The organism is Rhodococcus sp. K11/5 (assembly GCF_055193735.1).
In genome coordinates this window covers 1,488,900-1,602,487 of record NZ_CM143721.1, presented here as the reverse complement: position 1 = coordinate 1,602,487, position 113,588 = coordinate 1,488,900, and the positions used below count along the sequence as shown (strand labels likewise).

Below are 113,588 nucleotides of genomic sequence, written 5' to 3'. Positions count from 1 at the left end.
ACGTGCTGCTCCTCGACGAGCCCACCAACTTTCTCGATGTCGCCGGCATCGCGTGGCTCGAGCGGTGGCTCCGCGACTTTCGCGGCGCCCTCCTCGTCGTCTCGCACGACCGACATTTCCTGGAGCAGGTGGCCACGTCCATCGTCGAGGTCGAGAACAACCATCTGCAGACCTACGACGGCACCTATTCGGACTACGTTCAGCAGAAACAGTTCCGGCTCAAGAATCTCGAACGCGAGTACAGCAACGAGCAACAGCTGCTCGCCTACGAGCAGGATGCGATCACCGATCGACGCGAGGCGATCAAGAATCCGTCGGGGGTGCTGAAGCGACGGCTGGCGAACGTCAAGAAGAGCAAGAACCCGCGCCCGGTCGACACCATCATCACGAACATCTACGGCGGGCTGCACGTACACGATGATCTGTGCGTCGTCGACGGTCTGTCCAAGGGGTTCGGGGGTCAGCAGCTGTTCGAGGACGTCTCCTTCGAGATCCACCGTGGTGATCGGATCGCGATCACCGGACCCAACGGCTCCGGCAAGTCGACGTTGCTCGACGTGCTGATCGGCGCGCAACCGGCCGATTCCGGCACCGTCAAGTGGAAGACCCGGTCACCGTCCTTCATCCACTACAACACCGTGCTGGATCGTCTCGATCTGCAGGACACCGTCACTCACGCGGTCAACGCGATGCCGGACAGCCTGGCGCTCACCGCGACCCGCAAGGACGTGAACCGGTTTCTCACGCTTCTGCAGTTCTCGGAACTCGACCAGAAGCAGCGCATCGGAACTCTTTCCGGTGGTCAACGCGCTCGCGTGGCGCTCGCCCAGTGCCTGCTGTTCGGTGCCGGAGTGATCGTCCTCGACGAGCCCACCAACCATCTCGATCTGCCGAGCACGCAAATCCTCGAGCGCGCGCTGACGACGTTCCCCGGTGCGGTTCTCTTCGTCAGCCACGACCGGTTCTTCGTGGAGAAGGTGGCGTTCCGCCAGATCTCGTTCGACGGAGTCGGCGGGGTTCGCCAGCGGGCCGGTGTCGAGATGAACTGACGGCAACTAGCCTTCATGCATGGCTCTCGATCATGGTGACCCCGGTGACGCCCCGTCCGTTCCGGCTCCGCTCACGGACGTCGTCGACGACCGTCGGCCCACGGCCGCCGAGGAATCGCGGACTCTGGCCGCGGGATCCAACACGGCGACACTCGCGAGCCTGACGGCGGACGGTGATCCGTGGGCGTCGTTCGTGACCTACGGCCTGCTCGACGGACAGCCGGTGCTCTGTGTGTCCCGGATGGCCGAGCACGGCCGCAATCTCGCGACGGATCCGCGAGCCAGTCTGGCGATCGTCTCGGATTCCGCCACCACCGATCCCCTGGCCAGCGGCCGGGTCACGATCGCCGGCGTGGTGGAGAGGCCGGACGGCGACGAGTACGACGCGGCGAGGCGCGCGCACCTCGACGCGGTTCCCGCCGCCAAGTACTACGTCGACTACAGCGATTTCTCGCTCTGGGTTCTCCGGGTCAAGCGGGTGCGGTGGGTCGGCGGCTACGGCCGCATGGACTCCGCGACGGCCGCCGAGTACGCGGCCGCCGCTCCCGACCCGGTGCAGCCGGCCGCGCGCGGCGCCGTCACCCATCTCAACGACGACCACGCGGAGTCGCTCGCACTCATGGCGCGACACCTCGGTGGGTTTCCGGACACCACCGACGCGGTGTGCACCGGAGCGGACCGTTACGGACTCGACCTGCGGGTGACCACACCACGCGGGATCGCCTACACGCGGGTCGGGTACGGGTCGCCGATCGGCTCGGTGGACGAACTACGTTCGGCCACCGTGGAATTGGCGACGCGGGCCCGAGCGCTGCGGGGGTGACCCGACGCGAAACGGCTCAGCTCACCGAGGCGTTGCGCTTGGGAAGCTTCCAGTCGGGGCGGACGAAGTGGCAGGTGTATCCGTTCGGGATGCGCTGCAGGTAGTCCTGGTGCTCCGGCTCGGCCTCCCAGAAATCTCCGGCCGCGTCGACCTCGGTGACGACCTTGCCCGGCCAGATTCCCGACGCGTCGACATCGGCGATGGTGTCGAGAGCGACGCGCTTCTGCTCGTCCGAGGTGTAGAAGATCGCGGACCGGTAGCTTACGCCGCGGTCGTTGCCCTGACGGTTCTTCGTGGACGGGTCGTGGATCTGGAAGAAGAACTCGAGAACGTCGCGGTAACTGGTCACGGTGGGGTCGAAGACGATCTCGACGGCCTCGGCGTGCGTGCCGTGGTTGCGGTACGTCGCGTTCGGGACGTCGCCGCCGCTGTAGCCGACGCGGGTGGAGATCACGCCGCGCTGCTTTCGAATGAGTTCCTCGACGCCCCAGAAGCATCCGCCCGCCAGGATCGCGGTCTCGGTGGCAGCGGCGGAGTTCGGTGTGGCGGAGTTCGGTGTTGCTGTGTCGGTCATCGTCTCTCCTTCGTCACGCCGACGCAGGTGCGTCGGGGGATCTGACTGGTGAACGTCCGGACGCGGATCGTTGTTCCACTCACGCCCGTTCCACTCAAGCGCCGTTTCCACTCACGCGCCGTTCGACATCAGCACGGCGGCGCTCGCATCGTCGATGACCAGGTCCGTCACCAACCCTCCGCGCAGTGCGGCACGCAGCCCGTCCATCTTCGACTCCCCCGCCACGATGCACAGCCGTCTCGGCACGGCCGCGAGGCGATCGAGGCCGGGTCCGCTCGATCTGTCGTTCAACGCGATTCGGTCGTAACTGCCGTCCGCGCGCAGGAAGACCGTCGCGATGTCACCGACCACCCCGTCGCGTTCGAGTTCGATGCGGTCGGCGGGTTCGAGGTAGCCCGCGCTGTAGACGTGACTCGGCACGGCACCGCGGACGGCGCCGACGCTGAACACGGCGAGGTCCATCCGATCCTGGAGATCGAGGACCCGTTTGATGCTGCGTTCCCGCCACAGCAACCGCCTGGTCTCGGGGTAGTCGAAAAAGGCGGGAACCGGAAAGCCCTGGGGCACGGCCCCGTACGCGTCGGCGAACGATTTGATGATGTCGGTCGCGTAGGAAACTCCGGTGGTTCGAGTGTTGGCGGCGCCGTTGAGCTGGACCACGTAGGAGTTGAACGTTCGCTTGGGAGCGAGACGCCGGGCGACGGCACTGATGGTGGTGCCCCACGCCACCCCGGTGACGGTGTCCGACTCGACGAAGGACGTCAAGAGCCGGCCCGCGAAGACCGCGACCCGGTCCAGGCGTTCGAGTTCGTCGACCGACTCCGACACGGGGACGACGTGTGCACGGATGTCGTACCGATCGGCGAACGCCTGCTCGATCTCGGGAGCGCGGCCGAGCGGTGTGCTGATGGTGATCTCCACCAGTCCCGAGTCGCGAGCGAAGGTGATGAGTCGGGACACCGTCGAGCGTGAGATTCCCAGCTCATGACCGATGGCGGCCATGGTCATGTCCTGGAAGTAGTAGAGCCGCGCGGCACGGGTCGCCTGACCGATCCTGAGGTCGGAATCCGACGATCGCCCCGTGGTCACCGCCCCCACCCTAGCGGCCCCTCTGCACATATGTGCAACGGCTATGCAAGAAAGTGCAGCTGTGTTTACGGTGGTCGCAGAGCACGCACTGTGGCGTGCATCACGACCTTTCCGGAGGATATGCATGTCGGACACCAAAGAACCCTGGGGACTACGCGCGGAGATGGCCGCCGAGTTCGCGGGGACCATGATCCTGATTCTGTTCGGCGCGGGTGTCGTCGCGCAGGTGGTCTCGGGAGAGGGCACTCTCGGCGATCACGACAGCATCGCCTGGGCCTGGGGCCTCGGGGTCATGTTCGGAATCTATGTCGCGGGTCGCGTCACGGGGGCCCATCTCAATCCCGCGGTGACGCTCGCCTTCGCTCTGTTCCGGGGGTTCTCCTGGTCCAAGGTGGCGCCGTACGCGCTGGCTCAGACGGCAGGCGCCTTCGTCGCCGCCCTCCTCGTCCGGTGGAACTACGACGACATGCTGACCGCGGTCGACCCCGACCACACCATCGCCACCCAGACCATCTTCTCCACCCTGCCCGGCAACGGCACCCTCCCGGTCAGCGCCGGTTCGGCCCTGCTCGACCAGATCATCGGCACCGCGATCCTGCTGTTCCTCATCGTGGCGGTCACCGACTCCCGAGCCACCGCCCCGCTCGCGAACCTGGCCCCGTTCATCATCGGACTGATCGTCGTCGCGATCGGTTTCGCCTGGGGCACCAACGCCGGCTACGCCATCAACCCCGCTCGTGACTTCGGCCCGCGCCTCGCCTCGTTCATCACGGGGTACGGCACCGCGTGGCGCGACCAGTACGGAAGTCTGTATTTCTGGGTGCCCATCGTGGGACCGCTGATCGGCGGCCCGATCGGCGTGCTGCTCTACGACCAGCTCATCGGGCGCACCCTGAAGAAGACGGACGACACCCCGGAGAGCCCGTCGCGGCTCCCGTCCGACAAGTGAATCCCGAGACGCTCGTATCCACCACCGACGCACCACGACGAAAGAGGCTGAACCGATGACCGAATCCGACGCCCGCTACGTAGCCGCGATCGACCAGGGCACCACGTCGACCCGGTGCATGATCTTCGACTACTCCGGCAACGTGGTCGCGGTGGACCAGAAGGAACACCAGCAGATCTTCCCGCGCGCCGGGTGGGTCGAGCACGACGCCGTGGAGATCTGGAACAACACCCGCAGTGTGGCCGCGGGAGCCATGGCGGCCGCCGATCTGACCTTCGCGGACCTCGCGGCCGTCGGCATCACCAACCAGCGCGAGACGGCCCTGGTGTGGGACCGAGCCACCGGCAAGCCGATCTACAACGCCATCGTCTGGCAGGACACCCGCACCGATCGCATCGCCACCGCCCTCGGCGGCGGGGACGCGAACAAGTACACCGCCGTCACCGGGTTGCCGCTGGCCACCTACTTCTCGGGACCGAAGGTGAAGTGGATCCTCGACAACGTCGAGGGTGCGCGCGAGAAGGCGGACGCGGGTGAACTGTGCTTCGGCAACATGGACACCTGGGTGCTGTGGAACATGACCGGCGGCGTCGACGGCGGGCTGCACTACACCGATCCCACCAACGCGTCGCGCACGCTGCTCATGGACCTCGACACCCTGTCGTGGGACGAGAGCATCTGCGCGGACATGGGCATCCCGATGTCGATGCTTCCCGAGATCAAGTCCAGCTCCGAGGTCTACGGCACCGGGCGTGACCGCGGACCGTTCCGCGGCGTGCCCATCGCCGGCATCCTCGGCGATCAGCAGGCCGCGACGTTCGGCCAGGCGTGCCTGGCCCCGGGCGAGGCCAAGAACACGTACGGAACCGGCAACTTCGTCCTGTTGAACACCGGCACCGAAAAGGTCATGAGCAAGAACGGGTTGCTCACCACGGTCTGCTACAAGATCGGTGACCAGCCCACCGTGTACGCCCTCGAAGGATCGATCGCCGTCACCGGATCGCTCGTGCAGTGGCTGCGCGACAACCTCGGCATGATCTCCACCGCGGCCGACATCGAGACCGACGCCCGCTCCGTCGACGACAACGGCGGCGCGTACTTCGTGCCGGCCTTCTCGGGTCTGTTCGCCCCGCACTGGCGGGCCGATGCGCGCGGCGCGATCGTCGGACTCACGCGCTTCGTCAACAAGGGGCACCTCGCCCGCGCCGTCCTCGAGGCGACCGCGTACCAGACCCGCGAGGTGATCGAGGCCATGAACGCCGACTCCGGCGTCGACCTCGAGGTCCTGAAAGTCGACGGAGGAATGGTTGTCAACGAATTACTGATGCAGTTCCAGTCCGACATCCTGAATGTCGACGTGGTCCGTCCCGTCGTCGCCGAAACCACGGCGCTCGGTGCGGCCTACGCAGCCGGCCTGGCGGTCGGCTTCTGGGAGAGCGAGGACGACATCCGGCAGAACTGGGCCGAGGACAAGACATGGACACCGTCCATGGACGAGAACCAGCGCGCCGAGTTGTACGCGGGCTGGAAGAAGGCAGTAACGAGAACTCTGGATTGGGTTGACAGCGAATGAATATCACCACACCGGTACTGGGTCCGGCCGCACGGGCGGACGCACTCGACCGACTCGCATCCGAAGAACTGGACATCCTGGTCATCGGCGGCGGCGTGGTCGGAACGGGCACCGCACTCGACGCCGCCACCCGTGGCCTCAAGGTGGGCCTCATCGAAGCACGGGACTACGCGGCGGGAACCTCGTCGCGATCCAGCAAGCTGTTCCACGGCGGGCTTCGCTACCTGGAGCAGTTCAACTTCTCGCTGGTGTTCGAGGCCCTCAAGGAACGCTCGCTCGTGCTGAACGAGCTGTGCCCCCACCTCGCCCGGCCGGTCCCCTTCATCTATCCGTTGGAGAAGATCATCGACCGCCCGTACGTGGGGCTCGGCATCGGCGTCTACGACGTCATGGGTGCCGGCCGCGGCGTTCCCGGCCACCACAAGCATCTCGGCCGGAAGAAGACGCTCGAATCGTTCCCGTCGGGCAAACGCTCCGCGATTCGCGGCGCCGTGCGCTTCTACGAGGGTCAGGTGGACGATGCCCGGCACACCATGATGCTCGCGCGCACGGCTGCCGCCTACGGTGCGCTGTGCGTCAACAGCACCCGGGTCACCGGCTTCCTGCGTGAGGAGGACCGCGTCGTCGGCGTCGTCGCCACGGACCTCGAGACCGGATCGTCGTTCGAGATCCGGGCGAAGCAGGTCATCAACGCGGCCGGCGTCTGGACCGACGAGATCCAGGAGATGGTCGGCGGTCGCGGCCAGTTCCAGGTGCGGGCGTCCAAGGGCGTTCACCTGGTGGTTCCGCGAAACCGCATCAACTCGGCGACGGGCATCATCACCCGCACCGAGACCTCGCTGCTGTTCGTCATCCCGTGGGGCAGCCACTGGATCATCGGAACCACGGACACGGACTGGAAGCTCGACCTCGCTCACCCCGCGGCGAGCCGCAGCGACATCGACTACATCCTGGGGCACGTCAACAAGCTGTTGGCCGATCCCCTCGATCGCGAGGACGTCGTCGGTGTGTACGCCGGTCTGCGTCCGCTGCTGTACGGCGAGTCCGATTCCACCAGCAAGCTCTCCCGCGAACACGCGGTGTCGAGCCCGGTACGGGGTCTGACGGTCATCGCGGGCGGTAAGTACACCACCTACCGCGTCATGGCGAAGGATGCCGTCGACGCCGCCGTGCACGGACTCGAGCGCACCGTTCCGCCCTGCGCCACGGAGAACATCCCGCTGGTCGGTGCGGACGGATACGTCGGTGCGTTCAACTCTCGGCAGCTCACCGCCGAGCGCACCGGAATGCGCGTCGGTCGGGTGGAGCATCTGCTCGGCCGGTACGGCTCGTTGATCGGAGAGATCCTCGAACTCGTGGACCAGGACCCCTCCCTCGGCGAGCCCCTGGAATCGGCACCCGCGTACCTCAAGGCCGAGGCGGTGTACGCGGTGAGCCACGAGGGCGCTCGACACCTCGAGGACATCCTGACCCGTCGTACCCACATCTCGATCGAGGTGCCGGACCGCGGCGAGGCTGCCGCGCGCGAGGTGGCCGAGTTGGTCGCCCCGCTGCTCGGGTGGGACGAGGCTCATGTCGCCGAGGAGATCGAGCACTACCGGCTGCGAGTCATCGCGGAGCTCGAGTCGCAGCAGCAGCCGGACGACGCCACCGCGGATGCGGCCCGGCTCGGCGCACCGGACGTGCGGGCTGCCGTTCACTGAGTCACCGAGTCACCGCGTTCACTGAGTGAACGCGTCGGCGGCCCCCGTCCGGTCGCCGAGCACTCCGGTGCGAAGTGCGGCGATGCATCCGATCGCCGACTACAAGTGAGGGGGCACGGGCGCGATGCCCGTGCCCCCATCACGAGAGGACGGCAGATGGTCGCCAGAAGGTTCGACTCCCCGGCGGACGCGGTCGCCGACATACCCCGCGGAGCATCGATCGCGGTCGGCGGTTTCGGGCTGTGCGGCATTCCCGACGCGTTGATCGCCGCCTTGGCCGACGCCGCCACCGACGATCTCGAGGTGTTCTCCAACAACTGCGGCGTCGACGGCCACGGCCTCGGTATCTTGTTGGCCTCGAAGCGTATTCGGCGCGTCACCGCGTCGTACGTCGGTGAGAACAAGGAGTTCGCCCGGCAGTACCTCTCGGGTGAACTCGAAGTGGAACTGACGCCCCAGGGCACGCTCGCCGAGCGTCTGCGCGCGGGCGGTGCCGGCATTCCGGCGTTCTTCACCCCGGCCGGCGTCGGCAGCCCCGTCGCCGACGGCGGACTGCCGTGGCGATACGCGGCCGACGGGTCTGTCGCACTGGCGTCCCCACCCAAGGAGACCCGGGTGTTCGGGGACAAACGATACGTCCTCGAGACGGGCATCAACGCCGATTACGCTCTGGTGCACGCGCTTCGCGGCGACACCGCCGGCAACCTCGTCTACGACAAGACCGCCATGAACTTCAATCCGCTCGCGGCCATGGCCGGCCGCATCACCGTCGCGCAGGTCGAGAAACTGGTCCCGGCCGGAACCCTGGACCCCGCGCAGGTCCACACTCCGGGCGTCTTCGTCCAACGCATCGTCGAGACCGGGCCTCAGGAGAGGCGCATCGAGAAGCGCACCGTCAGCGCAGCCGAAGGAGCGAACCGATGACCGCCGGATGGACCCGCGAACAGATGGCCGAGCGCACCGCCGCCGAGATGATCGACGGTGAGTACGTGAATCTCGGAATCGGGTTGCCGACCCTGATTCCCGCCTACCTCGGTACCGGGGTCACGGTCACGCTGCATTCCGAGAACGGAATTCTCGGCACCGGTCCCTACCCCACCGAGGAGAACGTCGACGCGAACCTCATCAATGCCGGAAAGGAGACCGTCACCGTGAATCCCGGTGCCGCGTTCTTCGATTCGGCGCTGTCGTTCGGCATGATCCGCGGCAGCCACATCGACACCGCCGTTCTGGGTGGCATGCAGGTCTCGCGCACGGGTGACCTCGCGAATTGGATGGTGCCGGGCAAGATGGTCAAGGGTATGGGCGGCGCCATGGACCTGGTGCACGGCGCCGGTCGGGTGATCGTCGTCATGGAACACACCGATCGCGACGGCAACCCCAAACTGCTCGACGCCTGCACGCTTCCCCTCACCGGTCAGGGCGTCGTGAACCGTATCGTCACCGATCTCGCCGTTCTCGACGTTCTCGACGGCGGCGGACTCGCCCTGCGCGAGCTCGCACCCGGTGTGAGTGTCGAGCAGGTCGTGGCGGCCACCGGCACCGCCCTGGACACGAGCTCCGTCGACAGCTGATCCTTTCCGTCGCGACGACCGAACGTCACCCGACCGAACGCCACTACCCTGAGGCGGTGGCAACCGGGCTCTACCGCGGCGCGACCGCGGACGAACGCAATGCCGACCGTCGCCGACGGTTGATGGACGCCGCCCTCGACGTCTGGTCGACGGCGGGCACCAAGGTGACGATGACGGCCGTCTGCGCGTCGGCGGGGTTGACCGAACGGTACTTCTATCAGACCTTCGCCAACCTCGACGACGCGCTGACGGCCGTACTGGATGCGATCGCGACCGAGATCGAGCACCTGACCACCGCGGCGTCGGATGCGGTCGAGGCGTCCGGCGGCGGACCGGAGGAGCGCATCCGGGCGTCGGTACGCGCGCTGGTCGACTACCTCCAGGCCGATCCCCGAACCGGTCGCGTGGCGCTCGTCGAGGCCGGAGCGATGCCCGGCCTTCGACACCGACGTACCGCCATCCTGCGCCACTTCGCGCAGTTGACCGTCGACGACGCCGTCGACAAGGCCGGACTGCGTGCCTCATCATCCAGCACCGCCGCGTCATCCAGCACCGCCGCGTCATCCAGCACCGCCGCGCCATCCAGCACCGCCGTCTCACCCAGCACCGTCGGCGGCCTGTTGCTGGTGGGAGGGATGGCCGAACTGATCACCGCATGGCTCGAGGGTGCGGTGCAGACGGATGCGGAGGACATCGTCGAGGCGACGGTCCGGATGTACCTCGCGCTCTACACGTGAGCTCGGCGCACCACCAAGGTTGACAGGGCGCCCTGTCTGATTCACGCTTCAGGTGTGTTCCGCGTCACCCGAGCGTGTTCCAGAACGAGGTTGCCATGAGCGTCGACATCGCCCCCGAGCCCCGAGCCGTCCCGCGCATCCGTCCCCGCGACTGGGGTCTGCCCCTCGTGGGTCGCATGTTCGCGTACTCGTCCGATCCGCTCGCCCTCATGCGGCACCAGTGGAAGCACTACGGCCCGGTGGCGCCCGTCCGGTTGCCCGGCGGTAGAACTCTCATGCTGCTCGGACCGGATGCGTGCGGAGAGGCCTTGCGCAACGGCGACAAGGCATTCGCCAACGGACCCGCCTGGACCCGGCTGGTCGGCCCGTTCTTCACTCGCGGCCTCATGCTCCTCGACTTCGGCGAGCACCATGTGCACCGCCGCATCATGCAGCAGGCGTTCACCCGCGATCGCCTCGAGGGATACGCCCGTGCGATGCATCCCGCCATCGAGCGCGGTCTGCAGGCATGGGAGGGCGGCACCGATTTCGCCGCCTACCCGGCCCTGAAGACCCTCACCCTCGACATCGCCGCGGACATCTTCATGGGCGGCGCCGCGGACACCGACCGCGACGAGATGGACCGCATCAACGCCGCCTTCATCGCCTGCGTGCAGGCGGCGGCCGGATACATTCGCGCGGACGTTCCGATGACCCGGTGGTCACGGGCGTACCGAGGCCGAAAGGTCCTCGAACGCTTTCTCCGGCAGTACCTTCCGGAGCGTCGAGCCACGAAGACCGACGACATCTTCTCGGTCCTGTGCCACATCGAGACCGACGACGGTGAGCAGTTCGGCGACGACGCCGTCGTCGATCACATGATCTTCCTGATGATGGCGGCGCACGACACGTCGACCACCACCACCTCCACGATGCTGCAGTACCTCGGCCAGCATCCCGAGTGGCAGGAACGGTGCCGACAGGAGTCCCTGGCCCTCGGTCCGCGTCCCACCCTCGCCGAGCTCGACACCCTGACCTCCCTCGATCTGGTCATGAAGGAGTGCCTGCGTCTGCGAGCACCGGTACCGGTCCTGATGCGGCACACGGTCGCGGACACCGTCGTACAGGGCGTGGCCATCCCCGCCGGCACCGATTGTGCTGTGAGCGTGCAGTTCTCGCACATGATGGAGGAGTACTGGACCGATCCGCACCGGTTCGATCCCGAGCGTTTCGGTCCGGAGCGCCGCGAGGACGCTTCGCACCGCCTGGCGTGGGAACCGTTCGGCGGCGGCGTGCACAAGTGCATCGGGCTCCACTTCGCCGGCGCGGAGGTGAAGGCGATCATGCATCATCTTCTGCGCGGATGGTCGTGGTCCGTCGACCCGTCGTACGTGTGCCCTCTCGACCACCATTCCCTCCCGTTCCCCAAGGACGGCCAACCGATCGACCTGCAGTTCCGGGCATTCGCCGGCGCCGGGAATCGGTGAGCGGTCCGGAGACGTTGGCCACGGTATGACTTCCACGACGACACCCACGCTCGGTTCCCACGGCATCTGGCGCCACCACACCGGCCTGTCCCCCGAACTGTCCGCGCAGATCGAATCGGACGGTTACGGGGCGATCTGGCTGGGCGGGTCGCCGCCGGCCGACCTGGGAACGTCGGAAGCAGTCCTCGACGCGACGGAGTCCATCACCGTCGCCACCGGGATCGTCAACATCTGGACCGCCCCGGCGGCCGAGATCGCCGAGTCGTACCACCGGCTCGAGGCCAAGCATCCCGGCCGTTTCCTGCTCGGGATCGGCGCCGGCCACCCCGAGGCGCAGCAGGAGTACCAGAAGCCCTATGCAGCGCTGGTGTCCTACCTCGACGCCCTCGACGAGGGCGGCGTTCCGGTCGAGCGCCGGGTCCTCGCCGCACTCGGTCCCAAGGTGCTCGCCCTCGCTGCCGACCGCACCGCCGGCGCGCACCCCTACCTGACGACCCCTGAGCACACCCGAACCGCTGCCGACATCCTCGGACCGGACAAGATCCTCGCGCCCGAGCACAAGGCCGTGCTGAGCACCGACCCCGAGGAAGCCCGCGCCATCGGTCGCCCGCCGGTCGACAATCCGTACCTGCACCTGCGGAACTACCGCAGCAACCTGATGCGTCTCGGGTACTCCGAGTCCGAGATCGACGGAGGCGGCAGCGACCGACTCATCGACGCCCTCGTGGCACACGGAGATGCCGCGGCCATCGCCGCCCGGCTGACCGAGCATCTCGACGCAGGCGCGAACCACGTGATCCTGCATGCGCTTCCGGACCAGGCCGACCCCAGCGTGATCTACCGCGAGGTGGCAGCCGCACTGCGGGGTTGACGGCCACACTGCGGGGGTGACGGCCGCGCGAACTACGCTCGCCGAGTGATGTTCGTGAAGCTGTGCGGTCTGCGCACCGAGGAGTCCGTCGATCTCGCGGTCGAGTTGGGCGTCGACGCCGTCGGTTTCGTTCTCACCGACAGCATTCGCCGCATCGACGCGGAGCGGGCCGGGGCGCTGGCCCGACGCGTTCCCGACGGCACGTCATCCGTCGGCGTCGTGAAGGGCGCTCCGATCGACGACGTCGTTGCTGCGGCGCGGATCGCCGGCCTCGACACCGTGCAGGTGCACGACCTCCGCTCGCGGGACGACGTCGACCGCCTGCACGCCGAAGGGTTACGCGTGATCCGTGCCGTGGTGGCCGGTCGCAACGCCGATGGTGACTCTTTCGGCGAGGACCTGCTTCTCGTCGACGGCGCCGTGGCCGGCGCCGGTCGAACGTGGGACTGGTCGACCTACCGGCCGGAGGGGTCCTGGGTCCTCGCCGGGGGGCTCGACCCGTCCAACGTTCGACGTGCACTGACCGAGACCGGCGCGTCGGGAGTCGATGTGTCCAGCGGTATCGAATCCGCCCCCGGCGTCAAGGACCTCGGGCTGATGCGGTCGTTCGTCACGGCGGCCCGCTCGGCGGTATGAGCCGGGCGTACGAGCCGGCAGGTCAGGCCTCGGCGCCGCCCCCGTCCGTCATGGCCGAGGGGTCCATCCACATGACCTCCCACACGTGGTTGTCCGGATCGCGGAACGCACGCCCGTACATGAAGCCGTGGTCCTGCGGCTCCATCCAGGCGCTGCCCCCGGCGGCGACCGCCGAATCGACCAGCCGATCGACCTCGCCGCGACTGTCCGCCGAGATGCAGAGCAGAACCTCGCGGGCAACACTCGCGTCGGCGATGTCGTCGGCGATGAACGTCCTGAACTTCGACTCCGACAAGAACATCACCGTGGCAAAATCGCTGAGCAGCATCGACACGGTGTCGCCGTCGCTGAAGGCGTCGTTGAACTCGAACCCGAGTCCGCCGAAGAACGTGCGGGTCGCGGCGACGTCGGCAACGGGAAGGTTGACGAACAACATACGGGCCATGGGTAGCTCCTCGATCGGTTCCATGTGGTGGCTCTGTCGACAGCGGGTCGATGACGATACCGACCTCCGGTTCCGCGAGAACTCATCGCGCCTACAGTCGGGGCATGACCGCGAGCCCCTGGACCCTCACCGCCCCGCACGACGGCCGACTACGCGTCCACACCGGCGTCACCGGACGCGCGGCCAAGATGGGACATCGGCTCACCCTCGGACTGAACTCGTGGATCGTGACCGTCGAGCGATCCGGTGAGTCGGTGACCTCGGTGACCGCCATCGCCGATGTCGATTCCCTCGAAGTGTTGGCCGGCGACGGCGGAGTGACCCCCATGTTCGGCCCGGAAAAGTTGGTGGCGCGCGCGAATGCGCTGAAGTGCTTCGACGCCGAGCGGTTTCCCGGTATCGAGTTCCGTGCGAGCGAAGTGTCGGCGACCGACGAGGGATACAGACTCGTCGGCGACCTCACCATCCACGGCACGACGCGCGCGCACACCGTCGACCTACGCCGCGAGGACGACGGTGGCCGCACGGTGTGGTCGTGCGAACAGATCGTCCGGCAGTCGGACTTCGGAATGAAGCCCTACTCCCAATTGATGGGGGCGATGAAGGTGCCGGACGAGGTGACCGTCTCCTTCACCACCGAGCACGATCTCCCCTGAACCGTCCCCGCAGGCATCTCAGGGGACCCGAAACCCCGCGTCCGTCAACACCTGTTGCCCCTGCGGTCCGACGACGAGCGAGACGAACGCTTCCGCGGTAGCACGATTCGACGAGTCCGCCACCGTCGCAATCGGATAGGTGTTGACTGCATCGGCGGACTCCGGGAAGTCGATCACGGCCACCCGGTCTCCGGCGGACAGCGCATCGGTGACGTAGACCAGACCGGCATCGGCTTGCCCCGACGTCACTTTTCCGAGGACGTCGGTCACCGACGATTCCTCGCTGACCGGTGCGATGTCGACGCCCGACACCGACTCGACCCGCGAGGTGGCCGCACCACACGGAACCCGAGGAGCGCAGAGCACCACCTGCGCCGCCGGATCCGCCAGATCGGCAAGGGACTCGATCCCCAACGGATTGCCCGGCGCGGTCACGATGGTCAGGGTGTTGGTCGCGAAATCGGAGGCGTCGCCCGCGATCACACCGGCGTCGATCGCGGTGGACATCGTCGTTCGATCCGCAGCAGCGAACACGTCGCCCGGCGCTCCCTGCGACAGCTGCGTCGCCAGATCGGACGATCCCGCGAACGTGAACGTGACCTCGGTCCCCGGATGGACCGACTCGAACTGCCGACCGAGTTCGGTGAAGGTCGACTGCAGGGACGCCGCCGCGTACACGGTGATCTCCCCCGAGACCTCCATCGCGCCCCCACCGGACGAGGTCCCTTCGCCCGTGCACCCCGCCGCCCCACCCAGCGCCGCGACGATCATCACTGCTGTCCGCACACGCGTCATACAGACCACGATAGAGCAGCGGATGAGGAACGAAGAACAAGATCGTCCCGCATCCGCCGCTCGCTCGCTGGATCGCAAGATCGCTCGGTTGCTCGATCGTCGGGTCTAGACCACCGGTACCGCGGTCGTGGGCACCCGAGTGACCAACGCCGGCACCGATCGACCGGCCACCATCACCGTTCGATCCGGGCGGACCACAGCGGCCACGGACCTCCCGTGCGACAACCAACGACCGAGCTCGGACGACGCGGCCACCTCGACCACGTGCGCTCCTCGGCGCTCGATCTCGGCGCGCTGCAACGCCGTCACCGGTGTGGACGCGACGAAGAGCCCGCAGTCCGGCGCGCGGTCGTCGAGCCGGCCTCCGTCGTCGAGCCGAGCATTGGGGCACAGCGATCCGGCCAGGCCACCGAGAGACAAGGGCGATCGCTGGACGAAGTCGGAGGGCACCAATTTCGCAGTGGCACTGTTGGTCATCCGTGACCTCAGCGACGGGACCAGTCGAAGCGCGGGCGCAATGCCTCGACGGAGGATACGACCCGATTCACCGCCCCCGGTCATCGCCGCTCCGATCGCGATCGCCTGCCGAATCAGGTTGACCACGTGCGGTTTACGCTCGGTTTGATAGGTGTCGAGGGCGGACTCCGAGAGCACGCCGTTCAGCACCCCCGCCAGCTTCCAGCACAGATTCTTGGCGTCCCGCAGACCGGCACCCAAACCCTGGCCGATGAACGGTGGCGTCAGATGGGCAGCGTCGCCGAGCAGCATGACGCGTCTGTCCCGCCACCGGTCCACGACTTTCGCGCGGAAGACGTACTCCGTGGATCGAACCAACTCCATGTCGCCGATCTTCGTGTCGCCGGTCCACGGCCGTACCAGCGGGAGCACCGAATCGATGTCCGTGTACGAGGTCGCGCTCTCGCCCTCGAGCAGACGGAACTCCCAGCGGTACCGCGATTCTCCGATACGCATGTAGGTGCCGGCGCGATCGGCGTCGCACAACTGGTGAATGCCTTCCCACTGATCCAGGTCCGCGTCCGTGGCGATGTCGACGACAAGCCATCGTTGCTCGAAACCGAGGTCCTCCATGCGCGCCCCGATGGACGAGCGCACCACGCTGTTCGCGCCGTCGCACCCGAGCACGTACTTCGCACGGACACAATGCCGTTCACCGGTCGTCGTGTCCTGATAGTCGACCCGGACGTCCTCGCGTCCGTCGGCCGGGTCGCGGCTGTTCGCGACATCGACGATCTCGCAGCCACCACGGAACGTCACCACGTCGAACTCGCTCATGCGCTTGCGCATCAGTCCCTCGAGTTCGGGCTGATCGAACATGTTGGCCTGCGGATACCCGTTGGGGCGGTCCCCCGGGTCGCGACTGAACTCGGCGATCGTGTCGATGTTCGAGTCCACCAGACGGAGACCGTGCGCGGGCCGCGAGATCTCCGCGAACTGGTCGGCGATTCCGAGGTCACCGAGGATCCTGTACACCTCGTCGTCGAGATGCACTGCCCTCGGCTGTGGGTAGACGTCCTCCCATCGGTCCAGGACCAGGGTGTCGACGCCGTACCGACCCAGCAGCATGGCGGCGGTCATGCCGCTGGGACCGGTACCGACGATCACCACCGTCGTTCTCTCGGTGGTGGGGTGGGTGTCCTCAGTCGCCATTCCTCACCACGTTTCGCTGTGCGCCCAGATCCAACTTGCCGTCGGCCGTGGCGATCGACAGTTCCATGATGTCGCCGTCCTTCAGGAAGTCCGGATTCTTGCCCTGCTTCTTGAAGAAGACTTTCCACTTCAGCGCGGGCGGAATCAAAGCTCCCACGATCTCCACCGGCTTTGCCGGCGCTTTCAGTGCCGTGCCACCAGGAGTACCGGTCAGCAGAAGGTCACCCGAGTCGACGCGCTGGAAACGCGTGAGTGCCTGCAGCGTTTCGAGCGGCCCGAAGATCATGTCGGCGACCGTGCTGTCCTGCCTGACCCGGCCGTTGACGCGCGTGATCAGTCTCAGCTCGTCGAACCGCTCGAAGTCCCCCGCTTCGAGAATCAGCAGCACGGGACCGACGGGCGTGAACGTGGGATACGACTTTCCCTCGTAGAACTGAGTTTTCGGCAGCTGTACGTCTCGTGCCGACACGTCGTTGGTGATGACCAGAGCGGCCACGTAGTCCGCGATGTTGGAGCGGTCGATGGTGCTTCCGACGGGCATCGCCTTACCGAAGACCAGGCCGATCTCCACCTCGTAGTCCAACAATTGGACGTGAGCTGGCTTGATCACGTCGTCGGTGGGCCCGCAGATCGATCCCGAGGTCTTCCGAAAGAACGTCAGCGGAACGGTGTCGGGGTTCATTCCCGAATCGACCACGTGGGACTCGTAATTCGTCATCTGCGCAACCACCCGGCAGGGCGCGGTGACGGGTGATACGGGTGCGAGCGAATCCACGGACACCGTGTCGGTCGATTCCGTTGCGGTGTCGATCGCCGCACGATCGGCGAGCAACTCGCCGGTGGTGGACGCGTCGGTCTCGACTCGGGCGGCCCGGTCGCCGCGCTGAACCCACCAGGCGTCCGCGGTCCGGAGAACGGAAATCGTCATGTCGATGCCACTTTCAGAAGGCCACGAAGGCGTTGGGTGTCGAATTCGTTGTCTTTGCCCAGCGAGGTGATGATCGAACGCAGTTCTCGCAGCGATTCGCGCCCCGGTGCGATCCCGAGGAAGTCCTTGCTGACGGGTGGTCCCCACTGAGCGAGGCCCGTCGCCGTCATCGGTGCCCAACCCGGTTCGAGACTGTTGTCGAACATGTCGCCGTCGCTGAAGTGCTCGACGAGAAAACCGTCGGGATCGCGCCAGTAGTCGAAGATCTGACTGCCCTGGATGTGCCGACCCATTCCCCAGGAGTGCTGGTACCCCTTCTCACGGAGGTAGTTCCCGCCCGCGGCGATAGCGTCGATGTCGCTGACCTGGTATGCCGAGTGGACGTATCGGTCGGACGGTCCGAGCGTCATGGCGAGCGTGTGGTGATCAGTAGGGGTGTCTCCGCGATCGCACCGAATGAAACTCATCACCGGGCCCCGCTCGCGTTGGCCGTCGTAGTACAGAAAGTCACTGACGATGAGCCCGAGGTTGCCGAGGTACCACCCCAGCGTCTCCAGATACCGCGAGCGCTGAAGAACCACGTGACCGAGGCGTTGCACTCGCGAGGGCTCGTGAGGTGGGCGCTGCGTCGAATTGAACCGGCTGTCCGGCGCCCCGAAGTTGTAGGTGGGCACGGGCTGGTCGGGTAGCGAGGACATGTCCGCCGTGTCCGCAACGACCCGTACCGACTGACCGCTCGGATCGCGAAGGGTGACACCGACTCCGCCGAGGGTGTCCGGCAATCTCTCGACACGTTCGCCGTTCGCCTCGGCGACGCGCATGACGTCGGCTGCACTGTCGGCGAGGAATGCGGCACCCAGAAAACGTGTGTCACGACCCTTGCGGATCAAGACGCACGGAGGTCCGGCGTGGGTACCGCGAAGGTGCAGTTCGGTGTCGGTGCGCAGCGCGACGTCGAACCCGAAGGCGACCGCGAACGCCTGCGCTTTGTTCAGGTCCGGCTTCTGGAACTCCAGCCAGGCAAGGTCGTGCACCTTGATGACAGGGTCCGCGGCTCGGCCGGGATGCTCACCCGGGAGCGCCCCCTGATCGACATGCATCCCCTTGTGACCATCTGCCATCCCGTTACCCCTCCGTCGTTACCCGTCACTGCCGTCCCCGATCGGTCAGTCATATCTGATGATTTTATCAGTTCTTCGGTTCTGTTGGAGTGGATGCGCAGATCCGTTCCTACCTCGATCACCCGATCACGCACGCGTGATCGGGTGTTCTCGTGACTGTTCCTAGAGAGGTTCGTCGTCGAGGAGGTATCTCTCGGGGAAGAAGTAGTGATTGGGTCGCCCGCGCCGGTCGGGGTCGAGGACCGCCGGTGGATGCCACAAGGTCAGGCCGGCGTAGCGATGCCCGGCGGGTGCCCTGGTGGTGGCCCACTGATTCGGGGCGGTGCCGATGAGGCGGTGGTGCATCGGGCAGGCGAGGGTGAGGGTGTCGATGTCGGTGTAGCCGCCGTCGGCCCACTCGTGGGTGTGGTGGGCCTGGGTTCTCATGGCGGGTCGGGTGCAGCCGGGGAAGGTGCAGCCGCGTTCGCGGGCGAACAGGGCCAGACGCTGATCGGTGCTGGCGCAGCGTTTGCTGCGCAGTAGTTGCAGGGTGCGGCCGGAGGCGTCGTCGAACACCGCGAGGTACGGGTGTGAGGCCGACGCCAGTCGGATGAGGTCGCCGAGGGACAGGGTGGTGCCGGTGGTGGTGGGGGCGAGTCCGGCGGCGGCGGTGAGCTCGTCGATGCCGATGGTGGCGACGACGGTGGTGGGAAAACCACGGTGGGTGCCGAGGGTGCCGGAGGCCAGCACTTCTGCGAGGAGGTGTTTGAGGGCGTCGTGGCGTCGTTGCCCACCGGTGCGGAAATCCCGGCCGGCGCGATCCGCAGCAGCAGCAACCCCAGCAAGGTCCGCAGCAGGGTCGGGGACAGACTTCTCCCCCGAGACAGACTTCTCCCCCGAGGCGGCCTCGGGGTCGAGCGCGCCCGAGGCCGATTCCAGGTCCAAGTCCAGCTCGAGGTCGAGGTCCAGCTCGAGGTCGAGGTCCAGCTCGCGGTCGAAGACGGCGTCGTGGGCGGGGGCGTGACCCGACCGCGCGGACCCGTCGTCTGCGGTAGGGCCCTGATCCTGTTCGGGCGCAGCGGGATCGGAGTCGTCGCGACCGGGTCCGGCGTAGTCGGCACTATCGTCGAGGCCGGTATCGCCGTCGGTGCCGTCCGCAGCATCAGTGTGCGGCGCGCCGGAGTCGTCCGCGCCGTCGGTATCGCCCGCAGCGTCATCGACACCAGCGCGATCGGCGTCGTCGAGGTCGGAATCGTCGGTCACGGCATCACCGTCCGCGCTGTCCGGGGCCGGTGTCGGGGCCGGGGGTTCGGCGGCGCCGGCCGGGAACCTCACCCCGTCGGTCCCGGGGTCGTCCTCGCCGGGCATGCAACGCCCCGGGGCCGACAGTGCCTCGAACGCCACCTCGAGCATCGCCCGCAGATGCGCATCGATGCAGAAGTTGCCCGTCGACATCCCGTCCACCCCTTGCGGGTCGAACCGGATGAACCGCTTCCGCGCGGCATCGTGGTCGTCGGGGGCGGCGCCGTCGGGGTCGAGCAACTCCAGGATCCGCTTCGCCGCCACCGTCAACTCGTCCGGGCGCACCCACCGGGCGAGGTCCACCAACTGCTTCTCCGCCTGATCACGCTGCCCCGGGTCCGTCCGGGCGGGCAGATCCCGATGGAACTTGCGGATCACCGCCACGTGCCCCGGATCGAGGACTCCTTCGCGGGAGGCTGCGGCGACGTGAGGCATCCGCGGGTCCACCGGATCCCCGGTCAGCGTCGTCCGGTCCGCGAGGTCGGCCGCGACGTGCAGGCGCAGGGCGGCATTGCGGGGAGTGACGCGCAGCAGATGCGCCAACGCCGACGGTGCACCCCCGGACCCCAGGGCGCCGACGACGTCGTCGAAACCGCCGCGTTCGACGACCTCGTGCAACCAGGTGTGCGAGGCCCCCACCAGGGTGCGGATCACCGTCTCCGCCCGCACCAGTACCGCACGGGTGTCCGCGGCGGGCAGCGACCACGAATCCAGCGCCGCCACCGCCGCCACCGCCGCTTCGAGGTCGGCGATCACCGCACCCGCCGCCGGGTCGGAGATCGCCGTCGACACCATCGGAACACCAGCACCAGCACCAGAACCGGCACCAGCAGCAGCAGCCGAACCGTCCGGGCACGGCGAGGCCGGCGCCGCAGCCTCGGCTGCGTCGCTCACCCCCTGATCCTGCGGACCCCCCGGTTCCATACGTCCAGATTAACCTAGAAACCGAACAGGTGTTCGATTACTTGCTCCGAACGTAACCAGTGCAGACGGGGCACCATCACAACACCCGCGACACCGTCACCCCATTACCCGTTGCCCCGCCGCCACCACCCGAAACCGTTGTCCTACCGGTTCTTCCAGACCGGCTCCCGCTTCGCTCCGAACGCCGTCAGCCCCTCGAGCGCGTCCTCGCTCGTGAGAAGGTCGTCGAGCGCGTGATACGGCCGCTCCACCGCATCGACCACATCGGGAATCGCGGCGGCCTCGGCCATGATCGACAGCGAGGTCCGAATCGACGTCGGAGATGCGGCCAGCAATTCGGCCGCCAACGCCCGGGCACCGTCGAGCGCACATCCCGCATCGACCACTCGGCTGACGACACCGAGGGCGTGCGCTTCCCGCGCGTCGATCTGCCGGCCCGTCAGGATCATGTCCGTCGCCACCGCACGAGGAACGGCGCGTGGCAGCCGCACCAGCCCGCCCGCCGCGGCGACCAATCCCACGCGCACCTCGCTGAGCGCGAACCGCGCCTCCTCGTCGGCCACCACCAGATGACACGCCAACGCGATCTCGAATCCACCACCCATCGCAAACCCGTTCACGGCTGCGATCACGGGCTTGTTCATGTCGCGCCGACTCGTCAGCCCCGCGAAACCGTTCTGTGGGAACCACATCGGCTTACCGCTCGCGCTGTACCGCAAGTCGTTCCCCGCGCTGAAGGATCGCGTGCCCGCGCCCGTCAGGATGGCGACCCACATCTCGGAATCGGCGAAGAACGCGTCGAAGACCTCGTCCAGCTCCTCGTTCGCCTGCGGCGTCAACGCGTTGCGTTGGTCCGGTCGGTCGATGGTGACCTCGAGGACCCGACCGTCCCGACGTATGCGGACGAATTCGAAGTCATCGCGTAACGACGCCACCCCGGCCGACGGATCGCGCTGCGGCACAGCCGCATTCATCGCCTCGACCGTCAACGCGACCCGATTGACGGGCCCGTCGCGCCGTACCACCACCGCGGTACCGACCGGATCTCCGCAAGACAGAAGGTCGAGCATCGCCTCGTCACCGTCGATCGCGTTGGCGAGGAATCGTCGCCCGTCGGGCAGGCGGCCGACCACGATTCCCCGCGCTCCACCGCCGCCGCGGTTCACGGTGAACGTCTCGATGATCCCGCGGCCGTGCGCTGCGGATACGTATTCCACATCGGGGACGGCGTCGAGTTCGGCCTGGACGGTCGGACTGTCGTCCTCCACCCAGTTCGCGGGCACGGTCGAGTAGACGCCGACCGAATACTTGCTGAGCGAACCGCCGTTGGCCCCGACGAGTCCGAACGTCCCCGGACTGCGGCGAGCATGCTGGACGGTCTCGGCGATCGCATGCATCGAATAGTTGTTGCCCGCGCCGCCGAAGAAGGGCAGGCCGCCGGTCACCGTCAAGCCCCGAGGATCGTCGACGCGCAGCCCGAGACCGTCGCACAGAGTGGACACCGCGATGGGGAAACACGAGTACAGGTCGACAGTCGCCACACCGTCGACTCCGATGTTCGCGACGTCGAGTGCGTGCCGCACGGCGGCGATCGCGGCCGGGTACGCGGACAGATCGGGCCGGTTCAGCAACCGCTTCTCGACGAGGTCCGCGTGGCCACGCAGGAACACCCACCGTTCCTCCGGAATCCCCCATCGCCTCGCCTCGGCGACCGAGACCATCACCACGGCCGCCCCCTGATTGACCTGATCGCGCGACACGACGAACCGGGTGTACGGATCGGTGATCATTCGATTCCGCTCGGTCACCGTCGTCAATTCCTCGCCCGACCGTTCGACCGGCGCAGCAGCGTGCGGATTCGCGGCCGCCACTCGGGTGAACGGCGCGAACAGCTCACCCATGTCCCTGGCGTGGTCGGCGAGGGACAGGCCCGTGGCAGCCCGACGCGCGTTCTCGAACAGTGCGTACTGACCGGCGATCTCGAGCAACCCGTGATTGAGCATGTCCATGGTCATCAGACCCCGGACATCGTGGCCTCGATCCTCGAGTTGTCCGCCCCGGACCTCGGAGAAATCCGGTTTGTCGGTGCGCGACGCGGCCTGACGGGCGGTGGAGATGGCTTCGGCGCCCACGATCAGGACAGCATTCGCTCGCCCCGCGGCGATGGCGCCGGCGAACTCGGTGACGAGATGCTGGGGCGACTGCCCACCCACCACCTCGAGGATCGCACGAGCGGGGTCGGCACCGACGCGATCGGCCACCGAGCGGGGGAAGTTGTCGGACCGCCCCAATGGCGCGAACGCGCCGGGGAACGAGATCTCGAACTGGCGAACGGCCGCGACCGTATCGATCGCTCTCGCGACGGCATGCCCGTCGACACCGGTGTCGGCCATTGCCCGCTCGGCCGCGAGTGCGGCCAACCCCACCGCCGAGAGGCCCTGATAGTCACTGTCGTCCGGGCGCTCGGACGACTGACCGACACCGACCAGGATCGGCGTTCGGGGGTCGAGGCTGTCGATCTCGGTCATGCGGTGTGGGCTCCCGGTCTGCGTCGAGGCTGGTGCCAGCGAAGCTACCCGGCGTGTGGGAACCTTCTGGCCATGGCCTCCCCCACGCGAGTTCACGTGACGCACACCTTCTCGTCCGATCCTGCGACCGTGTTCGACGCCCTCGCCGAGCACGAGAACCTGGCTACCGTGTTCGGCGCGAAGATCGATCGTGTGCGAGACGGCGACACCTCCCGCAACGGTGTGGGATCCACGCGTCGGTTGAAGGTCGGGCCGCTCCCCGCTTTCGAAGAAACGACGACGGTGTCCGAACCGAATTCGCTGATCGAGTACGCCATCACCAAGGGTGGGCCGCTCCGGGGCCACTGGGGAATACAACGCCTGACCCCGACGGCCGACGGCGGGACCCACCTCGACTACTCCATCGGTTTCGACGCACCGGTGCCCGGCATGGCCGCCGTCGTGGGCAAGGTTCTGTCGCTGGCGATCTCCCGGGGCCTTCCCTCGCTGGTCCCCTGACCGAACCCGGTCACCTGACCGACCCCGGTCCCATGACCGATCCTGACCGACACCGTCACGACGTTCGTCGAACCGGTTGACGCAGGATGGTGCGACGCTTCTCCGGCGCCACGCGTCGATGGTCGCCGAGATAGATCTCGTGGTGGCGGCCCGTCAGCCGCAACCGGTGCTGCGGAACGAACTCGTGGTGCAGCGTGGCCAGCACGTCGGCTTCGGTGTCGTAGGGCCCGACGTGCAGCGTCTGGGCGCACAGTCCCTCGGACAAGAGCAGCACCCGCACGTCGCCGACGCGCTCGGAACGGTGTCGAACCTTCGCCGACGCCGCGGCGACGGCCTCGTCGTCGAGCCAGTCCGGGACCAGCATCATCAGCGTCCAGTCCCACCGGGTCTTGTCCCGCTCGTCGGTGAAGGTCGCCATCTCGTCGGCCCACCACAACCCTTCGAGGGGTGGAACGACGTAGTCGCGGCCCGCGTCGTTCTTGCTCCCGAACTTCAGCGCGTACGCCACCGGATACAGCGCGGAGACCGCCGTCCCGAACTCGGATCCGTTGGGGTCGCCGTGCCCGTCGATGGCGAGATACCGCGCATCGGGGACGTCGAGAAGTTCGATCACGTCCCTCCGGGCGCGGTACCACTTCGAGTGCTCGACGAAGTTCACCTTCACCACCGTCCGATTATCGACCTGCGCCACGCGGCGTCGCAATCGTTCGAACAGAGCCGTCGAACGGAACCGGGTCCCGGATTTCGACGATCGGACACCGACACCGTCCTGGAACGCCGCACGTTTCCGCGCCGGAACCGGTAATCTTCACCGAGTATTCGGTATCACGGCTCGGAACAAGGGCCGATAAACAAGGTACCAGCCAACGCGATTGTCTCGGACCATCGGACGACAGTCGAAGGACCTCCGTGTCGAGTGATTCCGATTTCCTCCCGGCAGTGGCGCACCGCTACGTCGGCGACGGCAACGCGATCGGCGACGATATCGCTCGCAGACCGCTGCCGGACCTGCACGACGATCGCGGCTCCGCGCGCGATGCCCTCGCACGCGAACGCGACGAGGCCGCGGACCACGCCGACCTGATCGCACACCAGTGGGACCTGTTGCGCGACGCGCTCGACGCTGCCGCGATCGCGCAATACCCCGAGCGAGCCGACGATCTGTACGCCGCCATCGAAGACCGGTTGCGTGCCGCGGCCGACCGAGCGCGAGCCAAGGCCGATCGACGTGCTGCGCTTCGTGACCGCATCGATGCCGCCGTCGACCGAGCGGCGTCCTCGACGGACGGCCTGACCGGAACGTATCGACGCGACGCCGGCATGGTCGAACTCGCCCGCGACCTGGCTGCCGCTCAACGCGAACGACGCACACTGACGCTGGGGGCGGTTCACGTCCACGGCGTCGGGGAGATCGACGACCGTCGAGGCCACACGGCGGGAGACGACGCGCTGCGCCTCGTCGCCAGGACGATGCGCCACACCCTGCGATCCTTCGATCCCGTCGTGCGTTACGGCCAAGCCACGTTCCTCTTCGGCGCGACGGGCCTGACCATCGGCGCGGCGGCCGAGCGCATGCAGCGTGTCGGCCTCGCACTCCCACGGACGCACGGCGCTTCCATCACATTCGGATTTGCCGAGTCGACCCCGACGGACACCGTGCACGACGTCGTCGCCCGCGCAGATTTCGACCATCACCGAAACCGACATCCCACGACGAAGGACCCGAACGCGGCCGCGTTCGGCTAAAATCGCCTGCTCGCGTGCACCGGCGAACCCGGCGCGCGCCATCGATCCGCGAAACCGGGGACCCATGACAGATTCCGATTCCACGAACTACTCGGACGACAGCGACCACATCGCCGCCGACGACGACCTGCGGGCAAGCCTCCAGAGCCTCTCCCACCTGACCTTGAACACGCTCTCGCTCCCCGAGCTCCTGACGCACGTCGCCGATTTCGGCGTGAAGGCCATACCCGGCGCGGACGGAGCCGGAGTCACGCTTCTGCACGGCGACAAGCGAGACACCATCGTTGCCAGCGCCCCCTTCGTCGCCGAGGTGGACGCCATCCAGTACGGCATCGGCGAAGGACCGTGCATCACAGCGGCTGCCGAAGGTCGCACCGTGCGATCCGGGTCCCTGGGCGGCGACGCACAGTGGCCGAGGTTCGGACCCCGCGTCGGACGCCTCGGCGTGCACAGCGTTCTGTCCCTTCCTCTCATCACGAGCGGCGGCATCATCGGTGCCATGAACGTGTACGCCTACGCCAAGGACGCGTTCGACGATCGCGCCGTCGACCTGGGTGAACTGTTCTCGGTGCCGGCGGCGGTCTCCATCGAGAACGCCCGCGCCCTGGCCAGCGCCATTCAACTGTCGCAGAATCTGCAGAAGGCACTGACGAGTCGAGCCGTCATCGACCAGGCCATCGGCATTCTCGTCAGTCGCAGCGGCTACAGCAGCAGCGAGGCTTTCGCGAGACTGCGAGCCATCAGTCAGAACGAGAACAAGAAACTGTCGGACGTGGCGCAATCCATCTTCGACGAGGCGAAGCGGCGGGCCCGTTCGCGCCATTCCGAGAATTGATGGCGTTCCGTTTCCGAATTCGTCGATTCCCCCGGGGAGAGGCGTACACTTCGGAATTCGACGCTTTTCGCGGCGGGTCCCGACCCGTCGCTCGTGTCGTCCGCCTCTCGAGGAATGTCGCTCGTGAGTGCACGGGAACGATGATCGGCGGTCGGGTCGCCCGGAGTGATCCGTGACGTTGCCACCCGACCTGATGACCGTTCTGAACTCCCTCTCCGACTACCTCGACGATCCCACGATCGATTTCGAAGACCTCGTGAATCAACTCGCCGCGAGCATGTCCATCGCGGTCGAGTCCCTGATGTCCGTCACCGTCGAGGTTGTGGTGGAACACTTTCCGTTTTCGCTCACGGTGGTCTCTCCCCACGACGACGCCCTGCCCGCAGCGTCGTCGGTGCGCATTCCCCTGACCCAGAGCCCGCTGCCCGAGGCCCCGTCGATCCTGCTGATGTTCGCCAGTCGGCCGGGAGCATTCGTCGACCTCGCGGCGGACATGACCTACGCGATGAAGCTCGACAGCACCACCGTCGAACTCGACCTCCACCTGGCCCGCACGACGGACGACGATGCGGACGATCTGCGGCAGCGGCTGGACGACTTCACCGCCGTGAACCAGGCGGTAGGCGTGCTGGTCGAGCGTGGATCCAGTCCGGAGGGGGCACGCGAGGAGATGACCCGACTGGCGGAGCGCGACGGTTCCGACGTCGCCGACATCGCCCGGTCCATACTCGACGGGATCACCCGCCGACACCGACCGTGAAGTGGTGCGCTCTCGCTCGCGTCCCGGTTGAGGCCCCGGCGTGACGGGTATCCACTGCCCATGACGGCAACCACGATGATTCCGGCCCCGACGCTTCCCACTGCGTGCGGGCCCCTGTCGGCCGCCGTGGTCGCGAAGTTGACGGGTTCCAGCGCGTCGTTGCCGGAGCGGATCGCCACCGATCAGCCGATGTCACGCGATCTCCACTTGGCGCTGACCATGTGCTACGAGTTGCATTACCGCGGCTTCGCCGGCGTCGACGATGCTCTGGAGTGGGATCCCGAACTCCTGCGTCTACGCGGCGAGCTGGAATCCGTGTTCCTGAACTACGTGCGGGACAACGTCACCGCGGGCGGCAGCGTCGAGGACGAGATGACGGCGCTGTCCATCGAGCCGGTGTCGGGCACCGGTCCGTCCTGGTTCCTTCGCGACACCGGTAGCTGGAATCAGATGCGCGAGTACTTCGCGCATCGGTCGGTGTACCACCTGAAAGAGGCCGACCCCCATGCGTGGGCCATCCCCCGCTTGCAGGGTCAGGTCAAGGCGTCGTACGTGGCCGTGGAGTTCGACGAATACGGCGGCGGGCGCGGAGCGCGTCTGCACCAGAAACTGTGGGCCGATCTCATGGCGGCGGCGGATCTGGACACGACGTACCTGGGCTACGTCGATCGGGTGCCGGCTCAGACCCTCGCCTGGGTGAACCTCATGTCTCTCTTCGGACTCCACCGGTCGCTGCGCGGCGCGACGGTCGGCCACTTCGCGGCCACCGAGATCACGTCGTCGCCCGGTTCACGCAGGCTCGCGAGCGGTCTCCGGCGGCTCGGCGCCCCCGCCGAGTGCATCGGATTCTACGACGAGCACGTCGAGGCCGACGCGGTCCACGAGCAGATCCTGCGCCGAGACGTGGTCGCCGGCCTCGTGGCGCAAGAGCCGCACCTCGAGTCCGACATCGTCTTCGGCATGCGTGCGCTGGACTTCGTCGAGGAGGCGTTGGCCGATCACGTGATGGGCGCGTGGTCCGTGGGGTCGTCCTCGCTGATCGACTGAGCCCGATCACTCTGCGGCACCCGCTGTTTCGTTCGGTGGCTGGTGTCGCAGAGCGGATAGGTCTTGCTGCGCCGGCAGGTGCAGATCGCCACGACGAACCGGTCCGAGCGCACGTGCGTTCCGTCGTCCGTCTCGATGTCCACCGGACCGTCGACGAGTATCGGGCCGCCCGCGATCACGCGGACCGATCGCACGCCGTCGGGCTCACTGCCGGTCGGCACGGATCACCACCAGCTTCTCCGTGCGCCGACCGACTTCGAGTCGGCCGACGCTCTCGAGCCATTCGGCCCGTGCGTGCATCACCGGACCGAAGTCGATGACGGAGGTCTCGACCACGGAGACGTCGAATCCCGCATCGGTCAGCATGTCGACCGTGCGCTCCGGATCCGCGAACTCCGATTGAACCAACATCAGCGATCCGCCCGGTGCGACCAGACGGATCGCGTTGGTGCACAACATGTCCAGGACCACTCGTCCATCCGCGCCTGCATCCCACGCCCGGTGCAACCCCATGCCGGCGGGCGCCTCCTCGGACGGCACGTACGGCGGATTGCACAACACCAGATCGAACGACGGGAGCGCCGTCGCGTCGGCGAACGAACCGAGGCGCACATCGACCCCCACCCCGGCGGATGCGGCGTTTCGGGTGGCGCACGCGACGGCGAGTGCCGAGATGTCGAACGCGGTGACCGTGTGCGCTCCCAGACCGGCGACCGTGACCGCCACCGCGCCGGAGCCCGTGCACATGTCGAGCACCGTGGCGCCGTCGAGGACGCCGGAGCGCGCAACGGAGTTGCAGAGCAACCAGGAATCTTCCTGTGGTGCGTACACGTCGGGGTCGGCAACGATTGCCGTCGAGCCGAATTCGGTAATCGTCATCGATGCCCTCTTCTCGATTTCATTGTCCTTCGTATTCCCCACCGCGCGTCGGCTCAATCGCCGACGGAAGGTCCGGGGAATACCGGAGACAATGCGCGTAGGGTCGAAATCATGAACGGCGAGAACGACGTGGACGAATTCTTCGACGTGCTCGTCGTCGGCGGCGGTAACGCGGGAATCGGTGCGGCTGCCCATCTGTCCCGACGCGGGCTCGCCGATGTCGCGGTGCTCGAACCGCAACCCGTCCACACCTACAGGCCCCTGCTCTCGTACGTCGGCGCCGGTCGGGCCTCGCTGAAGGACGCCGAACGTACCCAGCGATCGGTGACGCCGACGGGGTGCACCTGGTTGCGCGACAGCGCCGTCGAGATCGATCCGGCCACCCGTACGGTCCGCTGCGCGTCGGGTCGTCGCTACGGGTACCGGGATCTGGTCCTGGGGCCCGGGCTCGTCCCCGACGAGGACGCACTTCCCGGTCTCGCCGATGCGCTGGACTCCGATGGTGTGGCCAGCAACTACGTCGACCGCAGTGAACAGACCTGCCGCACCATGTCCGCGATGAGATCCGGCGGTCGCGCCGTGTTCACCGTGCCCCGCGCCCCGGTCAGCTGCACCGGCACCTGCTACAAGCCGTTGTTTCTCTCGGTCGAGCACTGGAGACGCACCGGAGTGACCGACGTCGACGTCACCCTGGTGGTCGACCGCCCGGATCTGCTCGGCGTGCCGGAGCTCGATCGACGACTGACCCGACTCCTCCGCGACCACGACGTTCGAGTGATGATGCGCACCGCCGTCACCGCTCTGGCTCCAGCCGATCACCGCATCACCGTGACCGGTGCGGACGGACAGGCGGAGGACCTCAACTACGACATGTTGCATCTCGTGCCATCGTTCCGCGGCCCTCGCTGGGTCGAGGAATCCGGCCTCGCGGATCCCGGCGAGCACGGACTGGTCGCGATCGATCCCCGCACCTTCCGACATCGTCGACATCCCGAGATCTGGGCCCTCGGTGACGGAGCGACCGTGGACACCGACCCTTCCGGCGGAGCGTTGCGCCGACAGGCCGCGATCCTGGCCGGCAATCTGATCGCGGCGCGGGCCGGGCAGGAGCTGTCCGAGTACGACGGGTACACCGTGGCGCCGATCGTCGTCGGTCCCCGATCCCTGATCGCCGCGGAGTTCGACCGCACGGGCGCCGTGACATCGTCGCTTCCGCGCTTCCTCGACCCGCTCGCCGCGAGGCGAAGCGCCTACGGCCTGGATCGATTTCTGCTACCGATCGCGTACTGGAAGCTGTTCCTCACCGGCAGGGCGTGACCGGACACTGGGCTCGACCGCACGGAAGGTCGTGATCGGTCAGTCCTGATCGGACATGGTTGCCGGGTGATCGATCTCCACCAGTTTCTGCGCGATCTCGTGCAGCGGACGATTCTCGGTCTGCGACAGCTGCGAGAGCAGATCGAACGCCTGCACGGCGTCGATCGAGAAACGCTCCATGAGCATGCCCTTGGCCTGACCGATGATGTCCCGGCTCGCGAGTCCGGCCGTGAAGTTGTTGTGGTCGCGTGCACCGGCCATGGCGATGGCGGCGTGGGCGGCGAGGCACCCCCCGATGATCTCCGCGTCGCTGCCGAACGCACCGGACCGCCGGCTGTACGCGATCAGCACCCCGAGGTCACCGGCATCGGTGAAGAGTTGGAACGCGGCGAGCGAGCGCACACCTTTCTCCAGAGCGCGGGCTGCGAACTCCGGCCAACGAGGCTCCTCGCCGAGATCCTGCGAAACCACCACGTCGAGGTGTCGGATCTCGTTCTCGATCGGGCCCTGACCCAGGAGGTACTGATCCCGGCACAGTTCGTCCGCGAGCGGATCCGTCGACGCTCGCACCACCCGCTTCTTGTTGGTCACCAACAGCAGGCACGCGTAATCGGCACCGGGAATCATCTCCACCGCGGCCGCGGTCACCCGGTCCAACACGTCGTCGAGGGATCGAGAGTGTTTGCGCAACTCCCGGGCGAGTTCGGCCAGATCGCGCGTGATGCGACGCGTCGAAGCCTCGGCGATACCAGTTGCGTCGTTCACCACAAAACTCCCTGTCCTCACCTGCTCGACAGCGCCGCGTCGGGCGGGTTCACCCACGTCGAGTCGATACTCCCCGAAAGCTACCAGCAGCCCCACCAGCGTGCCCGGGCACCGGCGTCAGCAGGCATTTCGCGCCGCTGCAGGGTGGTCGCGACGGTGCCGGCGGTGTCGTTGACGGAAATATCGTTGCCGACGCAACCAGGTGATGTAGATCACGTGACGTCGACGCTCGTTTTCGCGGGTAAGCATCGACCAACTCTCTGTCACAGGCAGTAACACGCACTGCACCACGCACTCTGCCGCTGACGCTCGTACGCGAACGCGGCCGAGGACATCTGCGAAAGGAAAACTCATGAGCTTCGTCGACAAGGCCAAGAACGCAGCCGAAGACGCCATCGGCAAGGCGAAGGAAGTTGTCGGAGACGTCACCGACAACAAGGACCTCGAGGCCGAGGGCAAGAAGGACCAGGGTTCGGCCGGCGCCAAGAAGGTCGGCGAGAACATCAAGGACACCTTCAAGTAGTCCGCGACTCCTCGCACTCTCCGAACACCGTGTCGGGCGTCGCCTCCTGCGGGACTGGGCGTCGCCCGACACGTGTCTTCGGACCACCTTCGGCGGGTACCGAACGGCCCGCGTCACCCCTCGACCTCGAACAGGACCTTCTCATGACCAACTCGAAGCCCGTCCGCAAGACCGGCGGATTCTTCTCCACACTCTCCCTCGTCGTATCGCTGATTCTCGTCGTCGCACTCGTCATCTTCGTGCTGCAGAACACCGTCGCGACCAACATCGACTTCCTCGGGTGGAACTTCGAGCTCGCGCAGGGCATCTCCCTGCTCGGCGCAGCCGTCGTGGGCGCCCTCATCGCGATCGTCGTCGGCGGCGCCATCCGGGTTCGCCGCGCGGTGCACTGACCGCCGAAAGCACTGACCGGCGGAAGCACCGACCGGCGAGAGCACCACTCGATTCGGGCGCGGTCGACTTCGGCCGCGCCCGCGTCGCAAGTCCGCATCCCTCTCCGGGCGCACAGCGGACCGGACTACCGTGGGATCCGTCGACGCCGACTCGCGGCGACGACCGTCCGGACCGGGCGCCTCGACAACGCCGAGCCTTGGGAGAACATCGTGACCACGATCGTCCACCTCGAACTGCACCTCGATCCCGCCCGCCTCGACGAGGCCGCGACCATCGTGGACGAGACCCTGCACGCAACCCGAGCCTGGCCCGGAAACGAGGGCATCGAGGTCCTCGTGGACGACGCGGACCCGGCGCACATGGTGGTCGTCGAGCGCTGGGCGAAGACCTCCGATCACGCCGACTACGCCGAGTGGCGCACCACTCCCGAGGGCGCCAATCGCCTGCGCGAGGTCGTCGTCGCAATGCCGGTCAAGACCATTTTCTCGTCGACGCTCCCTCTCGGCTCCTGACGATGCGAGGCCGTCCTGAGGCCTGACTCGGAGTGGTCGCTGCACCAACGTGGTGCGAGCGGAAGCCGACGAAGGGGATAATCGGAGCATGCACACCTCCGCGACGCCCACCGGCGGCCAGAACGCGCCCTCGGTCGACGAGCGGACCGGCATCGACGACGCGTTCGACGCCGCCCCGTGCGGTTATCTCCTCCTTGCCGCCGACGGCCGGATCACGAACGTCAATCGCACGCTGTGTCACTGGTTGCGGACCGAGCCGTCGTCCCTGCTCGGAATGCCCTTCGAGATGTTCATGACGGTCGACAGCGGTCGGGAGTACCGACGGCACCTCGCATCGACCGAGATCGCCTCCGGTCGACCGGGCGCGCTCACGGTGGAGCTGCGCGTCGGAGAGACGGGTCGGCTGCCCGTTCTCCTGGCCGCCAACGCGCGTCTCGACGCCGACGGCGAACCCGTTGCCTACCGCGTCACCGCGCACGACGCCACCCCGCAGCGCCGTTTCGAGCGGTCCCTGGTCGGGGCGCGGGCTCGCGCGGACAATGCCCGAGGTCACGCGGAGGCCGCACAACATCGGGCCGAGACCACGCTGGACGAGGCGGAGGCGGAACACACCAGGGTGCGACTCCTCGCACGCACGCTGCAGCGAACGTTGCTACCCCCGTCGCTCACCGCACCCGAGGCGATGACCGTCGACGCCCTCTATCACCACGCCTCGGGCGACGAGGTCGGCGGCGATTTCTACGACCTGTTCCCCGTCGACGAGGACCGCTGGGCGTTCTTCCTCGGCGACGTCAGCGGCAAGGGTGCGGGCGCGGCCGCGGTGACCTCGTTGACCAGGTACACCCTCCGAGCGGCGGCCGTGTTCGACGACGATCCGTTGGCGGTGCTGACCAATCTCAATGCCGTTCTGCACCACGAGTTCCAGGGAAGCGATCCACGGTTCTGCACCGTCGTGTTCGGGTTGATCTGCCCGCGCACGGAGGGTGGCGTCGACATCCGGCTGGCCAGCGGCGGCCATCCGCCCGCGCTGCATCTGCGGTCGGATGGCACCGCCGAGTACATTTCGACCACCGGCGGGCAACTCGTCGGCGCGCTGGCGCAGGCGCACTTCGTCTCCGCGGAATTGGCCCTCGAGCCGGGTGAGGCGCTGGTCCTCTACACCGACGGTCTGACCGAGGCGCGAACCGCGATTCCGGGACAGCGCTACGACGACGAGGGTGCACTGTTGGAGTTCGCGAACTCCATCGGGTCCACCGCGGCACCGGACGTGGTGGCCGCGATCGGCACGCTTCTGAAGGGGTTCGGGGCGGGCTTGCAGGACGACGTCGCCGTCATGACATTGAGCGCCGACCCGGCGTCGGTCGGATCGGCGCCCGACGCCTGATTTCGGGTCCTGTCTCAGGTCAGTCGGCTCCGATGACGTCCAGAGCTTCGTCGAGGTCGGCGTAGAGCGGAAAGACCCGGTCCAGCCCGCTCAGCTCCAAGGGCATCCGCGAGGACCGGTTGCCGGCGACGATGCCGAAGGTGCCGGACTCGAGGCCGTGATGCGCCTTGAGCAACACCGTCACACCCGACGACGACAGAAAACTGACACCGGTGAGGTCGACGATGAGCGCCGTCGCGGCCGAGCGCTTGGCGTCCTCGATCTCGGCGGCGACGGCGGTCGCGGTGGACATGTCCACCTCACCGCTGACCGTCACGATCGCCGTGGCGCCGCGCAGTGTGGTCTGCGAGCCGAACGGCATCAGCGTCGATCCTTCCGTCGTGTCGTGCACGCGCACACCGCGTGCTCCGAGGCACTCCCCGGAAATTACATGTTTCCCCGGTCGAGTGTCGTCGAAACCGATCGAACGTTCGGCGCCGAGGATGACGTCGACCGGGAAAAAGGTCATGATGGAACGATGCAGACAGGTACCGAGCGGTCGACGGATGCCGACGTCGACGCCGTCTGGGCCGTGTCGGCCGACGGTTGGAATTACGCCACCCGGGTGGTCGGCGCTTCTCGGATCCGGGCCGTCGATCCGGCGCGGCCCGCACTGCACCGGAGCGCTCCGCTGGCCGCACAGGCACCGGGCTGACCGCGGGCAACACGGATCTCACGCGCTCGGTCGCGCAGGTCCGTCACCACACCGTCCGTGGCGTGGCCCGGCGACTGGGCACCGAGGTGCGCGGCGCGACGGGTCGTGTCGACGCCGTCGTCGGCGGGGTCTGCGACGACTCCCGCGCGGTGCGGACCGGTGATCTGTACGTGGCGCACCCCGGTTCCCACGTCCACGGCCTCGACTTCGAGACCGAAGCGGCCCGACGCGGTGCCGTGGCCGTGGTGAGCGATCGCCCGGCATCGCTGTTGCCGAGCCTCGTCGTTCCGGAGCCACGCCGAGTGGTCGGTCCCCTGGCCTCGTGGTTGTACGACGATCCGAGCGCCTCGTTGGACGTCTTCGGCATCACCGGGACCAACGGCAAGACCAGTGCCGCGCATCTGTTGGACGCCGCGCTGGCCCACACCGGGTCGACGACCGGACTGGTCACCGGCGTGTCGTTCCGAGGCCCTTCCGGCAGCCGGCCGGCCACGCGCACCATGCCCGAGGCGCCCTTGCTGCAACGGACACTGGCCCGCTTCCGCCGCGAAGGGGTGACCGCCGTCAGCATGGAGGTCTCCTCCCATGCAGCCGTGCAGCATCGGGTCGCCGGCACCCGGTTCCGCGTCATGGCCTTCACCAACCTCGGTGTCGATCACCTGGACTTCCACGGGTCCATGGAGGAGTACTTCGCGGCCAAGGCGTCGCTCTTCGACCGCGAGGTCACCGACGCGGCGGTGATCGACGTCGACGACGAGTACGGCCGCCGCCTCGCGCGAACCATCGAGGTGCCGTGCTGGACGCATTCCGCGTCGGCCCGGTCCGGCGCGGACGTCGTCGCCGAGAAAGTCGAATGCGACTCCGCGGGAACGCGATTCGTATTACGAGCGCCCACGGGAGCCGTCCCCGTTCGCCTGCCCCTGCTCGGGCCCCATCAGGTGCGCAACGCCCTGACCGCGGTCACCACGGCCATGGCGGCCGGCCGAGACGTGGCGAGCGCGGCGAACGGTCTCGAACTCATGGACACCGTCCCCGGGCGCCTCGAGCGCATCGACGAGGGACAGCCGTTCCTCGCGATCGTCGATTACGTCCACAACACCCACGGCCAGCGCACCGTGTTCCCGTACCTGCGGTCGCTGACTTCGTCTCGCCTGATCGTGGTCGTCGGCGCCACCGGTGACCGCGATCCGGGCAAACGATTTCCGCTCGGTGCGGTCGCGGCGGGCGCCTGCGACGTCGTCGTGGTCACCGACGAGAGCCCCTTCTCGGAGGACGCGACGACGATCCGCAACGAGGTGGCGGCGGGTGCGCGGTCGATCTCGGGCGCCGACGTACACGTCGAGGAGGATCGGCGACGCGCGCTCGATCTCGCCGTCGGACTCGCCGGACCCGGCGACGTCGTCGTCGTCACCGGACGTGGGTGCGACCCGTATCAGTTCTTCGGCGACGAACGCACGGAGTTCGACGACCGGGACGAGCTGCGGTCGGCGCTGCGCCGGGCGAAGCCCGTCGCGCTCTGACCTCCGTCGAGCACCGACCCCCGGCGCACCGACCCCCAACGCGTACCGACTCCCGGGGCACCGACCCCCGCGTCGGCACCGAAGGCAGTCTCACCGAGCGAGCGCACCCCGACAGGGCCTACACTCGTTCGGTTAGTTACCTTGACGAAAGGCATGGTGATCCCATGGCCGAACCCTCCGGCGCCGCGGCGCTGTTCTCCCGCGGTTCCTGGTCCGAGACCAGCCGCATCGCCGAGGTCCTACGGAAGGAAACCGTCGGCGGTCTCCTGCTCCTCGCGGCGACACTCGTGGCCCTGATCTGGGCCAACTCCCCCTGGTCCGGCGCGTACGACGCGTTGATGAGCACCCGCGTCGGGCCCGCCGCCCTGCACCTCGACCTCACGCTGTCCACCTGGGCGGCCGACGGGCTGCTCGCCGTGTTCTTCTTCGTGGTCGGACTCGAGCTCAAGCGCGAGTTCGTCGCAGGAGACCTCCGCGATCCGGCCCGCGCAGCGCTGCCCATCGCCGCCGCTGTGGGTGGAATGACCGTTCCCGCCGTCATTTTCGTTCTGTTCAACCTCGGTGCGGGCGGCGGAGCCCTGTCCGGCTGGGCGATTCCCACCGCCACCGACATCGCGTTCGCCGTGGCCGTGCTCGCCGTCATCAGCACGCACCTGCCGGTCGCCCTGCGCACCTTCCTGTTGACCCTGGCGGTGGTGGACGATCTCCTCGCGGTCGCCGTCATCGCGATCTTCTACGCCGACGCCATCGACTTCGGCGCGCTCGCGTTGACCGCGATCCCCCTGGCGCTGTTCGCCGTCGCCGTCCAGAAGCGAGTGCGGTCCTGGTGGATACTCCTTCCGCTGGCGTTCACCGCCTGGGCGTTGATGCACGCGTCCGGGGTGCACGCCACCGTCGCCGGAGTACTGCTCGGATTCGCCGTACCGGTGATCCGGAGCAAGGCAGCGGGCGGCCCCGACGCGGGGCCCGGACTCGCGGAACACTTCGAACACCGGATTCGACCGCTGTCCGCCGGAGTTGCGGTGCCGCTCTTCGCGTTCTGCGCGGCGGGCGTCACTGTCGGAGGACTGAGCGGTCTGCGCACCGCACTGTCCGATTCCGTGGCCATCGGCGTCGTGGTCGGCCTGGTGGTCGGCAAACTGGTCGGGGTCTTCGGGACCACGTACCTGATGTCGCGCTTCACCCGCGCTCGGCTCGACGAGGGGCTGAGCTGGCTCGATGTTCTCGGTGTGTCCATGCTCGCCGGGATCGGGTTCACCGTGTCCCTGCTCATCGGGGACCTCGCGTTCGGTGAGGGGAGCCCGCAGGGCGATCACGTCAAGGTAGCGGTGCTCACCGGTTCCGTCGTCTCGGCGATGCTCGCGACCGTGGTTCTTCGGATTCGCAACGCGGCGTACCGGCGGATGCACGAGACCGAGACCCGCGACGACGATCACGACGGCGTGCCGGACGTGTATCAGCGGCCTTGACCCAACTGCAGGCCACCGCCGCAGCGACCTACGGGCGCACCCGCCGCAGCAACACCGTCGCGGCGTCGAGCACCGCACCGCGCTCGAAGATCAGGGAGTAACCGTAGGTCCGACCACCGTCCGGTGCCGATCCGCGATCGACGGCCAGGAGAGCCGCGGTGAACGAGGGGGCCGCGATCACCACCGAACGCTCGGCGGCCAGGGGCTCGTCGGGCTCCACTGCCACCGCGCGGTATCGACTCCCGGCTGCGGGCGGCGAGCTGTGGAAGACCGCCGTCAGGGCCGTACGCGCGGCGACGACGTCGAACAACTCGCGGCGCGGCGCCGAGATCTGCGTCGTCGACGGGATGGTGACCAGCACCATCGTCGACTGCCCCAGTGAGACCGCCGTACGGAAGAGGTCGTCCTCGATCGCATCGAGGACCACGTCGCCCGCTCGCCGCCCCCGCCCGAAGACCTCGGCCACACCGAAGGGAGTCTGCGCGACGGGGGCTCGAACGGTCACGGACGGCGCAACGACGGCGGGTTCGGGCTCGCGTCGCAGCGGCGGAAACGGGGGCAACTGGCCCGGTTCGCCGTACAGCCAGCCCTGACCTCGGGTCGCCCCCATGTCCAGTGCGTACTGCTCGTGCTCGAGCGTCTCGATGCCCTCGGCGATCACCACCGCACCGGTGCGTTCGGTCTCCGCGCTGACCGCCTCGATGATCGACGCCGTCGTCGCCGACGATCGCCCCTGAACCAGGCGCATGTCCAGCTTGACGACGTCGGGTCGCAGGAGCGCCAGCAACGCCAGGCTCGACGGGTCCGCGCCGACGTCGTCGATGGCGACGCGCCACCCGTGGTCGCGCGCCCGTTCCACCGAGCGCAACAGTCCGGCGGGATCGCGCATGAGGTGACGCTCGGTGATCTCGATCGTCACCGACAGTCGGCGCGCGTCGGCCAGCAGACCCGACGCCGCGGCGGGAGGCGGGGAGTCGAGCGCGTCGGGCTCGGTGTTGACGAACAGGTCCAACTCCGGGGGCATGTTCGCCGCCAGCGCTCCGTGCAGTGCCGCGAGCCGACACCGCCAATCCAGTTCGGCGGTCGACCGATCGTGTTCCGCGGCCCGGAAGACGTCCGCGATGGACGACCACCCGGAGTCGTTCGGGACACGGGCGAGCGCTTCGAAGCCGACGACGGCGCGCGTATCGAGGGCCACGATGGGCTGATACACCGACCGGATGTCCACGGTCAGGGGCGATCCGGACCCCGACGCATCGGGCCGCGGCCCCTCGGGCAGAGGAATCGGCAGGGACCGAGGGGCAGGTACGGACACGACGGAACCTTTCCTCGACGTTCGTTTCGGGCCCCCCGCACCGACATCATCCCCTGCCTCCGCCGCACGCACCTGCGAACGACGGTTCCGCGTCGGCTACTGGTGGCCCGCCTCGAGGTTCCCGGTGAGTCGATCGTGTCGTTCCGCCGACGCTCCCGCGAGCCCCACGATCTCCGCGCGCTTTCCCTTCGCGGCGTACTTGGTGGTGATGGCGTCGAGCGCCGCGACGGTCGACGCGTCCCACACGTGGGCGTCGGACAGGTCGATGATCACGTTCGTGGGATCGCCCGCGTAATCGAACTGATAGACCAGGTCGTTGCTCGACGCGAAGAAGAGTTCGCCCTTGACGGCGTACACGCGGGTGTCGTCGTCCGGGTGGGCGACATCGACGACCTCGGTGAGGTGGGCGACACGGCGCGCGAAGAGCACCATGGCGGTGAGGACGCCCACCAGCACGCCGTAGGCGAGGTTGTGCGTGGCCGCGGTGACCGCGACCGTCGCGACCATCACGAGGGTTTCGCTCTTGGGCATGCGGCGCAACGTCTTCGGGTGGATGCTGTGCCAATCGAGCGTGCCGACCGACACCATGATCATGACCGCGACGAGGGCCGCCATCGGGATCAGCGCCACGATGTCACCGAGCCCCACCACGAGGATCAGCAGGAATACTCCGGCGAGGAACGTCGAGATGCGTGTCCGCGCGCCCGAGACCTTCACGTTGATCATCGTCTGACCGATCATCGCGCACCCGCCCATGCCGCCGGTGAAACCGGTGACGAGGTTGGCCACACCCTGGCCCCACCCCTCGCGGGTCTTGTTCGAGTGCGAGTCGGTGATGTCGTCGACGAGCTTGGCCGTCATGAGGGATTCGAGGAGGCCGACCAGCGCGATCGCGAGCGCGTACGGCGCGACGATGGACAGGGTCTCGACGGTGAAGGGGACGTCGGGAATCAGGAACGCGGGCAGGGACGACGGCAGTTCGCCCTCGTCGCCGACGTCGGGAACCGCGAGGGCGAACACGATGGTCGCCGCGGTGAGCAGCACGATCGCCACCAGCGGCGCCGGCACGACGGTCGTGAGCCTCGGCAGGACGACCATGATGACCAGCGCCACCGCCACCAGCGGATACACGAGCCACGGCACGCCGATCAGGTAGGGCACCTGCGAGGTGAAGATCAGGATGGCGAGCGCGTTGACGAAGCCGACCATCACGCTGCGCGGGATGAACCGCATCAGCTTCGCAACTCCCAGCACGGACAGCAGGACCTGCAGCACGCCGCCCAGAATCACGGCGGCGATGAGGTAGTCGAGGCCGTACTCGCGCGCGAGGGGCGCCACGACCAGTGCGATCGCCCCGGTGGCGGCGGAGATCATGGCCCGGCGTCCACCGACGATGGAGATGGTCACCGCCATCGTGAACGACGCGAACAATCCCACTCGCGGATCGACGCCCGCGATGATCGAGAACGAGATCGCTTCCGGGATGAGCGCCAGGGCGACGACGAGCCCGGCCAGAATCTCGGTCTTGAGTCGGCGCGGAGAGCGCAGCGCGTTCAGCACCGAATGTTCGTCGATGACCGGGGTGAGCACCGGGGAGTGCGACATGTGGGTTCTTTCCTGCCGAATACGAAGAATGCGGGCGGCGACGCACCGCCCGAGAAATCTACCCTTACGTAAGAGACCAACAGAAATCGAGACCACGTGGCGGACCCACACGACGGACGCCGCTGCCTGTCGACGACCCCTGCCTACTATGTGCGCAGACGGAAGCAGTTGTGATCGACCACACGTGCTCGGCACGGAAGGGACGACGATGAACCAGACGCCACCCGGAGCCCATCTCGAGGGCTCGTCGGCTTCGCTCGGTGAGCCGTTACCGCTCGCGTGCGGGCAGATCCTGCCGAACCGACTCATGAAGGCCGCGTTGAGCGAGAGCCTCGCCGACGCGTCGCTGGCCCCGGACGCACGGCTCGAGCGGCTGTACTCCGCCTGGGGTGCCGGCGGATACGGACTGGTGCTCACCGGAAACGTCATGGTCGACCGTCGCCATCTCGGTGAGCCCGGCAACGTGGTGATCGAGGACGATCGGCATCGCGACGCGCTCACGCGCTGGGCCGAGGCCGGCACCGGCGGTGGGACACCGATCTGGATGCAACTCAATCACCCCGGCCGACAGGCGAATCCGCTCGCGAGCAGGGACCAGGCGGTGGCGCCGTCGGCCGTGGCCGTCGGGATCGCCGGGTTGCCCGCTCCTCGGCCGCTGTCCGAGGCGGAGATCGAGGACATCATCGAGCGATTCGCCACCGCGGCTCTCGTCGCCGAGTCGTCCGGGTTCGACGGCGTGCAACTGCACGCGGCGCACGGTTACCTCGTGTCCCAGTTCCTGTCTCCGTCGGCCAACCGTCGCACCGACCGATGGGGCGGAGACATCGACGGCCGGATGCGTTTCGCCGTCGAGGCCGTTCGGGCGATCCGCTCCGCCGTGTCCCCGACGTTCGCGGTCGGCATCAAGTTGAATTCGGCCGACTTCCAGCGAGGCGGCTTCAGCGAGGAGGACTCGCGCATCGTGGTCGAACGCCTCGCGGACGAGCGCGTCGATCTGATCGAGATCAGCGGCGGTAGCTACGAATCACCCGCGATGATGGGACACGAAAATCGTCCTGTGAAGGCCAGCACTCGCGAGCGTGAGGCGTACTTCCTCGAGTACGCGCGCACCGTGCGCCGCGCCGCCGGCTCCGTTCCGCTCGCCGTGACCGGAGGCTTTCGCACCCGCGGCGCGATGGCCGACGCGATCGCGTCGGGCGACTGCGACGTCATCGGTCTGGGGCGCCCCACGGTGCTCGATCCGGCCGTCGCTCGGACCCTTCTCGACGGGTCCGTGGAACGTCTTCCGTCGCCCACGGTGACGCTCGGTGCCGCGAGCCGGCTGAAGCAACTGAAGCCGGTCAACGGCGCACTGGATCTGCAGTGGCACACCGATCAGCTCCACCGGCTGGGCGCAGGCAAGGATCCGGACCCCGACCGTTCGCCCTGGCGCACCGTCGTGTCGATGGTGGAACGCAACGGCGTCACCGCCTTTCGCGGCAGCCGACGCGGCATCGCACAGTCGGCCGGGACACCGCAACCGGCCGGTGCACCGCACACGACGCGGACTTCTGCGGCGTCTCGCAAATTTCGGATCGAGCGGGCGGTCGGTCGTCGTATCGCCAACCCCGCGATGCGGGGATTGACCGCCCTGGGCGTTCCGGTCGCGCTGATGACCGAGATCGAGACGACGGGACGACGTACCGGGCTGACCCGCACGGTGCCGGTCGCCGCGACGTTCGACGACCACGGCTGCTGGCTGATCGCGCAGCACGGGACGCGGTCCGGGTGGGGCGCGAACATCGCGGCCGACGCGGCGGTCCGCGTCCGTCGGGGCCGAACCTGGATCGAGGGACACGCGGAGTTGGTGCCGGACGACGACGTGTCGGCCCGCGCTCGGACGTTCGCGTCGAACCCGGTCCTGGCGCGTCTCGTCGCCGCGACCTTCTCCGCGTTGCAGACCACGCCGATCTCCGTGCGGGTGACCTTCACGGACCGCTGACGCTCTGCGCTCTCGGGACGGTCGACTGCTCCGAGAGCAGTCGGATCCGTCAGGACAACGAGCGGACCAACGGCAGCAACAGATCGGCGAGCGGGCGGGCGTCGGAGTCGTCCGCCGGCTCGAACACCGCGAGCAGGGCCGACAGAACGGCCTCGAGAAGCGGGGTCTCGGGCCCTGCTGTCTCAGGCACGGCGGCCGGTGTGTCGGATGCCGGCGGCGCGGGCGTCGTGGTGGTCGGAGCCGGTGTGTTCGGAGCCGGTGTGTTCGGAGCCGGAGCCGGCGTCGCCGCAGGCGCGCTCTCGGCCGGTACCGAACTCGCCGGCGGGGTCGCCACGAGATACTCCGCGATTCCGGTGGTGATCGCGATGGCGTGTCTCACCTGGCCGTCCTGGCTTTCCAGGACCGCGGCATCCTCGGGGTTCGCCCCGTTGCCCATCTCCAGGAACACCAGGGGAACCGTCGTCAGGGCGGGGCCGGCCACGTCGGCGCGGGTCTGGATCCCGTCCGCTGCACCCGCGTAGTTCGCGGGCAAGAAGTCCGCGGCGTCGTAGGCCGCCTTCATCCGGGCGGTGGCGTCGGCTCCCCCGCCGCGCTGAGCGGCGTCGGCCGCCGCGTCGGGAACCGGTAGTTCCGGGACGATGAGGTGGTAGCCACGACGCTCGGGATCGGCAACGGCCGCCGTGGAATCGGCGTGGATGCTGACCGCGAGGTCGGCACCGGACTCGGAGGCGGCCGCGGCGCGCTCGTCGATGCATCCGCCCCAGCCGGTGTCGTCGGCGCGGCTGAGCACGACGCGTGCGCCCAGCGTCTCGAGACTCGATTCGACGAGCTGCGCGACGTTCCAGGTGATCGTGTGCTCGGGGGTGCCGCCGAGGGCGGTCATTCCCGTGGTCTGGCAGTCCTTCGTGCCGCCGCGGCCGTCGGGGACCTGTCGCGCGAGATCGTTGCCGTCGGTTCCACCTTGATGGCCCGGGTCGAGAAACACGGTACGTCCGGCGAGGACGGTGCTGGGATCCGTCTCCGGAACCGCCGAGGTGTCCGGCGGAGCCGGCGCGGGCTGAGCCGCGGCCACGGAGGCCCCGAACCCGAGCAGCATCACCACCGATCCGGTCAGGGCGGCGAGGGTGCGTACGGCGGATCGGTGTCGAGGCGCTCGTGGCACACGTCGGACGTTCGTCACGGTCATGACTCGAGTGAATCAGCTACCCCATCCACCCCACCAGCCTCAGTAGCACTACGAGACCATTGTTATCACTCCGTTACCGTGTCGATCCTCTCGGACAGCAGTCCGTACAGGGCTCGCATGCAGAGGTCGTGCAACTCCGTGTCGGTGATGGATCGCCGATCCAGCCAGTCCAGGCACACGGCGCGCACGAGGGAGATCCACCCGCGAACGGCCGTCGACGTCACTTCGTCCGCAGCGTCGTCGGAGCCGATGGCCGCCATGATCCGTCGATGTTGGACGGCCAGCTCCGCAGTGACGATGCCTTGGATCTCGTCGTCTCCCGACATGGACCCACGGTTGACCGCGCGGACTCCGTGCTCGTGATCCGACACGTACTGGATGTACGCGGCCAACCCCGCCGACACCTGTTCCGCGAGGGGCAGGGACGCGTCGGGCGTGGTCACCTCGACCAGGCGATCGGATTCGACACGGACCACCGCCGCGAAGAAGTCCCGCTTGGACGAGAAGTAGTGGTACATCAGGCCTCGCGACACACCGGCGGTGTCGGCCACCTCGTCGATCCACACGTCGTCGTAGGGCCGGTCCGCGAACAACCGCGAGCCGATCTCCAGCAACTGGGTGCGGCGCGCGTCGGGGGACAGCCGAGTCCGTGAGGTCGTCATGTCCCGCCCACAGTACTTGACACCGATTCAACAGTGAGTAACGTCACTGCTGAATCGAGTTCAACAACGTGGGCACACAACACAGGCACACAACACGCGAGGGGGCCGTCGTGGTCGCATCGGTACCGCCCGGACAACGAGCGTCGAATCGGCGATCGGCCGCACGCCGTCCGCTCCCCCACCCGCCGCGGCGCGTTCCGCTGATCGGCGACGTGATCGGGGTCCACGCCACCACGCCCGTGCAGGACTCCATTCGCCTCGCGGCGCAGCTCGGTCCCGTGTTCGAACGAGTGGTCTTCGGGAAGCGATTCGTGATCGTCAGCGGAGCGGACATGGTGGCCGATCTCAGCGACGAGTCGCGCTTTGCCAAGCACCTCGCCCCCGCCGTCGCGGGTCTGCGCTCGATTGCCGGTGACGGGCTCTTCACCGCCTTCAACCACGAACCCAACTGGCAGAAGGCCCATGACCTTCTCCGTCCGGCGTTCACCGCTCCGGCCATGCGCGGCTATCACGACATCATGCTCGACGTGGCCGGCGAACTGGTCGATCACTGGTCGACGAGAAACCGGGTCGACGTCTCGTCCGACATGACGAAGCTGACGCTCGAGACCATCGGTCGCACCGGTTTCAGTTACAGCTTCGACTCCTTCTCCACCGCCGAGACCCACCCCTTCGTCCGGGCGATGGTGCGCACTCTGACGCACAATCAGCGCCGGGCCATCCTCTCCGTTCCCGTGGTCTCCGACCTGGTGTTCCGAAAGCGCGACCGGCAGAACGAGATCGACAAGGCCTACATGGCAGACCTGATCGACGACATCGTGCGCGCACGCCGTTCCGGCGACACCGCGGGCCGGGGCGACCTCCTCGACATCATGCTCGGTGCGGCCCGCGAGGGCGATCCCAACGCCCTCGACGAGGTGAACATCCGGCGCCAAATTCTCACGTTCCTCATCGCCGGACACGAGACCACCTCGGGCGCACTCTCCTTCGCGTTGTACTACCTCGCGCAGGATCCGCAGCTCTGGGCCCGCGCCCGCGAGGAAGTCGATACGGTCTGGGGCACCGAGGCCCCCTCCTTCGAGAAGGTCGCGAAGTTGCGACTCGTGCGGCGCATCCTCGACGAAGCGCTTCGGTTGTGGCCCACGGCGCCGGGCTACGCGCGAGAAGCACTCGTGGACACCGTCGCCGGCGACCACCCGATGCGAGCCGGAGACTGGGTACTCGTCCTCATTCCCGGCCTGCACCGCGACCCGGTGTGGGGTCCCGACCCCGAGACCTTCGATCCGGACCGATTCCTGTCTGCGAACGTGCATTCCCGGCCCGCTCACGCGTACAAGCCGTTCGGGACCGGCGAGCGTGCCTGCATCGGACGTCAGTTCGCGGTCCACGAGGCTCTCATCGTGCTCGGCACCGTCCTGCAGCGATTCGACGTGACCCCGGACGACTCCTACGAACTCGTCGTCGAGGAACGCCTCACCCTCATGCCGAAAGGGTTCGAGGTCACGCTCTCGAGACGCTGACGGGCGAGTACCCACTTCAGGGGGTATCGGCGGCCGGAGAATCGCCTCAGACTGTGACTCACGGAACACTCACGGATCGAGGTCGCACCATGACACCCACCGCTGCCACTCCCCTGTCCACCGACGACGCCGTCGCGGACTGGCTGGCCACCTTCGCCACACCCGACGCCGATGCCGCCGCGCTCCTGGTCGATCGCCACGATCCCGAGGCCGTCGCGTTCACCACCATCGAGGTCGACGGCGACGAGATCGTGTCGACGAACCTGACCTTCGGCGAACTCGCGGACCGATCGAAGCGCTTCGCCACCGTTCTCGCCGACCGCGGCATCTCTCGCGGGGACACCGTCGGCGTCCTCATGGGCAAGCGCTCCGAGCTGGTCGTCGCTCTCGTCGCGATCGCGCGTCTGGGCGCCGTCTACATTCCGCTGTTCACCGCGTTCGCGGCACCGGCCATCGAGATGCGGCTCACCGCGGGCGCCGCACGCGTCGTGGTCACCGAACCGAGTCAGGTGGACAAGCTCGGCGGAAGCGACGCCTCCGTCATCGTCGCCGGCGAGCAGTTCGACGACCTGATCGCCGCTGCGGACCCCCTCGAGCGATCCGTGGCCGTCGGCGGCGACGGCACCCTGATCCTGCTGTTCACCAGCGGAACCACCGGCGCACCCAAGGGCGTCCCGGTTCCGGTGCGGGCACTGGCCGCCTTCTCCTGCTACATGATCTACGGCCTCGACGTCTCCGAGGACGACGTCTTCTGGAACGCGGCTGATCCCGGGTGGGCGTACGGGCTGTATTACGGGGTACTCGGACCGCTGGCGATCGGACGTCCGAACCTGTTGCTGCACGCCGGATTCTCGGCCGCGCTGACGGCGAGGATCTTCACGGACTTCGGGGTCACCAACTTCGCGAGCGCGCCCACCGTCTACCGGACGCTGAGCAAGGACCCGTCGATCTCGGGGTTCACGCTGCGGCACGCGTCCTCGGCGGGCGAGCCACTGACGCCCGACGTCATCGACTGGGCGAAGAAAGCACTCGGCACCGAGGTCCGAGATCACTACGGTCAGACCGAGCACGGCATGTTCGTCAACAACCACTGGCACGACGATGTCCGCGCCGACGTCGTCCCCGGCTCGATGGGCTTCCCCATGCCCGGCTACACCGCCGGCATCGTCGACGGCCAGATCGCGATCGACGTGGCGGCGAGCCCGCTGATCTTCTTCACCGGCTATCTCGACGCCCCCGACAAGACCGCGGCGCGGTTCACCGAGGACGGCGCCTGGTACCTCACCGGCGACACCGGTCGAGTCGACGACGACGGCCGCTTCTACTTCACCGCTCGCGACGACGACGTGATCATCATGGCGGGATACCGCATCGGACCCTTCGACGTGGAGAGCGTCCTCATCACGCACCCGTCCGTGGTGGACGTGGCGGTCGTGGGCCGACCCGACGAGTTACGCGGCGAGGTCCTCGAGGCCTTCGTCGTCGTCGTCGACGGAATCGACGGCTCCGCCGAACTCGAAGCCGAGCTGCAGCAGTTGGTCAAGACCGGATTCGCCGCGCACGCGTATCCGCGCACCGTCCACTTCGTCGACGCCCTGCCGAAGACGCCGAGCGGAAAGATTCAGCGGTTCCTGTTGCGACAGCGGTGATCACGGACGGAGATGGCCGTCAGGGAATGATCCCGGCCCGTCGGGCGACCACGACGGCCTCGAGCCGCGTGCTCGCGCCGAGTTTGGCCATGACCGTCTGCATGTAGCTCTTCACCGTGTGCGGGGACAGGCCCAAGGTGTCCGCGATGCGCCGATTGGACAGTCCCGCGGCGGCGAGGGTCACGACGTCGACGTCGCGGGACGTCAACGGGGTCATGATGGTCGGTTCCGTTGCCACGGAATCGATCTCGGCAAGATCGCGCGTGATGCGCTCGAGCACGGACCGGGTCTCCGCGTGTCCGACGTTCTGCGAGAGCACTCGCAACTGGGCGTGCGCGTCCCGCAGTCGCTCGCGAAGACGTGCCTCGTCTCCGAAGCCGGCACCGTTGTCCACCGCGGTGCGCCCGGGTCGGTCGCGCGCGAAGGCTCGCACTTCACGCGCCATCGCGTCCTGAACGCGGCCACCGATCACCTCGGGACCGCGGAACGCGCCGTAGACGATGGCGACGGCGCGGCCGGCGACCACGATGGGCATGGCCACCACGGAGCGGATGCCCTCGGCCCGCACCTCACGGTCGTAGGTGTGCGTGATGCGGTCCGAACCGAAGTAGTCGTCGACCGCCAGCGAGCGTTTGAGCGCGACGGCCTTTCCGCCCAGACCCTGGTGCACGGGAAGAACGGTCCCCGGCAGCGCGCCGGTGGTGGATCCGCAGAAATTCTGCAGACGAAGCACACCGGAGTCGTCGACCGGGCCGCCGAAGGCCACCGAGACCCCGGACGCCCTTCGCACCCGGGCCAGGACGTGGGTCATCTCGTCGTCCGACACCTGCGGCGCCGGCGTCACGAGGCACGTTCCGTGCGGGGACTCACGGCGCCGAGGTTCACCGCGCCATTGTGTCAGTCCGCGCCGCGCGGCGGATCGGTTTCGAGGCCCGAGCCGAAGGTCTCGCGCAGCTCCGCGACCAGGAGGTCCGGCACCTCGAGCGCCGCGAAATGCCCGCCGCGAGGCATTGCGCGGTAGTGGACGATGTGCCGGTATCGACCGTCGAGCCAGGGGCGCGGGACCTGCGCGATGTCGCCGGGGAAGATCGAGAACCCCGCGGGAACCGTGATCGGCGTCGAGTCCGCGGTCTGCGCGTAACTCTCCCAGTACAGACGGGCGGCCGACGCCCCGGTCGCGGTCAGCCAGTAGAGCATGACGTTGTCGAGGAGCCGGTCTCGCGCGATCGCCTCCTCGGGCCCCGTCGTCGAATCGGTCCACTCGGCGAATTTCTCGATGATCCACGCCAACAGCGCAACCGGCGAATCGACCAGGGCGTAGCCGATGGTCTGCGGGCTCGTCCCCTGCACCCGCGCGTACGCCGTGCGGGTCTTGCGAAAGCGTTCCGTGCGGGCGACCATGGCCGTCTCCCGCGCGTCGAGCGACATCGAGGGGTCCGCGTCGGACGGCGAGATCTGCGGAAACGTGGTGTGGATGGCCATGATTCGATCCGGGTGCCGCACCGCGAGGCCGCAGGTGACGGGACCGCCCCAGTCGCCCCCGTGCGCCAGGAAACGCGGATAGTCCAGCCGCGTCATCAAGACCGCCCACGCATCGACGATGCGGTCGACACCCCACCCGGCCGCCGCCGGCCGGTCGCTGAATCCGAACCCCGGCAACGACGGCACGACCACATGGAACGCCGGCGCGGCGGGGTCGACCGGGTCGGACAACTCGGCGATCACGTCGAGGAACTCCACGACGCTGCCCGGCCAACCGTGCGTCAACAGCAGGGGACGCGCGTCGGGGCGGGTCGAGCGCACGTGAAGAAAGTGCACGCCCAACCCGTCGATCACCGTACGGAACTGGCCGCGCTCGTTCAGTTCCCGTTCCACCCTCCGCCAGCTGTAGTCGGTGCGCCAGTACCGCACCAGATCCTCCAGATACGCCAGCGGAACGCCCTGCTGCCACGGCTCGCTCGTCGGCGCGGTCTCGCGTTCCGGTAGGCGCGCGGCCGCGAGCCGCGATCTCAGGTCGTCCAGCTCGGTGTCGTCGATGGCAAGGGTGAACGGCTCGATCGCCGTCGGGTCGGTCATGGTCGAAAGTCTCGTCCCCTCCACGCGCGCCGCGCAATCGTTCGGTGTGGGGCGCGTTCGGTGTGGGGCGCGTTCGGTGTGGGGCCCGTTCGACCTCGGTACGCTCGGTCGATGCCTCTGCCGCCCCACATCGCCGATCTCACGAGCATGGAGTTGCTGCTCTCGGTGGCGGAGCTGGGCAGCATCGGACAGGCCGGGCGGGCCCACGGCATGTCGCAACCAGCGGCGAGCTCGCGCATTCGGTCCCTGGAGAAGCGAGTGGGCGCGCCGCTGGTGCGACGCGGCCCCCGCGGGACGGTCCTCACGGAATTCGGCGAACTGGTCGCGAGTTGGGCCGCACCCGTGGTGACGGCCGCGGCGGGTCTGTCGACGGCGATCGCGGCCCTGCACGCGGACCGCGCCACGCACCTGCGGATCGCGGCCAGTCTCACCGTGGCCGAGTATCTGCTGCCGCGCTGGCTGGTCACGTTGCACGCTCTGCAGCCGACCCTCGCGCCGGCATTGCTGTCCGGCAACTCCGCGTTCGTCGCCGAATCGGTCTCGGCGGGCGACGCGCGACTCGGTTTCGTCGAGAGTCCCGACGTGACAGCGGATCTCGACCGACGCGAGGTCGCTCGCGACGACTTGGTCCTGGTCGTCGCCCCCGACCATCCGTGGGCGTCGACGATGCCGACCGTGGACGCGGTCGTCGGTACGGCCCTGGTGACCCGCGAAGCGGGGTCGGGGACCCGGTCCGCGTTCGAGCGCGCCGTCCGCGCCGCCGGGTTCGGTGCGGTGGCCTCGCCGATGATCGAACTGTCCTCGACCACGGCCATCAAATCCGCGGTCGGCGGCGGAATCGGCGCCGCCGTGCTGAGCTCGTTGGCCGTCACCGCCGAGGTGGCGTCGGGGACGTTGGTGGCCGTTCCGCTTCCCGGTCTCGATCTGTCGCGATCGCTCGCAGCGGTGTGGCCGACCGGCCGTGTCCCGACCGGGCCCGCGGCCGACCTCCTGTCGGTGGCGCTCGGTCGACGCGAACGACGCCGGCAGTCATAAGCGCAGCTTATGGATCGTGACCGGATCGCCCTCTACCGGCGAGACCGGCGACGGCCCAGGCTGGGGGCATGACGACGACCGCCCCGAGCAGCAGCGACCTCGTCTCGGAAACACCCGCGCCCTTCAGCGTGTTCGAGCACGTCACCCCGAACTGGTTCGCGTCCGTGATGGGGACCGGAATCGTCGCCACCGCCGGCGCGACCCTCCCCACTCGACCGGTCGGTCTGCACACCGCCGCGACGATCGTCTGGGCCGTGGCGGCCGCGGCCCTGATCGGACTCTGCGGTGCCTTCGCCGCACACTGGATCCGTCATCGCTCCCGTGCGCGGGCCTACGCACGAGACCCCGTGATGGTGCAGTTCTACGGCGCGCCGCCCATGGCGGTACTCACGGTCGGCGCCGGGACGGCCCTCCTCGGTCCCGATGTCCTCGGAACCGACCTCGCCACCGCGATCTTCGTCGTGCTGTGGACGATCGGAACGGTCGGCGGACTGCTGACGAGCGTCCTCGTCCCCTACGTGATGATCACTCGCCACGACCACGAGGACACCGTCGCCCTCCCTGCCTGGTTGATGCCCGTCGTGCCCCCGATGGTGAGCGCCTCCACCGGCGCGCTGCTGATTCCCCACGTCGCCGAGGGGCAGTGGCGACTGACGATGCTCGCCGCGTGTTACGCCATGTTCGGTCTGTCCCTGGTGGTCGGTCTCGTCACCGTCACGTCGGTCTACAGCCGTCTCCTTCACGGCGGGGTGCTCACCGCGCAGGCGGCGCCCACTGTGTGGATCACGCTCGGCGTGGTCGGTCAATCCATCACTGCGGCCAACCTTCTCGGACACGACGCAGCGGTGGTCTTCACCGGATCACAGCTCGCCGTCGCGAACGGACTCCACGTGTTCGGTATCGCGTTCGGGTTGGTCATGGGCGGTGTCGGCGCGTTCGTCTTCGTCCTCGCCACTGCCCTGACCGTCCATGCCGCACGGCGCGGGATGTCGTTCTCGTTGACGTGGTGGTCGTTCACGTTCCCGGTCGGCACGTGCGTCACCGGCGCCACGGCTCTGGGAGCCGCGCTGAACGCCGAGGCGATCGACGCCCTCGCGGTGATCCTGTTCGTCCTGCTGGTCGGAGCGTGGACGGTCGTCGCGGTCCGCACCGTTCGGGGCACGTGGGACGGCAGTCTCCTACGGCAGGCGTGAACCTGCCTGGTTCACGACCACCGCCAGTCCCTGATCTCGGGAAGATCCTCGAAGTGCTGCCGGATGTACACGTCGTGGCGCACCAGTTGGTCGACGCAGTGCTGCCGCAGTTGCGCTGCTCCGTCCTCGCCGACGCCCGCGCGCTCGAGCACCTCCATCACCAGGTGATATCGGCTGGTCCGATTGAGCACCACCATGTCGAACGGTGTGGTGGTGGTGCCCTGCTCGATGAACCCGCGAACGTGGAAGCGCTCGGCGTTCGGACGACCGTGCAGAAGTTGGTGGATCGCCCGTGGGTATCCGTGGAACGCGAACACCACCTCGACCGAGTCCGTGAACAGTTCCACGAAGTCGCTGTGGGAGAAACCGTGTGGATGGTCGCCCACCGGCACGAGTGCCATCAGATCGATGACGTTCACCACTCGCACCCGAAGATCGGGAAGCCATCGACGAAGAAGGTGCGCCGCAGCGAGAGTCTCCTCGGTCGGCACGTCACCCGCACAGGCCAACACCACGTCGGGGTCGTCGGCCCGCTCGACGTCTTCGGTACCCGCCCACTCCCACACCGAGGCACCCGCCGCGGCGTGCGCTCGCGCATCCGCGAGATTCAGATACTGGGGATGGCTCTGCTTGTCCACCACCAAGAGGTTCACGTGGTCGCGGCTGCGGAAGCAGTGATCGGCCACCGCGAGCAGCGTGTTGGAATCCGGCGGTAGCCAGACTCGAACCACGTCCGGTGCCAGGGGAATCACCGCATCGATGAGGCCGGGGCCCTGGTGACTGAAGCCGTTGTGATCGTTGCGCCAACACGTACTGGTGAGCAGAACGTTCAACGACGCCACCGGAATTCGCCAGTCCAGGGTCGCCGCGTGCTGCAGCCACTTCGTGTGTTGGATCAACATCGACACGCTGACCATCGCGAAGGCCTCGTAACTGGCGAACAGTCCGTGCCGACCGGTCAGAACGTATGCCTCGAGCCACCCTTCGCAGAGATGCTCGCTCAGAACCTCCATGACCCTGCCGTCCGGCGAGAGTCCGTCGTCGACCTCGGTCGTGGGCAACTGCCAGCACCTGTCGGTGGCCTCGAACACCGCCTGCAGTCGGTTGCTCGCCGTCTCGTCGGGGCAGAACAGGCGAAAATTTCCGCCTCCGTCCGACCTGGTGTTGTCGAGGTAGATGTCGCGCATCATCTCGCCCAGGATCGTGGTCGTCTCGTGGGAGGACAGTCCCGGCGCCTCGATGGGCAGCGCATAGTTCTCGAGGTCTCGGATCACCAGGGGCTGCAGCACCGTGCCGCCGTTCGCTTCGGGGAGAGCGCCCATCCGCAGGTCTCCCTCGGGAGCCAGATCCCGAATCGCCGACACGGGCGCGCCGGTGTCGGCGAACAACGTCGCCGGGTCGTACGAGAGCAACCATTGCTCGAACTGCGCGAGATGCTTCGGGTTGTCCCGGACTCCGGACAGCGGAACCTGGTGGGCCCAGTGCGTGCCCTCGATTCGCTTTCCGTCCACCTCGCGCGGGCCGGTCCACCCCTTCGGAGTGCGCAGAACGATGGCCGGCCACCGCACGTCCAGCTCGGGATGCCCGTCGCGCGCGGCGTCCTGGATCTCTCGAATCCGATCGTGGGCGCGCGTCGTCGCGGCCTCGAATGCCGCGAACACCGTCCTCGGATCGTCTCCCTCGACGAAGATCGGTGCCCACCCCTGCCCGCTCAGGTAGTCGTCGATCGACCGATCCGTGCTGCGCCCCAGAACCGTGGGGCCGGAGATCTTTCCGTCGTTCAGATGCAGGATCGGCAGCACGGCGCCGTCGCGAACCGGGTTCAGGAAGGCGGGAATCTTCCACGAGCCGGACAGTGGTCCGGTTTCCGCTTCGCCGTCTCCGACGACGCAGGCCACCACCAGGTCGGGGTTGTCGAACGCCGCACCGGCCGCGTGTGTCAACGCGTACCCCAGTTCACCGCCCTCGTGGATGCTTCCCGGCGTCTGAACACTCACATGACTGGGAATTCCTCCGGGAGTGGAGAACTGGCGACACAAACCGAGCACGCCGGCGGCGTCGAGTGAGATCGCCGGATAGATCTCGCTGTACGACCCTTCGAGGTAGGTGTTCGCCACGATCGCCGGGCCACCGTGACCGGGCCCGGTGACGTAGAGCCAACGCGTCTGTGTCCGGCGGATCAGACGGTTCAGCAGCACGTAGATCATCGACAGGCCGGGGCTCGTACCCCAATGACCCAGAAGTCTCGGCTTGATGTGCGCTGCCGACAGCGGCTCTCGCAGCAGAACGTTGTCCTGCAGGTAGATCTGGGCCACGGTCAGATAGTTCGCCGCATCCCACCACCGCAGATCGGCATCGAGTTCCGCCGCTCCGTAACCGGGGGTGATCACCCGATCGCGCATCGGGGCGCTCATCGGCCGGTCGGAACGACGACGACGGGGATGTCGACCGAGTGCAGAACTGCTCGCGAGGTGGACCCGAGCAACATGGACGAGAATCCGCCGCGCCCTCGGCTTCCCACCACGATCAGCTGGGCGCGGTCGGCCTCGCGAACGAGTTGTCGGACGGGCCGATCCTTGACCACCTCCCGGCGGATCGTGACGTCCGGGTAGTCGTCGGACCATCCGGCCAGACTCTCCGCGAGCGAGACGTTCTCGGCCACCTCGGCCTCCCACCATCGACTGTCGAGATCACGAGTCATCTCCGTCGCGAGCTCGAGGTCGCTCCACGCATGAACGGCCACCAGATCGACTCCGCGCGCGGACGCTTCTTCCAGGGCGAAGCCCAGCGCCGGTCGGCTGTTCGGGGTGCAGTCCACGCCGACCACCACGGGACCTTCCTCGACTTCGTCGGACTTGACCACGACCACCGGGCACGGTGCGTGCGTGGCGACGGCGGTGCTGACCGACCCGATCAGGCCGCCGGTGAACTCGCCCAGACCTCGCGAGCCGAGAACGATCATGGCCGCGTCCGTGGCCGACTGCATCATGACCCGGGTTGCGGGCCCGTGCTCGAGTCGGGTGTCGAGCGAGAGTGTCCGCGATCCGGCGGTGTCGTGCGCGACCTCGACCGCCTCGGCGAGAACACGTTTCGCCGCCACGTCCTGATCGGCGAACACGCCGATTCGGAGGTCGATGGCGTCGGCGTACGTGCCGGGTACGAACAGCGTCGACGTGACCAGCTCCATCGGCACTGCGCGACGGACGGCGGCGCGCGTCGCCCATCGCACGGCGTCGAGCGACGGCGCGGACCCGTCGACTCCGACGACGATCTTGTTCGTGGCGACCATGGTGAGTTCCTGTTCGTCGAGAGAGACTGCGCTTTCCGTACCGAGCATGGCCGCCCGGGAGCGGGCTCGGCAGGGCCCGAAGTCCCCTCACCCGGCGCAGAGGTCCCGGGCCGGAGGTCCTTCGGGAACCACAGCCGGCGCAATCTCGGATCAGGGAAGGGGCACGATCCACTCCAGTTCGGTCCCGGTTCCCGTCGTCGGAGTGCGAATGGCGACCGTACCCTCGCACGCCTTCGCCCGCGCTCGGACGTTGGCCAGGCCGCTCTCGGACACGTTGTCCGGCAACCCCACTCCGTCGTCGGTGATGTCGATACGGAGATCGTTGCCCACGGAGAGAACGACGGTCACGGTGTCGGCGTGCGCATGATGGACGACGTTGCTCACGGCCTCGCGAACCACGGCCACCGCGTGGTCGGCGAGCGCACTGTCGATCACCGACAGGGGGCCCGACATGCGGACGACGGCACGGGTGGAGCCGTGTGCCGTCAATTCGTTCACAGCACCCTCCACTCGCTGTCGCAGGCGTGTTGCCGTGTGGGACGTGCTCTGCAGATCGAAGATCGCTGTCCGAATGTCCTGAACCGTCTCTTGAAGATCGTCGACGGTCTGTGCGAGACGCCGGCGGACCACATCCGATTCGGTCCGGCGCAACGTGCTCTGCAGCGACAGGCCGGCGGCGAAAATACGTTGGATGACGTGATCGTGAAGATCCCGAGCGATGCGGTCCCGATCCGACAACACGTCGAGTTCGTGCATCCGGCGCGTCGTCTCGGCCATCTGCATGACCAGCGCCGCCTGATCGGCGAAGCGGGACATCAACTCGACCTGGGTGTCGTTGAACTGCGCCGAGCCGCGTTCTCGCACCACGACGAGCACACCGCTGACTCCTCCCGCCGTTCTCAGCGGCGCCATGAGCGCGGGGCCGGAGTCCTCGGCTCCCAGAATCTCGGCGTCGAACTCCAGTCGCTCGACTCGGAACGCGGTCCTGCGGAGATAGGCTGCGCCGGTGCTGGATCCGTGGAGGGGGATGACGACCCCGAGGAGCTTCCCGGTATCGACACCTTCCGCGACGGTGACCACGAGTTCCGTGGTCGACGTCGAATCCTGATTCGTGTCGTCCGGAACCGCGATGAACGCGACGTCGGAGGTGGTCAGTTGCAACGCCCGACGGGAGACCATCTGCAACACGTCGGCTGTCTTCGTACCGGCGAGCAGTTCCGTACTGATGTCCCGCATCGCCTCCATCCACGCCTGGCGAACGCGCGATTCCTCGTACAGACGCGAGTTCTCGATGGCGATGCCCGCGGCCGATGCCAACGCCTTGGTCACCACTTCGTCGTCCTCGGTGAACTGCAGACCGTTCTTCTTCTCGGTCAGATAGAGATTGCCGAAGATCTCGTCGCGTACCCGAATCGGTACGCCGAGGAAGGATTTCATCGGCGGATGATTCGCCGGGAAACCCACGGCCTCGGGGTGCTGCGACAGGTCGTCGAGTCGGATTACCTCGGGGTGATCGATCAGCAGACCGAGTACGCCACGCCCCGTGGGAAGCCGGCCGATTCCGTCCCGGACGTCGTCGTCCATTCCGTGATGAATGAACGCGCTGAGCTCGTGGCCGTCCCCTCGCACCCCGAGCGCACCGTAGCGGGCGTCCACCAGTTCGACCGCCGACTCGACGATCGTGCGCAGGGTCACTTCGAGATCCAACCCGGAGGTGATCACCAACATGGCGTCGAGCAGACCGTCGGCCTGCGCCCTCGCGTCGGCAATCTTCTCGATGCGGTCCTGTACCTCGACCAGAAGCTCCCCGAGGCGCAGCTGCGGGAGCGCCGACACCGACCCGTGGTTGCGATCATCCATCGCGGAACCCCGAGAAATCACCGGAGGTGGGCGACCCGTCCGCCAGTTTGGACGCGTAGACGGCCGCCTGCGTACGACGCTCCATACCGAGTTTCGCGAGCAACCTGGACACGTAGTTCTTCACGGTCTTCTCGGCGAGAAACATCCTCGCGGCGATCTGACGATTGGTCAGACCTTCCCCGAGCAGATCCAGCAACGTGCGCTCCTGCCCGGTCAGGTGATCGATCGGACCCGGTTCGGCCGTGCCCGCTCGCAGCTTGTCCATCAGCGCAGCCGCAGCGCGATTGTCGAGTAACGACTTTCCCTGTCCGACATCCGTGATCGCCTGCGTCAGCTCCATACCGGTGATGTCCTTCACCACGTACCCGCTCGCGCCGGCGAGGATGGCGTCCAACATCGCCTGATCCTCCGTGAAGGACGTGAGCATCATGCATTTCAGCTCGGGGCATCGGTCGAGAAGCTCACGGCACAGCTCGATTCCGTTCCCGTCCGGAAGTCGCACGTCCAACACCGCCACATCCGGGCGGAGAGCCGGAATGCGGGCCAACGCCTGCGAGCACGATCCGGCTTCGCCGATGACCTCGAGACCCGGATCGGAATCGATGAGATCGATGAGTCCGCGCCGCACGATCTCGTGATCGTCGACCAGAAACACGGTGGTCATGTGCGCTCCTCTCGCGGGCGTCCTCGGTGGGCGCATGCACATCGAGCCTACGGTCGATCCGACGACATCGGCGCTCGACAACGTCACCGGAACGAACGACGAAGGTCCTTCGCTCGGGATCGGGTGCCGATCAGCGCCGCTTCGAGACATACATGTCGGCATCCGCGTCGCGCAGCAGACCCTCGGCGTCGACGCCGCCGGGGTTCCAACTGACTCCGACGCTCATCGCGATCCGGACCCGAACGCCGTCGATGTCGTGGTCGGCGCACACACACGTGCGGATACGGTCGGCGAGTCGCTGAATGTCGTCGAGCGAATGTGCACTACGTACGACCAGCACGAACTCGTCACCACCGATACGGCAGGCGAGATCACCATCGCGGGTGTTCGCCACGAGACGACGCGCGATCTCGATCAACACGCGATCGCCCACGGCGTGACCGTGACGGTCGTTGACCGACTTGAATTCGTCGACGTCGAGATACAGAAACCCCAGAGGTTCGTCACCGCGGACCAGCGGAGACGACAGATCGGACATCAACCGCCTGCGGTTCCCCAGCCCGGTGAGATCGTCGATCATCACCTGTCGCGCAAGCGTCTCCTCGGTCGTCTTGCGGGCCGTGATGTCCTGGATCTGCGCGATGATCACGTCACCGGCCTCGTGGTCTCGAACCACCGTCGCGTTGCGCTGCACCCAGATCGTCGCCCCGTCCTTGCGTACGTAGCGTTTTTCGGATTCCACGTGTCGAATCGATCCGTCCAGAAGCCCGGCCAGATGAGCGTCGGCAAGGGGGACGTCGTCGGGGTGTGTGATGTCGCGAAACGTCTTGTTCTGCAGTTCTTCACGGGAATACCCGGTCAACTCGCACAGCGCTCGGTTGAACTGCAGCCACCGGCCGTCCATGCTCAGCACGGCTTTCCCGATGGGCGCGTTCTCCATCGCCACCTTGAACAGTCGCACGGCCTGATCTCGTTGACGCTCCGCCTCCACTCGCTCGGAGACGTCGACCACGAGCACCGTGAAACCGAGAACGACACCGTCGACCACGTCGGGAACGTAGGTGGTCTGGGTGTGCCGAGCGATGTTCTCGACGTCGACGAGCGTGCGATCGAACTGCTGCTGAACGCCGGCCAGCACCCCCGTCACGAAAGGCTCGTTGAGTGCGAACAGGTCTGCGCCGAGGACGTCGTGCATGTGCATCCCGACGAGGCGGTAGGGGTCGAATCCGAAGTACGTCGAATAGACCCGGTTCGCGAAGACGTTGCGCAACTGAGCATTCCAGTACCCGATGAGCGAGGGTAACTGGTCGATGGACCGACGCACGATGCCGTCGGGTGCGGCCGCCTGATCGTTCATGCTCGATCCCCTCGCCGTCGGACACCGATTGCCGCAGGTTACACCAGCGAAAGCCGACATGTCCGACTACGACGACCGCGGAGGTCCTCGGGAATTCGGGGACTTCGGTCCGCGCGTTCGGGGACCGTAGGACTCTGTCGGTCCACACCACGCGGCAACGACGATCGACACCTCGAGGACACGACTCGAGCCCGCCGCGACCGACCCGAAAGGGACCCCATGATCACTCCCGCTCCCATCGTCGTAGGAATCGACGGAACCGACACCGCCCTCGCCGCCGCCCGCTGGGCCGCGGACCACGCGCGTCGTACCCGGATCTCGTTGCGCCTGGTCCACTCCATGCCCAACCCCGAGTGGTACCTCGGCAGCGTCGCCGACGTGTCCGAGAAGCGCATCCTCGACGAGATGCAGACCGTCGGCGGACGCCACCTCGAGACCGCCGCGAACGCGGTTCGCGGCGTCGACCCGTCCGGGGACGTCGAGACCGTCACCACGGAAAGTCCCATCGCGGAGTACGTCGCCCACGTGGAGGCCACCATGGTGGTCCTCGGGTCCGGCCGCAGTGGACCGGTTCGAGACATCGTCATGGGTGGCAACAGTATTCGCGTGGTGAACCGGGCCCGGTGCCCGGTGATGATCCGACGAGAGGAGCCGGGCAGCGGGCACGGACCGGACCGACCCGTGGTGGTCGGCGTCGACGGCTCCCCCGAGTCCGATCAGGCCCTCGTCGCTGCACTCGAGTTCGCTCGCACCGCCGGAGCTCCGGTCCTCGCGGCGAACTACTGGGGTCTCGTCGCCAAGGTGGGCGTCGGCATGGGCGCCGGATACGTCGACTGGGACAGCGTGCGACGCACCGAGCACCAGTGGTTGACCGAGCACATCCGGCCGTTCTGCGAGAAGTTCCCCGAGGTGACGGTCGAGGCCGTCAGCTCCGACACATCGCCCTCCTCGTCGCTTCGGTCGCTGTCGACGTCCGCGCAACTGATGGTGGTGGGCAGCCGTGGACGTGGCCGGGTGGCCGGAGCGTTCCTCGGCTCGGTGAGCCAGAACCTGGTGCACCATTCCCACTGCAGCGTCCTCGTCGTCCGCTGACGGGGCCTACCTGCTGCCGCCGATGGGGCCGTTGGTCCGCACGACCGACGCCGAAGGTCCCTGTCGCCGCCCACCGTGCGCGCGAGACAGTGAGAACCCGGGCGGCCGATTCATCGGCTCCACCCCACACCCCGCGGCCCGAGCGCCGCGACCGCTCACAGAGGAGTTCTTCATGGTGACGTCATCCATCGTGGTCGGAGTCGACGGATCCGACTCGGCTTCGGACGCGGTGCGCTGGGCGGTGGTCGAGGCCCTGCATCGACAACTGCCGTTGCACATCGTCTCGTCCGCCCTGGCCTCCCCGGGTTCGTTCTCCGACGGGGTCGACCTCCGGATCGGCGTCGTGGGTCAACGCGAGGTCCTCACCAAAGCCGCGTTGTCGACGGCGAAGGACACGGCTCTGAAGGCCGCGCACGGCGCACCTCTGACCGTGCACACGTTCCTCGAACACGGATCTGCCGCAGCCGCGCTCATCCGTCACTCCGAGACCGCCACGATGCTCGTTCTCGGCTCCCGCGGCCTGGGTGAATTCACCGGCGCCCTGCTCGGGTCGGTGGGAACCGCCGTCGCCGCGCATGCGGTGTGCCCGATCGTCGTCGTGAAGGGATTACCGCCCGCCGATCAACCGCTGCTCGACGGCCCCATCGTGGTCGGCGTCGACTGCACGTCGAATTCCCAACCCGCCGTGCAGTGGGCGTTCGAGGAGGCGGCCCGGCGCTCCACCGACGTGATCGCGGTGCACGCCTGGAGCGACGCCGACGTCAGCGTCATCGCCGCCCAGACACACGCGTACCCGTCTCCGGAGAACCTCGAGATGGTCGAAGCCACCTCGCTGGCCACCAGTCTGGCCGGATATCAGGAGGAACATCCCAACGTGCACGTCGAACGAATCGTCGTGCGGGACAAGCCGGCACGGGAGATCGTGGCCGCGGCTCGGCACGCGCAGATGATCGTGACCGGTAGTCGCGGGCGCGGCGGCTTCTCGGCGCTGCTGCTCGGCTCCACCAGCCGCGCGGTGCTCCATCGAGCGTCGGTCCCGGTGGTCGTCGTTCCCACCGGGCGTCGCTGACCCGGGGTCAGGATTCCCGTCGAGGGACGTGCTCGACGGTGACGCGAGCGCAGGCCGTCGAAACGGGTGGACCGCCGGGCGTGTCCCGAGCCCTCCCCCGCCGTCAGCACTCAGACTCGGACGATGACTGCCGAACCCGACGCTCTCACTCGGTGGGAGAACAAGACGGAGTGGCCGTTGGCCGCGCTCGCCCTGGTGTTCCTCGCGAGCTACTCGGTCGAAGTCCTGGTTCGGCCGGGGGCGCGGGGATCGTCGGCCCTCGAGTTCGTGGCCGTCGCGACGTGGGTGGTGTTCGCGATCGACTACCGGGATCCGGCTCACGTTGGCCTCCGATCGCCGGCGGTGGTTCGTCCGCCACCTGCTCGACCTCGCCGTCGTCGCGTTGCCGCTGCTGCGACCGCTTCGACCGGTACTTCTGCTGATTCTCTTCGGCGCCCTGCAGAAGGCCGTGGGCAACGCCATTCGAGGGCGGGTCGTGGCCTACACCGTGGCCGGTGCGACTCTCCTGGTCTACGTCGCGTCGCTCGCGGTGCTGCAGGCGGAGCGGTCCGACCCCGACGCCGACATCACGTCCTTCGGTCAGGCCGTCTGGTGGTCGATCGCCACCATCACCACCGTCGGGTACGGCGACACCTATCCGGTCACCACCACCGGACGCGTCGTGGCGGTCCTGCTGATGATCGGTGGAATCAGCCTCGTCGGAACGATCACCGCGACGATCGCGTCGTGGATCGTGCAGCGTGTCGCCGACAAGGATTCGAGCCAGAACGATCTGAAGGAGGCCGACGTGCGAGCCCTGCGCCAGGAGATCCGGGACCTACGCGAGGAGCTCGCGCGCCGATGACGGCGCCACGCGCCGATTCACCGAACCACACCCCCGGGTCACGAGAGCGATGGATACTCGGAACATGGTTGCCAACATCTCGTTTCCACGATTTCTCAAGCTCGGGTCCGGTGCAGTCGACGAGTTGGGAGCCGTCCTCGTCGACCTCGGCATCACGCGGCCGTTGCTGGTGACCGACGCCTTTCTGGCCGGGAACGGCACGGCGGATCGCTTGATGACGATCATGACCGACGCGGGACTCCAGCCCGCAGCGTTCTCGAAGACCGTGCCCGATCCGACGACCGAATCCCTCCTGGCGGGCGTCGAGGCGCTGCGCGGCCACGAGGCGGACGCCGTCGTCGGCTTCGGCGGTGGCAGTCCCATGGACACCGCGAAAGCCCTCGCGGTCCTCGGACTCCAGGGCGGCGAGATGCGCGACTACAAGGCGCCGGTCAGTTACCGCGGACCCGCGCTACCGATCGTCGCCATCCCCACCACGGCCGGAAGCGGTTCGGAAGCAACACAGTTCACCATCATCACCGACGTCGACACCGACGAGAAGATGCTGTGCCCGGGTTTGTCGTTTCTTCCCATCGCCACCATCGTGGATTTCGAACTGACCTTGACGATGCCCGCTCGCCTCACCGCGGACACCGGCGTCGACGCCCTGACCCACGCGATCGAGGCGTACGTCAGCGCCAAGGCCAACCCCATCTCCGACGGTCTCGCCCTGAGCGCGATCCGCACCATCGGCACGCACCTGCTCCGCGCGTACCGGGACGGTGAGGACCGGGCGGCCAGGGAGGCGATGATGCACGCGTCGACGCAGGCCGGGATGGCGTTCTCGAACGCGAGCGTGTGTCTGGTGCACGGCATGAGCCGACCCATCGGCGCGCACTTCCACGTGGCCCACGGCCTGTCGAACGCGATGCTGTTGCCGGCGGTCACCGCGTTCTCGCTGAACGGTGCACCGGAGCGCTACGCGGACTGCGCCCGCGCTCTCGGTGCCGCGACCGACAGCGACTCCGACCACAGCGCGGGCGGCAAACTGCTCGACGCGATCGTCACGCTGTGCCGAGACGTCGAGGTTCCGACCCCCGCCACCTTCGGCATCGAGGAAGCACGCTGGGACGGGCTGCTCCCACTGATGGCCGAGCAGGCGCTCGCGTCGGGCAGCCCGAACAACAACCCCGTGGTCCCGACGGCGGAGGAGATCGTCGACCTCTACCGTCGGGTCTACGCCGGGGTCTAGACGGGACCGAACTGGGCGTCGATGTCGGCCAACTCCATGTCGGCCGTCGCCTGGATCAGCTCCAGCAGTTCCGGATCGAGACCGGGCGAGAACTCCTCGAACCGCTCCGGCGCGATGTCCAGCGGAACACCGACGGGGGCCTGCTCGCTCGCGTCGAGGTTCGTGCCGTCCTTCGACGGGGAGAGCCCCTGGAAGATCTTGCCCGCCTCGGACTGACCCTTCAGGTCGAACGTGTACTGCTTGCTCTGCAGGCCGAGGTCCACGAGCTTCTTCACCTCGGGGAACTGCTCGGCGTTGGTCTTGGGGATGGGAAGCATCTTCTTCCAGTCCACCCCGAGCGTCTCGAGCGCTTTCGCGTACCCGTTCTCGTGCGCCTGGTCCCGCACGATCAGGTACGCGATCGTCGAACGAGCGGTCTTGTTGGCCGTCATCTCGTAGATACGGCATTTCTGCAGACGGCCGGTCGACTCGAGCATCAGGTTGTACAGCAGATCGAGCACGAGGTTGCCGGAGTTGTAGACGTAGCTACCGCTCCACGGGTTACCAACGGAGTCGACGGGCAGCGCGCCCTGAGCACCGACGAGATAATGGTGGATGTTCCCCTCGGACAGAGCGATGTTCAGCGGCACGGCGCCGCCCGCTCCGGGGGTGTCCAGCGGGTCTTCCTTCTTGCCCTGGTACCGGGGGGAACCGTCGAGCAGGCGTGAGATCGTGGTGCCGATCAACTCGACGTGCGCGATCTCCTCGGTGCCGATGCCCTGGATCAGGTCGCGGTACGGCTTGGCCGATGCGCCGCGAAAGTTCATGGACTGGAACAGGTACTGCATCATCGTGCGCATCTCGCCGAACTGACCGCCGAGACCCTCCTGCAACGCGTTCGCGGCGGCGGGATCGGGCTCGTCGGATTCGATCTCGTGGATGAGCTGCTGTACGTGGAAGTACATGGGGGCCTCCTCGGCGCGCACGGCTCGCTGCCGCACACCGAACGAATGCCCCGTCACCCGGGGGGTTGGAAACCTTTCCCGCAGTTTTCCCCGGGCACGACATCGGGGTCTGGCCAGGATGAATGTCGTATGCAAAGCTCAGGACATGGCACACAGAGAGTGGTACGAGCACCCGGCCATCGCCACGTGGGGCAAGCCCGCCCTGCTGCTGATCCTCGTCGTCCTGATCGGGCCGGGGTTGATCGGTGACGCCGCATCGGATCCGTCCGCATGGAACGTCATCAAGCTCGGCGTGGGAATCCTGGCCGTCACCGTCTTCCTGCTGTCGTTCCTGTCCCGGTGGGGCCGGTTCGAGTCGCTGGGTTCCGTCGACCCCGAGGACGTTCCGCAGTCCGACGTCGTGGACGCCCTCGCGTCGACCTCGTCACGAGTGGCGGCGATCAAGGCGCTGCGGGAGAAGCATCCGGGGTTGGGCCTGGCCGATGCGGTGAACCTGGTCGAGTCCGAGCGAGCCTGAGCCTCCCGCCCCGATTCTGCGTACGGAATGCGCACCTGCACCGGAAATATCGTGCGCGCGAACACGTTTCGTACGCAGAATCGAGCGGACAGGCGTCCTCACACGTCCTGGAGCCGAATCCCCTTCGTCTCCTTCATGAAGTAGCACGCGACGCCGGTGAGCATCGACAGCACCATGATGTACACCCCGAAGACCCACCCGATGTCCAGGTTCAACAGCAGCTGGTTGAGGTACGGAGCGGTTCCGCCGAACACCGCGACCGAGAACGAGTACGCGAATCCGATGGCCTGCGTACGCAAGCGAGTCGGGAAGCTCTCGGACAGGGTGGACGAGAGCACCGATGCAGGAATGGCGATCACCAGAAGCGCCGCGGTCGACGCGCCGAGCAGGGTGTACCACTGGTCCGAGATCATCATCGTCAGCGGAATCTGCAGGCAGAACATCAGCACCGCGAAGGCCGCGAGCATCGGACGGCGGCCGATGGAGTCGGACAGGCGCCCGAAGAACGGGAGCGAGATCAGCGCGATCACCTGGGCGATCACCAACATCCAGTACGCGGTGTCGGGGTTCATGCCCTGCTGGGTGATGGCGTAGGTCGAGACGTACGACGTCCACGTGTAGTGCGCTGCGGTGATGCCCGAGGTCATGCCGATCATCAGCAGCAGGGCGCGCACGACGGTCTTGCGGGCGATCGGCACCGGAGCGACCTTCTCCTGCTCGTCGTCGAAGACGTCGCTCTCGTCCATGTTCTTGCGCAGGTACAGCGCGAACACCGCGAGGAGAGCACCGAGAAGGAACGGGATGCGCCAACCCCACTGTCCCACTGCCGATTCCGACAGGGTGGAGGTGATGACGCCGCCGACCGTGTACGCCAGCACGGAACCACCGAAGATGGCGACGAACGCGACGCTTCCCCACATTCCGCGGCGGTTGGGGGGCGCGATCTCGCCGACGTAGGAGTACGCCGTCGCCGATTCGCCACCGTGCGCGAAGCCCTGCATCATGCGCGCGAGCAGCAGGAGGACCGAGGCCCAGGCTCCGATGGTCGCGTACGTGGGCATGAGGCCGATCATCAGGCTGCCGGCCGCCATGGTCAGCATCGTGGTGACGAGGACGAACTTTCGGCCGCGCTTGTCGGCGATTCGCCCGAACACGATGCCGCCGAGGGGGCGCATGAGGAATCCGACGGCGAACACGGCGAGGGTCGACAGCAGCGCGGACACGGGATCGGCCTGGCTGAACATCGCGGCGGCGATGAACGGCGCGAACACCGCGTAGGCGCTCCACTCGTACCACTCGAGCACGTTGCCGACCGTGCTCGCGAGCAGCGACTTCTTCCGGGAGGTGATCGAGGGCGAGGTATGCGCCTCGGGGATGGATCCGACGGTCATGGTGTGTCGCTTTCGGTCGAATGGGTGGGCACGGGTACGTCTTTGAGAGCGGCTCGGCGGATCTTGCCGGTCTGGGTCTTGGGGAGGTCGTCGACGAGGTGGACCTCGCGAGGCCGTTTGTAGGCGGCCAACCGTTCCCGCGCGAAGGCCACGAGCTCGGCCTCGGTGGTGTCGGTTCCGGCGCGCAGCGAGACGAACGCGATCACCGATTCGCCCTGGTAATCGTCCGGACGCCCCACCACCGCGGCCTCGAACACGGCGGGATGCTCGTAGAGGGTGTCCTCGACCTCGCGAGGCCAGACCTTGTAACCGGAGACGTTGATCTGGTCCTTGAGCCGGTCGACCAGGTACACCCAGCCGTCCTCGTCGATCACGGCGACGTCGCCGGTGCGCAGGTGTCCGTCGGGCATGGTCGACGCCGACGCGTCGGGATTGCGCCAGTAACCCGAGACCACTTGCGGGCCCGTGATCTCCAGTTCACCGGCGACACCGGGCGGCGTCGGTTCGCCGGCGGGATCGAGCGTGCGCAACCGGACTCGGGGAAGCGCGAGCCCGACGGACAGCGAACCGCTCGCCGGATCGACGGGTGCGCGACGGCCCGGCGGAACGGCGATCACGCCCGCAGTGGACTCGGTCATCCCGTAGGCGTTGTGGATGTAGCACCCGAAGGTGTCCTCGAAGGCCGTCACCGTGGCCGGCGGGATGGGAGCTCCACCCGAGTACAACGACCGCACGGAGGCGAAGTGCTCTCGACCCGCACCGGCGGCCGCCGAGATCGCGTTGAACACGGTGATGGATCCGATCGTGTAGGTCACGCGGTGCTCGACGAACGCGTCGAGTGTCACCGCGGCGTCGAACCGGTGCGCGAACACCAGGAGACAATCGCGCACCAGGGCCACCGCGGCGTCGAGCATGGCGCCGGTGATGTGGAAGAGCGGCGCGACGGCGAAGACCACGTCGCCGTCGACGATGCCGGCCCGCTCCCCGAAATCCGTCGCGGTGGCAAGGGCGTTGGCGTGCGAGATCTGCGCGCCCTTCGGCGGCCCGGTGGTCCCGGAGGTGTACGCGAGCAGGGCGAGATCGGTCTCGGACACGTCGATGTCGGCGGGCCGGCGACCTCGACAGGTCTCGACGAGGCCGAGCAGATCGTTCTCCGGACGTGGCTCGACGCGTGCGGTGGACGCGAACACCCGCGAGTCGTTGCGCGCCTGCAGATCGAGGGCGCTCGTGGTGACGACGGTGCGCACCGTGCTGCCGGCCAGAGTCGTCGTCAGTGCGTCGAGATCGTGCTCGTCACAGACCATCGCGACCGGCTCGGCGTCGTCGACGAGGGCGCGCAGTTCACGGCCGCGGTACATCGGGTTCAGCAGGAGGGCGACGGCACCGATCTTCCACAGCGCGAGAAACGTGAGCGCGTAGTGGGGCACGTTCTGCAGATAGATTCCGCAGCGATCGCCGCGGCCGATCCCCCGTTCGGTGAAGGCGACCGCGAGCGCGTCGGACATGTCGTCGACCTCGCGAGCGGTGAGGACCGCGTCGAAGTAGGCCACGGCCGGGCGATCGGGCGACGCCCGCACCCGGGCGCGCCAGGCGTCGACGATGGTGCGTGGGTCGCTCATCGACAAGTCCTCCCGGTGGGTGCGGATCGTGATGGGTGAGGCCGACCGAACACTCGCTCGGTTCGAAGCAAGAGTGTTGCGGATCACAACATCGGTGTCAACCCCTCGCCGATCGGATGGCACAGGCCGCATGGGCATCTACGGTGGGCGCATGACCGAGGCGATGCAGTGGCGCACGTACGAGGGAACGGCCCTGTCCCCTGCGCTGGCGTCGGCGCTCGCGCAGTTCGTCGAGCAGGGATACCACGGCACGTCGGTGCGGCAGGTCGCCGCCGGAGCCGGACTGTCGGTACCCGGTCTCTACCATCACTTTCCGTCGAAGCAGGCACTTCTGGTCGGCATCATGGACGCCTCGATGAACGAATTGCTGGACCGATCCCGGTCGGCGGAATCCGGCGCCGGATCGTCCCCGGACGACAGATTCGACGCCGTGGTGGAATCACTTCTGCTCTTCCACATCCACCGCCGAGACGTCGCGTTCGTGTGCTCCACCGAGATCCGCAGTCTGGATCCGGAGAACCGCTCCGCGTACATCGCCAAACGCGATGCCCAGCAGCGCATGCTGGATGCGATCGTCGCCGACGGGGTGGCGGCAGGTCGGTTCGACACCCCGCACCCCGTCGACGCCAGCCGCGCGGTGACGACCATGTGCGTCGGCGTCGCCACCTGGTACCGGCCCGACGGCCCGCTGTCCCCATCCGAGCTCGTCGCGGTCTATCTCGACATCGCTCGCCGCACGGTCGGCGCGCACCGCTCGTGACGTGAGGCGAATGCTTGACCGTTCGCGCGGGATCTGTCACTGTTCGATCAGCCGAGCGAGTGTTCGGTCGGTACTACCCCGAGGAGCTCACCGTGGCCATCGACCTGACGTTCGACGCCGACGTGCAGAAGCTGATCGATCGCACCCGCACCTTCACCCGCGAACACGTACTCCCCATCGAGGACCGCTTCCTGGGCAACGTGACGGACGCGGGCGGTGACCGGCTGCGGGTCGAGATGCAGACGGCCGCAAAGGAAGCCGGCGTCTTCGCGCCGCACGCCCCCCTCGAGTACGGCGGCCACGGCCTGAACATGAGCGACCGCGCCCCCGTCTTCGAGGAGGCCGGGTACTCCCTGTTCGGGCCGATCGCGCTCAACCTGGGTGCACCCGACGAGGGCAACGTGCACATGCTCGCCCACATCGCCTCGGCCGCGCAGAAGGAGCAGTTCCTCGCGCCGCTGGCCCACGGCGACGTGCGATCCGCCTTCGCCATGACCGAACCCGCCCCCGGCGCGGGCTCCGATCCGTCCGCCCTGACCACCGCCGCCGTGCGGGTGGACGGCGGGTGGAGGATCGACGGGCACAAATGGTTCATCACCGGCGCGGACGGCGCCGGGTTCTTCATCATCATGGCGCGCACCTCCGGCAAGCCCGGTGATCGTGGCGGAGCCACCATGTTCCTCGCGCCCGCGGACACCGAGGGAATCACGGTCGGCCGCCACATCGGAACCCTCGACCGCGCGATGATCGGCGGGCACTGCGAGGTGTTCTTCGACAACGTGTTCGTTCCCGACGAGAACGTCCTCGGCGCCGTCGACGAGGGCTTCGCCTACGCCCAGGTGCGGCTCGGCCCCGCTCGCATGACCCACGTCATGCGGTGGCTGGGCGCTGCCCGTCGCGGACACGACATCGCCGTCGCGCACGTCGCGCAGCGCGAGGGTTTCGGCAGCACGCTGGGCGACCTCGGGATGATCCAGAAGATGGTCGCCGACAACGAGATAGACATCGCCGCGACCCGAGCGCTCCTGACCAAGGCCTGCTTCGAACTCGACCGGGGCGCGCACGCGGGCAACGAGACGTCGATCGCGAAGACCTTCGCCGCCGAGGCCATCTTCCGCATCGTCGACCGCGGCATCCAGATGTGCGGCGGGCTCGGCGTGTCCGACGACCTTCCCCTCGCCCGCCTCTCGCGCGAGGTCCGGCCGTTCCGGGTCTACGACGGCCCCTCCGAGGTGCATCGGTGGGCGATCGCCAAGCGTACCGTCGGGGCGGCCCGGCGCGCGGCTCGGGAGTCGGCGTCGTGAGCGAACTGCCGGGAATGAACGTCGCGGCGCTGGAACACTTCCTGCGGGAGAACGGCGTCGAACTCACCGGCCCGCTGCGAGTCGAGATGATCAGCGGCGGCCGCTCGAACCTCACCTATCGCGCTGTCGACGACGCCCGATCGTGGGTCGTGCGACGCCCGCCCACCAGCGGCCTGACCCCCTCGGCGCACGACATGGCCCGCGAATGGGCGGTCACGCGCGCCCTCGGACCGACCGACGTCCCCGTGGCGGGTGCCGTGGCCTTCGACGCCGAGGGCACCACGCTCGGCGCCCCGATGACCGTCGTGGACTTCGTTCCCGGCCGGATCGTCCGCACCCACACCGACCTCGAGGATCTCTCGGACGCGGACATCGCCGCGAACGCGGACGAACTCGTCCGGGTCCTCGCCCGGCTTCACGCGGTGGACCACGCCGCCGTCGGACTCGAATCCTTCGGCCGTCCCGACGGTTTCGTCGCCCGACAGGTCGCGACGTGGGCCCGTCAGTGGGAACGCGTCAAGACCCGTGATCTACCGGACGTCGATCGCCTGCACCGGGCCCTGCTCGACGCGGTGCCCGCGCACTCGGCCGCATCGATCGTGCACGGCGACTTTCGCGTCGACAACACGATTTTACGTAGCGACGACGTGGGTTCGGTTGCCGCCGTGGTGGATTGGGAGATGTCGACGCTCGGCGATCCCCTGACCGACGTCGCACTCATGTGCGTGTACCGCCAGCCCATCTTCGACCGGGTGCTCGGCGCCCCCGCCGCTTGGACCAGCCCCCGGTACCCCTCCGCGGACGACCTCGCGCAGCGCTACGCCGCCGTGTCCGGCCGCGACCTCGCGCACTGGGAGTTCTACCTCGGGCTCGCGAACTTCAAGCTCGGCGTCATCGGCGAGGGCATCACTCACCGTGCACGCTCGGGATCGGACACGGGCTCCGGCGCGGACCGCGCGGCCGACGCCACCGAGGAATGCATCGCAGCGGGTCTGCGAGCCATGACAGGAGTATCGCGATGAGCGAGAAGACGGCGTTGATCACCGGAGGATCGCGAGGCATCGGGCTCGCGATCGCCACCGCGTTGGCGCGGGAGGGATGGTCGCTGCTGATCACCGCGCGCAGCGCCGACACCCTCGACAGCGCTGCCCGTACCCTCACCGACGCGGGAGCGGCATCCGTGCGCACCGCGGCGTGCGATCTGGCCGATCGTGATGCGCCGGCGGCCATCGTCGCGGCGTTCGGTGAGGCGTTCACCGCGATGGACGCCCTGATCCTGAACGCCGGCGTCGGCACCGCCGGAACCATCGCGGAGTACCCCATGCGGCGCTTCGACAAGACCGTGGACGTGAATCTGCGCGCGCCGTTCGAGCTGCTCCAACGCTCGCTTCCGTTGCTGCGCGTCGCGGCGGACGCGAACCCGGTGCGGGGTGCGAAGGTCGTGGCGCTGGCGTCTCTCGCCGGCGTCTATCCGGAAGCGGGACTCGCGGCCTACGGCGCCACGAAGGCCGCGATGCTCTCTCTCGTGGACACGTTGAACGCGGAGGAGAGCGCGTCGGGCATCAGTGGGACCGCTCTCGCTCCCGGATACGTCGAGACCGACATGAGCGCATGGATCACCGATCGGATCCCGGCCGACACCATGATCGCGGTGGACGACGTCGTCGAGATCGTCCTGTCCATGCTTCGTCTGTCCGCCCGCACCATGGTCTCGCGCGTGGTGATCAACCGAGCGGGGGCGGGCACCAGCGCCTGAGCGCCGGTACCCGCCCCCACGGCGGTGGACCCGTCAGTCGTCGGACGACTTCTTCACCGCCGGGGCGATTTCGTCTGAGTCGCGCGCCAGCGACGAGGTCCGCACCACCTCGGACTCGGTCGTCGTCGTCTCGCCGTTGTTCTCGAGGAACTTCTCCTTCGTCACGAAGGTGACCTTGACCTTCTCGGCCCGGAACCCCATCACCAGGGCGACGATCATCAGCGAGACCATGATGAAGATCGGCAGTCCGATGACCGTGATGACCTCTTGGAGCGCCTGCAGTCCCGCATCACCGCCGAGCACGATCAGCGTCGCCGAGACCGCACCGAGGGAGACACCCCAGAACACGCGCTGACGGACCGGGCCGGCCTCGCCGTCACCGGAGCACAGCATGTCGATCACCAGGGACGCGGAGTCCGCCGACGTCGCGAAGAACAGTGCGACGACCACCACGGCGATGCCCTGGACCAAGGTGGCGGCCGGGAAGTTCTCGAAGAACGAGAACATGGCCAGCGGGACGCTCTCCGACACCGCCTCCGAGAGGGTGCCGCCATTGCCGCCGATGCCGTCGATGCGCATCGCGGACCACCCGAAGATCACGAACCAGACCAGCGTGAACAGCGACGGCGCCACCAGTACCCCGGCGACGAACTGTCGGACGGTGCGACCGCGGGAGATGCGGGCGAGGAAGACGCCCATGAACGGCGCCCACGTGACGGTCCACGCCCAGTAGAAGACGGTCCAGCCACCCTGCCATCCCCATCCGCTCTCGTCGGTGAACTCGGCCATGGAGTCGTTCCAGAAGGACAGCGGGATGAGGTCACGGGCGTACAGCCCCGTGCTCTCGATGATCTGCCGCAACAGGAACACGGTGTCGGAGGCGATGAGCACGAAGATCATCAGTCCGACGGCGGTGAGGATGTTGATGTTGGACAGGCGACGCACGCCCTTGTCCAGACCGACGACGATCGAGGTGGTCGCCACGACCGTCAGCACACCGATGATGAGGACCTTCGCCCACACGGTGTCGGGGAGGCCGACGAGCTCACCGAGCCCGGCGTTGATCTGGGACGTGCCCAGGCCGAGCGAGACGGCCAGACCGAAGACGGTGCCCAGAACGGCGAACACGTCGATGGCCTTGCCGATCGGTCCCGAGATCTTCTCCTTGAGGATCGGGTAGAACACCGACGAGACCCGCATCGGCAGCTTGTAGCGATAGATGAAGAACCCGAAGGCCAGCCCGGGCAGCGTGAAGATCGCCCAGGTGTGCAGGCTCAGGTGGTAGAGCGAAATGCTCATCGCGTCCTGGGCGGCCTCGACGCTGTAGGGCGTCACGTCGTCGAACGGTGGGGCCGAGAAGTGCGAGATGGGCTCGGCCACGCCCCAGAACATGAGGATGGTGCCGATGCCACCGGCGAACAGCATGGCGAACCAGGAGAGGTTCGAGTAGGCGGGGCGATCGTCGTCCTCGCCGAGGCGCAGATTGCCGTACTTGCTGAACGCCACCCAGGCCAGGAACACCAGCCACACGGTGACGCCCAGGATGAAGAACCACCCCAGATTGGTGGCGATCCATTCGCGGCTGGCGCCGAAGGCGTTGCCGGCAGCGGTCTGGAAGGACAGGAACAGTACGAGCAGCGCGATCATGAGACCGGCCGAGACGAAGAAAATATGATGGTCGGTTCTGAGGCCCAGTCTGCGGGCTAGTGTTTCCACGGTTGCCGTCACCATCCCTGGACGGCACGGTTCGTCGGGTAAGGGCATGCGGTGTTGCGGTGGGCGTGCCGTCGCCGGATAACCACACTGCTGCACTCGAGGACCGATGTCCACTTCTGACGCGGACTGTTACCTGCCCGTTTTAAAAACCCTTGGGCATCGTTTTGCCGATTCGCGACCCACCGTCGCTGCGTCACCCGATCGGTCCCGGGGTACCCCACGGCGATGGCCACGGACGAGAACGGATCGAACACCGACACGCCCGCGCCGGCACGCCGCTCGATGACCGTCGGGATCGTCGCGGACTCCGGCTTCGCCTCGGCCGTCGCCGACGCCGTCGAGACGCGACTGCCCGAGCAGGTGACGATCGACGGCGAGTGCGTGGCCGTCACCCTGTCCAGGTCCTCTGTCACCTTGCCTCCGTCGGAGACCGGATCGGCCCCCGTGGCGCAATGGCTGGAGTCGGTCGAGGCGTCCAACCCTCATGACGTCGTGCTGTTCCTCTCCGAGATTCCGCGCCGGGTGCGGTCCAAGCCCGTGGTCGCCGAACTGCACGCGGGAACCACGGCCGCTCTGTACATTCCGGCGTTCGGCGCCCTCCGGACGCGTGGACGCGCACTCGACGTGGCCGTCGCGGTCGTCCATCACCTGCTGGGCACCGACGAGTCGAGTCGACCCCCGCTTCGGCGGTCGACGGCGCGATGGGCCCCGACACCGGACACCGACGACGCGCACGAACGGGTTCTCATGGCCCCCGGCTTCCTGGGCCGACTTCGGTTGGTGGCGGGCATGATTCGATGCAACCGACCCTGGCGCCTGGTACCCACCCTCTCGGGTGCGCTGGCCGCGGCGAGTGCCGCGTCGGCATTCGGTGTGTTCTACGCGAGCATCTGGCAGATGGCCGCATCGATGAGCACGCTGCGACTCGCGGCCATCACGGTCGCCGCGGTCGCGGCCATGACCCTGTGGTTGATCTTTCCGCACGGGTTGTGGGAAGGGCGCGGCTTCCGGTCGTCGGCGACCGACCGCTGGATGTACAACGGCGCCACCGTGGGGACCGTTCTCTCGGGTGTGGTCCTGATGTACGGCGTGCTGTTCGGTGCGGTGCTGACTGCCGCGGCCGTCGTCATCTCACCGCAATTCCTCTCCACCCAACTGGACCGCGGGGCGACTCCGTACGACTACGTGGCCTTGGCCTGGCTCGCCGCATCGCTGGGCACCGTGGCGGGCGCCGTCGGGTCCTCCGTCTCCGATCGCAACGACATCCTCAGCGCGACCTACGGACACCGGGAGGTGATGCGGCGTCAGACGATGCAGGAAGAATGAGGCCCGTGCCCATTCCCGTCGTCACCGACGCCACCCCGTGACCGGCATCCCGCTCGTCCGGTGGTGGGATCGGCACCAGATCCCGCTCTACCTCCTGGCCCTCGCGGGCGGCCTCGCCGCCGGGCTGACCGTCCCGTCCGCGGCACCCGCGCTCGAGCACGCGATCGATCCGATCCTGATCGCTCTGTTGTACGCCACCTTCCTGGCCGTACCGTTCGCCGCGATCGGGCGCGCGGCCCGCGATCGACGGTTCTCCGGCGCCGTCGTCACCGTCAACTTCGTGATCGTTCCCGTCGTGGTTTTCGGATTGACCCGCGTCGTCTCCGGCGACCGCGCGGTCCTCGTCGGGGTGGTGTTGGTTCTTCTCGCCCCCTGCATCGATTACGTCATCGTGTTCAGCGGCCTGGCCGGCGCGGCCTCGGAACGGCTGCTCGCGGGCGCCCCGATCCTCATGCTCCTGCAGGTCCTGCTGCTCCCGTTGTGGCTGTGGCTGTTCGTCGGCTCCGACGTCGTCGCGATCATCGACGTGGCGCCGTTCGTGCGCGCATTCCTGTTGCTCATCGCCCTCCCCCTCGGCCTCGCGGCACTGACCCAGGCCCTGGCCCGGCGGCACCGTCTCGGGGTGCGCGTCATGGACACGATGGCCGCGTCGATGGTGCCGCTCATGATGGCCACCCTCGCCGTCGTCGTGGCCTCGCAGATCGACGCCGTGCGTTCCGAGGGCGCGCGCCTGGTGCCCGCGATCGCGGTGTTCGCGGCGTTCCTGATCGTCATGGCGGCCGTCGGCGTGGCCGCGGGTCGCGTGTTCCGCCTCGACGTCCCGGCGACGCGCGCGCTCGTCTTCTCCGGCGCCACCCGCAACTCGCTCGTCGTGTTGCCGCTGGCGCTCGCTCTGCCACCGGCTCTCGCACTGGCCGCGGTGGTCGTGGTGACGCAGACGCTGGTGGAACTGGTCGGCATGGTGACCTACGTGCGCCTGGTGCCGCGGTGGGTTCCGCACCCCGCTGCCCCTGAGCGCATCACCCCGAATCCCGCCACCCCGGACCCCGCCGCCCCGGACCCCGCCGCCCCGGACCCCGCCTCCCCGGAGTCAGGGGCACCCTGACCACCCGAGACGGACCGAACGGCACCCTCACTCCGGTCCGAACCGGCGCCCCGCTGTTTGCGTCGACCCCTGCGGGGTACCCGACGGGCAGCAGGCATTCCACCCTGCTTCCGTCTTCACTCAGTTCGGTCCTACCTCTGCCGGCGCATTCCCGAGCGTCGCATGGGGGGATCACGGCACGACCCACCCGACGCCCACAGCCGGCGGGGTGAGGTGTCCGAAGAACCACCGACGATGCGTACCGCTAGGACACCCCCATGAACGACACATCCGATCTCACCGTGCTCGTCGTCGGCGCCACCGGCAACCTGGGCACCAGCGTTGTCGATTCGCTGGTCCGCAATCCGAAGGTCGGCCGCATCATCGGCCTCGCCCGGCGTGCACCGAGTTGCAGCCCCTCCAAGACCACGTTCGTGGAAGCCGACATCACCGTCGACGATCTGCTCCCCCACTTCACCGACGTCGACGTGGTGATCCACCTTGCCTGGCAGTTCCAACCCACCTACCAGCCCGCGAAGACCTGGGACGTCAACGTCCTGGGCGCACTCGCCGTGTTCGACGCGGCAGCGCGAGCGCACGTGCCGTCCCTCGTCTACGCGTCTTCGGTCGCGGCCTACGCACCGGGACCGAAAGACACTGCGGTCACGGAGGATTGGTCCACGCACGGGTGGCCGGGCGCGGCGTATCCGCGTGAGAAGTCCTACCTCGAGCGTGCGCTGGACACCTTCGAACTCGAGCACCCGGACATGCGTGTCGTCCGGATGCGTCCCGGATTCGTGTTCAAGCACGAGGCGTCGACCGAACAGCGGCGCCTGTTCGCCGGCCCCTTCCTGCCGCCGAAGTTGGTGCGGCCGGCCCTGATTCCGTTCGTCCCGTCGATGCCGGGGCTGGTGTTCCAGGCGGTGCACTCGTCCGACGTCGGCGATGCGTTCTCCCTCGCCGCGACCACCAACGCTCGCGGAGCGTTCAACATCGCCGCGGATCCTCCCGTGACCTCCGCCGTGCTCGCCGAGGTGCTCGGCGCCCGCGTCGTGAAGATCCCGGTGTTCCCGGTGCGTGCCCTCGTGAATCTGCTGTGGAAGCTGCGGATCGTTCCCACCAGCCCCGATCTCCTCGACACGGTGCTCCGCATCCCGGTCATGGACACCACCCGTGCGCGCTCGGAGCTGGGGTGGGAGCCGCAGTACACCTCCACCGAGGCGCTGGACGAGTTCATCCGTGGGATTCACGAGATCGGCGAGGCGCCGACTCCCCCGCTCTCCGCCTGACGGGCTCGGTGCCCGGCGACGGTGCCTGGCTCAGCGTCGGTCGATGATTCAGCGTCAGTCGATGATTCAGCGGCCCCGCCACTGTTCGAGGGCGCGCGTCACATCGCGGAGACCGCGCAGGTCCGCCCGAGGATCGATGAGCCCGGCGCGCGCCAGGTCTCGCGACAGCTGCACCACCCAGGGCGCCGTCAACCTGGCGCGGCCCAGGAGCGCGTCGTCCGCGAGCATCGCCGTCGGCGCACCCTGAACGACGGTCCCGGCGGCGACGATGGCCACCGTGTGCGCCCACTCCAACGCCAGAGCCACGTCGTGCGTCGACAGCACGACCGTGGTGCCCGCGCGCTCGAGGCGGTCGAACGCCCCGAACATCTCCTCGACGCCCACCGGATCGAGTCCCGCGGTCGGCTCGTCGAGCAGGAGAATGCGCGGCCGCATCGCCACGGCGCCGGCGGTCGCGACTCGCTTGCGTTCCCCGTGGGAGAGCTGATGCGTCGGGCGCCGACGCAGGTGCTCGATGCCCATGAGAGACAACGCTTCGTCGACGCGGTCGCGCACCTCCGATTCGGCCAGACCGAGATTGAGCGGACCGTACGCGACGTCCCGGACCACGTCTGCGGAGAACAGCTGATCGTCGGGGTCCTGCAGCACCAGTTGGACCTGCTGACGGTGAGCGCGCAGTCCCGACCGTGAACGACGCAGCGGGGTGTCGCCGACGGTGACGGTGCCGGCGTCGGGCTCGATCGCACCGGCCAGGCAGCGCAGGACCGTCGTCTTGCCGGATCCGTTGGCACCCAGCAACGCCGTACGTTCTCCGGGATCCACCACGAGCGACGCACCGTCGAGAACCGTCGGTCCGCCGACGAACGACACCCGCAGTCCCGACGCGGCGATACCGCCCTCGGTCACGAGGGCATCACCGCCGTCAGGACGACGGTGGCGACGACGATCGCCACGAGTCCGACTCCACTGGCGAACACGAAGCGACGCGAACTCGCCCGAGTGGACTGCAGTGTCCGGCTGTCGTCGCCGAATTCTCGTCCCGCGAGACCCGCCTCCAGTCGGTACGCCCGGTCCCACGACTTGATCAGCACGGCTGCGGTCAACGCTCCGGCGGACGCGAGCGCGCGCCGCGTGGACGAGTACCCGAGCCGCGAGGCCTGCGACTCCCGGATGACGAACACCGAGTCCAGCAGCACGAACACCATGCGGTACATCAACGCGGCCACGTCGATGCACACGCTCGGGACGCGCCACCGCCGCAACCCGTCGAGAATGTCGACCATGGGGGTGGACACGGCCAGCAACAGCACGGACGTGGTGCCCGCAACCGCGTGAAGCGTGACGTCCCCCGCGCGGCGGAGACTGTCCGCGTCCACGCCGAGGGCCGGACTCGGCTCGGTCGAGACGGTGATCGCGATGGAGATCGCACCCAGCACCACGAACGCGGCCGGCGCCCTCGCGGCGCGCAGCCACAGTCGCCAGGGTGTCCGCGCGCCCAGGAGCGCACACCCCACCGCCACCGCGGTGACCAACAGCGCCCCCGGCCACGACGGAAGCACCGCCGCGCAGGCCACCAGACCGGCCGAGAGAATCACCTTGTCGCCCACCGCGCGATCGCGCCAGGCGCTGCTCCACGCCGCGTTGTCTATCGACAGTCCGCGCATTCACCCGACCCAGCAGTGCTCACGGTCGTTCCGATGCCGGCATTCGACGCTTCCTGACGCCGTCGGCCGCGCAGTACTCCGACGGTGTAGCCGAGCACCATTCCGCCGAGCGCGGCCTGCAGTGCGAACAGGCCGGATTCGACCTCTCCCGACGTCGGCGAGAACACCGATTCGAACCAGGGTGTGTACTCGGGATGATCCTGTTCGATCCGGGCGGTGGCAGCGGAATCGCTGCCGACGAATCGCTCCTCGTCCGGCCCGACGTCACGGAAGGAATCCAACAACAACGCGGCACCGACGATGGCGACGATGGCCGCGATCAGGGAGATCGTGACGAGGGTGCTCCTACGCATCGGTGGCTCGATTCGTCGTCGGTTGCGGGGTCGCGAGGGAGGACGCGGCGGAGTCCCGGGTCGCCGCGCCGCGGACCTTCAGGACGCCGAGCTTGATCAATTCGGGCGCTGCCACGCTCCGCAGCACCCTGATGACCAGAACGCCGAGAAGCCCCTCGGCCACCGCGAGCGGTATCTGGGTGATCGCGAAGATGGTCAGGAACTTGGCCAGGGCTCCGACGAATCCGGACTGCGGATCGGGGAACGCGAGGGCGATCTGGACCGACGTCGTGGAGTACGTGGCGAGATTCGCGGTGAACATCGCGAAGAAGATCGCCACGGAGAGGCCGCCACCGAGTGTCGAGGTCAGCCGATACGCGGCGTATCCCACCCAGGGACCCACCACGGCCATCGAGAACGCGTTGGCACCGAGAGTGGTCAATCCACCGTGCGCCAGGAGAAGAGCCTGGAACAGCAGGACCACGGTACCGAGAAACGCCATCACCGGGGGCTTGAACAGCACCGCCCCGAGCCCGGTACCGGTGGGATGACTCGAACTCCCCGTGACCGACGGCAACTTGATCGCGGACAGGACGAAGGTGAACGCCCCGGCGGCCCCGAGCAGGAGGCGGCTGTCCGGGTTCTCCCGGACCTGGCGAACCACGGCCCGGGCGCCGTGCACGACGAACGGCGCCGCCACACAGGTCCAGACAGCGGCATGAACGGGCGGCAGAAAGCCCTCGGCAATGTGCATCGACAGAACTCCCCTGGATTACGCGTCCGATGTGAGTCGAAGTGACGGCTCGGTATCTGACTCACAACCGACGCGTCGAGATCTGCCGAGGCAACGCCGAATGCACACAGTGGCGCGACCGTCCCGGATTTTCACCGAGTTCCCTGCACCGACACTCTTCGAGGTCATGGTTGCACGGCCGACGTGTTCGCCGTCGGGTGACCTCCCCGCCGACGGGTCGTCAGGCCGCCGCGGCACCGAGTTCGATGCACAACACCCCGACCACGATGAACCCGATTCCGACGAGCATGCGCCGGGTCAGTGGCTCCCCGAACAGCACCTTGGACGCGATCGCGGTCAGCGCGACACCGGCGGCGGCCCAGATCCCGTAGGCGACGCCGAGCGGAAGGCCCTGCCGTAGCGCCGACAGCAGGCACGCGAACGCCGCGAGGTATCCGACCGCGACCACGAGGTAGAACACGGACCGACCGCGTGCAGCGACCCGCAGCGAGAGAGTGCCGATCACCTCGAACGCGATGGCGCCCAGAAGGAAGGCGTACCCGATCACGACGCGTCCTCGGGCACCGGCACCGGGTGGGATCCGCTCTCCACGAGGAGGACGCCGACGACGACGAGCCCGATGCCTCCCGCCATCACCGTGGTCAACGCTTCCCCGAACAGGATCGACGAGAGCGCCGCCGTGAGCGCGACGCCGCTCGCACCCCAGATGCCGTAGGCGACACCCAGCGCCATTCCCCGCTTCAGCACCACGGCGAGTCCCGCGAAGGCCGTGAGGTAGCCGAGAACCACCACGACGAAGAGCGCCGACCGGGTTTCGGAGCCTTTCAGGGACAGCGTCGCCGCGACTTCCGCGACGATCGCACCGAGAAGGACGAGCCAGGTCACGACGACGGAAGGGGCTCCGGGAGGCGAGGACGACATGGCGTCATCCTCCCACCGACTCTCGTCGTCCCGACCGGTCGACGGTCACGGCTGCACGGGGCGGACCGTCAGGCGAAGTGCGCCTTGGTGATCCGACCGTGGACACCCACGGTTCGGTCGACCACCTGGGACACCGTGAAGTTCGCCGCCGCCGAGAGATACGCGTACGCGACGGCGCGGTCCATTCCCAGGTCGGTCTCGAGGAAGTCCAGCGCATTCACCACGGCCCGCCGCATCGCGGCGTTCAGGTCCGAACTCTGCCCGCCGATCGCGCCGTCCGGATCGGACAGTCCGATCGGGATCCACGAATCCTCGTTCTCGGCAAAGGGATACGAGTACGCCACCGAGGGCGCATCGCCGCTGCCCGGCTTGCACACCGTGAGGCGGAACGTTCCGCGCAACGACCCCTCCATGGCGGTGAGCGCCACCTCGCCGTCACCCATCGCCATGTGGGGATCCCCCACGTAGAACAGAGCACCCTCGGCGAACACCGGGAGGTAGAAGGTCGACCCGACGCCGAGCAATCCGACGTCGATGTTCCCGCCACCCAGGGTGGGCGGGATCGAGTTGGCGTTGGGCGAGGTCAGCCCGGGTTCGTCGGCGAACGCGACACCCATCATGCCCATGAACGGGTTCAGCGGAAAGCGCACCACCGCATCGCCGTAACGCATGACGCCCTGGCCGTCCTCGATGGGGGTGAAGGTGGAGACGTTGCCGTACTGCGTGGGGTCGTCCGACGGTCGGCCGTCCGTGGCGACGGGCGGCATCACCTCGTCGATCGTGATTCCGGCCGGCGGTTCACCGTTCGCGCCGACCGCGAGGGCGCCCTTGCCGTGCCGACTCGACACGACGCCGTACGGCACCCGCGGTACGGCTTCGAGCGTTTCGATCTTGAGCACGTCCCCCGGCTGTGCGCCCTCGACGAACACCGGACCGGTCACCACGTGGGGACCGTCGAGATCGAAGTCGCGTTCGGTGCGGTCGTAGCCGCCCGCGATGTCGATCGCGTCCTGCAGGACCTCGGTCTCCGACACGCCGTTGCGCCCGAAGTACTCGCGCGGGTCGCGGCCCTGGTCCTGGTCCTCGAGGATGCCCTCGTGACTGAGCGCGTCGATGGTCACGGTCTCGCCGGATCGCATGCGCAGCACCGACTCCGACTCCACCGTGGGGACGTACCCCCACAGGACCCGATCGACCTCGGAGCTCAGGTAGTGATCCCCGAGGATGTCACCGGCGCCGGGCTGCAGAATGCCACCGCCTCCGATCGGCGGTGGCGACGACGTCGCCGACGCCGCGGACGTCCCGGACGACGAACACGCGGCCGTCCCGGCGATACCGACGCCCGCTCCGAGCGCGGCCACGGCCTGCATGAAGCGACGCCGCCCGATTCCGTCGGTAATGGTCTGTGCCGCGTGTTCCGCCATCGACTGCGCCATGGGAAGCCTCCTGAGTAGACAGGAGGACGAACGTAGGCGAGGCGTGTTTCTCGGCGGTTACGGTTGCGCTACGCAGCCTTTGGGCCGGCCCCGACACCCCGACCCGGACCTAGACCCGGACCCGGAGACTCAGCGATCGGGGAAGGTGACCGAGGTGAGTTCCTCGGACAAGCGCCAGACCCGCGCGGCCGAGTCCGGGTCGAGCACGCGCGAGTAGTGCTTCTGAGGTCCGGGCCGTCCGCCCAGGTGCCCGAGTCCGCCGGGGCCGTAGAAGCCCCCGCGTTCGGCATCGGGAGACGTTGCCGCCAGGAGCGCCGGAAGCCCGGCGCTGTCGACGGTCCCCAGAAGGATGCCCATCCTCGACAGCCCCCGAATGACCTTGCGCGACGCCGTTTCCTTCTCCCGTTCGAGTTCGGGTCGAGCCGCGAGGAGATTGGTCGGGGCGACGCCGGGATGCGACAGGTAGCTGGTGATGCCCCACTCCCCGGCCCGGCTTCGCCGATCCAGTTCGAGACCGAACAGCCCGAATGCGATCTTCGACTGACTGTAGGCGCGCATCCCGTCGTAGCTGCGCTCCCAGTTCGGGTCCTCCCAGTTGATCGCGCCGCTGTTGGCCGCGACGCTGATCTGGGACACCACGCGGGCACGCCCGGACCGCAGCAACGGCAGGAGGGCGCCCACCAACGCGAAGTGACCGAGATGATTGGTGCCGAACTGCAGTTCGAATCCATCGGCGGTGGTCTGCCGCGTCGGCGGCGTCATCACCCCCGCGTTCCCGATCAGCAGGTGAATGGGCTCGCCCTCGGCGAGCAGAGCCTCCCCGAGCGCCGCGACCGAGGCCAACGACGACAGATCCAGGTCCCGGAGCGTGATCGACGCGTCGGGGACAGTCCGGCGCACGGTCTCGACCGCGGTGCGCCCCTTGGCCGAATTTCGCACGGGCAGAACGACGTCCGCGCCGGCCGCGGACAAGGCGGTGGCGATTCCGAGGCCGATCCCGTCACTCCCCCCGGTGACGACCGCGCGACGCCCCGTCAGGTCGGGGACGGTGAGGTCGAGTTTTCTTCGCAACATGTTCTCTCCCGGTTTCGTGGTGGTTCCATCACTGTGGAGGACGAGGGCGTCGAGTATCAGGGCCCGTGTGTCCCGGGTTCGGCGATCCCGGGTTGAGCCGCTCACGACAGGGGGGATCGTCGAGCCGTGGATCGACTCGGACTTCGGCGGTACAAAGGATCCGACGCCGAGGAGGCATTCATGGACATCGACCGCACCGGACTGGCTCAGTTCCTGCGCCTGCGTCGGGAATCCCTGCAACCGGAGGACGTGGGCCTCCCCCGTGGACAACGCCGGCGGACCGCGGGTCTGCGCCGGGAGGAGGTCGCCGCGATCTGTCACATGTCGAGCGACTACTACTCGCGACTCGAGCGCGAGCGTGGGCCGACACCGTCGGTGCAGATGGTCGCGGGGATGGCGCAGGGTCTGCACCTGTCCCTCGTCGAGCGCGACCACCTGTTCCGGCTCGCCGGGCACAATCCACCCACTCACGGCGCGGTCGGCGATCACATCGGGCCCGGTCTACTCCGCATCCTCGACCGGCTCTCGGACACCCCCGCCGAGATCGTCACGGAGCTGGGAGAAACGTTGCGGCAGACCGAGCTCGGAGTCGCGCTCACGGGAGACACGACGCGATTCACCGGCCCGTCGCGCAGCATCGGCTATCGGTGGTTCACCGATCCCTCCAGCCGTCGGCTGTATGCGCCGCAGGACCACGCCTTCCTCTCCCGCGTGTGGGTCTCGGGTCTGCGCGAGATGGTGACGCTGCGGGGGCCGAAGTCTCGGGCCGCGGAGTACGTCGATCTCCTGCTCGCGCAGAGCGAAGAATTCGGACGGGTGTGGAGCATGCACGAGGTCGGTGTTCACCCCAGCGACACGAAACGGTTCGTCCATCCCCACCTCGGCGAGCTGGAGTTGACCTGCCAGACGCTGCTGGATCCGGTGCAGTCGCACTACCTGCTCGTCTACACGGCCGCACCGGGAACCGAGAGCAGCGACAAGTTGCGACTGCTCTCCGTCATCGGCCCGCAGCCGACGGCCACCGACGCCGAAGCGAGTCAGATCCACCCGTGACGCCGCGCCACCGCGCACGCTTCGTGCCGATTGGCGGCTCCCAGTTTGGCGGCCGCGGCGGACAGGTAGTTGCGCGTCGTTCCCGGCGAAAGGTGAGCGCGCTGAGCGATCTCCGCGATCGAGGCACCGTCGGCGGCGAATTCCAGAACGTCGGCCTCGCGTGGGGTCAGAGGGGAATCTCCCGCGCCGATGGCCTCCGCGGCCAGACTGGGATCGACGTAGCGACCGCCGCCGTGGACGGTCCGCACCACCTCGGCGAGCGTCGCGGCCGACGTCGTCTTGGGAAGGAAGCCCCGCACCCCGGCTTCGAGCGCCTTCTTCAGGTAACCGGGTCGACCGTGGCTGGTGACGATGATCGACACGCAGGCCGGCTGTGCAGCGCCGATGCGCTGCGCCGTCTCGATTCCGTCTATCCCGCCCATCTGCAGATCGAGCACGGCGACATCGGGTGTCGACTGCGCCGCGACGGTCACCGCGGTCTCACCGGAGTCGGCCTGCCCGACGATCTCGATGTCGTCCTCGAGGTCGAGCATGGTCGCCAGGGCCGTGCGGATGAGATTCTCGTCGTCGGCCAACAGAACCTTGATCATGACGTGCCCCTCGTCGGTGCGAACTCTGCGGTCAGCGTGAAGGTATCGGACGCGGCGTCCACCGTCAGATTCCCACCGACGGCGGTGAGACGTTCGCGCAGTCCGTTCAGCCCGGTCCCGTCGCCCGACGCCGAGACCGGATTCGGCCCGTCGTTGACGATGCGGATGGTGTCGACGTCGAACTCGATCCGGCAGAACGACGCGTGGGAGTGTCGGAGGATGTTGGTGACTCCCTCGCGCAGCACCCACGCTGCCTGCTCCGCCGCGCCCTCCGGAATGTCCGCGACGGTGCCGACCAGGTCGGTCCTGATCCCGGCCGCCGAGAGCAGCGACCGAGCCCCCACCAGTTCCGACGCGGCATCGACGGTTCGGTAGCCGCGCACCAGCTCGCGGGCGTCGGTCATGGAGTCCTGGGCCAGGTCTCGCACCTCGTCCATCTGGTCCGCAGCCCGATCGTCGCCGCGTCGGGCGAGGGTTGCGGCCAGTTCGCTCTTCACCGCGATGGCGGACAGGGCCCGCCCGACGACGTCGTGGAGATCTCGGGAGAAGCGCAGGCGTTCCTCGGCGACCGACAGTGCGGCGGCCGCGTCCCGGGTGGCGTCGAGCTCGGTGACGATGCGCAGCAGCCACATCGACAGCCGCACGGTCACCGCCATCATCACGACCACGAAACCGACGGCCACCGCCGCTGCGAGGCCACCTCCCGATATCGCGACCACGACGAGAACGACGCCGGCCGCCGCCGTGGACCAGCGAAGATCGACGAGAGCAGCCAGCGCAGCGCTGGAGAGCACGGCCGCCCAGACCGACAGGGACGTTCCTCCGAGGACGAACAGGAGTGCGGCGGAGATCAGGAGGACGACCACGGCGGGACGGATGTCGCCCGTCGACGTACCGCCGAGGCTGGGGGTGCGCTGCAGAACGACGACGGCGGCGACGGCGCACACCGCCGCCACCGCCGCGGTGCCGACGTCGCCGCCGGCGAGCGAGGTCGCGATCGCGGCGATCCCGCACGCGGCGACGATCAGCAGGAACGACTGCTGGGTGTAGACGCGGACTTTCTCCACGTCACTGCTGTCGCGCCAACCGTGCAGCGGATTCAGGTACTCCCGCAGTGTCATGGCCCCAGCCTCGCAGACGGTGCGGTCAGGACCGCGGTTCCCAACGGAAGTGGGTCCGCGCGATCAGCAGGCTGCCCGCGATCCAGGCCACCACCACGAGTGCGGGCTGGGCGGCATCGGCGAAGGTGGACGCGAATCCCACGGATGCCTCGCCCGGCGAGAGAGTGCCGAACCAGCCGAGGTTCAACAGGTCCGTGACCGCGGCCATGGGCGTCAGGGCCACGACGTCGGCGAACGACTCGGGGACGACGTCGCGCAGGAACGAGGACCCGAGCATCGCGAGCAGGATGATCGGAAGGCTCGTGATCTGCGCTGCTTCGGCGTTGCGGGTGAAGGCGGACGTGATGAGAGCGAGCGCCGCGAACAGGGCGGCTCCGCCGACGAGGGCAAGCGCGACGAGAAGCACGTTGACGGGCGCCGAGCCACCGAGAATCACGATGGCACCACCGACGATCGCGCTGAGGATCAGGGTGAGCACCAGCGACGGAACGGCCGGACCGAGCAGAATCTGTCCGTCCGTGCTCTCTCCCGTCCGCAATCGCTTCAGCACCAACTCGTCTCGCCTCGTCGCGTAGACCGACAGCAGGTTGTAGTAGACCAGGAACACCAGGAGGAAGAGCGCGAAGATCTCGAGGGCGGCGGAGACCCCCGCGTCCTCGAGTCCGCCGCTCCGGACGCCGATGATCAGCAGCACGATCGGGAAGATCAGCGGCATGACGACGGCATTGAACAGCAGAACTCGGTTGCGCCCGAGCAAGGTGAATTCCGCTCGGGACAGAGATGTCAAGGTACTCATGCGCTGATCACCTTCGTTGCGTCGGAAGCGGGAGAGTCGAATTGGTCTGCGATGGAGAGGAACACGGTTTCGAGGGACGCGGCGCGGGCATCGAGACCGTGCAAGGTCACCCGATTCGTTCGGGCCCACGTAAGCAGGTCGGTGAGGGTGTCCTGCACCGACGCGGTCGTGATGGAGACCGTGTCACCGCGGGTGTCCACTCTCGCCCCGGGGAGCTGCGGTAGCGCGACTCCCGGATCCTTCAGTTCGATCTTCGCCGGGTGGTCGGCGACCACCTCGTCGACGGTCCCGCTGCGAACCACCCTGCCGCGGTGCATGATCGCCAACCGATCACAGAGCGACTCGGCCTCGTCGAGATAGTGCGTCGTCAGCATGATGGTCACGCCCGAGTCCTTCAGATCCTGGATCAGACGCCAAGTGTTGCGCCGGCTCTCGGGGTCCAGACCGGTGGTGGGCTCGTCGAGAAACAGAACTCGGGGGCGGCTGATGATCGCGCACGCGAGGTCGAGCCGTCGCTGCTCACCGCCCGAGAGGAACTTGACGCGCGTGTCGGCGCGCTCGGCCAGATCGACGCGCTCCAGCACATCGGACACCGGCAGCGGGTTGCTGCACGTGCCCGCCCACATCCGCAGACTCTCCGCGGCCGTGAGGTCCTGGGGCAGGCCGCCCTTCTGCAGCATGATGCCGAGGAACGGGCGCACCTTGCGACGGTCGGACACCGGGTCCATGTCCATGATTCTGACGACACCCTCGCTCGGCTTCGACAGTCCCTGGATGACTTCCAGCGTCGATGTCTTGCCGGCGCCGTTGGTTCCGAGCAGGCCGAACAGTTCGCCCTCGGCTACCTGCAGGTCCAGTCCCGAGACGGCCTCGAAGGCGCTCTTTCCGGAACCGTAACGGCGGGTCATGCCTGCGACGTCGATGGTGCTCATGCGCGCTTCCCCCATCCCCGCAGGCCGAGGACGAACCGCACGCCGAGGAACACCGCGATGACCGCGGCGGCCACGATCGCCGGTGTGGTCACACCGACGATCGCGAACAGGACGGCGACGATGGCCGCGGAGATGACGACGACGACGAGTTCGCGGGACATCGTCGGAGCGGGCCCGAACTCCATCAGGTCGGTGAACAGGTTTCCTTCGTCTGGTTGCTTCATGAGAAATGATTCTTCGTCGATCGACGAGCGGGCAACAGTGCGACGCATCATCACTCGCGATGAGTCCGTCATCGGTCGGCGATGACAAACGTCATGTACCGGATGTTCGGTCCCACCGCGAGTAGCGATGTGCGACAGATCGAGTGGCGCGGCACCGTTGATGCCCGCGCCCCCCCCGATCGTCAGGACGTGAGGTTCTCGGCCAGTCCGTCCAGCACGATGCGTGCCGCCGTCGGTCCGGCGTTGAGGTACCACGGGTCGTCGTCGACGGTGACCACGTGCCCCGCCGTCACTGCGCCGAGTCCTGCCCACAGCGGATTGCTCGTGTACGAGTCGGCAGTGACACCCGCCGCTGCCTGCTGAGCGGACACGAAGATCCAGTCGGCGTCGGCCGACGCGATCTCCTCCTCGCTGAAGTCCTGCGACGTCGCGTCGAACTGCTGGCTCGGCGGGCGCGCCAGGCCTGCGTCGTGGGCGACGAAACCGGCGAAGGACGGAATGCCGAACACCCGTGCGCGTTCCGCCGTGAATCGAACGAAGGACACGGTGGGGACCTCGGCACCCAACAACGTGCGCAGCGCCCCGGCGTCCGCGGCGAACTCGTCGAGAAAGCGCTGAGCCTGCTCCGTTCGACCGAGCGCATCGGCCAATAGCAGAAAGTCCTGCTTCCAGTTCACTCCCGTCCCCTCGGTGAGGACGGTGGGCGCGATTGCGGACAGCGTGGGATAGATCTCTCCCGACGCCGCGCTGTTCGCGAGAATCAGATCGGGCTCGATACTCGCGATGGCCTCGAGGTTCACGTTCTGTCGCTGACCGATGTCGACGACCGAGGCAAGCCGGTCGGCGTACTGCGGGAACGCGTCGGCGACGTACTGCGGAACCAGGTCTGCGCCGTCCCCGTACGCGGCACCGGTGGGCACCACGCCGAGGGTCAGCACCGCATCGAGCTGCCCTGTGGCGATCACGACGATCGTGGTGGGTTCGGTCTCGATGTCCGTCGCACCCGCGAAATGACCGATGGTACGGGGGAATTCACCGTCGGGTACTCCCGACGACCCCATACCGTCGGGAACGGTGGTGGGTCCAGGGGCGCCCGAGCCCGAATCCGCGGTGCCGAGCCCCGGTCCGGACGTCACCGATACGGAAGGCGTGGGTCCGGTAGTGGAGCAGGCGGCGCTCACCACCACGGCCGCGGCCAACGACATGGCCAGAAGAAAGCGTGTCACGACGATCCTTCGCCTCGATCGAGTAAGGGGACCCTATCCTTACATATCGCGCGACTGAATCCCGGATCAGGAGAAGGCTGCCTCGAACGCGTCCAGTGCCGCGTCGGGGTCGTGGCGTGCCCACCCCTCGAGTCCCACGACCCCGGTGTACTCGAGTCGACGAAGAGCCGCGGCGACCGCGCTGTAGTTGATCTCGCCGGTTCCCGGCTCGCACCGCCCGGGAACGTCCGCAACTTGGATCTCACCGATGTGGGGAAGCGATTGCTCCACCAGTGCGATCAGATTCCCCTCCCCGATCTGCGCGTGATAGAGGTCCAGATTCATGGTCAGCCAGGGGCTGCCCACCGCCCGCACGAGAGCGAGAGTGTCCGCCGCAGCGGCGAACGGCGTCCCGGGATGGTCGACGGCGAGGTTCAGGTTCTCCAGGGTGAACACCCGGTTCGCCTGCTCGCCCAGATCGGCGACCCGACGCAGAGTGTCCGCGGCGGTCAACCACATCGAGGGCGTCACCGTCTCGACCGGATCCACCGGTAGTCCCTGTCCGTCGAGACCCGTGCCGTGCAGGTTCAATCGCGCACAGTCGAGTCGCGCGGCGACGTCCAGAGATTCGCGGGCGGTCGCGAGCAGTCGTTCGATGCCGTCGGGATCGGTGAGATTTCCGTCGAGGTACCCGGTCATCGACGAGAACACCGCACCGGATGCGGCGAGAGCGTCGATGTCCTTGGTGGCCCAGTTCCAGATCTCCACCTGCAGCCCTCGCGCCGAGATCCGCTGCACGCGTTCGAGAAACGGTAGATCCACGAACAACATCTCCGCGCTGGCGGCGAGCGTGTAGTCCGACATGTCAGTCCCCCAACACCACGGCGGTTCCGGTCTCGACACTGCGGATGCAGGCGAGGGCGATCTCGAGTGCGGTTCGAGCATCGTGCCCCGTGACGAGCGAAGGCGTGCCGAACCGCACCGCGTCGACGAACGCGGTGAATTCACCGATGTAGGCGTCGCGCAGCAGCTCCGTGTCACTGCGAGCCGTGTCGATGTGCGTGCCGGCCGCGCCGTGCACTGTCATCGAGGTGCTGCGGCCGTCCCCGGCGGTCACCATGCCGGCCGATCCGAACACCTCACCGCGCACGTCGTAGCCGTAGAGAGCGCTGAAACTCGCCTCGGCGGTGGCCATGGCTCCGTTGTCGAACTGAACCGTGACCACGGCGGTGTCGAGATGACCGCTCCCGCGAGCGTCGGGACGCACCAAGGCGTCGGCGATGGCCGTGACACGAACCGGACGCGCGCCCGGGTTGAGGAAGCAGAGCGTATCGAAATCGTGGATCAACGTCTCGAGGAAGATCGTCCACGGCGGGATGCGTGCCGGGTCCGCGGTGAAGGGACCGGGGTCGCGGGTCAGCGACCGAAGCAGTTGCGGTGTACCGATCACGCCGTCGTCGATCGCGGATCGGGCCGCGGCGAAAGCCGGGGCGAAGCGCCGATTGAATCCGACCTGCAAGACGATTCCGGCCGCATCGGCCGCGGCAATCGCACGATCTGCGTCGGCGAGGGTGACGGCCATCGGCTTCTCGACGAAGACGTGCTTGCCCGCGGCCGCTGCCGACACGACGAGCTCGGTGTGCGACCGAGCGGGCGCCGCGATCACCACGGCATCGACGGCGTCCGAGGAGAGTGCGGCGTCGACGTCGGTGAACGCGTGCTCCACGTCGAGGGTGTCGGCCACGGACCGCGCCGCTCCGTCGACCGGATCGACCACGGCGACGAGTGCCGCGCCGGGGACCCGCCGAGCGACGATCTCGGCGTGGTTCCTGCCGATGCGGCCGGCGCCGATCAACGCGACACGGACGATGGTGGGTGACGAGGACATGACTTACTCCCGTTCGAAAGCTCAGCTCGAGGCAACTAGTACGTTCTAGTAGGCGGTACGCTAGAGGTATACGCGAGGCCGGTCAACTACCCTCGGCCGAAACGAACGAGGAGGCACACTGTCCGGCAAGGCGCGTGCCCGAGGAACGCGGGGAGACGCTGCTCGCCCCACCATGGCGGATGTGGCACGCGTGGCGGGGGTCTCGCCGGCGTTGGTGTCGATCGTCCTCCGCGGTGTTCCGGGCGCGAGCGAGGAGACGCGGGCTCGCGTCACCGCGATCGCCGACGACATCGGCTACGTCCCGGACCGTCGGGCCCAGAAGTTGAGACAGAATGCGTCGCGCCTGCTCGGCGTCACCTTCGATCTGCACCAACCGTTCCACGGAGATCTGGTCGAACACCTGTATCAGGCCGCGGCGCGCCGCGGGTACGACGTGACGCTCAGTGCGACCGCTCCGACGCGATCCGACGAAGCTGCGTTCCGCTCGCTCGTGACGGAGCGATGCGAGGGGGCGATTCTCCTCGGCGCGATCTCCGGCACGGATGCCGTTGCCGCCCTGCGAGCGTCGATGCCCACCGTGTCCGTCATGAATCACACGGGTGCGGACGGGGTGGGCGTAGTGCGCAGCGACGACGTCGCGGGTGCCGCTCTGGCCGTCGATCATCTCGTGGAACTCGGCCACACGCGCATCGCGCACATCGACGGCGGCGACGCCCCGGGCGCGGCCGACCGGCGACAGGGATTTCTCGACGCGATGACCGCGCACGGCCTGTCTCCGATCGTGCATCCCGGAGGTCCGACGGAAACCGATGGCGCAGAAGCGATCCGACGCCTTCTGACCGACGGGGCCCCCTCCGCCGTCTGCGCCTTCAACGACCGTTGTGCGTCAGGAGTCCTCGACCATCTCGCCCGTGCGGGCGTGGCGGTTCCCGAAGCCCTCGCCGTGGTGGGCTACGACAATTCGCGCCTCGCCCGTATCACCCACGGTGGACTGACATCGATCTCGCAGGACGCGCCGGCGCTCGCCGACGCGGCCGTCGATGCCGCGCTTCGCCAGATCCGGGGCGAGCCTCCGGTCGACACGGTCCTCCGGCCGCACCTGGTGCGCCGCGCGACGACCTGATCGTCGGTCTCGTTCCGGGCGGCATTCACACCGTTACGGCGGAGCCGCAGATACCGCATTCCTCGCTCTCGACCCGCTTCCAGCGAGCGATCGGAACGAAGAACACCGTGATCTGCTTGTACTGCTTCATCCGTGCCCACTGAGTGGTGTTGTGGCACCGCGGACACGTGCGGGTCTCACCGATGCCGGTCTGCCGACGCTTGGTGCCGTACCCGAAGAGAAAGAACATCCGACCAGCGTACGGGGCGGTGGTCCTCGTCGAGAGACACTACCGACGCAGAACGGGCTTTCCGGCGAACAGATTGAGCCATCGCCGATTCCGGGGTTCGAGGAACGTCACGGCGAACACCGCGGAAGCGAGAAGTCCGATACCGGCCTCGGTGTATTTTCCGGCGACGGTCCACGCACCGACCACCGCCACAACGCAGCCGCAGTAGGCGCTCACCAGAAGCATCGCCGGCTCGAGGTGGCGGTGCCGACGGGTCCAGAACACCGTCACCATCAGGACGATCGCACAGAGTGCGTACAACCACCGCGCCCCCGAGAAGCGGTCCGCGATCCCATGGGACGCGATCTGCCAAGCGCTGTACCCGAACAGTGCGAGCACGATCAACGATGTTCTCCGCATCCCGCCTCCTCCGTCGGCATTCCGGCACCAGGTCGGCACAGTGTTGGCTGCCGCGTGCGCTGTCGTTCTGTCGACAGGCGAATCTGCGCCATCAGTCCCACACGATCTTTCCGTGCTCGACGCCGACGGACCATCGTTCGTCGAACAGCGCACCGATGGACAGCGCGAGATCGAGCTCGGCCATCATGTCGCCGAGGGACGACCAGCGAACACTGCCGCTGTCGATGAACGCACCGCTGTACTCGCTCACGCAACCTCGCGCCGGGCCTTCGCGCGTGTCGATCACGAACGTCACGCCGTCGAGGTCGGCAATGACGACGAACCTGTTGTCGTAGCGCCCCGAGGGGCCGCCCGCGAAATCCACCCGCGTGCCGCCGTGTTCGTCGGGATCGAGGTCGACGGCCTCGTCCATCGTGGTCCACATTCGCGAGATCTCCACGCTCTCGGCCGGATCGACCAGCATCGTCGTCGGTAACAGATCCGGATACCGCCAGCACCCGCGATCGAACCAGAATCGAACCGACGGCTCTGCGAGCGCCTCGCCGGGATACCACTCCCCCATGTCGGCCACCCACGACGCGTCCGACGGGGCGGCGGGTTCGACACCATGTGCCGAGAGAACGTCGACGATGTTCGCCCACGATGCCGCCAGCCGCGTCGTTGCTCGTTGCCGCATCCCGTGCGCCGGTTCGTGCGCGGCGCGAAGCCGTCGAAACGTCGCGAACAGCTCGTCCGCGACGACGCGGGCGGTCTTCGAGGTGTCCAGCAGCGCACGGGTTTCGATGACCACTCCGTCCAGGGCGGTCAGCGCGTGAGACGAAGCGTGCGTTGCCAATCCATCGTCCGCACACTTCTCCCGTGCATCGACGACCATCTGCCGATAGCCCTCTGCCGGGTCGTCTGCCTCGTCGGCGATCAGGAACTTGTGGCCCTCCACGGTGACCGTGGCATACCACGCGCTCACGCTCGCCTGCCCTGGATGTTCATCGTGAAAGGGTGTCACAGTCGGCAGACCTCCCGGCGGAAGCGCCATACGCGTGACGGCCGATTCACCGCCGAAATCCGCCTTCGGAATCGATGACCTGACCCGTGATCCAGGACGCTTCATCTGTGCAGAGCCACACGACCAGACGGGCAGCATCATCGGGAACTCCGATGCGCCCGAACGGAAACTGTTCGACCAGTTGTCGTTTCATCGCGTCGGTCATGTAGCCGGTGTCCACGGGACCGGGATTCACGGCGTTGACTCTGATTCCGCTGTCGGCGAGCTCGTCTGCGACCGTTGCAGTCACCCCGGCCAGCCCGGCCTTGGCTGCCGCGTAGGCCACCTCACCCGGCATCGGGCCGCGCTGCTGCCCCGAGGTCATGAACACGATGGAGCCACGCCTACCCACCTCGTGGCGACCGGCGAACGCCCGGGCCAACAAGATCGAGGCCCGCGTGTTGACAGCCCAGTGCCGGTCGAGGCTCTCGGCCGACACGGCGCCGAGTACACCGTCGGACCCGGACAACGCCTGATTGCAGACAACGGCATCCACTCTGCCGAATTCGGCCGTTGCCACGCTCATCAGCTGCTCCGCCGCGTCGGGTTCCGTCAGATCGGCGTGCATGTCGGCCGCGCGGGCCCCCTCGACGAGATGTCGTCGAACGCTGTCGAGCACTGCTGTCTGGTCGTCCCCACCCCAGGGTTGCTCGTGGTCGTGCGGGGCAAAGTGGTGGCACACCACGTTCGCCCCGTACGCAGCCATCCGGCAGGCCACGGCGTGGCCGATACCCCGGCGCCGACTCACCCCGGTCACCACGACCGTGCTGCCCCGGAGCGGAAGAGGATCGCGTCGCATCACGTCCCCAGTACAACAGGCGCGGGGTCGGCGAGCACACGAATATGTCCGGGAGCATGACCTGCCCGCTTTCGCGAACGTGTTCTACTGGTCCGCAGTGGTGGCACGATCGACAGGAGAGACCGGCATGGCCGACGGCGCCCGGTTCGTCCGCCGCATCGGCGTGGCCCGCGACGCACCTCTAGACCGGTACCCCTTCGCTCTTCCTGTGGTGGAACGACTTCGGGATTCAGGAGGTCTGCCGATCCCCGCCGGAGTCACCTTCCTCGTCGGAGAGAACGGGAGCGGCAAGTCCACGGTGGTGGAGGCGCTGGCGGTAGCGATCGGCCTGAACGCCGAGGGCGGCAGCCAGAACTACCGATTCGAGACGCGCAGCAGCGAGTCCGAGTTGAGCCGACATCTCGACGTCGCGTGGGGACCGTCGAAGCCACGCAGCAAGTTCTTCCTCCGCGCGGAGTCCTACTACAACGTCGCCACGGCAACCGAGGAACTCGGCGCACACCAGGTGGGGCTGTTCGGCGGAGTATCACCCCACGAGCGTTCGCACGGTGAGGCTTTCGTCGACGTCCTGCGACATCGATTCGGGCCGCGCGGGCTCTACGTGATGGACGAGCCGGAGGCGGCGCTGTCGCCGCGGGGGTGCATGGCGGTTCTGACCCTGATGGCGCAGCTGGTCGACGACGGATGCCAGCTCGTGGTCGCGACACATTCACCGATTCTCCTGGCACTGCCCGGCGCCACCATCTACGAGATCGACGACGAGGGCGACATCACCGAGGTGGCGTACGACGATGCGGAGACCGTGCGACTGACTCGCACCTTTCTCGACCGTCCGTCGGACTTCCTGAGCATTCTGCTGGACGACGACGGGTGACGCGATCAGGTCTGCGGCCCGCCGCGGGAGCTGACGTGGCGCCTCCGTGACCGCCCGTCGCGACTGCCGAACACACGAACGGTCCGCATCCTTTGTGGATGCGGACCGTGTCTCGCGTGGGGTGTTACGACTGCAGGGCCGGGTAGTCCGTGTATCCCTCGGCCCCGCTGGTGTAGAACGTGCCGGCGTCCGGGGCGTTCAGCGGCAGATCCTCACGCCAGCGGTACACGAGATCCGGGTTCGCGATCGCCGGGCGTCCGACGACGACAGCGTCACCGATCCCGTCGGCCATGATCGCCAGCGCTTCGTCGCGCGTGGTGATCTCACCGAACCCGCTGTTGACCAGGAACGGTCCGCCGAACGCAGTGCGAAGATTCTGCACCAGCTCCCCTGCAGGATTCTTGTGCAGCACACTGAGATACGACAGGCCGAGCGGTGCAATCCGTTCGACGAGGGCACGGTAGGTGGCAAGGACGTCATCGGAATCGGTCTCGAGAGCGTCCTGGATGTTGTGCTCGGGTGAGATACGAATTCCCACTCGGCCGGCACCGATGGCGTCGGCGACTGCTTCGACGACCTCCGCGACGAAGCGGGCGCGGTTCTCGGGAGTGCCTCCGTAGACGTCGTCACGCTGGTTGGATGCCGGGGAGAGGAATTCGTGCAGCAGGTAACCGTTGGCCGAGTGGATCTCCACGCCGTCGAACCCCGCGGCGATCGCGTTCTTCGAGCCCTGCACGAATTCGCCGATGACCGAAGCCAATTCGTCGGTCGCCAGTGCGCGCGGAACGGGGTAGGGCTTCTTGCCGTCGTACGTCCGGGTCTCACCGTCGATGGCGATGGCGCTGGGGCCGACGACCTCACGGCCACCGGTGGTCGCCTCGTGCGTCACCCGGCCGGCGTGCATCACCTGGGCGACGATCAGACCACCCTCGGCATGGACCGCGTCGGTCACGGCTGTCCATCCGGCGATCTGCTCGTCCGTCACCAGTCCCGGCTGGCCGGGAAAACCCTGGCCGGCGTGGCTGGGGTACGCGCCCTCGCTGACGATCAAACCGAGACTTGCGCGCTGACGGTAGTGCTCGACCACCAGGGGGCCGGGGATGCCCTCAGTGCCCGAGCGGACACGGGTGAGCGGAGCCATGACCAGGCGGTTACGCAGCGCCAGGTCCCCGAGCGTGACAGTGGAGAACAACGACATGATTCGACTCTTTCCATCGACTACAAGATCTCGGTGCGGGGTTGCGCACCACGGGTGGCAACCGCGGCGTCTCGTCCGGCCATTCCCGTTCGAGACGTGTGTCACGTGGAAGTGAGCGTCGTGGGACCGTTCGTGAACTCCGGTGTCCAGCGGCGGTGAGTAATGATCGAGGCTATGAGACCGATAGGTCCGATAAGCGCACGCACCGAACGAGGAGACCGCATGACCGCCAGCCGCATGACCTCTGTTCTCGCCGCGACGGTGTCGGCCTTCGCACTGGCGATGAGCTCGTGCTCGACCGAACCGACGCAGACGGTGACCGATCGGCCCAGCGCGTCGACGACCTCCAGCTCTGCGCCACCCACGACCACCGAGACACCCTCGAGCAGTTCCGAGGTCGCGACGTCCGCACCGTCGACCACCACGCCCACCTCGAGCACCCGAACGCAGGAGGAAGTTTCCGACCTGTGGCCGTGGAGCCAACCACGGCCCGATCCCGACTCCGGGACCGTCGATCCCGCCGCGTACGAGACCGCTCCCGGCGCGGTCAACTTCACGACGCCGGACGGGAACGTCCAGTGCGGCATTTTCGGCGCCGGCGCACCCGAGGGGCAGGTCGGCTGCCAGGCAGTCACCGGATCGGCACCGTTCGACGGGCCCGAGTGCACCAACGCGGAGAACGACAAGTATGCCGTCCGCGTCGACAAATCCGGGACGCACCACTTCTGCACGACTCAGGGCATCTACACCGCCCCGGACCCTCGGGTTCTCGACTACTCACAAGTCCTCTCCGCCAACGATGTCGTGTGCGAATCGGACGAGATCATGGACGTCACGTGCTGGGGAACCGGCGGCGCCTTCACCTTCTCGGACGAGTGGAACGTCACCTTCGGCAGGGTGTCGTGACACCGATCGGGACCTGACATTCGACTGGTGTGGGCAATCCATCGGTTGCCGGCTCGGAATCCCGGTGGGCGTGAGCACCCGAACGCCTTATTGTCGAAACCATGACCGAACCGCACCCTCGCCCGGCCACCGACATGGACCGCGTGGCCGAAGAATGGCTCGAGACGATGCTCGACCTGCAACCCGAGTTGCACGTCGAACTCGGCCGCCCCGGTAGAGAATCGGACTACTCCGACCTCTCTCCGGACGGGGTGGCGGCGAGGTACGACGCCGCGCGCATGGCGCTCGCCCGTGTCCGCGATACCGAGCCCGTCGATCCGACCGACACGCTCACGCGCGCGGAATTGATCCGGACGCTCGAACTCGAGGTGGAGCAGACCGACGCCGGATTCTGGCGACGCGATCTCAACGTGATCGCGTCCCCGTGTCAGAGCCTGCGCGACGTCTTCGACCTCATGCCGTCGGAGTCCGTGGACGACTGGGCGCACATCGCTCGGCGCATGAAGAACGTGCCGACGGCCATCTCCGGCTACATCGAATCCCTGCGGTCCGGAATCGACGCGGGCCAGATGCCCGCGATCCGACAGGTGCGCGAAGTCGCCGCACAGGCTCGCCGGAATACTGTGCCGGACAACTTCTTCGCCACACTGTCCACTCGTGGCGACGCGCCCGCGTCCGTCCGATCCGACCTCGCACTCGGTGCCGGCGCCGCGGCCGAGGCGTACGAGTCGCTCACGCGATTCCTGCTGGACGAGTTGGCGCCGCGCGCCCGGGAATCGGATGCCGTGGGGCGAGAACACTACTCGCTGGCGTCCCGAGGTTTCGTCGGCGCCGACATCGATCTCGACGAGACCTACGACTGGGGTGTGAACGAACTCGCCAGGATGGTGGCCGAACAGGAAGCCGTCGCTCGCGAAATCCTGCCCGGCGCACGTGTTGCCGACGCCATCGCCCACCTCGAGTCGGACCCGTCACGGCGACTTCACGGCACCGATGCTCTGCAGGCGTGGATGCAGGAGACCAGTGATCGCGCGGTCGCCGAGCTGGGTCGCACGCATTTCGACATCCCCGAGAAGATGCGGACCCTCGAGTGCCGCATCGCTCCCACGCAGGAGGGCGGGATCTACTACACACCGCCGAGCGACGATTTCGCCCGCGCGGGACGCATGTGGTGGAGCGTGCCCGACGGAGTGACCGAATTCGACACCTGGCGCGAGCTCACCACCGTCTACCACGAAGGCGTTCCCGGACATCATCTCCAGTGCGGTCTCGCCACCTACAACAGCGCCGAGCTCAACGCCTGGCGCCGCATGAACTGGAACTCCGGCCACGGTGAGGGCTGGGCTCTGTACGCCGAGCGCTTGATGGCGGATCTGGGCTACCTCGACGATCCCGCCGATCGATTGGGCATGCTCGACGGGCAGCGGATGCGCGCGGCGCGCGTGGTGGTCGACATCGGCGTGCACCTGGGAAAGCAGAAGCCGGACGGAAGCGGTGTCTGGACCGGCGACGACGCGCTCCCGTTCATGATGCAACACGTGAACATGAACGAGCCCTACGTCCGCTTCGAGGTCAACCGCTACCTCGGGTGGGCCGGGCAAGCCCCGTCGTACAAAGTGGGACAGCGGATGTGGGAACAGCTCAGAGACGACTACGTGGCCGCCCACGGGCCGGATCTGAAAACCTTCCACGGTCGAGCACTCGCCGTCGGGAGCGTCGGATTCGAGTCGCTACGTCACACCGTGCTCGGCTGAGCGGAGCTTCACCCCGGTGTGGTGGCGTGGTCGCGGAACTCTCTCGGTGACCGTCCCGTCCATCTCGTGAAGGCGTGCGAGAAGCTGGCGACGTCGCTGTACCCGAGTTCGTCGGCGATCTCGCCCACCGTCACCGAGCGATCGAGAAGACGCACGGTCGCGCGCTCCCGCAGGAACGCTTGGCGCAGCGCGCGGAAGGTGGTGCCCTCGTTGCCGAGTCGCCGTTTGAGGGTGCTGGTGGAGATGGACAGGCGCCGCGCACAATTCGCGCTGTCCGTGCAGTCCCGATCGGCCTCGAACAGGGAACGCACGGCGTCGGTGCAGGACTTCGTGCGCCGTCCGTCGACAGCTTTCCTCAGTTCCGCTATCCCGAGTTCGTAGGACACGGAGTCGGAGAATCGGCATGCCTCGTCGAGAATCGCCGCCGGCACGAAGACGAACGGTGACGGCGCGTCGAACACGATGCGTCGGGTCGCGTCGTCGTCGAGAACGTCACGCGCCGACGCCGGAATATCGAGGTGGAGTTCGACTGCTTGCGCAGAGCTGGTGAGCATGTCGATCAACCGAAGAAGACTCGACCCGCCGTAGGCGACGGCGATGCTGTCGAGACCGTCGTCGCCGATGCGGCCCGCGAGTCCGATGGTCAGCCCGCGGTCGGTGTGGTGGATGTGCACGGCGAGCGCTGTCGAGATCAGAGGAAGGAATTCGAGCAGTTCGACCATCTCGGCCACCGACCCGGCGCTGATCAGCGGGAGACTGAGGGGGCCGAAGGACGTGGGCTGAACGTATCGCGCGAACGTGGCACCCAGCCGGAATCCCTGTTCCCGATCCAGATCCGGGTAGACCTCTCGGAACCACCGGAGAGGCACCTGACCGTCGCGGGCGATCAGATCCGTCGTGCTGACCGCCTCACGAGCCAGGATGCGTCGGAACGCCGCCTCGGCGCGTTCGCCCAGTGCACCGCTACCGAGAATTTGCGCGAAGGCGAGCGGAGGCACTCCGGACTCCTCGACTCCCATGTGAGCCAAATTAACAACAAATCGACGCATTCGAGCCTGGTTCGGACAGATCCTCGGAGTGAGACTGGGAACACAGTTACTCAGCGAGGAGAACACCATGGCCAACGTCACCTTCGTCACCCACGACGGCGAGAAGCACGAGGCGCCGCTGATCGAGGGCACGTCCCTCATGCGCGTCGCAGTCGACAACGCGATCCCCGGCATCGACGGAGACTGCGGCGGCGAGGCCGCCTGCGGGACCTGTCACGTCGTCGTCGACGACGCATGGAGCGACGTCGTCGGCACCAACGACGAGGTCGAGGAGGACATGCTCGCGATGAACCCCGAGCGCGAGCCGACGTCGCGACTGTCGTGCCAGATGACGGCACGGGAGTCCTGGGACGGTCTGACCGTCCGCGTTCCCGAATTCCAGATCTGAACTGCGGACCGAAGCGAGGAACCATGAGTATTTCCGACACGATCTCGAGCACCGCCCGATCCGTCGTCCCGATGGAGTTGCAGATCCGCGGCGCGCATCTCTACGACAAGACACGCCGCATCGTGACCCGCACCGACGGTGAGGTCATGTTCACCGAGACTCCGATTCCCCCGGTCGACGAGGTCGATCTCGCCGATATCGATCTGAGCAATCCGTTCCTCTACCGCCAGGGGCGCTGGAAGTCGTACTTCGAGCGCGTGCGCAACGAGGCGCCGGTGCACTTCCAACCGAACAGCCCGTTCGGGCCGTTCTGGTCGGTCACCCGGCACGCGGACATCATCGCCGTCGACAAGAACCACAAGGTGTTCTCGGCCGAGCCGTTCATCGTCATCGGCACGCCGCCACGCTTCATGGACGTCGCGATGTTCATCGCGATGGATCCCCCTCGTCACGACACGCAGCGTGCGGCGGTTCAAGGGGTCGTGGCTCCGAAGAACCTGCGCGAGATGGAAAGCCTGATCCGCTCACGGGTGTGTGAGGTCCTCGACGACCTGCCCGTGAACGAGCCGTTCGACTGGGTTCGCACCGTCTCGAAGGAACTCACCGCACGAATGCTGGCCACGCTCCTGGATTTTCCATACGAGCAGCGACACAAGCTCGTCGAATGGTCGGACCTCGCCACGGCGATGGAACAGACCAACGGCGGCCCCTCGGACAACGACGAGGTGTTCCGCGCGATGGCCGACGCCGCCAAGGGTCTGAGCAGCCTCTGGCACAGCAAGGCCGCGCGAACAGCAGCAGGAGAGGAACCCGGGTTCGACCTGATCTCGTTGCTGCAGGCCAACGACGAGACGAAGGACCTCATCGACCGGCCGATGGAATTCCTCGGTAACCTCACCCTTCTCATCGTCGGCGGGAACGACACCACCCGTAATTCGATGAGCGGTGGAGTGTTGGCGCTCAACGAGTTTCCCGATCAGTTCGAGAAGCTCAAGGCGAATCCCGACCTCGTGCCCGGCATGGTGTCCGAGATCATCCGCTGGCAGACCCCGCTGGCGTACATGCGCAGGATCGCGAAAGAAGACACCATCCTCAACGGCCAGTTCATCCGCAAGGGCGACAAGGTGGTCATGTGGTACGCCTCCGGGAACCGTGACGAGCGAGTGTTCGACCGGCCGGACGATTTCATCATCGACCGCAAGAACGCCCGCAATCACATCGCCTTCGGGTTCGGCGTGCACCGGTGCATGGGCAACCGGCTCGCCGAGATGCAGCTCCGCATTCTCTGGGAGGAATTGCTGGTTCGGTTCGAGAACATCGAGGTGGTCGGGCAGCCCGAGTACGTGCAGTCGAACTTCGTGCGAGGCATCGCCGAGATGATGGTCACCCTCACACCCAAGGCGCAGGAGGGGTGACCGCCGATCGTGCCGTGATCATCGGCGCCAGCCATGCCGGTGCCCAGCTGGCCGCGCACCTGCGGCGCGAGAAGTGGTCCGGCGAGGTACTCCTCATCGGCGACGAGAAGACGCTGCCGTACCAGCGTCCCGCGTTGTCGAAGGCGTACCTGGCCGGCACCTCCACCCTCGATGCCCTGGCGATCCGTGGAGCGGACTTCTACGCAAAGCAGAACATCGAGTTGGTCGACGGAACCGTGACCGGCATCGACCGCGACGCCCGCACCGTCACACTCGACACCGGCGTCACGCAGTCCTACAGCACGCTCGCACTCTGCACCGGGGCACGGACTCGCCGATTGACCACGCCCGGAGCGGATCTGGCGGGAATCCACTACTTGCGCACTGCCGCCGACTCCGTCTCACTGCGCTCCGCCGCGACACCGGGAAAGCGAGTGGTCGTCGTGGGCGGTGGGTACATCGGCCTGGAGACCGCAGCGTCGCTGACGGCGCTGGGTCTGCACGTCACCGTCGTCGAGGCCGCCGACCGTGTGCTGCAACGTGTCACGGCACCCGAGGTCTCGGCGTTCTTCACCCGGATCCACCGCGAGGCCGGCGTCGTCATCCGGACGCAGGCATCCGTCGAGGAATTCCGTGGCGACAGCTCGGTACGCGAGGTCGTGCTGGCGGGCGGAGAGGCGCTGCCCGCCGACCTGGTCGTCGTCGGAGTGGGCATCGTCCCCAACACCGAGCTCGCCGAAGCGGCGGGACTGGCCGTCGACGACGGGATCCTCATCGACGATCGCGCTCGCACCAGCGATCCCGATATCGTCGCCGCCGGAGACTGCGCCACGTACGTCATTCCTCGCTACTCGTGCCGCCACCGGCTCGAATGTGTGTCCGCCGCCAACGAACACGCGAAGGTGGCGGCGTCGACCATGAGCGGGGGGTCGGCCACCATGGCAGCACTCCCCTGGTTCTGGTCCGACCAGTACGACCTCAAATTGCAGATCGCCGGACTCAACACCGGGTACGACGAGGTGATCGTCGACGGCGACCCCGAACACGATCGTGACTTCACCTGCTACTACCTGCGGAGCGGCGAACTCATCGCCGCGGACTGCATCAATCGGCCGCGGGATTTCATGACCAGCAAGAAGGTGATCACCGAGAAGTCGACGGTCGATCGGGGTGAGTTGGTCCGCGGCGGAACGTGATCGACGCTCGGTCGGCGCGTCAGGACATCGGCGGGTCGCGGCGCAGGCTCGTGTAGCTCACGCCGGTCAGGTCCTCGGACAGGTTCCACAACTGTGTCGCGAGTTTGAGATCACGGGAGCGCCGGCTGGACGAGACCACCGTCGGATACCCGCGCATTTCTCGGAAGCCGTCGGGTCCGATGTAGGAGCCTCCCTCGACTCCGCTCGCCGTGGCGGCGTACAGCTGCGGCAACGCTCCCATGCGCGAGTTCTGACCGACGAGTCGCGCTCCCGACGACAGGACCTTGTCGAAGATCGACTCGGTGTGCGAGGCGAGATTCGTGGACGATACACCCGGGTGCGCCGCCACGGAGACGACCTCCGAACGAGCCTCTTCCAGGCGGCGCTGGAGCTTGTAGGCGAACAACAGATTCGCCAGCTTGGACTGCCCGTACGCCGCCCAGCGACTGTATCGACGGCGCTCGAAGTTCGGATCGTCGAGCGAGATGTCACCGTTGGTGTGCGCGAGGCTCGCCAGGGTGACGATGCGAGTGGACACCCGATCGACGAGCAGACCAGTGAGCGCGAAGTGGCCCAGGTGGTTGGTGCCGAACTGCATCTCGAAGCCGTCGACCGTCTTATTGTGCGGCAGCGCCATCACACCTGCGTTGTTGACGAGCACGTCGAAGCGTTCGGTCGCGTCGGCAAAACGCCGCACGGATGCGAGGTCCGCGAGATCGAGTTCCCGAACAGTCGCGTTGGACCCGATCTCCTGCGCGACCTGCCGACCCTTGTCGGTGTTGCGGCACGCGAGCACCACCTCCGCTCCCGCGTCGCCCAGGGCTCGTGCGGTGGCAGCACCGAGACCACTGTTGGCGCCGGTCACGACGAATCGTCGGCCCGTCTGATCGGGAATGTCTGCGGTAGTCCAGTGCGACGTCACCTGCGCGAGCGTAGTCGGACGTCGGTAATGCCGGTCGGACTCGTATTCAAGTACGCCATGTGGCACGACGCAGATCGGTAGAACTCATCCCCGATGACCTAGTATCTCGATTGTCGAGATACTAGGTTGCGACGCGATCCGAGACCTTTCTATCGACCGCTGAACCGCGGAAATGCAGTGCCCCCAGTCGGACTCGAACCGACACTGGGCGGATTTTAAGTCCCTGGAAGTGGATCCAGGCGCACTCGCATGGACGAGCATTGTCGTTGCATTGCAACCTTTTTCGTTCATCTTCGGCCAACGCAGTCCAGGGACGACTGTACCCACTTGTGACACCCTCGTGACACCGAACCTCCGTCGACTCTCCGACGTCGGACAGTCCTGGCCGATCACACACAGTCACGGCATTGGGTGGACGGGGATCAGGAACGCTGTCACGACCCCTGCACGGACTTGTGACAAGAGGAACGCCTCGCGGACACACTCAACGCGATCGCTACTATCACCGCACCACATAGATCACCATCGAATTTGGCGTGCTACCACGGCGGATTTGAGCACTGCACATCTAGGCGCTGTCTCGCAGCGCGAACTCTTCTCGCGCGCGCTGCAGCCGGCGATAACATTGAGCATCGCTGGAGATTCGTCGGAAGGCGTATCTCTGGCCGTGGCCGCCGTCAGAGAGCTGGAATCCCAATGCGCTGAGCAGATCCGCTTCAGTATCGATAGCAGTCAGCAGGATTGAGTCCAGTTCCGAGGCCGCGAGTGCCGTGCGGACATCCGGGATGTTCTCGTAGAAGGCAACGCGTTTGCCCCAATTTTCCGCGATGTAATCATTCCAGTTCTGTCTCGAATGGCTCGACAGAGCTGATAAATCGGGCGTAGGGCTAGAGTTATATCCGGCAACGTATGCAAGGTGCTTGGTCAGCCAATCTTGCGTGGACATGACTGCGTCGTGAAACTTCTCAATGTCTGAGTTGGCCGGGTCGACCAAGGCATTCATGAGTTCGCAGTTCAGCCAGAACATTGCGTCGTCCATGTAATCCACGTCGCCCGTCAATGCGACCGGATACGCAAGGTCAGCGAGCGCACGCTCAATCCGAAGTTCATCGATGGCCAGGGCGCCGAGGCACATCAGCTGCCAACGCCACTCGGAGTCAACGAGGTGCTGGCGGCCTCTGAGCCCCTCGCCGCGTTTGCCGAGTTTGACGTGGCCGGCCTCATGGGCCGCGAGCCTCTCCAGTAGGAGGTTGTCACGGTTGCGAAGTTCAGGTGCGTTGAAGACGATGACGTCGCCTTCAGGTGTATGGGTCGTCTTTGCAGCAACGATTCCCGCTCCCCTGCCGGCCGAGTAGGCGGGGTTCTCGGTGAGTCGCTGAACGGTGCCGACGAAGTCATCCACGATCGCGACCCGGGCGTCCGGCTCTGACATTGCAGTCAACCCCGCTTCAATCGCGGTCAGCTGATCCTCGCGGAAACCTACACCAGTGACCTCAGCTTGCATTCGGCACCTACTCCGTTCACCGGGCCCGAAGCGGACGCTCCAGGATTCAGTGTTCAGCATAGGTTTCGGCACCGACAGGACCTGCGGCGTTAGTCCCGCCCGACAGATCTGGAGGCGAGTACCGAGCCTCTTACAGACACCCGCCTATTGAAGAGGCTTGGGAAACAAGACCAGAAACCGAGACCGTTCGTAATTCCCATCAACTGCTTACCGAGGCCGCTAGCATCGGTGGACGACCGCAGACGACTACCACAGCGGCCCGGGACTCCACCAATACCGAGCTAGTTGCGAGGGTCCGTTGATCGCATGACCGAGTGCGGCGCTGCCGGCACCGGCCGATAGCACGACGAACTCGAATAATGCGGGTTACCAGTAACGCTCTTGTTGCGCTCCTGTCGTATCGCTTTCCAACCGATATCGTCATGGACCGCGTTTTCAAACAATGCAGGTCGTCGCGACTTTTCAGCCGACAGCTATCCGAGTTTCCCTTCGTGTCGGTGGCCGTTGGCATAATTCGCGGATATCTACTGGGATGCACCGGCAGGGTGACGAAGATTGGAGAAGCGTGGCGGACGAGGGAGCGCCTGGCGGCACGGGTCAGACAGGACAGGATCCATACCTGCTTGCTCAGGTGCGGGAAGCATTCGGGCGCGTGGTTTACAGTCACAAAACCCAAGAGAAGCAGGCTGACATCTGCTTCACGAAGCACCGACGGCAGCAGGGACTCCTTGTCGCCCTTACGGCTATTAGCTCAGGAACCTTCCTGGTCGCAGTGGTCGGCCTCTTGGGAAGCCCGGTCCTGGCCAGCCTGACGACGTAGTCCATTGCGCTTCTTGTGACATGGATGAGCATCGGCGCGAGAACCTTCAAGTTCGCGGACGAGTCCGACGCTCATGGCGTCGTTGCCACCCAGCTCTGGGATGTCCGTGAGTCCTACATCTCCTTGATCTCCGACTTGATGTCCGGTGGCATCTCCGATGAGCAAGCAAGGACGCGGCGCGACGAGCTCCAAGAGGCCACGAGCGCCGCCTACGCTGATGCGCCTAGGACAATCGCAAAGGCCTACACGCGCGCTCAAAAGGGGCTCAAGCACAACGAAGAGATGACTTTCACACCCTGGGAGATCGACCTCTTCCTCCCCGAAGCACTTCGCCTCAATCCCGGTGAGGTGCAGCAGTGAAGACGTCCGAGGTCTTCGACGGTCTACTTGCGAACCTTAAGGTCGGCGACACGGCGACCACGGTCGGTTCACGGCGGGACGAGATCACCAAGTCGCTGAACAAGGACTTCCGGTCCAAAGACGGTGACACCGCCCACAAGCTGATGGTGGGCTCCTACGGCCGTCACACCGCCATCAAGGGCGTCTCCGATCTCGACATGATCTACATCCTTCCTCCGAGCATCCGGGGCGACTATGACAACGAGTCTGGCCCGCGGAGAATGTTGGAACGCGTCCGGAAGGACCTGAAGGCACGCTACTCGAACCCTGACATCCGCGTCGATCAGTGCGTCGTGCGCGTGCAATTCCAAAGCAACGCCTTCAAGTTCGAGGTCCAGCCGACGTTCGCGAACGCTGACGGCAGTTTCGACTATCCGGACACGGTGACGAAAAGTTGGAAGGTCACCAAGCCTCGTGCCGAGATCGAGGCGACAAGGGAGTGCAACGGTCGCACCTCGACGAACATGCGCCATCTCGCGAGAATGGCCCGAGCGTGGAAAAACGCTAACGGCGTAGGTATGGGCGGCCTGCTCATCGACACCCTGGTTCACCGCTTCTTTGCCCAGACGAACGAATACGACTCGGCCGGCACCGGGTTGTTCGACTTGATGGTCCGCGACTTCTTCCGGTTCCTCATGGAGGAACCGGACAAGGACTTCTACTTGGCGTTGGGCAGCAACCAACGGGTGAACGTCAAGGCGAGATTCCAGCCGAAGGCTAAGAAAGCGTATAACCGCTGCCTCCAAGCAATCACTGACGAGGGTAAGTCCTCGGCGAACAAAAAGTGGCGAGAAATCTTCGGAACATCAGTGCCACTAGAGACCGTTGTCAAACCAGCACGCTCTTTCGACAACACCGAAGAGTTCGTCGAGCACAAGTACCCGATTGACATTCGATACACGCTCACGATCGACTGCACGGTCACCCAAAACGGCTGGCGTCCAGCATCCCTTCGAGAGTTGCTTCGGGCCAAGACTCTGCTGCTGCCCAACAAGGGACTGGACTTTACCATCACCGGGTGCGATGTCCCGGGTCCGTATGACGTCCGTTGGAAGGTGCTCAACCAAGGCGACGAAGCCGAGCGTCGGAACAAGATTCGCGGGCAGATCGTCGAGCCCAACCGCGTGAACGGCAGACACGAAAGCACCTCGTTCCGCGGCAAGCACCTGGTCGAGTGCTACGTCATTCAGGATGGCATCGTAGTTGCAAGGGACCGCATCGATGTGCCGATCAGCGCGACAGCCGGGAATGAGATCTAGCCGGCACCAATCGAATGTGAAGGCACTCGCGGCACCCGCCAGGCACCGTCGCTCACGAATGCTGAGTTCTGCTGTCGCGGACGACCCGGAACTCGCCGCCGAGATCTCGCACCTGTGCCGCATCCGTGTTGAGGTACAGGGCTGATGGATGCGTGGCACGCGCCGGCCGGAGCAAAGTTCGCGTTGGTCTTGCAACTCGGCCAGCCTAGTTCTGCAGGTTCATCAGTAGAAATCCTGGTCGGCGGGCGGACACGGGCCCCCTGCCTCGGGATGGATCGGACAGACAGTCACGGGCAAGCCGAAGTTGTCTACTGTGTTCACAGACGTCGGGTCGCTGTTGCCGTCGATCGTTACTATGCTGGCTGTGCCACCGATGCTCGAAGCACCAACCAAGCATCTGATTTTGCTGTAAGACTCTATCGCCGTTGCCAATTCAGACACTGTGATGTCAGGTCTATCGGTATCGATACCTATTTGGCAACTCCGCAGATCTTCTTTGTCCAGCCATCGCAATGTGGCGCTGTCGGCCGCCTCAGAATATGCGGTCCTGAGCAGGCCCCACACTATGTCCGCAGTGGCGGCGACACCAACCAGTGGTTCGCTGTTCGCTGCGTCGACGCGCTGTTTAGTCGTGGAGACCACAGGTATATCGAAGCGATGCACCGATAACAGCTCTCCTTTCAACAGGAAGTCCTGATGGATGGGCTGGTAGTCAGCAACAGGCTCGAACTCGCTTGAGATGGTCGCGTTGACAACCTCACCTGCGTTAGATCCGAATGGGACACACAGCCAGGACAGTTCAGCCTCACGAGTCGGCTTACAACGACATCCTGTCGGAAAACTCGAGGGAAATGTAGACACTGAAAGCCCGTCGCCGGGCGAGCACAAACACCCGCCCTCGCCCGGTTCTATCCACTCGTAATTTGGATCTATCTCGTCGCAGTTTCCGCAATCGAAATTTGGTCCACACACATAGCAAAATTCAGTAGGGAATACACACTCAAGATGCCGTGAAGCACAGTCACACGCCTGATTCCTGTTGTACTCCCTGAGTTTGTCGATGATATGCGCGACGAAACGCGCGGGACTCGTAATACTCCCGCCAAATTGATCTACGACCCTCTCCTCGATCTTGCTGATCGGGTCGCCACCGATCCAGGCCCGGCCACTGGAGGCAGTAACGTAACCACCCTCCCCGATGCGATACCAACGGATCTTCTTGGCGGTGTCCGTCTCGATGTGCTTCGGCAAGTTCGGCGAACACGTGCGACCGTCGGATGCAATGACGTAGCCACTGGTTGCGCGGGCGAAAAGGATCACGGTCATGCCTCTATTAGACCGGACAACGCCGGACTCAGACGTCGAGATCGGTACCTCCTGCCAGGATTGACTTGACGGTCTGGTCTACCTGCCGCGACACCCGATCTCGACACCCGTCCCTTGGTCAGCGGCCGAACCCGCCTCCGAACGTAGCAATGGAGGGTTACCGTCCGACGGTTTGAACATGGCCATCTCCACTCCTGCACCCAGGGCAGGAGCAGTGGCAATACGACGAGTTTTGATATGCGGGGTTACCGATAAACCACTGTGTATTCATCAGATGAATCAGGGGACCGGCCGCGCACCCTCCGTCGTAACCACCTCAAACCCTGTGCCCGCCGAGGGTTTTTGTCAAGATCTGAGCCGCGCTGCCGTCTCAAACTACACTGCTCCAACCGAAAGGCCGACCTGTGATTCCACCACACCCGCAAAAAGTCAGTGCCACCGACGATCACAGCTACGGTGATTTCAGATACCACACGCGACTCACGCCGATTCGCCCCTGACGGTGCCGTTGCCGTCGTCATCTATTGACCATACCCAGTCGTCCGTCTCAGCGGAGCACTGCTCCAGGCGGGCCATTTCGTCAGCAACCGGTTTGCACGCTCGGAGGGTACAGCGTGCAATCTCGAATATCATGGCAGCCGGCATTGTGCGACCACACCACATTGCCCCGCCATTCTCCATGTACTGGCGCAGTTCCTCAGCATGCTTGTCGCGGTTCGGCTTTCCGTCGTTATGGACACCGCCAAGGGAGTTGGCCGCGACTCGCAACATGCTCTCAACGGAGTAATCGAAGTCGTTCAGTACGAAGCCGACGTTGGCCTTGAGGAATTCTTGACGCGACAGCTCTACTACCTGGTCACCCGGATTACCGGTCTCGCTGAGTTGGCCGGTCATGAGATCAAAGCGCAGGGCGACGGCGGTATCCACACGCTTGATTTCTGGACGCGTCTCGTGGAGCTTCGCCCACGCTTCGTCCATCTGCTTCTTGATGTCGGCCGGGATCGGAGTCGGTCCGGGCTTGACGACCCGGAACTTCGGCGCGAGCGATGTGGCGGCGCTCGCGGTGTCTAGAAGAGGCGGCCTATCCAGCAGTATTGGCCGCAGCAGAGCGGAAACCTTCAACAGGTCGTACTCGCTGGGATTGGTCCTCAGCTTCTGATCCATGTCGATGAGGGTGTGGACGAAGAGGTGTTCAACCTTCATTACCTAATCTCCCTGATACTCTACCTAATGATCGACATCAAGCGAAGAAGCCCAGAGTACTCCGAAGTGGCACCCATATCATTTCGGGGCCTGACTTGCCGCACTACGCGGCTTCACGTCCGGTGAAGGTGTGCTTCGTTGTGGACCCAGGAGAACATGCAGCAATCGAATGTGCAGGGTTACCAACACATTGATCAGCAGCCTTTCGACACATTTCGTCCCGGATGATTGTTTCGGCGCACGCCGCAGACGATGGTGCTGCAGGCAACGATTCGAACATCACGGCGCCTGTGGAGCAATGACCGGCCGCCATGATGTCCCGTCACCCGTCTCCACCAATGCGATCGCGGAGGCAACTCAGGTTCTGCGAGACCGGATCGACGTCCTGCTCGACCGGCTCCCCGATCGCATTCTCGGGGCTCCGCGGCCCGGCCCCACCCGCTGGCTGAACAAGTTTGTCGCTCATTGCTTCGCCGCAACATCGCCGAGAGATAAGGGCAGCGATTCTGGCGGCAGCCGGGTTCTCCCCATCGCCGGTCCGCACCGCAGCCGCGCGGCGGGGCAAGCGCTGCGATCCCGCACAGCTGACGATGCTCTGAGACCGATCGTACGCATGGCGGCGGTAGCGTCGAATGTCACCAGTAGAACCTGCGCAGCACCATGCCCTGTTCGAACGCGTCCAGCTCCGGACCCCCGACGAACTGGCCGGGCGGAAACACGCGGTTGCGCCCTGCATGGGACAACCCGTAGAAACTCGTGTCGGTGACTCGGAACCCGTCGGCCATCGCCGACAACGAGTCATCGTAATAGCTCAACTTTTCGTAGAGCAGGCCGATGAGGAATGCCACCGGCGTTAACGCCAGGTCCTTATTATCCTGGGCCAGTTCGTCATTACCGACGTTCAAGAACGCGTACTGAATGTGTCCGTCCGGTCCGGTTACGCTGGCCGGCATCTGCGCTGCGATCTGCGGCGTGACCAGCATGGTGTGTTTTGACCAGACATTGAGATCCGCTACACACAGCAGGTCCAGGGCTTCTCGCGGCTCCAGGCTGAGCTTCAGGTCGAGCTCATCAAGCGATTTCGTGATCACCTGGACCGGCTTGGATGCGGGCGCCTTCCATGAATGTGTATGCGCCAGAACGCCATAGACGAACGGCGGCAGGAGTTTACCGTCCAAGTCGCCGGATCGGAGCCTGGCCGCCCGCCTGACCTTGGCCGCCTCTTTCACGGCCTCTTCCATCCCCGCTCGGTCCAGAGTGAGTTTCGCGCTGAACGCCGCCACGATTCCAGACAGAAGCACGTCGTGTCGCCCCCGCAGTGCGTGCGGATACGAGGGGTGGAATATCACGATGTCTGTCTCGGCGGATACTTCGGAGCCGTCTCCGGGATCAGTCTCGAACAGAATATACTTTCGATATCCTATTTCATATTGCGGCGGTAGCCAGTCACCGAGAAACCGGCCCCAAATCTGCTCACCGTGATGCCCCGACTCTTGAACCCCGCCAAACTTCGAGGCTCCCGTGTGGGCTCTCTCAAAATCGCGCTGCATCTGACCCGCTACATCGGTCAGCCAATCGTGGTGGCGGTGTGTCACGAGTACCAATCTTTGCTTGATCCGGGACCAGAAGTGATATCCACGTCACTCGCCGGCGGCGTGCGTACTCCGCGGGGGTTGCGGCGGCCGAACGACCCGCACCGACCGCGGCGCACTCGCCACAGCGAAACCGTGCCGCCTGGCCGCTGTCGCCAACGGCTCCGGATCTGGGTCAACGGGCCAGGTGGACTCACCGGCGCCGGAGAAGAGGGCGACGGCGTTCGGCGCCGATCCGGTGGTGAACCGGGTCTGATACTGCAGACCGTCGAAAGCGACATCGAACGTCGACGCCCACTCCTGCGGAACTGAGTACGGAGTCATGGACACCAGTTCCCTGGTCATGCCGTAGTTCGCGGCCTCCTTCGACGACGTGTCGGCCAGGTGGTGATCGTGCGGCACCGACAGCGCGGAGAGTTGCCGTTTCGCGGCGAATTCCGCACTGATCACTCCGCTTGCTGCAAGGGGAGCGCCGACCGTCTCTCTAATAGCAGTGTCCTCGTCGTAGGCGAGATAGCAGGTTCCGCGCGGCGGAGTGAGGTCGAAGCGGCCACCGCCCGAGGACGAGAACCACCATGGTCCGTTCGATGCACTGTGCCCGCGGTGCAATGCCTGCGCCGCGGTGAGCTCGCAAGATGGGAATTTGTCCAGTGGCCGCGACGGCGCACCCAGGGCGACCTGATCGCGGCCGGTCACGCCGCCCACCGACGCGCGTCGACACGAGCAAGCTCAAGCACAGGCTCGATGGGACGCGCCTCGGCGACCCAACTCTCTGCACTGCGGTCGTCGAGATCGGCGAGCGGACTGCGCAGCCAGGTTGCGCAGGTCCAGGCGTCCGCTTCGGCGCGCAGCGTCGACCACAGGGTGAGCAGGTCGGGGTAGACCGTCCCCGAATCGGTGAATTGCCAGGTGGGGTACACCCAGCCGCCGCCGTCGAGTTGGCATGCGATCACGGCCCCAGTCGAAACGGCCTTGGCGACGGCCTGCCGGCTCACCCCCCACCATTGGGTGAGGCTCGAGGTGTCGTAGAACGGGCCGACGAGCTGGTCGTAGATGTGGCTTGTCGGCAGCGCCGAGGTCATCGACCGCGCGATCGACTCGACGTCGGCGAACACGTCGGCAGGAACACCCGATG

108 protein-coding genes, 2 pseudogenes and 1 riboswitch (2 of these 111 cut by a window edge) are annotated in these 113,588 nt (G+C 66.9%); of the genes and pseudogenes, 52 read left to right on the top strand and 58 right to left on the bottom strand.

Annotation, left to right across the window (positions count from 1 at the left end):
* Both ACY466_RS07800 and ACY466_RS07795 read left to right on the top strand, forming a co-directional pair.
* Positions 1 to 1,049 carry the 3' portion of an ABC-F family ATP-binding cassette domain-containing protein gene (locus ACY466_RS07800; RefSeq protein ID WP_463251326.1) on the top strand. Its footprint begins 547 nt before the window's first position, so only the last 1,049 of its 1,596 coding nucleotides appear in the window; its start codon lies off the left edge, out of view; it ends in the stop codon at positions 1,047 to 1,049.
* A 19-nt stretch (positions 1,050 to 1,068) separates the two neighbouring features.
* Positions 1,069 to 1,872: a HugZ family pyridoxamine 5'-phosphate oxidase gene (locus tag ACY466_RS07795; protein ID WP_463251324.1), complete on the top strand. Its 804-nt coding sequence runs from the start codon at positions 1,069 to 1,071 to the stop codon at positions 1,870 to 1,872.
* 16 nt (positions 1,873 to 1,888) lie between these two features.
* Here ACY466_RS07795 and msrA read toward each other — a convergent pair whose 3' ends face one another.
* On the bottom strand, positions 1,889 to 2,446 hold the full coding sequence (gene msrA / locus ACY466_RS07790) for a peptide-methionine (S)-S-oxide reductase MsrA (protein WP_463251322.1): 558 nt from the start codon (positions 2,444 to 2,446) through the stop codon (positions 1,889 to 1,891).
* 111 nt (positions 2,447 to 2,557) lie between these two features.
* Complete coding sequence (locus ACY466_RS07785; RefSeq protein ID WP_463251320.1) at positions 2,558 to 3,535, bottom strand: sugar-binding transcriptional regulator; 978 nt, start codon at positions 3,533 to 3,535, stop codon at positions 2,558 to 2,560.
* 124 nt (positions 3,536 to 3,659) lie between these two features.
* Here ACY466_RS07785 and ACY466_RS07780 point away from each other — a divergent pair, with 124 nt between their 5' ends.
* From ACY466_RS07780 to ACY466_RS07740, 9 genes are all read left to right on the top strand, one after another.
* Entirely contained in the window at positions 3,660 to 4,484 is an 825-nt protein-coding gene (locus ACY466_RS07780) for an MIP/aquaporin family protein (protein ID WP_463251317.1), read from the top strand.
* Between the two features lie 55 nt (positions 4,485 to 4,539).
* Positions 4,540 to 6,057, top strand: coding sequence for a glycerol kinase GlpK (glpK, locus tag ACY466_RS07775; protein ID WP_463251315.1), 1,518 nt, complete (start codon positions 4,540 to 4,542; stop codon positions 6,055 to 6,057).
* Positions 6,054 to 7,760, top strand: a complete 1,707-nt coding sequence (locus ACY466_RS07770) for a glycerol-3-phosphate dehydrogenase/oxidase (RefSeq protein ID WP_463251312.1) — start codon at positions 6,054 to 6,056, stop codon at positions 7,758 to 7,760. Before glpK ends, ACY466_RS07770 begins: the two co-directional genes overlap by 4 nt.
* A gap of 156 nt (positions 7,761 to 7,916) precedes the next feature.
* Entirely contained in the window at positions 7,917 to 8,684 is a 768-nt protein-coding gene (locus ACY466_RS07765; RefSeq protein ID WP_463251310.1) for a CoA transferase subunit A, read from the top strand.
* Complete coding sequence (locus ACY466_RS07760; protein ID WP_463251308.1) at positions 8,681 to 9,334, top strand: 3-oxoacid CoA-transferase subunit B; 654 nt, start codon at positions 8,681 to 8,683, stop codon at positions 9,332 to 9,334. Before ACY466_RS07765 ends, ACY466_RS07760 begins: the two co-directional genes overlap by 4 nt.
* A gap of 56 nt (positions 9,335 to 9,390) precedes the next feature.
* Positions 9,391 to 10,071 carry a TetR/AcrR family transcriptional regulator gene (locus ACY466_RS07755; protein ID WP_463251306.1) on the top strand — a complete coding sequence of 227 codons (681 nt, stop codon included), beginning with the start codon at positions 9,391 to 9,393 and terminating at the stop codon, positions 10,069 to 10,071.
* A 95-nt stretch (positions 10,072 to 10,166) separates the two neighbouring features.
* A complete protein-coding gene (locus tag ACY466_RS07750) occupies positions 10,167 to 11,537 on the top strand; it encodes a cytochrome P450 (protein WP_463251302.1) in 1,371 nt (456 codons plus the stop codon).
* Positions 11,538 to 11,562: 25 nt separating this feature from the next.
* Positions 11,563 to 12,408, top strand: coding sequence for an LLM class F420-dependent oxidoreductase (locus ACY466_RS07745; protein WP_463251300.1), 846 nt, complete (start codon positions 11,563 to 11,565; stop codon positions 12,406 to 12,408).
* A gap of 45 nt (positions 12,409 to 12,453) precedes the next feature.
* Positions 12,454 to 13,044 (top strand): phosphoribosylanthranilate isomerase, encoded by a 591-nt coding sequence (locus tag ACY466_RS07740; protein WP_463251296.1) that lies wholly within the window; start codon positions 12,454 to 12,456, stop codon positions 13,042 to 13,044.
* Positions 13,045 to 13,066: 22 nt separating this feature from the next.
* Here the strand turns inward: ACY466_RS07740 and ACY466_RS07735 are convergent, their stop codons facing one another.
* The gene (locus tag ACY466_RS07735; protein ID WP_463251294.1) at positions 13,067 to 13,489 is read right to left on the bottom strand and encodes a VOC family protein; all 423 of its coding nucleotides are present in this window, start codon (positions 13,487 to 13,489) and stop codon (positions 13,067 to 13,069) included.
* Positions 13,490 to 13,593: 104 nt separating this feature from the next.
* Here ACY466_RS07735 and ACY466_RS07730 point away from each other — a divergent pair, with 104 nt between their 5' ends.
* Positions 13,594 to 14,145, top strand: coding sequence for a YceI family protein (locus tag ACY466_RS07730; RefSeq protein ID WP_463251291.1), 552 nt, complete (start codon positions 13,594 to 13,596; stop codon positions 14,143 to 14,145).
* A gap of 18 nt (positions 14,146 to 14,163) precedes the next feature.
* On the opposite strand, the gene modA is transcribed toward ACY466_RS07730, so the two are convergent.
* The 6 genes from modA to ACY466_RS07700 all read right to left on the bottom strand — a co-directional run bounded on the left by modA (position 14,164) and on the right by ACY466_RS07700 (position 23,390).
* Entirely contained in the window at positions 14,164 to 14,940 is a 777-nt protein-coding gene (modA, locus tag ACY466_RS07725) for a molybdate ABC transporter substrate-binding protein (RefSeq protein ID WP_463251288.1), read from the bottom strand.
* Between the two features lie 105 nt (positions 14,941 to 15,045).
* Complete coding sequence (mhpA, locus tag ACY466_RS07720) at positions 15,046 to 16,608, bottom strand: bifunctional 3-(3-hydroxy-phenyl)propionate/3-hydroxycinnamic acid hydroxylase MhpA (protein ID WP_463251286.1); 1,563 nt, start codon at positions 16,606 to 16,608, stop codon at positions 15,046 to 15,048.
* The gene (locus tag ACY466_RS07715) at positions 16,598 to 17,536 is read right to left on the bottom strand and encodes a fumarylacetoacetate hydrolase family protein (RefSeq protein ID WP_463251283.1); all 939 of its coding nucleotides are present in this window, start codon (positions 17,534 to 17,536) and stop codon (positions 16,598 to 16,600) included. Before ACY466_RS07715 ends, mhpA begins: the two co-directional genes overlap by 11 nt.
* Positions 17,533 to 18,657, bottom strand: coding sequence for a VOC family protein (locus tag ACY466_RS07710; RefSeq protein WP_463251279.1), 1,125 nt, complete (start codon positions 18,655 to 18,657; stop codon positions 17,533 to 17,535). The genes ACY466_RS07715 and ACY466_RS07710 overlap by 4 nt, the downstream gene beginning before the upstream one ends.
* Before the next feature lie 162 nt (positions 18,658 to 18,819).
* The gene (locus tag ACY466_RS07705) at positions 18,820 to 20,733 is read right to left on the bottom strand and encodes an HNH endonuclease signature motif containing protein (RefSeq protein WP_463251276.1); all 1,914 of its coding nucleotides are present in this window, start codon (positions 20,731 to 20,733) and stop codon (positions 18,820 to 18,822) included.
* A 272-nt stretch (positions 20,734 to 21,005) separates the two neighbouring features.
* On the bottom strand, positions 21,006 to 23,390 hold the full coding sequence (locus ACY466_RS07700; RefSeq protein WP_463251273.1) for an acetyl-CoA acetyltransferase: 2,385 nt from the start codon (positions 23,388 to 23,390) through the stop codon (positions 21,006 to 21,008).
* 72 nt (positions 23,391 to 23,462) lie between these two features.
* Here ACY466_RS07700 and ACY466_RS07695 point away from each other — a divergent pair, with 72 nt between their 5' ends.
* The gene (locus tag ACY466_RS07695; protein WP_463251269.1) at positions 23,463 to 23,888 is read left to right on the top strand and encodes an SRPBCC family protein; all 426 of its coding nucleotides are present in this window, start codon (positions 23,463 to 23,465) and stop codon (positions 23,886 to 23,888) included.
* A 55-nt stretch (positions 23,889 to 23,943) separates the two neighbouring features.
* Here the strand turns inward: ACY466_RS07695 and ACY466_RS07690 are convergent, their stop codons facing one another.
* On the bottom strand, positions 23,944 to 24,546 hold the full coding sequence (locus ACY466_RS07690) for a GyrI-like domain-containing protein (RefSeq protein WP_463252172.1): 603 nt from the start codon (positions 24,544 to 24,546) through the stop codon (positions 23,944 to 23,946).
* A gap of 251 nt (positions 24,547 to 24,797) precedes the next feature.
* On the opposite strand from ACY466_RS07690, the gene ACY466_RS07685 reads away from it, so the two are divergent.
* The 4 genes from ACY466_RS07685 to ACY466_RS07670 all read left to right on the top strand — a co-directional run bounded on the left by ACY466_RS07685 (position 24,798) and on the right by ACY466_RS07670 (position 28,276).
* Positions 24,798 to 25,634, top strand: a complete 837-nt coding sequence (locus ACY466_RS07685) for a GGDEF domain-containing protein (RefSeq protein WP_463251266.1) — start codon at positions 24,798 to 24,800, stop codon at positions 25,632 to 25,634.
* A gap of 64 nt (positions 25,635 to 25,698) precedes the next feature.
* The gene (locus ACY466_RS07680; protein ID WP_463251264.1) at positions 25,699 to 26,469 is read left to right on the top strand and encodes a GAF and ANTAR domain-containing protein; all 771 of its coding nucleotides are present in this window, start codon (positions 25,699 to 25,701) and stop codon (positions 26,467 to 26,469) included.
* A 172-nt stretch (positions 26,470 to 26,641) separates the two neighbouring features.
* The gene (locus ACY466_RS07675; protein WP_463251261.1) at positions 26,642 to 27,229 is read left to right on the top strand and encodes an ANTAR domain-containing protein; all 588 of its coding nucleotides are present in this window, start codon (positions 26,642 to 26,644) and stop codon (positions 27,227 to 27,229) included.
* 60 nt (positions 27,230 to 27,289) lie between these two features.
* A complete protein-coding gene (locus ACY466_RS07670) occupies positions 27,290 to 28,276 on the top strand; it encodes an iron-containing redox enzyme family protein (RefSeq protein ID WP_463251258.1) in 987 nt (328 codons plus the stop codon).
* On the opposite strand, the gene ACY466_RS07665 is transcribed toward ACY466_RS07670, so the two are convergent.
* Complete coding sequence (locus ACY466_RS07665; protein WP_463251255.1) at positions 28,228 to 28,497, bottom strand: CDGSH iron-sulfur domain-containing protein; 270 nt, start codon at positions 28,495 to 28,497, stop codon at positions 28,228 to 28,230. The two genes, ACY466_RS07670 and ACY466_RS07665, sit on opposite strands and share 49 nt — an antisense overlap.
* Positions 28,481 to 29,155 carry a HemK2/MTQ2 family protein methyltransferase gene (locus ACY466_RS07660; protein WP_463251252.1) on the bottom strand — a complete coding sequence of 225 codons (675 nt, stop codon included), beginning with the start codon at positions 29,153 to 29,155 and terminating at the stop codon, positions 28,481 to 28,483. The genes ACY466_RS07665 and ACY466_RS07660 overlap by 17 nt, the downstream gene beginning before the upstream one ends.
* A 111-nt stretch (positions 29,156 to 29,266) precedes the next feature.
* Here ACY466_RS07660 and ACY466_RS07655 point away from each other — a divergent pair, with 111 nt between their 5' ends.
* Positions 29,267 to 30,472, top strand: a complete 1,206-nt coding sequence (locus tag ACY466_RS07655; RefSeq protein WP_463251250.1) for an NAD(P)/FAD-dependent oxidoreductase — start codon at positions 29,267 to 29,269, stop codon at positions 30,470 to 30,472.
* Positions 30,473 to 30,511: 39 nt separating this feature from the next.
* On the opposite strand, the gene ACY466_RS07650 is transcribed toward ACY466_RS07655, so the two are convergent.
* On the bottom strand, positions 30,512 to 31,237 hold the full coding sequence (locus ACY466_RS07650; RefSeq protein WP_463251248.1) for a GAF and ANTAR domain-containing protein: 726 nt from the start codon (positions 31,235 to 31,237) through the stop codon (positions 30,512 to 30,514).
* A gap of 352 nt (positions 31,238 to 31,589) precedes the next feature.
* On the opposite strand from ACY466_RS07650, the gene ACY466_RS07645 reads away from it, so the two are divergent.
* The 4 genes from ACY466_RS07645 (at position 31,590) to ACY466_RS07630 (ending at position 34,049) form a co-directional block, all read left to right on the top strand.
* Complete coding sequence (locus ACY466_RS07645; RefSeq protein ID WP_463251246.1) at positions 31,590 to 31,760, top strand: CsbD family protein; 171 nt, start codon at positions 31,590 to 31,592, stop codon at positions 31,758 to 31,760.
* A gap of 143 nt (positions 31,761 to 31,903) precedes the next feature.
* Complete coding sequence (locus tag ACY466_RS07640) at positions 31,904 to 32,152, top strand: lipopolysaccharide assembly protein LapA domain-containing protein (RefSeq protein ID WP_463251244.1); 249 nt, start codon at positions 31,904 to 31,906, stop codon at positions 32,150 to 32,152.
* 210 nt (positions 32,153 to 32,362) lie between these two features.
* A complete protein-coding gene (locus ACY466_RS07635; RefSeq protein ID WP_463251242.1) occupies positions 32,363 to 32,665 on the top strand; it encodes a putative quinol monooxygenase in 303 nt (100 codons plus the stop codon).
* 88 nt (positions 32,666 to 32,753) lie between these two features.
* Positions 32,754 to 34,049 carry a PP2C family protein-serine/threonine phosphatase gene (locus ACY466_RS07630; RefSeq protein ID WP_463251240.1) on the top strand — a complete coding sequence of 432 codons (1,296 nt, stop codon included), beginning with the start codon at positions 32,754 to 32,756 and terminating at the stop codon, positions 34,047 to 34,049.
* 19 nt (positions 34,050 to 34,068) lie between these two features.
* Here ACY466_RS07630 and ACY466_RS07625 read toward each other — a convergent pair whose 3' ends face one another.
* Entirely contained in the window at positions 34,069 to 34,557 is a 489-nt protein-coding gene (locus tag ACY466_RS07625) for an STAS domain-containing protein (RefSeq protein WP_463251238.1), read from the bottom strand.
* Between the two features lie 9 nt (positions 34,558 to 34,566).
* On the opposite strand from ACY466_RS07625, the gene ACY466_RS07620 reads away from it, so the two are divergent.
* The 3 genes from ACY466_RS07620 (at position 34,567) to nhaA (ending at position 37,732) form a co-directional block, all read left to right on the top strand.
* Complete coding sequence (locus ACY466_RS07620; RefSeq protein ID WP_463251236.1) at positions 34,567 to 34,743, top strand: hypothetical protein; 177 nt, start codon at positions 34,567 to 34,569, stop codon at positions 34,741 to 34,743.
* A 62-nt stretch (positions 34,744 to 34,805) separates the two neighbouring features.
* Positions 34,806 to 36,263: a UDP-N-acetylmuramoyl-L-alanyl-D-glutamate--2,6-diaminopimelate ligase gene (locus ACY466_RS07615; RefSeq protein ID WP_463251233.1), complete on the top strand. Its 1,458-nt coding sequence runs from the start codon at positions 34,806 to 34,808 to the stop codon at positions 36,261 to 36,263.
* A gap of 164 nt (positions 36,264 to 36,427) precedes the next feature.
* The gene (gene nhaA / locus ACY466_RS07610) at positions 36,428 to 37,732 is read left to right on the top strand and encodes a Na+/H+ antiporter NhaA (RefSeq protein WP_463251230.1); all 1,305 of its coding nucleotides are present in this window, start codon (positions 36,428 to 36,430) and stop codon (positions 37,730 to 37,732) included.
* Between the two features lie 28 nt (positions 37,733 to 37,760).
* Here the strand turns inward: nhaA and ACY466_RS07605 are convergent, their stop codons facing one another.
* Together ACY466_RS07605 and ACY466_RS07600 are read right to left on the bottom strand one after the other, a co-directional pair.
* A complete protein-coding gene (locus ACY466_RS07605) occupies positions 37,761 to 39,047 on the bottom strand; it encodes an EAL domain-containing protein (RefSeq protein WP_463251228.1) in 1,287 nt (428 codons plus the stop codon).
* Between the two features lie 96 nt (positions 39,048 to 39,143).
* Positions 39,144 to 40,652 (bottom strand): SulP family inorganic anion transporter, encoded by a 1,509-nt coding sequence (locus ACY466_RS07600; protein ID WP_463251226.1) that lies wholly within the window; start codon positions 40,650 to 40,652, stop codon positions 39,144 to 39,146.
* A gap of 208 nt (positions 40,653 to 40,860) precedes the next feature.
* On the opposite strand from ACY466_RS07600, the gene ACY466_RS07595 reads away from it, so the two are divergent.
* The gene (locus ACY466_RS07595; protein ID WP_463251222.1) at positions 40,861 to 42,633 is read left to right on the top strand and encodes a nitroreductase family deazaflavin-dependent oxidoreductase; all 1,773 of its coding nucleotides are present in this window, start codon (positions 40,861 to 40,863) and stop codon (positions 42,631 to 42,633) included.
* Positions 42,634 to 42,682: 49 nt separating this feature from the next.
* Here the strand turns inward: ACY466_RS07595 and ACY466_RS07590 are convergent, their stop codons facing one another.
* Both ACY466_RS07590 and ACY466_RS07585 read right to left on the bottom strand, forming a co-directional pair.
* Positions 42,683 to 43,819: an N-acetylmuramoyl-L-alanine amidase gene (locus ACY466_RS07590; RefSeq protein WP_463251218.1), complete on the bottom strand. Its 1,137-nt coding sequence runs from the start codon at positions 43,817 to 43,819 to the stop codon at positions 42,683 to 42,685.
* Positions 43,820 to 43,884: 65 nt separating this feature from the next.
* On the bottom strand, positions 43,885 to 44,481 hold the full coding sequence (locus ACY466_RS07585; protein ID WP_463251216.1) for a TetR/AcrR family transcriptional regulator: 597 nt from the start codon (positions 44,479 to 44,481) through the stop codon (positions 43,885 to 43,887).
* A gap of 200 nt (positions 44,482 to 44,681) precedes the next feature.
* On the opposite strand from ACY466_RS07585, the gene ACY466_RS07580 reads away from it, so the two are divergent.
* Together ACY466_RS07580 and ACY466_RS07575 are read left to right on the top strand one after the other, a co-directional pair.
* Complete coding sequence (locus tag ACY466_RS07580; protein ID WP_463252171.1) at positions 44,682 to 46,001, top strand: cytochrome P450; 1,320 nt, start codon at positions 44,682 to 44,684, stop codon at positions 45,999 to 46,001.
* Positions 46,002 to 46,090: 89 nt separating this feature from the next.
* Positions 46,091 to 47,650 (top strand): AMP-binding protein, encoded by a 1,560-nt coding sequence (locus ACY466_RS07575; RefSeq protein WP_463251212.1) that lies wholly within the window; start codon positions 46,091 to 46,093, stop codon positions 47,648 to 47,650.
* Between the two features lie 19 nt (positions 47,651 to 47,669).
* Here the strand turns inward: ACY466_RS07575 and ACY466_RS07570 are convergent, their stop codons facing one another.
* Both ACY466_RS07570 and ACY466_RS07565 read right to left on the bottom strand, forming a co-directional pair.
* Positions 47,670 to 48,494 (bottom strand): helix-turn-helix transcriptional regulator, encoded by an 825-nt coding sequence (locus ACY466_RS07570; protein ID WP_463251209.1) that lies wholly within the window; start codon positions 48,492 to 48,494, stop codon positions 47,670 to 47,672.
* A 53-nt stretch (positions 48,495 to 48,547) separates the two neighbouring features.
* Positions 48,548 to 49,726, bottom strand: a complete 1,179-nt coding sequence (locus ACY466_RS07565; protein ID WP_463251207.1) for an epoxide hydrolase family protein — start codon at positions 49,724 to 49,726, stop codon at positions 48,548 to 48,550.
* A 111-nt stretch (positions 49,727 to 49,837) separates the two neighbouring features.
* On the opposite strand from ACY466_RS07565, the gene ACY466_RS07560 reads away from it, so the two are divergent.
* Together ACY466_RS07560 and ACY466_RS07555 are read left to right on the top strand one after the other, a co-directional pair.
* A complete protein-coding gene (locus tag ACY466_RS07560; protein ID WP_463251205.1) occupies positions 49,838 to 50,761 on the top strand; it encodes a LysR family transcriptional regulator in 924 nt (307 codons plus the stop codon).
* Positions 50,762 to 50,829: 68 nt separating this feature from the next.
* Positions 50,830 to 51,954: a TDT family transporter gene (locus ACY466_RS07555; RefSeq protein WP_463251204.1), complete on the top strand. Its 1,125-nt coding sequence runs from the start codon at positions 50,830 to 50,832 to the stop codon at positions 51,952 to 51,954.
* Positions 51,955 to 51,965: 11 nt separating this feature from the next.
* Here ACY466_RS07555 and ACY466_RS07550 read toward each other — a convergent pair whose 3' ends face one another.
* From ACY466_RS07550 to ACY466_RS07530, 5 genes are all read right to left on the bottom strand, one after another.
* Positions 51,966 to 54,368, bottom strand: coding sequence for a phosphoketolase family protein (locus ACY466_RS07550; protein ID WP_463251202.1), 2,403 nt, complete (start codon positions 54,366 to 54,368; stop codon positions 51,966 to 51,968).
* Positions 54,365 to 55,243 (bottom strand): universal stress protein, encoded by an 879-nt coding sequence (locus ACY466_RS07545; protein ID WP_463251200.1) that lies wholly within the window; start codon positions 55,241 to 55,243, stop codon positions 54,365 to 54,367. Before ACY466_RS07545 ends, ACY466_RS07550 begins: the two co-directional genes overlap by 4 nt.
* 150 nt (positions 55,244 to 55,393) lie before the next feature.
* The gene (locus tag ACY466_RS07540; protein WP_463251197.1) at positions 55,394 to 57,103 is read right to left on the bottom strand and encodes a GAF domain-containing sensor histidine kinase; all 1,710 of its coding nucleotides are present in this window, start codon (positions 57,101 to 57,103) and stop codon (positions 55,394 to 55,396) included.
* Positions 57,096 to 57,767: a response regulator gene (locus tag ACY466_RS07535; protein ID WP_463251194.1), complete on the bottom strand. Its 672-nt coding sequence runs from the start codon at positions 57,765 to 57,767 to the stop codon at positions 57,096 to 57,098. The genes ACY466_RS07540 and ACY466_RS07535 overlap by 8 nt, the downstream gene beginning before the upstream one ends.
* A 130-nt stretch (positions 57,768 to 57,897) precedes the next feature.
* Positions 57,898 to 59,124 (bottom strand): diguanylate cyclase domain-containing protein, encoded by a 1,227-nt coding sequence (locus ACY466_RS07530; protein ID WP_463251191.1) that lies wholly within the window; start codon positions 59,122 to 59,124, stop codon positions 57,898 to 57,900.
* 219 nt (positions 59,125 to 59,343) lie between these two features.
* On the opposite strand from ACY466_RS07530, the gene ACY466_RS07525 reads away from it, so the two are divergent.
* The 4 genes and pseudogenes from ACY466_RS07525 (at position 59,344) to ACY466_RS07510 (ending at position 63,360) form a co-directional block, all read left to right on the top strand.
* Positions 59,344 to 60,216 carry a universal stress protein gene (locus ACY466_RS07525; protein ID WP_463251189.1) on the top strand — a complete coding sequence of 291 codons (873 nt, stop codon included), beginning with the start codon at positions 59,344 to 59,346 and terminating at the stop codon, positions 60,214 to 60,216.
* Between the two features lie 172 nt (positions 60,217 to 60,388).
* On the top strand, positions 60,389 to 61,285 hold the full coding sequence (locus tag ACY466_RS07520; RefSeq protein WP_463251187.1) for a universal stress protein: 897 nt from the start codon (positions 60,389 to 60,391) through the stop codon (positions 61,283 to 61,285).
* A gap of 123 nt (positions 61,286 to 61,408) precedes the next feature.
* Positions 61,409 to 62,129 (top strand): annotated as a pseudogene (locus ACY466_RS07515) (potassium channel family protein).
* A gap of 64 nt (positions 62,130 to 62,193) precedes the next feature.
* Positions 62,194 to 63,360, top strand: coding sequence for an iron-containing alcohol dehydrogenase (locus ACY466_RS07510; protein ID WP_463251184.1), 1,167 nt, complete (start codon positions 62,194 to 62,196; stop codon positions 63,358 to 63,360).
* Here the strand turns inward: ACY466_RS07510 and ACY466_RS07505 are convergent.
* A complete protein-coding gene (locus ACY466_RS07505; RefSeq protein ID WP_463251182.1) occupies positions 63,357 to 64,361 on the bottom strand; it encodes a manganese catalase family protein in 1,005 nt (334 codons plus the stop codon). The two genes, ACY466_RS07510 and ACY466_RS07505, sit on opposite strands and share 4 nt — an antisense overlap.
* A gap of 88 nt (positions 64,362 to 64,449) precedes the next feature.
* Between ACY466_RS07505 and ACY466_RS07500 the strand changes: the two genes are divergently transcribed.
* Complete coding sequence (locus ACY466_RS07500) at positions 64,450 to 64,821, top strand: hypothetical protein (protein ID WP_463251181.1); 372 nt, start codon at positions 64,450 to 64,452, stop codon at positions 64,819 to 64,821.
* 98 nt (positions 64,822 to 64,919) lie between these two features.
* Here the strand turns inward: ACY466_RS07500 and ACY466_RS07495 are convergent, their stop codons facing one another.
* Together ACY466_RS07495 and ACY466_RS07490 are read right to left on the bottom strand one after the other, a co-directional pair.
* Positions 64,920 to 66,212: an MFS transporter gene (locus ACY466_RS07495; RefSeq protein ID WP_463251179.1), complete on the bottom strand. Its 1,293-nt coding sequence runs from the start codon at positions 66,210 to 66,212 to the stop codon at positions 64,920 to 64,922.
* A complete protein-coding gene (locus tag ACY466_RS07490; RefSeq protein ID WP_463251177.1) occupies positions 66,209 to 67,831 on the bottom strand; it encodes a class I adenylate-forming enzyme family protein in 1,623 nt (540 codons plus the stop codon). The genes ACY466_RS07495 and ACY466_RS07490 overlap by 4 nt, the downstream gene beginning before the upstream one ends.
* 151 nt (positions 67,832 to 67,982) lie before the next feature.
* On the opposite strand from ACY466_RS07490, the gene ACY466_RS07485 reads away from it, so the two are divergent.
* From ACY466_RS07485 to ACY466_RS07470, 4 genes are all read left to right on the top strand, one after another.
* Positions 67,983 to 68,591, top strand: coding sequence for a TetR/AcrR family transcriptional regulator (locus tag ACY466_RS07485; protein WP_463251175.1), 609 nt, complete (start codon positions 67,983 to 67,985; stop codon positions 68,589 to 68,591).
* A 92-nt stretch (positions 68,592 to 68,683) separates the two neighbouring features.
* On the top strand, positions 68,684 to 69,895 hold the full coding sequence (locus ACY466_RS07480; protein WP_463251171.1) for an acyl-CoA dehydrogenase family protein: 1,212 nt from the start codon (positions 68,684 to 68,686) through the stop codon (positions 69,893 to 69,895).
* Positions 69,892 to 70,917, top strand: a complete 1,026-nt coding sequence (locus ACY466_RS07475) for a phosphotransferase family protein (protein WP_463251169.1) — start codon at positions 69,892 to 69,894, stop codon at positions 70,915 to 70,917. The genes ACY466_RS07480 and ACY466_RS07475 overlap by 4 nt, the downstream gene beginning before the upstream one ends.
* Positions 70,914 to 71,651 carry an SDR family NAD(P)-dependent oxidoreductase gene (locus ACY466_RS07470; RefSeq protein ID WP_463251166.1) on the top strand — a complete coding sequence of 246 codons (738 nt, stop codon included), beginning with the start codon at positions 70,914 to 70,916 and terminating at the stop codon, positions 71,649 to 71,651. The genes ACY466_RS07475 and ACY466_RS07470 overlap by 4 nt, the downstream gene beginning before the upstream one ends.
* 33 nt (positions 71,652 to 71,684) lie before the next feature.
* Here the strand turns inward: ACY466_RS07470 and ACY466_RS07465 are convergent, their stop codons facing one another.
* Complete coding sequence (locus tag ACY466_RS07465; protein ID WP_463251163.1) at positions 71,685 to 73,382, bottom strand: BCCT family transporter; 1,698 nt, start codon at positions 73,380 to 73,382, stop codon at positions 71,685 to 71,687.
* Positions 73,383 to 73,592: 210 nt separating this feature from the next.
* Here ACY466_RS07465 and ACY466_RS07460 point away from each other — a divergent pair, with 210 nt between their 5' ends.
* From ACY466_RS07460 to ACY466_RS07450, 3 genes are all read left to right on the top strand, one after another.
* Entirely contained in the window at positions 73,593 to 74,693 is a 1,101-nt protein-coding gene (locus ACY466_RS07460) for a hypothetical protein (RefSeq protein ID WP_463251161.1), read from the top strand.
* A gap of 37 nt (positions 74,694 to 74,730) precedes the next feature.
* Complete coding sequence (locus ACY466_RS07455; protein WP_463251158.1) at positions 74,731 to 75,798, top strand: bile acid:sodium symporter; 1,068 nt, start codon at positions 74,731 to 74,733, stop codon at positions 75,796 to 75,798.
* Positions 75,799 to 76,055: 257 nt separating this feature from the next.
* The gene (locus ACY466_RS07450) at positions 76,056 to 77,066 is read left to right on the top strand and encodes an NAD-dependent epimerase/dehydratase family protein (RefSeq protein WP_463251156.1); all 1,011 of its coding nucleotides are present in this window, start codon (positions 76,056 to 76,058) and stop codon (positions 77,064 to 77,066) included.
* 66 nt (positions 77,067 to 77,132) lie between these two features.
* On the opposite strand, the gene ACY466_RS07445 is transcribed toward ACY466_RS07450, so the two are convergent.
* From ACY466_RS07445 to ACY466_RS07410, 8 genes are all read right to left on the bottom strand, one after another.
* Positions 77,133 to 77,972, bottom strand: coding sequence for an energy-coupling factor ABC transporter ATP-binding protein (locus ACY466_RS07445; protein ID WP_463251153.1), 840 nt, complete (start codon positions 77,970 to 77,972; stop codon positions 77,133 to 77,135).
* Positions 77,969 to 78,730 carry a cobalt ECF transporter T component CbiQ gene (cbiQ, locus tag ACY466_RS07440; protein WP_463251150.1) on the bottom strand — a complete coding sequence of 254 codons (762 nt, stop codon included), beginning with the start codon at positions 78,728 to 78,730 and terminating at the stop codon, positions 77,969 to 77,971. The genes ACY466_RS07445 and cbiQ overlap by 4 nt, the downstream gene beginning before the upstream one ends.
* Entirely contained in the window at positions 78,712 to 79,083 is a 372-nt protein-coding gene (locus ACY466_RS07435; RefSeq protein WP_463251149.1) for an energy-coupling factor ABC transporter substrate-binding protein, read from the bottom strand. Before ACY466_RS07435 ends, cbiQ begins: the two co-directional genes overlap by 19 nt.
* The gene (locus ACY466_RS07430) at positions 79,076 to 79,816 is read right to left on the bottom strand and encodes an energy-coupling factor ABC transporter permease (protein ID WP_463251148.1); all 741 of its coding nucleotides are present in this window, start codon (positions 79,814 to 79,816) and stop codon (positions 79,076 to 79,078) included. Before ACY466_RS07430 ends, ACY466_RS07435 begins: the two co-directional genes overlap by 8 nt.
* Before the next feature lie 29 nt (positions 79,817 to 79,845).
* Positions 79,846 to 79,984: riboswitch (cobalamin riboswitch) on the bottom strand.
* A 52-nt stretch (positions 79,985 to 80,036) separates the two neighbouring features.
* The gene (locus tag ACY466_RS07425) at positions 80,037 to 80,360 is read right to left on the bottom strand and encodes a DMT family transporter (RefSeq protein ID WP_463252170.1); all 324 of its coding nucleotides are present in this window, start codon (positions 80,358 to 80,360) and stop codon (positions 80,037 to 80,039) included.
* A complete protein-coding gene (locus ACY466_RS07420) occupies positions 80,360 to 80,737 on the bottom strand; it encodes a DMT family transporter (RefSeq protein WP_463251147.1) in 378 nt (125 codons plus the stop codon). Before ACY466_RS07420 ends, ACY466_RS07425 begins: the two co-directional genes overlap by 1 nt.
* A 68-nt stretch (positions 80,738 to 80,805) precedes the next feature.
* Positions 80,806 to 82,173 (bottom strand): acetamidase/formamidase family protein, encoded by a 1,368-nt coding sequence (locus tag ACY466_RS07415; protein ID WP_463251145.1) that lies wholly within the window; start codon positions 82,171 to 82,173, stop codon positions 80,806 to 80,808.
* A gap of 129 nt (positions 82,174 to 82,302) precedes the next feature.
* Positions 82,303 to 83,247, bottom strand: a complete 945-nt coding sequence (locus tag ACY466_RS07410) for an SDR family oxidoreductase (RefSeq protein WP_463251143.1) — start codon at positions 83,245 to 83,247, stop codon at positions 82,303 to 82,305.
* 180 nt (positions 83,248 to 83,427) lie between these two features.
* Between ACY466_RS07410 and ACY466_RS07405 the strand changes: the two genes are divergently transcribed.
* Positions 83,428 to 84,300, top strand: a complete 873-nt coding sequence (locus ACY466_RS07405; RefSeq protein WP_463251141.1) for a helix-turn-helix transcriptional regulator — start codon at positions 83,428 to 83,430, stop codon at positions 84,298 to 84,300.
* On the opposite strand, the gene ACY466_RS07400 is transcribed toward ACY466_RS07405, so the two are convergent.
* The 8 genes from ACY466_RS07400 to ACY466_RS07365 form a co-directional block, all read right to left on the bottom strand.
* Positions 84,285 to 84,890 carry a response regulator gene (locus tag ACY466_RS07400; RefSeq protein ID WP_463251140.1) on the bottom strand — a complete coding sequence of 202 codons (606 nt, stop codon included), beginning with the start codon at positions 84,888 to 84,890 and terminating at the stop codon, positions 84,285 to 84,287. The genes ACY466_RS07405 and ACY466_RS07400 overlap by 16 nt on opposite strands.
* Positions 84,887 to 86,011, bottom strand: coding sequence for a sensor histidine kinase (locus tag ACY466_RS07395; RefSeq protein ID WP_463251138.1), 1,125 nt, complete (start codon positions 86,009 to 86,011; stop codon positions 84,887 to 84,889). Before ACY466_RS07395 ends, ACY466_RS07400 begins: the two co-directional genes overlap by 4 nt.
* 25 nt (positions 86,012 to 86,036) lie before the next feature.
* A complete protein-coding gene (locus ACY466_RS07390; RefSeq protein ID WP_463251137.1) occupies positions 86,037 to 86,807 on the bottom strand; it encodes an ABC transporter permease in 771 nt (256 codons plus the stop codon).
* Positions 86,804 to 87,739, bottom strand: a complete 936-nt coding sequence (locus ACY466_RS07385) for an ABC transporter ATP-binding protein (protein WP_463251135.1) — start codon at positions 87,737 to 87,739, stop codon at positions 86,804 to 86,806. The genes ACY466_RS07390 and ACY466_RS07385 overlap by 4 nt, the downstream gene beginning before the upstream one ends.
* Entirely contained in the window at positions 87,736 to 87,963 is a 228-nt protein-coding gene (locus ACY466_RS07380; protein ID WP_463251133.1) for a hypothetical protein, read from the bottom strand. Before ACY466_RS07380 ends, ACY466_RS07385 begins: the two co-directional genes overlap by 4 nt.
* Positions 87,964 to 88,145: 182 nt before the next feature.
* Complete coding sequence (locus ACY466_RS07375; RefSeq protein WP_463251130.1) at positions 88,146 to 89,189, bottom strand: iron-siderophore ABC transporter substrate-binding protein; 1,044 nt, start codon at positions 89,187 to 89,189, stop codon at positions 88,146 to 88,148.
* A 66-nt stretch (positions 89,190 to 89,255) separates the two neighbouring features.
* Entirely contained in the window at positions 89,256 to 90,032 is a 777-nt protein-coding gene (locus ACY466_RS07370; protein WP_463251127.1) for a TIM barrel protein, read from the bottom strand.
* Between the two features lies 1 nt (position 90,033).
* Positions 90,034 to 91,056, bottom strand: a complete 1,023-nt coding sequence (locus ACY466_RS07365; protein WP_463251124.1) for a Gfo/Idh/MocA family oxidoreductase — start codon at positions 91,054 to 91,056, stop codon at positions 90,034 to 90,036.
* A gap of 172 nt (positions 91,057 to 91,228) precedes the next feature.
* Between ACY466_RS07365 and ACY466_RS07360 the strand changes: the two genes are divergently transcribed.
* Positions 91,229 to 92,179, top strand: a complete 951-nt coding sequence (locus ACY466_RS07360; RefSeq protein ID WP_463251122.1) for a LacI family DNA-binding transcriptional regulator — start codon at positions 91,229 to 91,231, stop codon at positions 92,177 to 92,179.
* 25 nt (positions 92,180 to 92,204) lie between these two features.
* On the opposite strand, the gene ACY466_RS07355 is transcribed toward ACY466_RS07360, so the two are convergent.
* The 4 genes from ACY466_RS07355 to ACY466_RS07340 form a co-directional block, all read right to left on the bottom strand.
* A complete protein-coding gene (locus ACY466_RS07355; protein ID WP_463251120.1) occupies positions 92,205 to 92,408 on the bottom strand; it encodes a zinc-ribbon domain-containing protein in 204 nt (67 codons plus the stop codon).
* Between the two features lie 39 nt (positions 92,409 to 92,447).
* Entirely contained in the window at positions 92,448 to 92,807 is a 360-nt protein-coding gene (locus tag ACY466_RS07350; RefSeq protein WP_463251118.1) for a hypothetical protein, read from the bottom strand.
* Between the two features lie 91 nt (positions 92,808 to 92,898).
* Positions 92,899 to 93,771 carry a hypothetical protein gene (locus tag ACY466_RS07345; protein WP_463251116.1) on the bottom strand — a complete coding sequence of 291 codons (873 nt, stop codon included), beginning with the start codon at positions 93,769 to 93,771 and terminating at the stop codon, positions 92,899 to 92,901.
* 85 nt (positions 93,772 to 93,856) lie between these two features.
* The gene (locus tag ACY466_RS07340) at positions 93,857 to 94,648 is read right to left on the bottom strand and encodes an SDR family oxidoreductase (RefSeq protein WP_463251114.1); all 792 of its coding nucleotides are present in this window, start codon (positions 94,646 to 94,648) and stop codon (positions 93,857 to 93,859) included.
* Between the two features lie 127 nt (positions 94,649 to 94,775).
* On the opposite strand from ACY466_RS07340, the gene ACY466_RS07335 reads away from it, so the two are divergent.
* A complete protein-coding gene (locus ACY466_RS07335; protein WP_463251112.1) occupies positions 94,776 to 95,522 on the top strand; it encodes an AAA family ATPase in 747 nt (248 codons plus the stop codon).
* A 124-nt stretch (positions 95,523 to 95,646) separates the two neighbouring features.
* Here ACY466_RS07335 and ACY466_RS07330 read toward each other — a convergent pair whose 3' ends face one another.
* On the bottom strand, positions 95,647 to 96,720 hold the full coding sequence (locus tag ACY466_RS07330; protein ID WP_463251110.1) for an alkene reductase: 1,074 nt from the start codon (positions 96,718 to 96,720) through the stop codon (positions 95,647 to 95,649).
* Positions 96,721 to 96,942: 222 nt separating this feature from the next.
* Between ACY466_RS07330 and ACY466_RS07325 the strand changes: the two genes are divergently transcribed.
* Positions 96,943 to 97,626 carry a hypothetical protein gene (locus ACY466_RS07325; protein WP_463251109.1) on the top strand — a complete coding sequence of 228 codons (684 nt, stop codon included), beginning with the start codon at positions 96,943 to 96,945 and terminating at the stop codon, positions 97,624 to 97,626.
* A 101-nt stretch (positions 97,627 to 97,727) separates the two neighbouring features.
* Positions 97,728 to 99,380 carry a DUF885 domain-containing protein gene (locus tag ACY466_RS07320; protein ID WP_463251107.1) on the top strand — a complete coding sequence of 551 codons (1,653 nt, stop codon included), beginning with the start codon at positions 97,728 to 97,730 and terminating at the stop codon, positions 99,378 to 99,380.
* An 8-nt stretch (positions 99,381 to 99,388) separates the two neighbouring features.
* Here the strand turns inward: ACY466_RS07320 and ACY466_RS07315 are convergent, their stop codons facing one another.
* The gene (locus ACY466_RS07315; RefSeq protein WP_463251105.1) at positions 99,389 to 100,399 is read right to left on the bottom strand and encodes a helix-turn-helix domain-containing protein; all 1,011 of its coding nucleotides are present in this window, start codon (positions 100,397 to 100,399) and stop codon (positions 99,389 to 99,391) included.
* Between the two features lie 97 nt (positions 100,400 to 100,496).
* Here ACY466_RS07315 and ACY466_RS07310 point away from each other — a divergent pair, with 97 nt between their 5' ends.
* The 3 genes from ACY466_RS07310 to ACY466_RS07300 are packed head-to-tail and all read left to right on the top strand — an operon-like array spanning position 100,497 to position 103,428.
* On the top strand, positions 100,497 to 100,817 hold the full coding sequence (locus tag ACY466_RS07310; protein ID WP_463251103.1) for a 2Fe-2S iron-sulfur cluster-binding protein: 321 nt from the start codon (positions 100,497 to 100,499) through the stop codon (positions 100,815 to 100,817).
* Positions 100,818 to 100,840: 23 nt separating this feature from the next.
* Positions 100,841 to 102,232: a cytochrome P450 gene (locus ACY466_RS07305; protein WP_463251101.1), complete on the top strand. Its 1,392-nt coding sequence runs from the start codon at positions 100,841 to 100,843 to the stop codon at positions 102,230 to 102,232.
* The gene (locus ACY466_RS07300) at positions 102,229 to 103,428 is read left to right on the top strand and encodes an NAD(P)/FAD-dependent oxidoreductase (RefSeq protein ID WP_463251099.1); all 1,200 of its coding nucleotides are present in this window, start codon (positions 102,229 to 102,231) and stop codon (positions 103,426 to 103,428) included. The genes ACY466_RS07305 and ACY466_RS07300 overlap by 4 nt, the downstream gene beginning before the upstream one ends.
* Positions 103,429 to 103,447: 19 nt before the next feature.
* On the opposite strand, the gene ACY466_RS07295 is transcribed toward ACY466_RS07300, so the two are convergent.
* Together ACY466_RS07295 and ACY466_RS07290 are read right to left on the bottom strand one after the other, a co-directional pair.
* Positions 103,448 to 104,350: an oxidoreductase gene (locus ACY466_RS07295; protein WP_463251097.1), complete on the bottom strand. Its 903-nt coding sequence runs from the start codon at positions 104,348 to 104,350 to the stop codon at positions 103,448 to 103,450.
* A 568-nt stretch (positions 104,351 to 104,918) separates the two neighbouring features.
* On the bottom strand, positions 104,919 to 105,854 hold the full coding sequence (locus ACY466_RS07290; protein WP_463251095.1) for a hypothetical protein: 936 nt from the start codon (positions 105,852 to 105,854) through the stop codon (positions 104,919 to 104,921).
* Between the two features lie 442 nt (positions 105,855 to 106,296).
* Between ACY466_RS07290 and ACY466_RS07285 the strand changes: the two are divergent.
* Together ACY466_RS07285 and ACY466_RS07280 are read left to right on the top strand one after the other, a co-directional pair.
* Positions 106,297 to 107,034: pseudogene (locus ACY466_RS07285) on the top strand (SLATT domain-containing protein).
* A complete protein-coding gene (locus ACY466_RS07280) occupies positions 107,031 to 108,332 on the top strand; it encodes a nucleotide-binding domain-containing protein (RefSeq protein ID WP_463251093.1) in 1,302 nt (433 codons plus the stop codon). The pseudogene ACY466_RS07285 and the gene ACY466_RS07280 overlap by 4 nt, the downstream one beginning before the upstream one ends.
* A 222-nt stretch (positions 108,333 to 108,554) precedes the next feature.
* On the opposite strand, the gene ACY466_RS07275 is transcribed toward ACY466_RS07280, so the two are convergent.
* The 5 genes from ACY466_RS07275 to ACY466_RS07255 all read right to left on the bottom strand — a co-directional run.
* Positions 108,555 to 109,658, bottom strand: a complete 1,104-nt coding sequence (locus tag ACY466_RS07275) for a hypothetical protein (RefSeq protein ID WP_463251090.1) — start codon at positions 109,656 to 109,658, stop codon at positions 108,555 to 108,557.
* Positions 109,659 to 110,138: 480 nt separating this feature from the next.
* Positions 110,139 to 110,861: a hypothetical protein gene (locus ACY466_RS07270; protein WP_463251089.1), complete on the bottom strand. Its 723-nt coding sequence runs from the start codon at positions 110,859 to 110,861 to the stop codon at positions 110,139 to 110,141.
* 635 nt (positions 110,862 to 111,496) lie between these two features.
* Positions 111,497 to 112,456 carry a DUF6602 domain-containing protein gene (locus tag ACY466_RS07265; RefSeq protein ID WP_463251087.1) on the bottom strand — a complete coding sequence of 320 codons (960 nt, stop codon included), beginning with the start codon at positions 112,454 to 112,456 and terminating at the stop codon, positions 111,497 to 111,499.
* A 45-nt stretch (positions 112,457 to 112,501) separates the two neighbouring features.
* The gene (locus ACY466_RS07260; RefSeq protein WP_463251084.1) at positions 112,502 to 113,149 is read right to left on the bottom strand and encodes an RES family NAD+ phosphorylase; all 648 of its coding nucleotides are present in this window, start codon (positions 113,147 to 113,149) and stop codon (positions 112,502 to 112,504) included.
* Positions 113,146 to 113,588: the 3' portion of a hypothetical protein gene (locus ACY466_RS07255; RefSeq protein WP_463251082.1), read on the bottom strand. The gene runs 82 nt beyond the window's last position; 443 of the gene's 525 nt are visible here — the last part of the coding sequence; the start codon falls outside the window, past its right edge; the stop codon is at positions 113,146 to 113,148. Before ACY466_RS07255 ends, ACY466_RS07260 begins: the two co-directional genes overlap by 4 nt.

What these genes read in the sequence shown, in the direction of transcription:
- ACY466_RS07640 (WP_463251244.1), top strand. Translation starts at nt 31,904, where the DNA reads ATGACCAACTCGAAGCCCGTCCGCAAGACCGGCGGATTCTTCTCCACA.
- ACY466_RS07630 (WP_463251240.1), top strand. Translation starts at nt 32,754, where the DNA reads ATGCACACCTCCGCGACGCCCACCGGCGGCCAGAACGCGCCCTCGGTC.
- ACY466_RS07560 (WP_463251205.1), top strand. Translation starts at nt 49,838, where the DNA reads ATGCCTCTGCCGCCCCACATCGCCGATCTCACGAGCATGGAGTTGCTG.
- ACY466_RS07380 (WP_463251133.1), bottom strand. Translation starts at nt 87,963, where the DNA reads ATGAAGCAACCAGACGAAGGAAACCTGTTCACCGACCTGATGGAGTTC.
- ACY466_RS07315 (WP_463251105.1), bottom strand. Translation starts at nt 100,399, where the DNA reads ATGGGAGTCGAGGAGTCCGGAGTGCCTCCGCTCGCCTTCGCGCAAATT.
- ACY466_RS07660 (WP_463251252.1), bottom strand. Translation starts at nt 29,155, where the DNA reads ATGACGATTACCGAATTCGGCTCGACGGCAATCGTTGCCGACCCCGAC.
- ACY466_RS07320 (WP_463251107.1), top strand. Translation starts at nt 97,728, where the DNA reads ATGACCGAACCGCACCCTCGCCCGGCCACCGACATGGACCGCGTGGCC.
- ACY466_RS07310 (WP_463251103.1), top strand. Translation starts at nt 100,497, where the DNA reads ATGGCCAACGTCACCTTCGTCACCCACGACGGCGAGAAGCACGAGGCG.
- ACY466_RS07645 (WP_463251246.1), top strand. Translation starts at nt 31,590, where the DNA reads ATGAGCTTCGTCGACAAGGCCAAGAACGCAGCCGAAGACGCCATCGGC.
- ACY466_RS07490 (WP_463251177.1), bottom strand. Translation starts at nt 67,831, where the DNA reads ATGAGCGACCCACGCACCATCGTCGACGCCTGGCGCGCCCGGGTGCGG.
- ACY466_RS07415 (WP_463251145.1), bottom strand. Translation starts at nt 82,173, where the DNA reads ATGGCGCAGTCGATGGCGGAACACGCGGCACAGACCATTACCGACGGA.
- ACY466_RS07600 (WP_463251226.1), bottom strand. Translation starts at nt 40,652, where the DNA reads ATGTCGCACTCCCCGGTGCTCACCCCGGTCATCGACGAACATTCGGTG.
- ACY466_RS07400 (WP_463251140.1), bottom strand. Translation starts at nt 84,890, where the DNA reads ATGATCAAGGTTCTGTTGGCCGACGACGAGAATCTCATCCGCACGGCC.
- ACY466_RS07370 (WP_463251127.1), bottom strand. Translation starts at nt 90,032, where the DNA reads ATGTCGGACTACACGCTCGCCGCCAGCGCGGAGATGTTGTTCGTGGAT.
- ACY466_RS07335 (WP_463251112.1), top strand. Translation starts at nt 94,776, where the DNA reads ATGGCCGACGGCGCCCGGTTCGTCCGCCGCATCGGCGTGGCCCGCGAC.
- nhaA (WP_463251230.1), top strand. Translation starts at nt 36,428, where the DNA reads ATGGCCGAACCCTCCGGCGCCGCGGCGCTGTTCTCCCGCGGTTCCTGG.
- ACY466_RS07620 (WP_463251236.1), top strand. Translation starts at nt 34,567, where the DNA reads ATGCAGACAGGTACCGAGCGGTCGACGGATGCCGACGTCGACGCCGTC.
- ACY466_RS07385 (WP_463251135.1), bottom strand. Translation starts at nt 87,739, where the DNA reads ATGAGCACCATCGACGTCGCAGGCATGACCCGCCGTTACGGTTCCGGA.
- ACY466_RS07485 (WP_463251175.1), top strand. Translation starts at nt 67,983, where the DNA reads ATGACCGAGGCGATGCAGTGGCGCACGTACGAGGGAACGGCCCTGTCC.
- ACY466_RS07545 (WP_463251200.1), bottom strand. Translation starts at nt 55,243, where the DNA reads ATGGTCGCCACGAACAAGATCGTCGTCGGAGTCGACGGGTCCGCGCCG.
- ACY466_RS07530 (WP_463251191.1), bottom strand. Translation starts at nt 59,124, where the DNA reads ATGAACGATCAGGCGGCCGCACCCGACGGCATCGTGCGTCGGTCCATC.
- ACY466_RS07710 (WP_463251279.1), bottom strand. Translation starts at nt 18,657, where the DNA reads ATGGCAGATGGTCACAAGGGGATGCATGTCGATCAGGGGGCGCTCCCG.
- ACY466_RS07360 (WP_463251122.1), top strand. Translation starts at nt 91,229, where the DNA reads ATGGCGGATGTGGCACGCGTGGCGGGGGTCTCGCCGGCGTTGGTGTCG.
- ACY466_RS07435 (WP_463251149.1), bottom strand. Translation starts at nt 79,083, where the DNA reads ATGCGTAGGAGCACCCTCGTCACGATCTCCCTGATCGCGGCCATCGTC.
- ACY466_RS07670 (WP_463251258.1), top strand. Translation starts at nt 27,290, where the DNA reads ATGACGGCAACCACGATGATTCCGGCCCCGACGCTTCCCACTGCGTGC.
- ACY466_RS07590 (WP_463251218.1), bottom strand. Translation starts at nt 43,819, where the DNA reads ATGACCGTGACGAACGTCCGACGTGTGCCACGAGCGCCTCGACACCGA.
- ACY466_RS07450 (WP_463251156.1), top strand. Translation starts at nt 76,056, where the DNA reads ATGAACGACACATCCGATCTCACCGTGCTCGTCGTCGGCGCCACCGGC.
- ACY466_RS07470 (WP_463251166.1), top strand. Translation starts at nt 70,914, where the DNA reads ATGAGCGAGAAGACGGCGTTGATCACCGGAGGATCGCGAGGCATCGGG.
- ACY466_RS07350 (WP_463251118.1), bottom strand. Translation starts at nt 92,807, where the DNA reads ATGCGGAGAACATCGTTGATCGTGCTCGCACTGTTCGGGTACAGCGCT.
- ACY466_RS07410 (WP_463251143.1), bottom strand. Translation starts at nt 83,247, where the DNA reads ATGTTGCGAAGAAAACTCGACCTCACCGTCCCCGACCTGACGGGGCGT.
- ACY466_RS07430 (WP_463251148.1), bottom strand. Translation starts at nt 79,816, where the DNA reads ATGCACATTGCCGAGGGCTTTCTGCCGCCCGTTCATGCCGCTGTCTGG.
- ACY466_RS07745 (WP_463251300.1), top strand. Translation starts at nt 11,563, where the DNA reads ATGACTTCCACGACGACACCCACGCTCGGTTCCCACGGCATCTGGCGC.
- ACY466_RS07420 (WP_463251147.1), bottom strand. Translation starts at nt 80,737, where the DNA reads ATGTCGTCCTCGCCTCCCGGAGCCCCTTCCGTCGTCGTGACCTGGCTC.
- ACY466_RS07780 (WP_463251317.1), top strand. Translation starts at nt 3,660, where the DNA reads ATGTCGGACACCAAAGAACCCTGGGGACTACGCGCGGAGATGGCCGCC.
- msrA (WP_463251322.1), bottom strand. Translation starts at nt 2,446, where the DNA reads ATGACCGACACAGCAACACCGAACTCCGCCACACCGAACTCCGCCGCT.
- ACY466_RS07540 (WP_463251197.1), bottom strand. Translation starts at nt 57,103, where the DNA reads ATGGATGATCGCAACCACGGGTCGGTGTCGGCGCTCCCGCAGCTGCGC.
- glpK (WP_463251315.1), top strand. Translation starts at nt 4,540, where the DNA reads ATGACCGAATCCGACGCCCGCTACGTAGCCGCGATCGACCAGGGCACC.
- ACY466_RS07770 (WP_463251312.1), top strand. Translation starts at nt 6,054, where the DNA reads ATGAATATCACCACACCGGTACTGGGTCCGGCCGCACGGGCGGACGCA.
- ACY466_RS07655 (WP_463251250.1), top strand. Translation starts at nt 29,267, where the DNA reads ATGAACGGCGAGAACGACGTGGACGAATTCTTCGACGTGCTCGTCGTC.
- ACY466_RS07700 (WP_463251273.1), bottom strand. Translation starts at nt 23,390, where the DNA reads ATGACCGAGATCGACAGCCTCGACCCCCGAACGCCGATCCTGGTCGGT.
- ACY466_RS07680 (WP_463251264.1), top strand. Translation starts at nt 25,699, where the DNA reads ATGACAGATTCCGATTCCACGAACTACTCGGACGACAGCGACCACATC.
- ACY466_RS07595 (WP_463251222.1), top strand. Translation starts at nt 40,861, where the DNA reads ATGAACCAGACGCCACCCGGAGCCCATCTCGAGGGCTCGTCGGCTTCG.
- ACY466_RS07270 (WP_463251089.1), bottom strand. Translation starts at nt 110,861, where the DNA reads ATGAAGGTTGAACACCTCTTCGTCCACACCCTCATCGACATGGATCAG.
- ACY466_RS07575 (WP_463251212.1), top strand. Translation starts at nt 46,091, where the DNA reads ATGACACCCACCGCTGCCACTCCCCTGTCCACCGACGACGCCGTCGCG.
- ACY466_RS07495 (WP_463251179.1), bottom strand. Translation starts at nt 66,212, where the DNA reads ATGACCGTCGGATCCATCCCCGAGGCGCATACCTCGCCCTCGATCACC.
- ACY466_RS07395 (WP_463251138.1), bottom strand. Translation starts at nt 86,011, where the DNA reads ATGACACTGCGGGAGTACCTGAATCCGCTGCACGGTTGGCGCGACAGC.
- ACY466_RS07765 (WP_463251310.1), top strand. Translation starts at nt 7,917, where the DNA reads ATGGTCGCCAGAAGGTTCGACTCCCCGGCGGACGCGGTCGCCGACATA.
- ACY466_RS07730 (WP_463251291.1), top strand. Translation starts at nt 13,594, where the DNA reads ATGACCGCGAGCCCCTGGACCCTCACCGCCCCGCACGACGGCCGACTA.
- ACY466_RS07550 (WP_463251202.1), bottom strand. Translation starts at nt 54,368, where the DNA reads ATGAGCGCCCCGATGCGCGATCGGGTGATCACCCCCGGTTACGGAGCG.
- ACY466_RS07460 (WP_463251161.1), top strand. Translation starts at nt 73,593, where the DNA reads ATGGCCACGGACGAGAACGGATCGAACACCGACACGCCCGCGCCGGCA.
- ACY466_RS07325 (WP_463251109.1), top strand. Translation starts at nt 96,943, where the DNA reads ATGACCGCCAGCCGCATGACCTCTGTTCTCGCCGCGACGGTGTCGGCC.
- ACY466_RS07525 (WP_463251189.1), top strand. Translation starts at nt 59,344, where the DNA reads ATGATCACTCCCGCTCCCATCGTCGTAGGAATCGACGGAACCGACACC.
- ACY466_RS07715 (WP_463251283.1), bottom strand. Translation starts at nt 17,536, where the DNA reads ATGACGATTTCCGTTCTCCGGACCGCGGACGCCTGGTGGGTTCAGCGC.
- ACY466_RS07795 (WP_463251324.1), top strand. Translation starts at nt 1,069, where the DNA reads ATGGCTCTCGATCATGGTGACCCCGGTGACGCCCCGTCCGTTCCGGCT.
- ACY466_RS07750 (WP_463251302.1), top strand. Translation starts at nt 10,167, where the DNA reads ATGAGCGTCGACATCGCCCCCGAGCCCCGAGCCGTCCCGCGCATCCGT.
- ACY466_RS07405 (WP_463251141.1), top strand. Translation starts at nt 83,428, where the DNA reads ATGGACATCGACCGCACCGGACTGGCTCAGTTCCTGCGCCTGCGTCGG.
- ACY466_RS07705 (WP_463251276.1), bottom strand. Translation starts at nt 20,733, where the DNA reads ATGGTGTCGACGGCGATCTCCGACCCGGCGGCGGGTGCGGTGATCGCC.
- cbiQ (WP_463251150.1), bottom strand. Translation starts at nt 78,730, where the DNA reads ATGCGCGGACTGTCGATAGACAACGCGGCGTGGAGCAGCGCCTGGCGC.
- ACY466_RS07565 (WP_463251207.1), bottom strand. Translation starts at nt 49,726, where the DNA reads ATGACCGACCCGACGGCGATCGAGCCGTTCACCCTTGCCATCGACGAC.
- ACY466_RS07465 (WP_463251163.1), bottom strand. Translation starts at nt 73,382, where the DNA reads ATGGTGACGGCAACCGTGGAAACACTAGCCCGCAGACTGGGCCTCAGA.
- ACY466_RS07500 (WP_463251181.1), top strand. Translation starts at nt 64,450, where the DNA reads ATGGCACACAGAGAGTGGTACGAGCACCCGGCCATCGCCACGTGGGGC.
- ACY466_RS07535 (WP_463251194.1), bottom strand. Translation starts at nt 57,767, where the DNA reads ATGACCACCGTGTTTCTGGTCGACGATCACGAGATCGTGCGGCGCGGA.
- ACY466_RS07275 (WP_463251090.1), bottom strand. Translation starts at nt 109,658, where the DNA reads ATGACCGTGATCCTTTTCGCCCGCGCAACCAGTGGCTACGTCATTGCA.
- ACY466_RS07555 (WP_463251204.1), top strand. Translation starts at nt 50,830, where the DNA reads ATGACGACGACCGCCCCGAGCAGCAGCGACCTCGTCTCGGAAACACCC.
- ACY466_RS07735 (WP_463251294.1), bottom strand. Translation starts at nt 13,489, where the DNA reads ATGGCCCGTATGTTGTTCGTCAACCTTCCCGTTGCCGACGTCGCCGCG.
- ACY466_RS07355 (WP_463251120.1), bottom strand. Translation starts at nt 92,408, where the DNA reads ATGTTCTTTCTCTTCGGGTACGGCACCAAGCGTCGGCAGACCGGCATC.
- ACY466_RS07290 (WP_463251095.1), bottom strand. Translation starts at nt 105,854, where the DNA reads ATGCAAGCTGAGGTCACTGGTGTAGGTTTCCGCGAGGATCAGCTGACC.
- mhpA (WP_463251286.1), bottom strand. Translation starts at nt 16,608, where the DNA reads ATGGCGACTGAGGACACCCACCCCACCACCGAGAGAACGACGGTGGTG.
- ACY466_RS07510 (WP_463251184.1), top strand. Translation starts at nt 62,194, where the DNA reads ATGGTTGCCAACATCTCGTTTCCACGATTTCTCAAGCTCGGGTCCGGT.
- ACY466_RS07695 (WP_463251269.1), top strand. Translation starts at nt 23,463, where the DNA reads ATGGCCTCCCCCACGCGAGTTCACGTGACGCACACCTTCTCGTCCGAT.
- ACY466_RS07585 (WP_463251216.1), bottom strand. Translation starts at nt 44,481, where the DNA reads ATGACGACCTCACGGACTCGGCTGTCCCCCGACGCGCGCCGCACCCAG.
- ACY466_RS07330 (WP_463251110.1), bottom strand. Translation starts at nt 96,720, where the DNA reads ATGTCGTTGTTCTCCACTGTCACGCTCGGGGACCTGGCGCTGCGTAAC.
- ACY466_RS07365 (WP_463251124.1), bottom strand. Translation starts at nt 91,056, where the DNA reads ATGTCCTCGTCACCCACCATCGTCCGTGTCGCGTTGATCGGCGCCGGC.
- ACY466_RS07760 (WP_463251308.1), top strand. Translation starts at nt 8,681, where the DNA reads ATGACCGCCGGATGGACCCGCGAACAGATGGCCGAGCGCACCGCCGCC.
- ACY466_RS07520 (WP_463251187.1), top strand. Translation starts at nt 60,389, where the DNA reads ATGGTGACGTCATCCATCGTGGTCGGAGTCGACGGATCCGACTCGGCT.
- ACY466_RS07340 (WP_463251114.1), bottom strand. Translation starts at nt 94,648, where the DNA reads ATGCGACGCGATCCTCTTCCGCTCCGGGGCAGCACGGTCGTGGTGACC.
- ACY466_RS07305 (WP_463251101.1), top strand. Translation starts at nt 100,841, where the DNA reads ATGAGTATTTCCGACACGATCTCGAGCACCGCCCGATCCGTCGTCCCG.
- ACY466_RS07390 (WP_463251137.1), bottom strand. Translation starts at nt 86,807, where the DNA reads ATGAGTACCTTGACATCTCTGTCCCGAGCGGAATTCACCTTGCTCGGG.
- ACY466_RS07625 (WP_463251238.1), bottom strand. Translation starts at nt 34,557, where the DNA reads ATGACCTTTTTCCCGGTCGACGTCATCCTCGGCGCCGAACGTTCGATC.
- modA (WP_463251288.1), bottom strand. Translation starts at nt 14,940, where the DNA reads ATGACGCGTGTGCGGACAGCAGTGATGATCGTCGCGGCGCTGGGTGGG.